Origin of the sequence: Streptomyces sp. NPDC015242 (assembly GCF_043079125.1) — a bacterium.
Classification (GTDB): domain Bacteria; phylum Actinomycetota; class Actinomycetes; order Streptomycetales; family Streptomycetaceae; genus Streptomyces.
The window spans coordinates 184,382-299,724 of the sequence record NZ_JBIBUF010000010.1; the positions used below are offsets into that span (position 1 = coordinate 184,382).

93 protein-coding genes and 3 pseudogenes (1 of these 96 cut by a window edge) are annotated in these 115,343 nt (G+C 71.0%); 45 read left to right on the forward strand and 51 right to left on the reverse strand.

Annotated features, from left to right (window positions below):
• Positions 1 to 127 precede the first annotated feature (127 nt).
• The 3 genes from ACF07N_RS30775 to ACF07N_RS30785 all read right to left on the reverse strand — a co-directional run bounded on the left by ACF07N_RS30775 (position 128) and on the right by ACF07N_RS30785 (position 5,045).
• Complete coding sequence (locus ACF07N_RS30775) at positions 128 to 1,150, reverse strand: aldo/keto reductase (protein WP_392119163.1); 1,023 nt, start codon at positions 1,148 to 1,150, stop codon at positions 128 to 130.
• Complete coding sequence (gabT, locus tag ACF07N_RS30780; RefSeq protein ID WP_383326935.1) at positions 1,131 to 2,465, reverse strand: 4-aminobutyrate--2-oxoglutarate transaminase; 1,335 nt, start codon at positions 2,463 to 2,465, stop codon at positions 1,131 to 1,133. The genes ACF07N_RS30775 and gabT overlap by 20 nt, the downstream gene beginning before the upstream one ends.
• Positions 2,466 to 2,714: 249 nt before the next feature.
• A complete protein-coding gene (locus tag ACF07N_RS30785; protein WP_392119166.1) occupies positions 2,715 to 5,045 on the reverse strand; it encodes a BTAD domain-containing putative transcriptional regulator in 2,331 nt (776 codons plus the stop codon).
• A gap of 1,008 nt (positions 5,046 to 6,053) precedes the next feature.
• On the opposite strand from ACF07N_RS30785, the gene ACF07N_RS30790 reads away from it, so the two are divergent.
• The gene (locus ACF07N_RS30790; protein ID WP_392119169.1) at positions 6,054 to 6,671 is read left to right on the forward strand and encodes an RNA polymerase sigma factor; all 618 of its coding nucleotides are present in this window, start codon (positions 6,054 to 6,056) and stop codon (positions 6,669 to 6,671) included.
• Positions 6,664 to 7,608 carry a CU044_5270 family protein gene (locus tag ACF07N_RS30795; RefSeq protein WP_392119172.1) on the forward strand — a complete coding sequence of 315 codons (945 nt, stop codon included), beginning with the start codon at positions 6,664 to 6,666 and terminating at the stop codon, positions 7,606 to 7,608. Before ACF07N_RS30790 ends, ACF07N_RS30795 begins: the two co-directional genes overlap by 8 nt.
• Positions 7,609 to 7,653: 45 nt before the next feature.
• On the opposite strand, the gene ACF07N_RS30800 is transcribed toward ACF07N_RS30795, so the two are convergent.
• Positions 7,654 to 11,457, reverse strand: a complete 3,804-nt coding sequence (locus tag ACF07N_RS30800) for a hypothetical protein (protein ID WP_392119175.1) — start codon at positions 11,455 to 11,457, stop codon at positions 7,654 to 7,656.
• Positions 11,458 to 11,787: 330 nt separating this feature from the next.
• Here ACF07N_RS30800 and ACF07N_RS30805 point away from each other — a divergent pair, with 330 nt between their 5' ends.
• From ACF07N_RS30805 to ACF07N_RS30820, 4 genes are all read left to right on the forward strand, one after another.
• A complete protein-coding gene (locus tag ACF07N_RS30805; protein ID WP_383326560.1) occupies positions 11,788 to 11,955 on the forward strand; it encodes a hypothetical protein in 168 nt (55 codons plus the stop codon).
• A gap of 1 nt (position 11,956) precedes the next feature.
• Positions 11,957 to 12,961: a peptidoglycan-binding protein gene (locus tag ACF07N_RS30810; protein ID WP_392119178.1), complete on the forward strand. Its 1,005-nt coding sequence runs from the start codon at positions 11,957 to 11,959 to the stop codon at positions 12,959 to 12,961.
• A 293-nt stretch (positions 12,962 to 13,254) separates the two neighbouring features.
• Positions 13,255 to 14,769 (forward strand): alpha/beta hydrolase family protein, encoded by a 1,515-nt coding sequence (locus ACF07N_RS30815; RefSeq protein ID WP_392119181.1) that lies wholly within the window; start codon positions 13,255 to 13,257, stop codon positions 14,767 to 14,769.
• Between the two features lie 197 nt (positions 14,770 to 14,966).
• Positions 14,967 to 16,652, forward strand: a complete 1,686-nt coding sequence (locus ACF07N_RS30820; RefSeq protein ID WP_392119184.1) for a ribonuclease J — start codon at positions 14,967 to 14,969, stop codon at positions 16,650 to 16,652.
• A gap of 142 nt (positions 16,653 to 16,794) precedes the next feature.
• Here the strand turns inward: ACF07N_RS30820 and ACF07N_RS30825 are convergent, their stop codons facing one another.
• Together ACF07N_RS30825 and ACF07N_RS30830 are read right to left on the reverse strand one after the other, a co-directional pair.
• Positions 16,795 to 16,965, reverse strand: coding sequence for a hypothetical protein (locus ACF07N_RS30825; protein WP_392119187.1), 171 nt, complete (start codon positions 16,963 to 16,965; stop codon positions 16,795 to 16,797).
• A gap of 244 nt (positions 16,966 to 17,209) precedes the next feature.
• Positions 17,210 to 17,803, reverse strand: a complete 594-nt coding sequence (locus ACF07N_RS30830) for a TetR/AcrR family transcriptional regulator (protein WP_383345745.1) — start codon at positions 17,801 to 17,803, stop codon at positions 17,210 to 17,212.
• Positions 17,804 to 18,044: 241 nt separating this feature from the next.
• Here ACF07N_RS30830 and ACF07N_RS30835 point away from each other — a divergent pair, with 241 nt between their 5' ends.
• On the forward strand, positions 18,045 to 19,190 hold the full coding sequence (locus ACF07N_RS30835; RefSeq protein WP_392119190.1) for an FAD-dependent oxidoreductase: 1,146 nt from the start codon (positions 18,045 to 18,047) through the stop codon (positions 19,188 to 19,190).
• Positions 19,191 to 19,289: 99 nt separating this feature from the next.
• On the opposite strand, the gene ACF07N_RS30840 is transcribed toward ACF07N_RS30835, so the two are convergent.
• The 6 genes from ACF07N_RS30840 to ACF07N_RS30865 all read right to left on the reverse strand — a co-directional run bounded on the left by ACF07N_RS30840 (position 19,290) and on the right by ACF07N_RS30865 (position 23,456).
• Entirely contained in the window at positions 19,290 to 19,547 is a 258-nt protein-coding gene (locus ACF07N_RS30840; RefSeq protein WP_392119193.1) for a hypothetical protein, read from the reverse strand.
• A 100-nt stretch (positions 19,548 to 19,647) separates the two neighbouring features.
• A complete protein-coding gene (locus tag ACF07N_RS30845; RefSeq protein ID WP_392119196.1) occupies positions 19,648 to 19,770 on the reverse strand; it encodes a hypothetical protein in 123 nt (40 codons plus the stop codon).
• 94 nt (positions 19,771 to 19,864) lie between these two features.
• A complete protein-coding gene (locus tag ACF07N_RS30850) occupies positions 19,865 to 20,557 on the reverse strand; it encodes a response regulator (RefSeq protein WP_392119198.1) in 693 nt (230 codons plus the stop codon).
• A gap of 4 nt (positions 20,558 to 20,561) precedes the next feature.
• On the reverse strand, positions 20,562 to 21,782 hold the full coding sequence (locus tag ACF07N_RS30855; RefSeq protein ID WP_392119201.1) for a sensor histidine kinase: 1,221 nt from the start codon (positions 21,780 to 21,782) through the stop codon (positions 20,562 to 20,564).
• 15 nt (positions 21,783 to 21,797) lie between these two features.
• Positions 21,798 to 22,715, reverse strand: coding sequence for a CPBP family intramembrane glutamic endopeptidase (locus ACF07N_RS30860; protein WP_392119204.1), 918 nt, complete (start codon positions 22,713 to 22,715; stop codon positions 21,798 to 21,800).
• Between the two features lie 150 nt (positions 22,716 to 22,865).
• A complete protein-coding gene (locus tag ACF07N_RS30865) occupies positions 22,866 to 23,456 on the reverse strand; it encodes a heme-binding protein (protein WP_392119207.1) in 591 nt (196 codons plus the stop codon).
• A 247-nt stretch (positions 23,457 to 23,703) separates the two neighbouring features.
• Between ACF07N_RS30865 and ACF07N_RS30870 the strand changes: the two genes are divergently transcribed.
• The gene (locus ACF07N_RS30870) at positions 23,704 to 25,038 is read left to right on the forward strand and encodes a sensor histidine kinase (RefSeq protein ID WP_392119210.1); all 1,335 of its coding nucleotides are present in this window, start codon (positions 23,704 to 23,706) and stop codon (positions 25,036 to 25,038) included.
• Positions 25,035 to 25,694 (forward strand): response regulator, encoded by a 660-nt coding sequence (locus ACF07N_RS30875; protein ID WP_392119213.1) that lies wholly within the window; start codon positions 25,035 to 25,037, stop codon positions 25,692 to 25,694. The genes ACF07N_RS30870 and ACF07N_RS30875 overlap by 4 nt, the downstream gene beginning before the upstream one ends.
• Before the next feature lie 183 nt (positions 25,695 to 25,877).
• On the opposite strand, the gene ACF07N_RS30880 is transcribed toward ACF07N_RS30875, so the two are convergent.
• Both ACF07N_RS30880 and ACF07N_RS30885 read right to left on the reverse strand, forming a co-directional pair.
• Positions 25,878 to 26,663: a DUF1963 domain-containing protein gene (locus ACF07N_RS30880; protein ID WP_392119216.1), complete on the reverse strand. Its 786-nt coding sequence runs from the start codon at positions 26,661 to 26,663 to the stop codon at positions 25,878 to 25,880.
• A 91-nt stretch (positions 26,664 to 26,754) separates the two neighbouring features.
• Entirely contained in the window at positions 26,755 to 27,312 is a 558-nt protein-coding gene (locus tag ACF07N_RS30885; RefSeq protein WP_383345642.1) for a TetR/AcrR family transcriptional regulator, read from the reverse strand.
• Positions 27,313 to 27,407: 95 nt separating this feature from the next.
• Between ACF07N_RS30885 and ACF07N_RS30890 the strand changes: the two genes are divergently transcribed.
• Together ACF07N_RS30890 and ACF07N_RS30895 are read left to right on the forward strand one after the other, a co-directional pair.
• On the forward strand, positions 27,408 to 28,148 hold the full coding sequence (locus tag ACF07N_RS30890) for an SDR family oxidoreductase (RefSeq protein WP_392119220.1): 741 nt from the start codon (positions 27,408 to 27,410) through the stop codon (positions 28,146 to 28,148).
• Between the two features lie 115 nt (positions 28,149 to 28,263).
• On the forward strand, positions 28,264 to 29,508 hold the full coding sequence (locus ACF07N_RS30895; protein WP_392119223.1) for a tetratricopeptide repeat protein: 1,245 nt from the start codon (positions 28,264 to 28,266) through the stop codon (positions 29,506 to 29,508).
• A 163-nt stretch (positions 29,509 to 29,671) separates the two neighbouring features.
• Here the strand turns inward: ACF07N_RS30895 and ACF07N_RS30900 are convergent, their stop codons facing one another.
• From ACF07N_RS30900 to ACF07N_RS30940, 9 genes and pseudogenes are all read right to left on the reverse strand, one after another.
• Positions 29,672 to 33,178: a CHAT domain-containing protein gene (locus ACF07N_RS30900; RefSeq protein ID WP_392119226.1), complete on the reverse strand. Its 3,507-nt coding sequence runs from the start codon at positions 33,176 to 33,178 to the stop codon at positions 29,672 to 29,674.
• A 44-nt stretch (positions 33,179 to 33,222) separates the two neighbouring features.
• On the reverse strand, positions 33,223 to 34,197 hold the full coding sequence (locus tag ACF07N_RS30905; RefSeq protein ID WP_392119229.1) for a hypothetical protein: 975 nt from the start codon (positions 34,195 to 34,197) through the stop codon (positions 33,223 to 33,225).
• 7 nt (positions 34,198 to 34,204) lie between these two features.
• Positions 34,205 to 34,594 (reverse strand): hypothetical protein, encoded by a 390-nt coding sequence (locus tag ACF07N_RS30910; protein ID WP_392119232.1) that lies wholly within the window; start codon positions 34,592 to 34,594, stop codon positions 34,205 to 34,207.
• 171 nt (positions 34,595 to 34,765) lie between these two features.
• Positions 34,766 to 35,815, reverse strand: coding sequence for a TetR/AcrR family transcriptional regulator (locus ACF07N_RS30915; protein WP_392119235.1), 1,050 nt, complete (start codon positions 35,813 to 35,815; stop codon positions 34,766 to 34,768).
• A 190-nt stretch (positions 35,816 to 36,005) separates the two neighbouring features.
• Positions 36,006 to 37,868 (reverse strand): nuclear transport factor 2 family protein, encoded by a 1,863-nt coding sequence (locus ACF07N_RS30920; RefSeq protein ID WP_392119238.1) that lies wholly within the window; start codon positions 37,866 to 37,868, stop codon positions 36,006 to 36,008.
• A gap of 153 nt (positions 37,869 to 38,021) precedes the next feature.
• The gene (locus ACF07N_RS30925; RefSeq protein ID WP_392119241.1) at positions 38,022 to 40,031 is read right to left on the reverse strand and encodes a BTAD domain-containing putative transcriptional regulator; all 2,010 of its coding nucleotides are present in this window, start codon (positions 40,029 to 40,031) and stop codon (positions 38,022 to 38,024) included.
• A 105-nt stretch (positions 40,032 to 40,136) separates the two neighbouring features.
• Positions 40,137 to 41,067: pseudogene (locus ACF07N_RS30930) on the reverse strand (NAD-dependent epimerase/dehydratase family protein).
• Positions 41,068 to 41,546: 479 nt separating this feature from the next.
• Positions 41,547 to 42,473 (reverse strand): LysR family transcriptional regulator, encoded by a 927-nt coding sequence (locus tag ACF07N_RS30935; RefSeq protein WP_392119244.1) that lies wholly within the window; start codon positions 42,471 to 42,473, stop codon positions 41,547 to 41,549.
• A 77-nt stretch (positions 42,474 to 42,550) separates the two neighbouring features.
• The gene (locus ACF07N_RS30940) at positions 42,551 to 43,267 is read right to left on the reverse strand and encodes a TetR family transcriptional regulator (RefSeq protein ID WP_392119527.1); all 717 of its coding nucleotides are present in this window, start codon (positions 43,265 to 43,267) and stop codon (positions 42,551 to 42,553) included.
• Here ACF07N_RS30940 and ACF07N_RS30945 point away from each other — a divergent pair.
• On the forward strand, positions 43,173 to 43,574 hold the full coding sequence (locus ACF07N_RS30945) for an aldo/keto reductase (RefSeq protein ID WP_392119247.1): 402 nt from the start codon (positions 43,173 to 43,175) through the stop codon (positions 43,572 to 43,574). The genes ACF07N_RS30940 and ACF07N_RS30945 overlap by 95 nt on opposite strands.
• Before the next feature lie 75 nt (positions 43,575 to 43,649).
• Here the strand turns inward: ACF07N_RS30945 and ACF07N_RS30950 are convergent, their stop codons facing one another.
• Positions 43,650 to 44,267 carry a hypothetical protein gene (locus ACF07N_RS30950; RefSeq protein ID WP_392119250.1) on the reverse strand — a complete coding sequence of 206 codons (618 nt, stop codon included), beginning with the start codon at positions 44,265 to 44,267 and terminating at the stop codon, positions 43,650 to 43,652.
• A 162-nt stretch (positions 44,268 to 44,429) separates the two neighbouring features.
• Between ACF07N_RS30950 and ACF07N_RS30955 the strand changes: the two are divergent.
• A pseudogene (locus ACF07N_RS30955) lies at positions 44,430 to 44,709 on the forward strand (transposase); the annotation flags it as partial.
• 28 nt (positions 44,710 to 44,737) lie between these two features.
• Here the strand turns inward: ACF07N_RS30955 and ACF07N_RS30960 are convergent.
• Entirely contained in the window at positions 44,738 to 45,037 is a 300-nt protein-coding gene (locus ACF07N_RS30960; protein WP_392119253.1) for a CbrC family protein, read from the reverse strand.
• A 325-nt stretch (positions 45,038 to 45,362) separates the two neighbouring features.
• Positions 45,363 to 46,214, reverse strand: a complete 852-nt coding sequence (locus tag ACF07N_RS30965) for an enoyl-CoA hydratase/isomerase family protein (protein ID WP_392119257.1) — start codon at positions 46,212 to 46,214, stop codon at positions 45,363 to 45,365.
• A gap of 42 nt (positions 46,215 to 46,256) precedes the next feature.
• On the opposite strand from ACF07N_RS30965, the gene ACF07N_RS30970 reads away from it, so the two are divergent.
• Positions 46,257 to 46,661, forward strand: coding sequence for a winged helix-turn-helix transcriptional regulator (locus tag ACF07N_RS30970; RefSeq protein WP_383326749.1), 405 nt, complete (start codon positions 46,257 to 46,259; stop codon positions 46,659 to 46,661).
• Positions 46,662 to 46,769: 108 nt separating this feature from the next.
• Here ACF07N_RS30970 and ACF07N_RS30975 read toward each other — a convergent pair whose 3' ends face one another.
• From ACF07N_RS30975 to ACF07N_RS30985, 3 genes are all read right to left on the reverse strand, one after another.
• Positions 46,770 to 47,153: a hypothetical protein gene (locus tag ACF07N_RS30975; RefSeq protein ID WP_392119260.1), complete on the reverse strand. Its 384-nt coding sequence runs from the start codon at positions 47,151 to 47,153 to the stop codon at positions 46,770 to 46,772.
• 187 nt (positions 47,154 to 47,340) lie between these two features.
• Positions 47,341 to 47,940, reverse strand: a complete 600-nt coding sequence (locus ACF07N_RS30980) for an NAD(P)H-dependent oxidoreductase (RefSeq protein ID WP_392119263.1) — start codon at positions 47,938 to 47,940, stop codon at positions 47,341 to 47,343.
• A 112-nt stretch (positions 47,941 to 48,052) separates the two neighbouring features.
• A complete protein-coding gene (locus ACF07N_RS30985; protein WP_392119265.1) occupies positions 48,053 to 48,889 on the reverse strand; it encodes an NAD(P)H-binding protein in 837 nt (278 codons plus the stop codon).
• Positions 48,890 to 48,979: 90 nt separating this feature from the next.
• Here ACF07N_RS30985 and ACF07N_RS30990 point away from each other — a divergent pair, with 90 nt between their 5' ends.
• The gene (locus tag ACF07N_RS30990; protein WP_392119268.1) at positions 48,980 to 49,960 is read left to right on the forward strand and encodes an AraC family transcriptional regulator; all 981 of its coding nucleotides are present in this window, start codon (positions 48,980 to 48,982) and stop codon (positions 49,958 to 49,960) included.
• A 586-nt stretch (positions 49,961 to 50,546) separates the two neighbouring features.
• On the opposite strand, the gene ACF07N_RS30995 is transcribed toward ACF07N_RS30990, so the two are convergent.
• Both ACF07N_RS30995 and ACF07N_RS31000 read right to left on the reverse strand, forming a co-directional pair.
• On the reverse strand, positions 50,547 to 52,079 hold the full coding sequence (locus tag ACF07N_RS30995; protein WP_392119271.1) for an FAD-dependent monooxygenase: 1,533 nt from the start codon (positions 52,077 to 52,079) through the stop codon (positions 50,547 to 50,549).
• Positions 52,080 to 52,166: 87 nt separating this feature from the next.
• Positions 52,167 to 53,456 carry an SGNH/GDSL hydrolase family protein gene (locus tag ACF07N_RS31000; RefSeq protein WP_392119274.1) on the reverse strand — a complete coding sequence of 430 codons (1,290 nt, stop codon included), beginning with the start codon at positions 53,454 to 53,456 and terminating at the stop codon, positions 52,167 to 52,169.
• 258 nt (positions 53,457 to 53,714) lie between these two features.
• Between ACF07N_RS31000 and ACF07N_RS31005 the strand changes: the two genes are divergently transcribed.
• The 3 genes from ACF07N_RS31005 to ACF07N_RS31015 all read left to right on the forward strand — a co-directional run bounded on the left by ACF07N_RS31005 (position 53,715) and on the right by ACF07N_RS31015 (position 60,003).
• On the forward strand, positions 53,715 to 57,131 hold the full coding sequence (locus ACF07N_RS31005; protein ID WP_392119277.1) for a BTAD domain-containing putative transcriptional regulator: 3,417 nt from the start codon (positions 53,715 to 53,717) through the stop codon (positions 57,129 to 57,131).
• Positions 57,132 to 57,453: 322 nt separating this feature from the next.
• Positions 57,454 to 58,824 carry a cytochrome P450 gene (locus ACF07N_RS31010; RefSeq protein WP_392119280.1) on the forward strand — a complete coding sequence of 457 codons (1,371 nt, stop codon included), beginning with the start codon at positions 57,454 to 57,456 and terminating at the stop codon, positions 58,822 to 58,824.
• Positions 58,825 to 58,902: 78 nt separating this feature from the next.
• Complete coding sequence (locus ACF07N_RS31015; RefSeq protein ID WP_392119283.1) at positions 58,903 to 60,003, forward strand: terpene synthase family protein; 1,101 nt, start codon at positions 58,903 to 58,905, stop codon at positions 60,001 to 60,003.
• Positions 60,004 to 60,089: 86 nt separating this feature from the next.
• Here ACF07N_RS31015 and ACF07N_RS31020 read toward each other — a convergent pair.
• The 3 genes and pseudogenes from ACF07N_RS31020 to ACF07N_RS31030 form a co-directional block, all read right to left on the reverse strand.
• Positions 60,090 to 60,506 (reverse strand): annotated as a pseudogene (locus ACF07N_RS31020) (hypothetical protein); the annotation flags it as partial.
• Between the two features lie 573 nt (positions 60,507 to 61,079).
• Positions 61,080 to 61,457: a peptidase inhibitor family I36 protein gene (locus ACF07N_RS31025; RefSeq protein ID WP_392119286.1), complete on the reverse strand. Its 378-nt coding sequence runs from the start codon at positions 61,455 to 61,457 to the stop codon at positions 61,080 to 61,082.
• The gene (locus ACF07N_RS31030) at positions 61,454 to 62,104 is read right to left on the reverse strand and encodes a hypothetical protein (RefSeq protein WP_392119289.1); all 651 of its coding nucleotides are present in this window, start codon (positions 62,102 to 62,104) and stop codon (positions 61,454 to 61,456) included. Before ACF07N_RS31030 ends, ACF07N_RS31025 begins: the two co-directional genes overlap by 4 nt.
• An 87-nt stretch (positions 62,105 to 62,191) precedes the next feature.
• On the opposite strand from ACF07N_RS31030, the gene ACF07N_RS31035 reads away from it, so the two are divergent.
• Positions 62,192 to 62,674, forward strand: coding sequence for a hypothetical protein (locus ACF07N_RS31035; protein WP_392119292.1), 483 nt, complete (start codon positions 62,192 to 62,194; stop codon positions 62,672 to 62,674).
• A 65-nt stretch (positions 62,675 to 62,739) separates the two neighbouring features.
• Here ACF07N_RS31035 and ACF07N_RS31040 read toward each other — a convergent pair whose 3' ends face one another.
• The 6 genes from ACF07N_RS31040 to ACF07N_RS31065 form a co-directional block, all read right to left on the reverse strand.
• On the reverse strand, positions 62,740 to 63,507 hold the full coding sequence (locus ACF07N_RS31040) for a DUF6585 family protein (protein WP_392119295.1): 768 nt from the start codon (positions 63,505 to 63,507) through the stop codon (positions 62,740 to 62,742).
• 510 nt (positions 63,508 to 64,017) lie between these two features.
• Positions 64,018 to 64,884 carry an STM4011 family radical SAM protein gene (locus tag ACF07N_RS31045; RefSeq protein WP_392119297.1) on the reverse strand — a complete coding sequence of 289 codons (867 nt, stop codon included), beginning with the start codon at positions 64,882 to 64,884 and terminating at the stop codon, positions 64,018 to 64,020.
• A gap of 9 nt (positions 64,885 to 64,893) precedes the next feature.
• A complete protein-coding gene (locus ACF07N_RS31050; RefSeq protein ID WP_392119299.1) occupies positions 64,894 to 66,261 on the reverse strand; it encodes an STM4012 family radical SAM protein in 1,368 nt (455 codons plus the stop codon).
• On the reverse strand, positions 66,258 to 67,118 hold the full coding sequence (locus tag ACF07N_RS31055) for an STM4013/SEN3800 family hydrolase (RefSeq protein WP_392119530.1): 861 nt from the start codon (positions 67,116 to 67,118) through the stop codon (positions 66,258 to 66,260). Before ACF07N_RS31055 ends, ACF07N_RS31050 begins: the two co-directional genes overlap by 4 nt.
• A gap of 233 nt (positions 67,119 to 67,351) precedes the next feature.
• On the reverse strand, positions 67,352 to 68,485 hold the full coding sequence (locus tag ACF07N_RS31060; RefSeq protein ID WP_392119301.1) for an STM4014 family protein: 1,134 nt from the start codon (positions 68,483 to 68,485) through the stop codon (positions 67,352 to 67,354).
• A complete protein-coding gene (locus ACF07N_RS31065; protein ID WP_392119304.1) occupies positions 68,482 to 69,441 on the reverse strand; it encodes an STM4015 family protein in 960 nt (319 codons plus the stop codon). Before ACF07N_RS31065 ends, ACF07N_RS31060 begins: the two co-directional genes overlap by 4 nt.
• Before the next feature lie 178 nt (positions 69,442 to 69,619).
• On the opposite strand from ACF07N_RS31065, the gene ACF07N_RS31070 reads away from it, so the two are divergent.
• The 5 genes from ACF07N_RS31070 to ACF07N_RS31090 all read left to right on the forward strand — a co-directional run bounded on the left by ACF07N_RS31070 (position 69,620) and on the right by ACF07N_RS31090 (position 76,354).
• Positions 69,620 to 69,946 carry a hypothetical protein gene (locus ACF07N_RS31070; protein WP_365095287.1) on the forward strand — a complete coding sequence of 109 codons (327 nt, stop codon included), beginning with the start codon at positions 69,620 to 69,622 and terminating at the stop codon, positions 69,944 to 69,946.
• A gap of 205 nt (positions 69,947 to 70,151) precedes the next feature.
• A complete protein-coding gene (locus ACF07N_RS31075) occupies positions 70,152 to 71,315 on the forward strand; it encodes a DUF6745 domain-containing protein (RefSeq protein ID WP_392119307.1) in 1,164 nt (387 codons plus the stop codon).
• A 405-nt stretch (positions 71,316 to 71,720) separates the two neighbouring features.
• Positions 71,721 to 73,781, forward strand: coding sequence for an ATP-binding protein (locus tag ACF07N_RS31080; RefSeq protein WP_392119309.1), 2,061 nt, complete (start codon positions 71,721 to 71,723; stop codon positions 73,779 to 73,781).
• A 96-nt stretch (positions 73,782 to 73,877) separates the two neighbouring features.
• Positions 73,878 to 75,302: an FAD-dependent oxidoreductase gene (locus tag ACF07N_RS31085; RefSeq protein WP_392119312.1), complete on the forward strand. Its 1,425-nt coding sequence runs from the start codon at positions 73,878 to 73,880 to the stop codon at positions 75,300 to 75,302.
• A gap of 374 nt (positions 75,303 to 75,676) precedes the next feature.
• On the forward strand, positions 75,677 to 76,354 hold the full coding sequence (locus ACF07N_RS31090; protein ID WP_392119315.1) for a DUF4232 domain-containing protein: 678 nt from the start codon (positions 75,677 to 75,679) through the stop codon (positions 76,352 to 76,354).
• 55 nt (positions 76,355 to 76,409) lie between these two features.
• Here ACF07N_RS31090 and ACF07N_RS31095 read toward each other — a convergent pair whose 3' ends face one another.
• Positions 76,410 to 76,694 carry a hypothetical protein gene (locus tag ACF07N_RS31095; RefSeq protein ID WP_392119318.1) on the reverse strand — a complete coding sequence of 95 codons (285 nt, stop codon included), beginning with the start codon at positions 76,692 to 76,694 and terminating at the stop codon, positions 76,410 to 76,412.
• Between the two features lie 335 nt (positions 76,695 to 77,029).
• Between ACF07N_RS31095 and ACF07N_RS31100 the strand changes: the two genes are divergently transcribed.
• The 3 genes from ACF07N_RS31100 to ACF07N_RS31110 all read left to right on the forward strand — a co-directional run bounded on the left by ACF07N_RS31100 (position 77,030) and on the right by ACF07N_RS31110 (position 79,552).
• Complete coding sequence (locus ACF07N_RS31100) at positions 77,030 to 77,911, forward strand: SGNH/GDSL hydrolase family protein (protein ID WP_392119321.1); 882 nt, start codon at positions 77,030 to 77,032, stop codon at positions 77,909 to 77,911.
• A 343-nt stretch (positions 77,912 to 78,254) separates the two neighbouring features.
• Entirely contained in the window at positions 78,255 to 78,875 is a 621-nt protein-coding gene (locus tag ACF07N_RS31105) for a sigma-70 family RNA polymerase sigma factor (RefSeq protein WP_392119324.1), read from the forward strand.
• Positions 78,876 to 79,066: 191 nt separating this feature from the next.
• Entirely contained in the window at positions 79,067 to 79,552 is a 486-nt protein-coding gene (locus ACF07N_RS31110; protein WP_392119327.1) for a hypothetical protein, read from the forward strand.
• 210 nt (positions 79,553 to 79,762) lie between these two features.
• On the opposite strand, the gene ACF07N_RS31115 is transcribed toward ACF07N_RS31110, so the two are convergent.
• The 3 genes from ACF07N_RS31115 to ACF07N_RS31125 all read right to left on the reverse strand — a co-directional run bounded on the left by ACF07N_RS31115 (position 79,763) and on the right by ACF07N_RS31125 (position 82,918).
• Entirely contained in the window at positions 79,763 to 80,818 is a 1,056-nt protein-coding gene (locus tag ACF07N_RS31115) for a medium chain dehydrogenase/reductase family protein (RefSeq protein ID WP_392119330.1), read from the reverse strand.
• 59 nt (positions 80,819 to 80,877) lie between these two features.
• Complete coding sequence (locus ACF07N_RS31120) at positions 80,878 to 82,230, reverse strand: carotenoid oxygenase family protein (protein WP_392119333.1); 1,353 nt, start codon at positions 82,228 to 82,230, stop codon at positions 80,878 to 80,880.
• A 121-nt stretch (positions 82,231 to 82,351) separates the two neighbouring features.
• The gene (locus ACF07N_RS31125; RefSeq protein WP_383326795.1) at positions 82,352 to 82,918 is read right to left on the reverse strand and encodes a TetR/AcrR family transcriptional regulator; all 567 of its coding nucleotides are present in this window, start codon (positions 82,916 to 82,918) and stop codon (positions 82,352 to 82,354) included.
• Between the two features lie 411 nt (positions 82,919 to 83,329).
• Here ACF07N_RS31125 and ACF07N_RS31130 point away from each other — a divergent pair, with 411 nt between their 5' ends.
• The 13 genes from ACF07N_RS31130 (at position 83,330) to ACF07N_RS31190 (ending at position 97,551) form a co-directional block, all read left to right on the forward strand.
• Positions 83,330 to 83,878, forward strand: a complete 549-nt coding sequence (locus tag ACF07N_RS31130) for an SRPBCC family protein (protein ID WP_392119337.1) — start codon at positions 83,330 to 83,332, stop codon at positions 83,876 to 83,878.
• Positions 83,879 to 83,934: 56 nt separating this feature from the next.
• Positions 83,935 to 85,326 (forward strand): MFS transporter, encoded by a 1,392-nt coding sequence (locus tag ACF07N_RS31135; protein ID WP_392119340.1) that lies wholly within the window; start codon positions 83,935 to 83,937, stop codon positions 85,324 to 85,326.
• A gap of 59 nt (positions 85,327 to 85,385) precedes the next feature.
• Complete coding sequence (locus ACF07N_RS31140) at positions 85,386 to 85,823, forward strand: SRPBCC family protein (protein WP_392119343.1); 438 nt, start codon at positions 85,386 to 85,388, stop codon at positions 85,821 to 85,823.
• A gap of 378 nt (positions 85,824 to 86,201) precedes the next feature.
• Positions 86,202 to 86,621: a hypothetical protein gene (locus ACF07N_RS31145; RefSeq protein ID WP_392119346.1), complete on the forward strand. Its 420-nt coding sequence runs from the start codon at positions 86,202 to 86,204 to the stop codon at positions 86,619 to 86,621.
• A gap of 350 nt (positions 86,622 to 86,971) precedes the next feature.
• Positions 86,972 to 88,582, forward strand: a complete 1,611-nt coding sequence (locus ACF07N_RS31150; RefSeq protein WP_392119349.1) for an alpha/beta hydrolase — start codon at positions 86,972 to 86,974, stop codon at positions 88,580 to 88,582.
• Between the two features lie 130 nt (positions 88,583 to 88,712).
• Entirely contained in the window at positions 88,713 to 88,838 is a 126-nt protein-coding gene (locus ACF07N_RS31155) for a hypothetical protein (RefSeq protein ID WP_392119352.1), read from the forward strand.
• Between the two features lie 286 nt (positions 88,839 to 89,124).
• Positions 89,125 to 90,447: an aldehyde dehydrogenase family protein gene (locus ACF07N_RS31160; protein ID WP_383586848.1), complete on the forward strand. Its 1,323-nt coding sequence runs from the start codon at positions 89,125 to 89,127 to the stop codon at positions 90,445 to 90,447.
• Between the two features lie 205 nt (positions 90,448 to 90,652).
• Positions 90,653 to 92,113 carry a PP2C family protein-serine/threonine phosphatase gene (locus ACF07N_RS31165; protein WP_392119355.1) on the forward strand — a complete coding sequence of 487 codons (1,461 nt, stop codon included), beginning with the start codon at positions 90,653 to 90,655 and terminating at the stop codon, positions 92,111 to 92,113.
• A gap of 5 nt (positions 92,114 to 92,118) precedes the next feature.
• Complete coding sequence (locus ACF07N_RS31170) at positions 92,119 to 92,487, forward strand: STAS domain-containing protein (protein ID WP_392119358.1); 369 nt, start codon at positions 92,119 to 92,121, stop codon at positions 92,485 to 92,487.
• 627 nt (positions 92,488 to 93,114) lie between these two features.
• Entirely contained in the window at positions 93,115 to 95,370 is a 2,256-nt protein-coding gene (tap, locus tag ACF07N_RS31175) for a telomere-associated protein Tap (RefSeq protein WP_392119361.1), read from the forward strand.
• A 12-nt stretch (positions 95,371 to 95,382) separates the two neighbouring features.
• Positions 95,383 to 95,940, forward strand: coding sequence for a telomere-protecting terminal protein Tpg (gene tpg, locus ACF07N_RS31180; protein ID WP_392119364.1), 558 nt, complete (start codon positions 95,383 to 95,385; stop codon positions 95,938 to 95,940).
• A gap of 726 nt (positions 95,941 to 96,666) precedes the next feature.
• Positions 96,667 to 97,050, forward strand: coding sequence for a DUF6336 family protein (locus ACF07N_RS31185; RefSeq protein WP_392119367.1), 384 nt, complete (start codon positions 96,667 to 96,669; stop codon positions 97,048 to 97,050).
• A 210-nt stretch (positions 97,051 to 97,260) separates the two neighbouring features.
• Entirely contained in the window at positions 97,261 to 97,551 is a 291-nt protein-coding gene (locus tag ACF07N_RS31190) for a hypothetical protein (RefSeq protein WP_392119370.1), read from the forward strand.
• Between the two features lie 277 nt (positions 97,552 to 97,828).
• Here the strand turns inward: ACF07N_RS31190 and ACF07N_RS31195 are convergent, their stop codons facing one another.
• Positions 97,829 to 98,557 carry an SDR family NAD(P)-dependent oxidoreductase gene (locus ACF07N_RS31195; protein WP_392119373.1) on the reverse strand — a complete coding sequence of 243 codons (729 nt, stop codon included), beginning with the start codon at positions 98,555 to 98,557 and terminating at the stop codon, positions 97,829 to 97,831.
• A 240-nt stretch (positions 98,558 to 98,797) separates the two neighbouring features.
• Between ACF07N_RS31195 and ACF07N_RS31200 the strand changes: the two genes are divergently transcribed.
• From ACF07N_RS31200 to ACF07N_RS31215, 4 genes are all read left to right on the forward strand, one after another.
• A complete protein-coding gene (locus ACF07N_RS31200) occupies positions 98,798 to 99,139 on the forward strand; it encodes a winged helix-turn-helix transcriptional regulator (RefSeq protein ID WP_392119376.1) in 342 nt (113 codons plus the stop codon).
• Between the two features lie 688 nt (positions 99,140 to 99,827).
• A complete protein-coding gene (locus tag ACF07N_RS31205) occupies positions 99,828 to 102,317 on the forward strand; it encodes a SpoIIE family protein phosphatase (RefSeq protein ID WP_392119379.1) in 2,490 nt (829 codons plus the stop codon).
• Positions 102,318 to 103,016: 699 nt separating this feature from the next.
• Positions 103,017 to 106,436: an RHS repeat-associated core domain-containing protein gene (locus ACF07N_RS31210; protein WP_392119533.1), complete on the forward strand. Its 3,420-nt coding sequence runs from the start codon at positions 103,017 to 103,019 to the stop codon at positions 106,434 to 106,436.
• 25 nt (positions 106,437 to 106,461) lie between these two features.
• A complete protein-coding gene (locus ACF07N_RS31215; protein WP_333937401.1) occupies positions 106,462 to 106,614 on the forward strand; it encodes a hypothetical protein in 153 nt (50 codons plus the stop codon).
• A 485-nt stretch (positions 106,615 to 107,099) separates the two neighbouring features.
• Here ACF07N_RS31215 and ACF07N_RS31220 read toward each other — a convergent pair whose 3' ends face one another.
• The 6 genes from ACF07N_RS31220 to ACF07N_RS31245 all read right to left on the reverse strand — a co-directional run bounded on the left by ACF07N_RS31220 (position 107,100) and on the right by ACF07N_RS31245 (position 112,868).
• Entirely contained in the window at positions 107,100 to 108,413 is a 1,314-nt protein-coding gene (locus ACF07N_RS31220; RefSeq protein ID WP_392119382.1) for an MFS transporter, read from the reverse strand.
• 270 nt (positions 108,414 to 108,683) lie between these two features.
• Positions 108,684 to 109,637: a VOC family protein gene (locus tag ACF07N_RS31225; RefSeq protein WP_392119385.1), complete on the reverse strand. Its 954-nt coding sequence runs from the start codon at positions 109,635 to 109,637 to the stop codon at positions 108,684 to 108,686.
• Complete coding sequence (locus ACF07N_RS31230) at positions 109,637 to 110,716, reverse strand: 4-oxalomesaconate tautomerase (protein ID WP_392119388.1); 1,080 nt, start codon at positions 110,714 to 110,716, stop codon at positions 109,637 to 109,639. Before ACF07N_RS31230 ends, ACF07N_RS31225 begins: the two co-directional genes overlap by 1 nt.
• On the reverse strand, positions 110,713 to 111,408 hold the full coding sequence (locus tag ACF07N_RS31235; protein ID WP_392119391.1) for a 4-carboxy-4-hydroxy-2-oxoadipate aldolase/oxaloacetate decarboxylase: 696 nt from the start codon (positions 111,406 to 111,408) through the stop codon (positions 110,713 to 110,715). The genes ACF07N_RS31230 and ACF07N_RS31235 overlap by 4 nt, the downstream gene beginning before the upstream one ends.
• Positions 111,408 to 112,166 (reverse strand): PIG-L deacetylase family protein, encoded by a 759-nt coding sequence (locus ACF07N_RS31240; protein ID WP_383326879.1) that lies wholly within the window; start codon positions 112,164 to 112,166, stop codon positions 111,408 to 111,410. The genes ACF07N_RS31235 and ACF07N_RS31240 overlap by 1 nt, the downstream gene beginning before the upstream one ends.
• A gap of 48 nt (positions 112,167 to 112,214) precedes the next feature.
• On the reverse strand, positions 112,215 to 112,868 hold the full coding sequence (locus ACF07N_RS31245; protein WP_392119394.1) for a GntR family transcriptional regulator: 654 nt from the start codon (positions 112,866 to 112,868) through the stop codon (positions 112,215 to 112,217).
• Between the two features lie 916 nt (positions 112,869 to 113,784).
• Here ACF07N_RS31245 and ACF07N_RS31250 point away from each other — a divergent pair.
• On the forward strand, positions 113,785 to 115,343 hold the 5' portion of the coding sequence (locus ACF07N_RS31250) for a subtype B tannase (RefSeq protein WP_392119397.1). 139 nt of this gene lie beyond the right edge of the window; 1,559 of the gene's 1,698 nt are visible here — the first part of the coding sequence; the start codon lies at positions 113,785 to 113,787; its stop codon lies off the right edge, out of view.

The window sequence follows — 115,343 nt, forward strand, 5'->3', positions numbered from 1 at the left end:
GGTGTACATAACGGGCCCCGGCTAAAACACCTCCGGCATTTTCTCCGGGGGGGGCCCGCCCCGGGCCGCGCGGGGCGGCCCCCCCCCCCCGCACCGGGGCGGCGCCCCCCCCCACGGCCGTGCTGGCTCAGTTGCCCACCAGCTCCATGAGGAACGGGCCGTAGCGTTCACCGTGCACCTCACCGGCGGCCACGGCCGCCTCCGTCTCCCGCAGATCCTGCGGTGTGAGGGAGACGAACGCCGCGGCCAGGTTCTCCTCGAGGTGGTCCCGGCGAGCCGTACCCGGGATGAGGACGATGTCGTCGCCCTGGTGATGGAGCCAGGCCAGCGCGAGCTGGGCGAGGGTGATCTCCAGACGGCGTGCGATGGGCCGCAGCCGTTCGACGAGGGCCTGGTTGCGGCCGATGTTCCGTTCGGTGAAACGGGGGAGTGTGCGCCGGAAGTCCTCCGGCCGCAACGCCGAGGCCGAGGTGACGCCGCCGGTGAGGAACCCGCGGCCCAGCGGACAGCTGGCGATGATGCCGATGCCCAGTTCACGGCAGGTGGCCAGCACGTCCCGCTCGATGCCGCGGGTCCACAGGGACCATTCACTCTGCACCGCGGTGACGGGATGCACCGCGTGGGCCCGGCGGATCGTGTCGGCGGAGACCTCGGACAGGCAGACGTGGCGCACCTTGCCCTCGGCCACGAGCTCGGCCATGGCCTCCATGGCTTCCTCGATCCGCTCCCCGGGAGCGGCCCAGTGCTTGGTGTAGAAGTCCAGCCGGTCGACGCCCAGCCGGCGCAGCGAGCCTTCGCACCTGCCGCGTATGTAGGCACGATCACCGCGGACCCCGAGGAACTCGCCGCTGGCCGAACGCTCCAGACCCACCTTCGTGGCGATCATCACGCGATCGCGTCGCCCGGCGATGGCGGCGCCGACCAGCCGCTCGCCCTCTCCGAGGCCTTGCACGTCGGCCGTGTCGAAGAGGGTGACGCCCCGGTCCACCGCGCGGTGCACGGTGGCGATCGCCTCATCGCGGTCCGATCTCCCGTAGAAGGAGCTCATGCTCAGACAACCCAGTCCCTGGGCCGGGACCGTCAGCGCTCCGAGTCTGCGGACCGGCAGAGCGGCACCGGCCCGGGACACCTCATCCGTGGAGTTCGGCACAGCACTCCTCGACGACGTCGAGCGCGTCCGTCAGCAAGGCCGGGGGAATGACGAGAGGAGGCAGGAAACGCAGTACGTTGCCATGGGTGCCGGCAGTCAGGAGCAGGACGCCACGCGCCTGACAGGCCTTGGCCACACGCTGGGCCGCCTCGGGGCTGGGACGCTTGCCGCCCGGTTCGACGATCTCGACACCCACCATCGCCCCACGCCCCCGGACCTCGCCGATGGCCGGGTGCCGCTCGGCGAGGGCGCCCAGGCGGGTGAAAAGGGTGTCGCCGGCGGCCCGCGCGGCGTCGGTGAGGTGCCGTGTGCGCATGACCTCGATCGAGGCCAGAGCGGCGGCGCAGGCGATCGGATTGCCGCCGTAGGTGCCGCCGAAACCCCCGAGTTGCACCGCGTCCATGATCTCGGCCCGCCCCGTCACGGCGGACAGGGGCAGCCCGCCGGCGAGTGCTTTGGCGGTGATCACCAGGTCCGGTACGACGTCCTCGTGCTCGGAGGCGAACCAGGTGCCCGTTCGGCAGAAGCCGCTCTGGATCTCGTCGGCGACGAACAAGGCACCGTGCGCCCGGCACCAGCGCTGCAGGGCGGGCAGGAAGCCCGGAGCCGGCACGATGAACCCGCCCTCGCCCTGGACCGGTTCGACGACGACGGCAGCCACGTTCTCCCCGCCGACCTGGCGCTCCAGTGCCTCAAGGGCTCGCTGGGCGGCTTCCTCGCCGGTCATGCCCTCCGGGTCGCGGTACGGGTAGGAGGTGGGTATCCGGTGGATGTCCGGGGCGAACGGGCCGAAGCCCTGCTTGAAGGGCGCGTTCTTCGCGGTCATGCCCAAGGCCAGGTTGGTGCGGCCGTGGTAGGCGTGGTCCAGCACCACGATGGCGGACCGGCCGGTGGCGGCCCGGGCGGCCTTGACGGCGTTCTCCACCGCTTCGGCACCCGTGCTCAGCAGAACACTGCGCTTGTCATGATGCCCCGGAGTGAGGTTCGACAGTTCCTCGCACACCTCCACGTACCCGGGGTAGGGGCTGGTCAGGAAGCAGGTGTGGGTGAACAGCCCCACTTGTTCCCGTACGGCCTCGACGACGTGAGGAGCCGCGTTGCCCACCGCCGTCACACCGAGACCGGACGCCAAGTCGATGAACGTGTTTCCGTCCACGTCGTGCAGCAGGCCGGGATCCGCCGCCGCCGCGTACACGGGAACGGCGCTGCCGACACCCTTGGCGACCGCAGCGCGACGCCGCTCTTCCCACGCGCTGGAACGCGGACCGGGAATTCCGGACGCGAGGTGGCGCCGGTCCGGCCGTACTGTTGGCATGGAAGTGGTCAAAGGACTTCTCCTGTCCGTTCGATCGGCGGGCTGCCACGGAGACGGGCCGGTTTTCACGCTAGCGTCCGGGAAAGGCGCGGAACACCTCGGATCGCGCCGCCGTCCCGGAATGCAAGAGCGCGTCAAGAATGCGGCGGGCAGGGCGGGGCGGAGGCCGGAGGTCATGGATGACAGGGTCCGGACGTCGCCCCGCGAAACCAGGTGACGGCACGAGCCAAGAAGATTCCAAGAAGTCCGTCAAGTTTTCTGCAGGCTCGTTTTGATTTTCGCTGCGGGGCGAGGTGTGTAGCACGACCCGGGCACATCACGTCTGAGCATTCCGGCTCCGGTGTCCGCCCTGGAACACGGTTTGTTCGCCATGCAGCGGAGACAGATGGTCCTCACCCGGGCCAAGCGATTCTGCAGGGCGCGGTCGGCGTGCGCGGCTTCACTGCTGCGGGGGCGTGAGCGCAGCACGGCGGATGCCTGAGCCAGCCACATCACCACCTCACCCCAGCGCTTGAGGAGTTCGGCCCGGTCCGCCATCGCGATCATCGGTCGCACAGCCTCGTGCGGATCCAGGGCCACGGCGGCCTGCGTGCAGTGATGCGTCAGGTCCGGCCCGACGACCGACCGGGAGTGGTGCGCGGTCCGGTCGGCCAGTGCCTGAGCGATGCTCAGGTGCAACTGCGCCTTCAGCACGGCGTCGAGCCCTTCGAGCAGGTAGTCCCGTATCAGGTACTGGCTGAAGCGCAGGTCGCCGGCGTCGGCGGGATTGCGGGTGAGGAGACCGGTGTCCAGTGCTCCTTTGACGGTGCCGGTCATTCCCCGCTGTTCGAGGACCGACGTGAGCAGGTAGTGGTCGATGACCGGCCCCATGACCGCGCACACCTCCAGCACGGCGATCACCTCGGGCGGATGCTCGGTGAGGCGGCTGTGCAGCACCGTCCGGACGTCGAAGGAGAGGGGAGCCAGGAGGTCCCTGTGGACGTCGCTCAGATCCTCGTGTCGCGCGAGCGCGGTGAGCAGGTACGGGTTCCCCCCGGTGGCCCGGTGCAGGAAGGACACGTGGTGCCAGGGGACGGGCGCGTGGTGCACTTCGTGGATCAGCGCGTGTGCCTCGACCGGGGAGAGCGCGGTCAGATGGAGGTTGCCCACGCTGTCCGCGCGCAGCAGGTCGGCTGTCGCACGCCGCAGGTCGGGGCGGCAGGTGAGGGAGTGCTCCTGCACGGTCGCGAGCACCGTGAGGCGCGCTTCGTGGGCCTCCATGGTGAGCAGGCGCAGCAGTTCGAGGGTGGGGGTGTCGGCGAGGTGCAGATCCTCCAGCATGATCACCAGCGGCTTGTCGGCCGCGGCACTGAGCAGCAGATGCATCACAGCCTGCTGGTATGCCATGTCGTCGAGGTCCGCCGGTCCGAAGTCGCCGTCCCGGGGCCGGTGGTACTCGTGCCGGTGCAACGTCCCGGGCACGGCGGTCGCCGCGGGGTCGCGCAGCAGGTGCCCGCGCAGCCGGAGCACCTTCTGCACGACTTGCCCCCATGTCCGGCGGCTGGGTCCTCCGCCTCCCGTGCAATGCGCCCAGACCACCTCCGCATCGGCCGCTTTGAGTTCCTGTTCCAGCTCCCGGAGCAGGCGCGTCTTGCCGATGCCTTGTTCGCCGGTGATCAGCACCGTCCGCCGGGGGAAGTCACCCATCACCATCGAGCGGAGCTGCTCCAACTCCTGGTCCCGCCCGATGAGGCTGCCGATCGGAGGCGCCCCTCTGAGGGCCCGGGGCCGGGCCGGGGCGCTGGTGGTGACGGGCGGAGGGGGCGCGGGGGCCGTGTGCGCCGGACGCGTGGTGATCACCGCAGGCCGGCTCTCGCGCAGCGGCTGGGGGAGTGTGGCCGGCAGGTCCTGGCGCAGGATCGCCTGGTGGATCTCCTGCAGTTCCTTGCTGGTGTCGGCTCCGAGTTCGGCGGAGACGTGGGAGCGGATCCGCTCGTACGTCATGAGGGCTTCCGCGGGTGAACCACTGTGGTACTGCGCCAGCATCAACTGGCTGCCCAGCCGTTCCAACATGGGGTTGCGGCGGATCTCCTTGCTCAGTTCCCCGACCACCTCGTCGTGTGCCCCGAGGTTCAGGCACGCATCGGCCCAGATCTGCAGGGCCTGGAGCCGCAGTTGGTCCAGGCGGGTCGCCTCCAGCGCGGCGAAGTCGTACGACGCCAGTTCGCTGTAGGGGGTGTCCGTCCACAGCGCCATGGCCCGGTCCAGGTCGCTGCGGGCCCCGGCGAGGTCTCCGGCGGAGAAGCGTGTGCGTCCGGATGCCACGAGACTTTCGAACCGGTGGACGTCGGTGTATTCGGGGGACATCTCCAGCTGATATCCGGGAGTCGCGTGCCGCATGCTGACGAGGATCTCGTGCCGCGTCGGCATGACATCGGATATGGCCTTGCGGAGCCGGGACACATAGGAGTGCAGTGTGCCCATCACGGCCGACGGAGGAGCCGGCCCCCATAAGGCACTGATGATGTCGTGCACGGGCACCGTCTTGCCGATACCGATCAGCAGGACCGCGAACAGGGCACGCTGCCGGGGGGAGCCCAAGGCGACTTCCTGCTGCCCGATGCGGAATCGCATATGGCCGAAGGCCTCGATGGACGGGGTGATGGGTTCGGCGGCTTCATGGACAACGTTATCTACCGGTAACACGGATGCCCTTCCACTCGACGTGGTATCGCTCGGGTGGGATACCACGTAGTCGCCCCCGTCGTACTGAAGCGGTTCAGCTCACCGTCCGTCGTCCGGGTGGGATCTCCCGGAACCTGCGCGGATGCGGCGGTTGCCGCTGTCGCGCGGTCGGTCGGTGAGCGGGTGTCGGGGCGCACCGCCACCCGGTGGCGGACGGTGGCCGGAGGAAGTGTGTCGAGGAGGGACTGTTGAACGGCATTCGGCGGCGGAGGAGTCGCGTGGGTGCGGTGCGGCCCGCATCAACGGGCGGGCCGCGACGACGAGCCGCTGATATCAGCTCCCGGCCGGGCTCGCGGTGGATGGATCCCGGACGCGGATAAGGAGTAACTCTCCATGTGCCGCCCCTCCACGGTAAGAGCGTGTGCGAAAAGCCTGAAGCGCCACCCGCGCCGCTTGCTTGAATAATAACACGCTTAGTGACTATTGTCAACTTACCGTGGTCAAGGCAAATTGAAGGTGAAAGGATGTTATCCGGCGGGGGTCGGAGAATGAAACGGGTGCTGTTTGGCGACGGCCGTGAAAGGTGACGGCGTACCAGGTACGGATGCGGGTGCCGGTTCACCTGGTGCCGAGGAGTGCGAGGACCGCGACCGGCAACAACAGCATCCACTGCGGGAGTTGCAGCAGTGGGCGTGGCCGATCGGCGGACAGAGTGATCGGCGGTGACCATGTGCCACACGACGTGCAGGGTGCGCTTGGGCTCGGCGATGGCATCAACAGGGCATTGACGGCTGCCCGTGACGGCGCCGGCCATCGTCGGACTCGGCCCGCCCACCGGATCCGGGGGAACCGGATTGCCGCGGGTGGCGAAGTACCGGTGAGAGCGCAGGATTTCGAAGCGGTGAATCGATGAAAGGAGCCCCGATGACCGCCGAACCAGGCGTCAGGGTGGGGCAGGACAGTGATGCCTCGGTGGTGGCACGGTCGTGGGACGAGCCCGAAGCCTTCGCCGTGCTCTTCGACCGCCATGCCGACTCCGTGTACCGATACGCGGCGCGTCGGCTGGGTGCGGAGGCGGCCGAGGACGTGATGGCGGAGACCTTCACCACCGCATTCCAGGTGCGTTTCCGGTACGACACGGCGCTGGCCAGCGCCCGCCCGTGGCTGTTCGGAATCACGACCAACCTCATCGGCCGCCACAAGCGCGCCGAGGCCAGGCGTCTGAAGGCGCTCGGACAACTGCCTTCGTCGCCACCCGGCGATCAAGCCGACGGGACGCTCGCGGACCGGGTGGTGGACCGGGTCAGCGCGCAGGCGGTCAGCTGTGAACTCGCCCGCGCGCTGTCCAGGTTGCCCGCCCGGCACCGGGACGTGCTGCTGCTGGTCGCCTGGGCCGACCTCGGTTACGAGGAGGTCGCACGCGCGCTTGGGGTGCCGGTGGGGACTGTCCGGTCGCGGCTGCACAGGGCACGCAGAAAAGTCCGTGAGGCGTTGGGCGGGTCCGATCCCACCACTCTTCGAGAGGAATCTGACGATGAATGAACTCGAGCTCCTGAAGGAGTGGGACGCGGAAGCGCCTCCTCTCACGGACGCCGTCCGCACCCGTGCCCGCTTCCGCCTGTATCAGGCGATGCGAGCTCCCGCCGCCGCACCCGCGGCCGTTCGCCGCCGTCCGCTGCTGCGGATCGCGGTGGCCACCCTTGCCGCGGCGGCGGTCACCACCACGGTGGTGGTCGCCGAGAACACGGGGACCGAGCCCCGCACCCGGACGGTCAGCGCGGCCACCGTGCTGCGAGGGGCGGCCGCCGAGGAACGCAGGCTCGAAAGGCCGATCGCGCCGCGCGACGACCAGTTCCTCTACGCCAAGGAGATCATCGAGGAAACCCCGGTCGGAGGCGGCCGGACCAAGACGTACGTCGACGAGAGCTGGAACTCGGTCGACGGCACCAAGAAGTCCTACGTCAGCGAGTTGGGTCGCGCCCAGTGGGTCCCGCCGGACCAGCCGGGGCAGCGCGCTTGGCCGCCGCGCAGGTGGTCGCAGCTGAAGCAGCTGCCCACCGAGCCGGACAAGCTGTCGATCGCTCTGCGTGACGTGACCGGCAAGCCGGACTACAGCCGGCCGGTGAAGGCCGACGAGTGGCCGAAGGTCCACACCTTCCTCTCCGGCCTGCTGCGCGCCCCGGTTCTGCCGAAGGGACTGCGCCCCGCCGCGTTCGAAGCCCTCGCCACCGTCCCGGGAGTCGAGGTGCTGCCCGGCCGGACCGACGTGGGCGGCCGCGCCGGCATCGGCATCCGGTACGTGGGCCCGCCCGAGGTCGCCTGGGCGGACGGGAAGCAGGTGCTGATCTTCGACGCGAAGACGTACGAGTACCTGGGCATGCGTGACCAGCGCGAGGGCAAGCACGCGGCCACGACCTACGAGCAGTGGTCGTACGTGGCCGCGAGGGGTGTGGTGGACCGGGTGGGGCAGCGCCCCTAGCGATGCCCCGCGGCGAGCCCTCGCACCGGCCCTGGGGAGGGTTGCTCACCCCCGATCGCACACCTCTCGATACGGCACGTCCGCCAGATAGGCGCGCCACTGAGGTCGTGTCAGCCCTCCCTCCGCTCGGCGACACGCCGCTTCGGCCATGCGGCCGGGGTCCACGGTGAACCGCTGGACGGACACATGGCGGCCCGCCGCGAACAGCGTGCCGCCGTCCGCCGAGAAGGCGAGGGACGTGATCTCGTCACCGGCGGTGGACAGCGCCGTGCCAAGGGGGCGGCGGGAGGAGACGTCCCACATCCTCACGCTGCCCCCGGCCCCGGCGGCCACCAGGACGGAACCGTCCGGTGAGAAGGCCAGCGCGGTCGTCGACGACTGGCCGGCGGAGGGGCCGGTCAAGGAAATGCCGCCGGATAGGATGCCCAGTGAGGTGCCTCGCCGCGTGTCCCACAGGGTGATGCGGTCGTTCATGTCGAGCAGGGCCACCGTGTCACCGTCCGGGCTGAACACCGCCCTCGCGTGGTCGTCGAGAGTCACCTTCCCGGTGCGTCCGGCGGTGGCCATCAGCGTCCCGTCGTCGTGCAGGAGCATGCGGCCGTCCGCGGAGATCGCGCTGACGGAGCCGATGTCCGAGGAGTCCTCCGGCTGTCCGGTGACGCGCCGCAGTCTGCGGCCGGTGTCGGCGTTCCACACGGTGAGGGCCGGCCGTACTCCGTCGGAGACCGTCACCTCACGGCCGTCGGGGCTGAGTGTGAAGTCCCAGGTGCTGTCGAAGGGTATGCGTACGGTGCTCAGCCGGCGGTGCCGGACGGTGTCCCAGACCGTCACGCGGTTGAGGGCCATGTCGTCGGTGCTCCGTCTCCAGCTGTAGGCGAGGCGGCGTCCGTCCGCGCTCAGCCGGAGCTTCGGCGTGGTCCACGGATCGTCGTCCCGGGGCACCAGTAGTCCGCGCAGCTCGGACCGCGGCCGTCCGGTCCGGGTGTCGTACACGGTGAGATGCCCGGTCTTTCCGCCTCGGCCCCGGAGGGCTGCCAGGGTGCTTCCGTCGGAGCTGAGTACCGCTTCACCGGTGGTCTTCCGGTTCCACGTGGCGCGCACCACCCGGCTGATGTCGACGGTCCGCACCACTCCGGTGTGGCGCGTTCCCCGCACGACGTAGCGGAGCACCCCCGCGCGGACATCGAGAGCGAATTGTTCCGGTACACGATCGCTCAGTTCGTGTCGCAGGACGGGGACGTCGGACCGGCCGGGGATCCACAGCTGTATCGCGTCGTCGCTCACGCCTGCGACGAACCGTCCGTCCTCAGTGAGCACGTACCGGGTCACGGTCCTGTCGTCGATGCGGGTGAGCTGCCTGCCCGACCGGATGTCCCAGCGGCGCAGGCCGTCGGGGCCGTGGACGGTCAGGGCCCGTCCGTCCGGCGCCATCCTCAGGACGTCGTCCACCCCGCACACGGGACGGGGAGACCAGTCGACGTCGCGGCCGCGCCGGGTGCGCGCGTCCCACAGACGCAGCCCCTTGGACGTGCACACGGCGAGGGTCTTGTTGTCCGCCGTGACGTCGTAGGCGGCCATGTCTCCGTCGGGCAGGGTGATCCGGAAGAGGCGCCGTCCGCTCCTCGTGTCCCACACGCTCAGCCTGTCGTCGTCCTGCGAGGTCCACGCGTGCCCGCTGGAGCTGAAACCGTGGGCAAACGCCTTGCCGGCCACCGCGGTGATGACCTGCGGCTCGTCGGTGCCGGCCTCGACCAGGTCGGGCAGGGCGGCCACCTTCGGTTCCATCATGGGGTCGGGCACGGTGGGCCCGCGGAAGCGCTCCGCGAGGACGTCCCACAGGCGCAGGGTTCCCGCCTCGATGTCCTGAACGAGCAGGTGGCGTCCGTCGGGGGTGGCCGTGGGCTCGGCGAGGTCACCGGGTGGCGACCGGTGATCGCTGATCCGCCGGCGGGTGTGCAGGTCCCAGCGGGTGATGCCGTCGGGCCCGTCGAGGGTGGTGAGCGTACGGCCGTCGTCGGCCAGGACGTAACCGTCCGCCGTACCGGCCCGGTGCGGGGTGAAAGGGGCCGGTTCGTCGCGGCCCAGCGCGCCGAGCAGAGCGGAACGGGTCTCCGGACCGGGGTCCAGGCGCCAGGCGGCCACGGCGAGCCGGAGGGCGAGACCGGGATCGGAGGAGCGCAGGGTGTCGGCGGCGGTGGCGGCGCGGCCGGCGGCGGCCTCCAGCCGGCGGCGGTCCGAGGAGCGGTTCTGCTGCCAGGCGACCACTCCCGCGATCAGGGCCAGTACGAGCAGCACCGAGACGGAGGCGGCCAGGCCCCTCAGACGACGGCGTTCCCGGGCGAGAGCAGCGCGGCTGGCGGTGAGGAACTCGCGTTCCACCGGGGTGAGATCGGCGACGGCGTCCGGGCCGGTGAAGATCTCTTCGGCCTCCGCGAGACGCGCGCCCCGGTAGAGGGCCCCGGTGTCGCGGTCCAGTCCCTGCCAGAGCAGGGCCGCTTCGGTGAGCCGCCGCAGGGCGTGCAGGCGGTGCCGGTCCTCCTCGATCCAGCTGCGCAGCCGCGGCCAGGAAGTGATCAGGGCCTCGTGGGCGAGATGGACGGTGTCGCCGTCCAGGGTGACGAGCCGGGCCCGCGCCAGCCGTTCGAGCACGGCGTCGGTCTGCTCCGGGGAATCCGGGCCGGTCGTGCGCAGCTCCGCGCGGTCCACGGGGCGGCCGGTGTCCGCTGTGCCCTCGCCCGGCGCGATCAGCCGCAGCAGGGTACGGCGGACCAAGGCCGCCTGGGCGGGGCCGAGTTCGCCGTACAGGTCCTCGGCCGTCTGTGCGACGGCACCCCGGACCCCACCGGCGGCCTCGTACGCCCGGAGCGTCAGCATCCGGCCGGTCCGGCGCCGCCAGGTCTCCAGCAGCGCGTGCGACAGCAGGGGCAGACCGCCCGGCTCGCCCGTCACCTCGTCCAGCAGCCGGGCGGTCAGGGCTCGTTCGACCGTCAGTCCCCGGACGGAGGCGGGCCGCACGATCGCCTCACGCAGCTCCTCACGGCTCGGCGGCCCCACCGGTATGCCCGCTTCCCGCACCACACGGACCAGTTCGGGATGTTCCAGGCAGCGGGCGTAGAAGTCCGCGCGTACGCCGAGGACCACTCGCAGCCGGCTGGCCGGTTCGCGGGAGGTGAGCAACAGGTCGATGAATTGCGCGCGTTCTGCCGGGTCCGGGCAGAGGGTGAACACCTCCTCGAACTGGTCGACCAGGACGAGGGTGTCGCCGGGCCGTTCGGCGGGCCGCAACCGCTCGGCGTGGGTGCTGACCGGATGGGCGCCGGGCGTCAGGATGCGGATGGCCGCGAGCGGCGTCCCCGGCCCCACGCCCTCGCGCAGTCGGGGGACCAGCCCGGCGCGCAGCAGGGAGGACTTCCCGCTGCCGGAGGGACCGAGCACCACGGCGCACCGGTGGGCGCGCACCAGTTCCTCCACGCTCTCGACGAGCCGGTCGCGTCCGAAAAACACCTCCGCGTCACGTGGTTCGAACCGCATCAGGCCGCGGTACGGCGACTCCTCGTCCCCGGCGTCGTCCCGGGGCACGGCGGCCAGGTCGCCGGTGACGGCCCGCCAGCGTTTCTCCCAGTCGCCCGCGTCTCCGCCGCACGCCGCCACATAGGCGAGGGTGACGGCCAGTGTCGGCAGCTTCTCCCCGGCGGCGGCCTGCGACAGCGCGGGGGCCGAGTAACCGGTCCGCTGGGCCATCGTCCGGTACGTCGGTGCACCCGCTTCGGCGCGCAACGCCCGTAAGTCCGCCGCGAACCGCTGCACCGGACCCGCGTCCCGGTCGAGCGGTTTCTCCTTGCGCCCCATTCCGTGTCCCCCGTTCCCCCGTCTGCGTCCGGCCCCTCGAACCCGGGCCCCCTGCCCGGCCGGTGCGTGCCGTGCGCCGGCCGAGCGGCCGTCCCCCTGACGCCGTGCCGGCAGCACGGCCCGACGCGAGTCACGGTAGGACTCGCCCCCGGCCCGCGCAAAGCGGCTCAGCGCGACTGGCGAATTGTTCACCTGCACAAATGCGGGCTGCTTATCAACACTTCGCCCGCTGAACTCGATGTCGAGCGGCACCGCGACGGCGCCGCCCACCGCCGCCCGGCCCTTCAAGGTCCGCGGCCGGCGCGATCCGACACGAGAGAGGAACGGCTCATGACCGAGCCCGCGAAGGAACAGCCCGCCCAGGAGCAGCAGTCGCCGTACCCGGTCGGCGGCGCGGGGGTCTTCGACGTCGACCCCAGCCAGGACGGCATCAGCCAGGACCCCGACGTCGCCGTCGACGGCGACGTCCAGGCCCTCCCGGAAGATGTGGAGATCTGACATGGGGAACGTCAAGGGAATGCTCACGGCGGCCCGCAAGCTGCTGGGAGTCAGGGAGAACCCGCCCGGCTCCAACAACAACATCGTCACCCGGTGGTACGGGATGCGCGGCCCCTGGTGCAACATGGCCGTCAGCTACGCCGCCGCCCACTCCGACAACCTGTCCGCGATAGGCGGCAAGTTCGCCTACACCGTCGCCCACGCCCGCTACTTCCAGAAGAAGGGCCGCTGGCACTACGGCATCGGCGGCATCCGCCCCGGCGACATCGTCTTCTTCGACTGGTCCGGCTCCCGCTCCATCGGTGCCATCGACCACGTCGGCATCGTCGAAGCGGTGCACTCCAACCGCACCATCACCACCCTGGAGGGCAACACCTCCGACGCCTTCCGCCGCAGGCGCCGCAACTCCGCCTGCATCGTCGGCTACGGCCGCCCCGCCTACAAGGGCGGCGGTGCCCCGATGCCCGGCGGCGACGGCATCCTGCGGCGCGGCTCGAAGGGCAACGCCGTCAAGACGCTGCAGAAGAACCTGAACACGGTGCTGAAGACCAAGCTCACCGTGGACGGCGACTTCGGGCCGGCCACCGAGAAGGCGGTGAAGGTCTTCCAGGCCAAGTACCGCCTGACCGTGGACGGGCAGTACGGACCGAACTCCGCGGCGATGATGAAGGCCGTCCTGGCCGGCCGCGACAAGCCGATCCGGCCGCGGGTCCTCGTCCAGCACGTGGACTCCCTGAAGGTGGACGGGGAGTTCGGGCCGGCCACGTGCGCCGCGCTCCAGCGGTCCCTCAACAGCCGTGCCAAGGCCGGACTGGAGGTGGACGGCGCGTTCGGGCCGCTGACCATCAAGGCCCTGCAGAGGTATCTGGAGGTCGCTGCGGACGGCATCGTCGGCCCGAAGACCATCACCGCGCTGCGGACTCGTCTCGGTGCCGAGCCCGACGGTGACTGGGACGCGGAGACCACGCGCCTGCTCCAGAGGGCGCTGAACTCGGGCTCCTTCTGACCCTGGTCGCGGCCCCGGCCGGGAGACCGGCACGGAGGTGGCCTCCCGGCCGGGGTCCGGCACCACGCGTGACCAGGACAGGACCACACGACTGCGTGAAGGAGGCGCACAGGCGCGGTGAAGTCGTCACTCGGTTCCACGACGACGGCCTCACCCGCTACCAGTAACTCCGAGACCGCGTCACCGTGATACGACCGCAGGAGGAGCCCGTCACCTCCTGCGGTCGCACAGTGGCCGTTGATTCGGGATTCTCACGTGCGACCCTGGTCGCATGTGATCGCGACCTGGGGTCGATGTGGCAGCGCGTGCCCCGCCCTGAGGATGACCGGGTGACCGACATCATCGCGGGGCTGTACATGTCCCCGCTGGAAATCATCGCCCTGTTCAGCGCCGTGGCGCTGGTGGTGGCACGCTGGCTTCCCCCCGCGGCCCGCCCCCGCGTCGTGATCGCGGCGGTGGCGGTTCTCGCACTGTCCGCGATCGTGCTGAGCGTGGTGGGGTTCCGCTGGCAGATGCTGCCGGTGCTGGCAGGCGCTGCCGTCACGCTGCCGTTCGCTCTCCCGCCGCTGCTGCGACGCCGTACCGGCCGGCCGGTGTGGCGGGCCCGATGGTGGCTGGCGTTGCCGGGCTCGGTGGCCTGCCTCGGCCTGACAGTCACGGGTCCGGTCGCCGCCTGGGCCTTTCCTGTGCCCGATTTCCCCGAGCCGTCGGGCCGTTTCGCGGTCGGCACCCGGGTGCTGCAGTGGACCGACCCGAGCCGCCCCGAGACGTTCACCGCCGATCCGCACGACCGGCGCACGGTTGTGGTCCAGCTCTGGTATCCCGCCCGGAAGAGCCCCGCGGGCGCGCAGCGGGCCCAGTACCTCGGACGCACGGAGCAGGAGGCACGTACCGTCTCCGACGCCCTGGCCCGCCAGGTCGGCCTGCCCGGCTTCCTCGTCGACGGCGTCCCGCGTGCCCGCACCCGAGCGGTCTTCGACGCGCCGGTGGCCGATGGTGGCGAACGGTTCCCGGTCGTGCTGTTCTCTCCCGGGTCGGGCGGAGTCCGCACCCAGAACACCGCCTGGGCGGAGGAACTGGCCAGCCACGGCTATGCGGTCGTCGGCCTCGACCACCCGTACGACTCCGCCGCGGTCGTCCTCGATGACGGCCGGACGGTCCGCACCAGGACCGACTCCACCGGAGACCGGGCCCAGGACGACAAGCTGGCGGCCGGCTGGACGGCTGTCCGGGCCGCCGACCTCCGCTTCGTCCTGACCCGGCTGACCCACCTGGACCGAGGTGACACGGCCGGACCGCCGGCCGGACGCCTGGACACCCGCCGGACCGCGGTCACCGGCCATTCCATGGGTGGTGCCGCCGCTCTCCAGGCGGCCCGGCAGGACCGCAGGTTCGACGCCGTCATCGATCTGGACGGCTATCCGCACGGTCCCACCTCCCCCTCCCTCCACCGGCCGGCGCTCGCGCTCACCCAGGCGATCACCCCGGGGACCGACCCGCACTACATGCCCCGCCTCACCCAGGCCCTGAAGCACAGCACCGCGACGAGCTACCGGCTCACCGTTCCCGGCGCCGCGCACCTCACGTTCATGGACGGCCCCCTGTACCTGCCGCCCGTACCCTCGATCACCGGCTCCCTGGGCCGCACCGGCAGCCCGCACGTCGTCGCCGAGACCACGCTCGCCTTCCTGGACGCCACCCTCCGGCGGGAACCCGGTGACGTGGCAAGCGCTCTGTCCGCCCACGGCAGCCTCAGCGTCCACCACCCGGACCCCGCGGACCCCCCGGACCTCCCGGACCACCGCTGATCCGCTGGGCCACGGGAGCCGCCGAAACGGCGACCCGGCACGGCCACCCGGCATCGGCTGCGACCCGCGGCCAGGGCCTGTCCGCAGTCGGAGCCTTCGACGGCGACGGGACGACGGCCCGTGTTCCTCGCCTCCCGGCACGCGCCCGGCAGGCAGGCCGTGGATCATCCCATCCCCGTGTCGGGTAGCGTCAGGGTATGAGTCATCCGCACCCCGAGCTGAAAACCGCCCCGCCCCTTCCGGAAGGAGGGCTGCGGGTCATCGCCCTGGGCGGCCTGGGGGAGATCGGCCGCAACATGACCGTCTTCGAGCACGCCGGCAAGCTGCTCATCGTCGACTGCGGCGTGCTCTTCCCGGAGGAGACCCAGCCCGGCGTGGACGTGATCCTGCCGGACTTCACCTCGATCCGGGACCGCCTGGACGACATCGTGGCCGTGGTGCTGACCCACGGCCACGAGGACCACATCGGAGGCGTCCCGTACCTGCTGCGCGAGCGGTCCGACATTCCGGTCGTCGGGTCCAAGCTGACGCTGGCGTTCCTGGAGGCCAAGCTCAAGGAACACGGCATCCGGCCGCGCACCGTGCGGGTACGGGAGGGGGACCGGCGCGGCTTCGGGCCCTTCGACTGCGAGTTCGTGGCCGTCAACCACTCCATCCCGGACAGCCTCGCGGTCGCGATCCGCACCAGCGCCGGGATGGTGCTGCACACCGGTGACTTCAAGATGGACCAGTTCCCTCTCGACGAACGCATCACCGACCTGCGCGCCTTCGCCCGGCTCGGTGAGGAGGGCGTGGACCTGTTCCTCACCGACTCCACCAACGCGGAAGTGCCCGGTTTCACCACCTCCGAGCGTGAGCTGAACCCGGCGATCGAGCAGGTGATGCGGACCGCGCCGCGCCGGGTCATCGTCTCCAGCTTCGCCAGCCATGTGCACCGCATCCAGCAGGTGCTGGACGCCGCCCACGAGCACGGCCGCAAGGTCGCCTTCGTCGGCCGGTCCATGGTCCGCAACATGGGCATCGCCCGTGACCTGGGCTATCTGAAGGTCCCGTCCGGTCTGGTCGTGAGCACCAAGGAGCTGGAGAAACTCCCGGATCACAAGGTCACCCTGGTGTGCACCGGCTCCCAGGGCGAACCGATGGCCGCGCTGTCCCGCATGGCCAACCGCGACCACATGATCCGCATCGGCAAGGGCGACACCGTCCTGCTCGCCAGCTCCCTCATCCCCGGCAACGAGAACGCCATCTACCGAGTGATCAACGGACTCACCAGGTGGGGCGCGCACGTGGTCCACAAGGGCAACGCCAAGGTGCACGTCTCCGGGCACGCGAGCGCCGGCGAACTCGTCTACTGCTACAACATCGTCAAGCCGCGCAACGTCATGCCCGTGCACGGCGAGTACCGCCACCTGCGGGCCAACGCCGACCTCGCCATCCGTACCGGGGTCGACCCCGAGCGAGTGGTCATCGCCGAGGACGGTGTCGTCGTCGATCTCGTCGACGGCCGGGCTTCCATCACCGGCAAGGTCCCGGCCGGCAACGTCTACGTGGACGGCATGGAGGTCGGCGGTGCCACCGAGGCGTCCCTCAAGGACCGGCTCACCCTCGCCGAGGAAGGCGTCGTCACCGTGGTGGCCATCGTGGACGCGGACACCGGCGCACTGGCCGAGGCGCCCGACTTCCTGGCCCGCGGCTTCGTCCATGACGACACCACCTTCGAGCCGGTCATCCCGGTGATCGAGAAGACCCTGGCCACGGCGGCCGAGGAAGGCGTCGGTGACGCACGCCAACTCGAACAGCTCATCGCGCGCGCCGTCGCCAACTGGGCCTTCCGCACCCACCGGCGCAAGCCCCTCATCATCCCCGTCATCATCGACGCCTGAGCGGACCGCGCCCCGGGCGACGCCTGCGGCCCGGGCAGGACGGTGAGCGCGCGGGCCCGATGCCGGCTGTCTTCTTCCTGGCCGCAGGAGGAGCAGAGGGCGTCCATCACGGAACCCGAGTTCGATGACGCGGGTGCTGGTGCTACGGCTGCCGCGCGGGGCCGGTCACGAAGTGGCTGAGGCGGTAGGTGGTCGGCAGTGTCAGGCGCCCGCACAGCGTGTCGATCCGCGTCATCGATTCGTCGACGCCTGCCGCCTGGAGCTCCCGCAACCGCGTGACCATCTCCGCGTGGTCCCGAGTTTCGAGGATCACCTCCCACCGTCCCGCGTCCGGCGCGGTGCGAGCGGCGAACCGTTGCCGCGCCTCCTCTTGCCGTCGTCTCTTCTTCCCCTGTCCTGGCACCCGCTCAGCATCCCCGGCCGGTGTCAGGACGGCAAGGCAATAGGTCCGGGCATGTACGTCCACGGCCGACGCGGCCGTTGTCGCCTTGTCGACGATGCACGGGGACCCGCCGGCCGCCGGAGCCGGCCATCCCGTGCGGGACGAGGTCCAGGCGCTACGGCGCGGGCGGCCTGCTCGGCGGCTCCCAGCCGTGGGTGAGGATGTCGAAGATCGTCTCGACGGCGGCCCGGCGGTCCTGCCGGCCGCGAGCGAGCACCGGGACATCGAGCACGAACCGGGCGAGAGCCACACATGCCAGGTTGTCGTGCTCCACGCCGAACTCGTCGGCGATGGCCGCGCTGAGGCTGTCGGTGTACCGGGTCCACATGCGTTCGGCGTAGGCGCGCAGCGCCGGCGTGGAGTTCACCAGGTCGGTGAACTCGGTCGCCTGAGGATGTGCCTCGATGGACGGCCAGGTGTCCAGGACGTGCTGTCGAAGGGCATCGAGGATGCTCTGATCGGAGCGGCGCTGCCGCACCGCGGCGACCAGCTGAGACTCCCGGTCCTCGTCCTGGTCGAACACCAGCGCTTCCTTGCCGCTGAAGTGCTTGAACACCGTAGCGGTCGACACGTCGGCGGCTTCGGCGATGTCGCGGATGCTCACCTGGTCGTAGCCGCGCTCCAGGAAGAGTCGCAGTGCGGCGTCGGCGATCGCCTGCCGGGTGGCCGCCTTCTTGCGGTCGCGGCGGCTGACAGAGGGCACGGTCATGGCTGCATCGTACCCGAGAGTCGAATCAGTCACTAAGTAGAGTCGTTGCACTTTTCGACTCGCTCTGTTTCTATGGGAGTGTGCGAGCGCCGAGCGGCGCATCCTCGTCGGCCCGGTCCGTCGTCTGCGCCGCGCCGACCTGTTCATCTGCGAGGCCCTTCCGTCGGCACATCCGGTGTCGCTCCTCAGGTCGACGGCTCCCGGCCTGCTCGCCCCTCTTCGACGACTGAAAGGCACCATCATGAACTCTCCAGAACCCGCCCAGGCGCGCATCAGCATCATCGGCGCCGGCCCCGGCGGACTGACCTGCGCCCGTATCCTCCAGCAGCGCGGCATGGCGGTCACCGTCTACGACCGCGACCGGGGCCCCGCCGCGCGCAACCAGGGCGGCACTCTCGACCTGCATGCCGACAACGGTCAACTCGCCCTGCGCGAGGCCGGTCTGCTCGACGAGTTCTTCGAGCTCGCCCGTCCCGAAGGGCAGGAAATGCGGCAATTGGACCCGACCGGCGCGATCACGTCCCACCAAGTCCCGGCAGCCGACGAGCTGTTCAAACCGGAGATCGACCGTGGCCAGCTGCGTGACCTGTTGCTCGACTCCCTGCAACCGGGAACGGTGCACTGGGGCCGTGCACTCGACACGATCAGCGGCCCGGACGACGGGCCGCGGCACTTGCACTTCACCGACGGCACGACCATCCGGACCGATCTGGTCATCGGTGCCGACGGCGCGTCCTCCCGTGTACGCCCGGCCCTGTCCCCAGCCGTCCCGGAATACACGGGGGTGAGCTTCCTGGAAGCGTGGTTCTCAGACGTGGAGAACCGGCACCCGGACCTGGCCGAGCTGGTCGGTCAGGGCAGCGCCCACGCAGCCGACGGCGAGCGCGCCCTGTTCGCCCAGCGCAACAGCGGAAACCACATCCGCGTCTACATCATCCGACGCGTCCCGGCCGACTGGATCAGCATGAGCGGCCTGACAGACGAGGACACCGACGGCATCCGCGCCCTGCTCCTGGACGAGTTCACCGGATGGTCGCCCCGCATGCGCCGGATGATCACCGAGAACGACGGCCCCTACGTCGACCGCCCGATCTTCGCCCTCCCGGTCCCGCACACCTGGGAGCACAACCCCACGGTGACCCTGCTCGGAGATGCCGCCCACCTCATGCCCCCGCTCGGCGTCGGCGTCAACCTCGCCATGCTCGACGCCGCCGAACTCGCCCTCGCTCTCGCCGACGCCGCCACCGTCGCGGACGCGATCCGCACCTACGAGAAGACCATGCTCCCCCGCTCCACCGAGACGGCCAAGGCCCTCGAAGGCGCCGCCGAACACCTGCTGTCCACCGACGTACACGACTTCGGCAGCGACCACGACGCCCAGTCCTGAGGACTGCCCGAGGTCTCCGGCCGTCGCCGGGGGCGCAGCCGCATCCCGGCGGGTGCAGCGCGCCACACAGGACGGATCCCCGAACGACAAGCAGACGGGTCAGCCGGGCACTTCTTCTTCGCCGGGACGGCCCGGCTCGGCGGACCACCGCTTCACGTACCAGGCCACCCCGTCGTCCATGGCCAGCATCAGAGGAACGCCGATCATCAACGTCCATTGGGGCAGCCCGGCGAAGTGGGCGATGGTGGCGAAGAGCATCGCGAGAACGGCCATCAGCAGCCATCGCAGCCCGTGCTGCCACCACCGGTGTGCCGCCAGCCACCGAGCCCAGCGCCGCGCCCTGTCCGACTGCGCCATTCCGGTCACCCCCCGTTGAGCACCTCGCAGAGTTCGACTCACGCGAGGCCGTGACGGTTGCGGTGAAGACGGTGCAGAGCTGAGCAGTGATCGGAGCCGGTCAGAGACCTGAGGGGTGAGCGGAGAGCCAGTCGGCGTGCCGATCGCGCATACGGTCCCGTTCTTCGGGTGTGGTGAGGAAGATGTCGGCACCGCCGTCGTAGGGGTGATGAATGCGCTGCATGCGGGTGTCGGTGATGAGAATTCCGGCAACTGGAGCCGGCCATCGCTCGCGACCAGTCCGGAGCCGGAGCCCGGCTCCTACGGCAGGAACGTACCTACTCACCCCCGGACACCAGCCCGACCCGGTACGCGAGGACGACGGCCTGGACACGGTCGCGCAGGCCGAGTTTGGCCAGGATCCTCGACACGTAGGTCTTGACCGTCTCGGGGGTGATGAAGAGCCGCGCGGCGATCTCCGCGTTGGACAGTCCTTCAGCGATCTGCCGGAGCACCTCCAACTCGCGTGGAGTCAATGCCCGTACCACATCGTCCCTGGCCGGCCGGTTGGTGTCGGCCGGGCGCAGGTGCTCGGCGAAGTGGCCGATGAGATGGCGGGTGACGGCGGGGGCGAGCAGGGCCTCGCCCCTGGCGACCGTCCGGATGGCGTTGACCAGTTCCGCCGGGGGCGCGTCCTTGAGGAGGAAGCCGCTGGCCCCGGCACGCAGCGCGTCGTAGACGTAGGCGTCGACGTTGAAGGTGGTGACGACCAGTACCTTCGGCGGTGCCTCGGCGTCGGGACCGGCCAGTTGCCGGGTCGCCTCGATGCCGCCGAGCAGGGGCATCCGAATGTCCATCACCACCACGTCGGGACGCAGGCGTTGGGCGGCCTGGACCGCCTCGTGCCCGTTCTCGGCCTCGCCGACGACCTCCATGTCGGGCTGGGCGGAGAAGATGGTGACGTATCCGGTGCGCACCAGTGCCTGGTCGTCGCAGACGAGCACGCGAATCGGTGGCGGCGCATCACTCACGGGGTCACTCCGATGCGGGCTTGGACGGAATCCTGGCATGGACCTCGAACCCGCCTTCGGGCCGGGGTCCGGCCTCAAGTTCACCATTGACCATCCTCACCCGTGCGCGCAGCCCCACCAGCCCACGCCCGCCCGCGAGGTCCGGCTCCCGCACGGCAGGCGCCGCCGCCCGGGCGGTGGCGGGGCTGTCGGTGGTCACCTTGATCTCGATGTGCTCCTCGCCGTGCCGGACGAGGACGTGCGTGCTTCGCCCGGCGGCGTACTTCATCGCATTGGTGAGTGCCTCCTGCACCACCCGGTAGGCGGCCAGTTCGACGTCCACGGACTGTGCTCGCCGCTCTCCCCGCTCGCTGAACTCGACCGGCTGCCCGGACCGGCGGGCCTGTTCGACCAGGTCCCCGAGGCGTCCCAGGGTGGGTGCCCGGTCGGCGGACGCCGACTCGCCGGTCGCCTCCAGCACGCCCAGCAGGTACCGCAGTTCGGTCAGCGCCCGACGGCCGGTGTCGCTGACTGCCGTAAGTCCTTCGCCGGCTTTGTCCGGTGCGGAGGTGAGCAGGAACTGCGCCGCGTCCGCCTGGACCACCATGGCCGTCACGTGATGGGTGACCACGTCGTGCAGCTCGCTGGCGATGCGTGCCCGCTCCGCGGCCGTGGCCAGTTCGGCGGTCAACCGCCGCCGCTGCGCCTCTTGTGTCCGCCGGGTGCGTACGGTGCTGCCCACCAGCCAGAACACGGTCAGAGTCAGGTAGAACGCGAGATGGTCCGCGAGGCCCAGCGGTGAGCCGAGACGGTCCAGGACGAGGGCCAGCACGGCATAGCCCGCGCTGATCACACCCGCCAGGCCACGGCGGAAGCGGACCTGGTGGGCCCCGGCCGAGTACAGGGCCAGATACAGCCCCAGACTCCCGAACGTCGTCGCGAAGCCCAGCGCCTGATAAGTGGCGAACGCGCCCGCGGCGACGGCCAGACAGCCGGCGGGCCACCGCCGGCGGGCCGCCAGCGGCAGGGTCTGGGCCAGAGTCAGCCCGACGCTCAGCGCGCTCGCCGGCCGCTCGGGCAGATCCCCGATCTGTGCTCCGATGTTGGAGAGGGTGGGCACGAAGGCCAACAGGGCCAGCACCGCGGCGAGGACGCCGTCCTTGAGGAGGGCGTCCCGCTCTTCCCACCAGTCGAGCGGCGCCCGGAGCAACGAACTGCGGCTCCAGGGCGCCTGATCGGACGTCACTACCGTCTCCTCCGGTCAGCCGGCCTGAGTGTGTCGTGCGGATCGGCGGGGCAGCACATTCCCGCCGCGGCGGGCGAGGACGAACATCCGTACCGCGAGCAGCATCCCGATGACGACGGGCAACAGCGCCGCCTCCAGCCCGAAGTCACCGCCGGTCAGCACGGCGGAACCATGCACGTCGACGGTGAACAGCCCCTCGGAGGTGTGCCCCGAGACCGGGATGCCGAGCAGCTGCTCGGTGGTGTTCCAGGCGAAGTGCAGACCCGCGACGAACCAGATGCTACGCCGCCACAGGAACGCGGCGCCGAGCATCACGCCCGCCTCCACGGCGATCGCGAGCGCACTCCACGCGTTGGCTCCCGGAGTCACCAGATGCGCGAGGCCGAAGAACAACCCGGTGACCACGATGGCGGCCCGGCTGCCCCACAGCTGCTCCAGAGCCTGCAGCGCGAGACCGCGGAACACCAGCTCCTCGGTGACCGCGGTGCCGATCTGCACCATGACCGCCGACCAGACGACCGCCACGAAGCCATGGCCCGCCCAGGAGAACGAGTAGCCTCCGAACGCCGTGATCAGCAAGGTGGACACCCCGACGAAGCCCAGGCCGATCGCGCCGCCCAGCAGCGCCTCCCGGCCGGCTCCCCGGCGGGCGATCTCGGGCGTCGAGCGTCCCGCGAGACGGCGCATGACCAGCCAGTACACGCCCACCGCGGCGACCGCACCCAGCACCGGAACCGGTCCGGGGCCCGTGGCGGTCAGACCCGAGACCAGACCGACACCGACCAGGCCGGCCGGCATCCAGCCGAGCGGAGAGCCCACGAGCCGGGCGAGACGACCACCGAGACCGCCGCGAGCGCCGCGGGCCTGGTGAAGGTCGGGTCCGGTGTCCGGGCCGGGGCCTTCTGTGTGCGGTGCGGTGGACGTGGTCTGCATGGTGGCCTCCCCTGTAGCGGTCGCACAGACTGCGACCTGAGAACCACGGTAGGAATCCGGCGCTGCCCGCGAATCACCCGCACATGGACGGCTCTTGTAGCTCTCGCGGGGGATGCGTCACGCCACCACTCATGCGGTGAAGGGGCGACCCTAGCGGCTCAGGCCCGCTGCGCCCGCCCGAGCGTACTTCTCGTCCAACGTGCCGGACGGGGCGCCTGCCACGCCGATACCGGCGATCGGCGCGTTGCGGGCCGTGACCGGGACGCCGCCGCCGAGGAAGAGCGTGCCGGGGATGTCCTTGAGGTGGGGTGTCTGCTCCAGGCGTCCGGCCAGTTCGGAGGTGGGCGCGTTCCAGGACACGGCGGTGAACGCCTTGCGCTCCGCCGACTCGTAGGACTGCGGGCCCGCGCCGTCGCCGCGGAGCGTGACGATGGTGTTGCCGTTGCGGTCGACGACGGCGACGGTGACCCGCTGGTGCTCCGCCTCGGCGGCGTCGAGCGCGGCCCGCGCGGCGCGGGTGGCGGCGTCGATCGTCAGATGCGTGGAGGTGGTCGTGGCGCCCGCCGCGACGGAGCCCGCCGTGACGGAGCCCGCCGTGACGGAGCCCGCCGTGACGGAGTCCGCCGCTACGGCGGCCGGCGCGGAAGCGTTCGCGGTCACCGTGCCGAAGGCCGCGGCGCCGACTACGGCCAGGGCGGCGGCGCCGGTGCTGATGCGGGCGCGCCTGGACAGGTTCTTCATGCTCGTCTGCTCCTCGGGACGGGTGGGCGGCCACCGTGGTCCGGGCCGCCCGTCGTGTTGCCCAGCCTCGCCCCCTCACCTGCCCCGCCCGGTCGGTGTTCCGGCTGTTCCCGGCGTGCGGATCGGACGACGGCGGTGTCATCCGATCGGTTGACCCCCAGGGTGTCCCGAGCGGCGACAATGGCAGTGTTTGCGCAGTTCAGCGTGAGCGAGCAGGGGGAAACGACCGGAAGGGAGGCACGGGCGGATGCGGAAGCCGCACAACCGGCACGACCGGCACGACCGGTGGCTGGGCGCCGTGCTGCACGCGGCGTTCTTCCTGCTGCTCGGTGGTGCCCTGGCCCGCTTCCTGACACGCCACCCGGGTGAGCCCCGCACGCCCTGGATCATCGCCCTGTCGTTCGCCCTGGCTGTCCTGCACCTGCTGGGACCCGCGCTGGCCGGCGGTACGGCAAGACCGGACCGGCGGCGAGCGGTCCGGCGGCAGCGCGTCAAGCCGACCCCGCTACACCCGTCCGGCCCCCGGCCGTCTTCCGGCCCCCGGCCGTCTTCCGATCCCCGGCCGTCTTCCGATCCCCGGCCATCGCCCGATCCCCGGCCCTCCTGGCTCGGACCCGCGTGGCTCGCGCTGGTCGTCGTCGTGTGGATGGTGCTCGTCGTCCTCGCGCCGAGCTACGCCTGGTGCGCGGTACCGCTCTTCTACACCGGCCTGCGCACCCTGCCGACTCGCGCGGCGCTCGTCCTGGTCGCCGTCCTGACGGCGTTCGTCGTCGCCGCGCAGCTCAGACTCGCCGGGCACGTCGACCCGAACCAGCTGCTCGCACCCCCGGCCGTCGCCGCCATCGCCACGGCCGTGTTCCTGCAGACCCGCAGGCAGGCCGCCCGGCAGCGCTCCCTGATCGACGACCTGCTCCGCACCCGCCGTGAACTCGCCGCGTCCGAGCGCCGTGCCGGCACCCTCGCCGAACGCCAGCGGCTGTCCATGGAGATCCACGACACCCTCGCGCAGGGTCTGTCCAGCCAGCGCATGCTCCTCCAGGCAGCGGAGCGGGTCTGGGAGTCCGAACCGGGCAAGGCACGCGACCACGTCCGGTCCGCAGCCTCCGTCGCCGAGCACAACCTCGCCGAGGCCCGGCGCTTCGTGCACGACCTGGCCCCCGCGGACCTCACCCGCGGCAGCCTCGACGCCGCACTGCACGCCCTCGCCGCACGCGAGTCCGGCGACCACCTCAGTGTCCGCGTCCACCTGGACACCGGCGCACGGACCCCGCTGCTGCCGGACCGCGTCCAGTCGGCCCTGCTGCGCGTCGCCCAGGGAGCCCTGGCCAACGTGCGGGAACACGCCGGCGCGAGCACCGCCGTGCTGACCCTCACCGTCCTGGAGGACCAGGTCGTCCTGGACGTCACCGACGACGGGCGCGGCTTCGACCCGGCGGCGGCCGTACCGGCCGGGACGCGCGGTCACGGTCTGCCCGCCATGCGGGCCCGGCTCGGGCAGCTCGGCGGCACCCTGACCGTCGAGTCGTCGCCGCGAGAGGGCACCGTCGTGTCCGCCGTCGTCCCCCTGGAGACCACCCCATGACCCACCCCGTCGACCCGGCCCGGGGCCATGCCGCCGTGCGCATCGTGGTCTGCGACGACCACGCGGTCGTCAGGGCCGGACTGCTCGCCCTGCTCGACAGCGCCCCGGGCATCGAGGTGGTCGGCCAAGCGGCATCCGGCGAAGAGGCACTCGCCCTGTCCGCGAGGCTGGCGCCGGACGTGGTGCTGATGGACCTCCAGCTGGGGGAGGGCATCGACGGCGTGGAGACCACCCGCCGCCTCACGACCGCCCCCGGCCCGTCCCCGCACGTCCTCGTGCTGACCACTTACGACACGGACGCCGACATCACCCGCGCCATCGAGGCGGGCGCGACCGGCTACCTGCTCAAGGCCGAACGCCCGGAGGAGCTGTTCGCCGCGATCCACGCCGCTGCCCAAGGCCGTCCGGCGCTGTCCGCACCCGTGGCCAGCCGGGTCATGGCCGGCCTGCGCAGCCCGCGTCCCTCCCTCACCGGCCGCGAGCGCGACATCCTGGCCCAGCTCGCCCGCGGCCTCGGCAACCGCGATATCGCCCGGGCCCTGTTCATCAGCGAGGCCACGGTCAAGACCCATCTGCGCCGGATCTACGACAAGCTGGGGGTGGACAACCGCGCGGGCGCCGTAGCCGTCGCGAAGGAACAGCGCCTGCTGCCGTGAACACACCCGGGTCGCGCCGATCGCCGGTCACCGCACCCCAGCCTCCGCACCCGCACCGCGGGCGTCGACCGCGACCGTGACGCCTCTGCGAAGATCGCCACCGGCCGGCAGGGCTACCCGGGGCTCTTCCAGCCGCCACCACCGCAAGGGAACCGGAGTTGTGGTGAGGACGCAGGCGGCTGTTCAGACCTGCTGCTCGAACTCCAAGGCTCCGTACCGGCGGGCGGCGATGTCCTCGCGGGTGCCGACGACGAGGGTCTGGGTGAAGACGCCGAGGTCGATCGACTGACCGTGTATCTGCGCAAGGAGGACGAGGTCGCCCTCGTCCGGTGCCGACTGCCAGGGCCTGGAGAAACCGCCCAGTTGAACGGCGACTCCGTGTGCGGCGCCGCCCGCTGCCGCATCGCGCACGGCGTCGCCGAAATCGTCCAGGACGTCGTCGCGGTCCGCGCCACCGTCCAGGAACGCGCTGGTCGCCGGGGCGTCGCGCCAATCGGGTGAGACGGTCAGTCCCGGCACCGGATACAGATCATCCGTCTGGTAGACCCGGACCTGCTCCGGCTCCCCGTTGAGCACGTATGCCGCCGGGCGTTGTGTGGTCCGCACGCCGGACGGGACGTGCAGGATCGCCGACGACTCCGGCTCGTACTCGATCGAGGCGAAGAACAACAAGCTGCCGTCGGGCGGCAGTTCGATGTCCAGGGCGTCGCGGGGGAGCGCTGCGCAGTCGACGGTCAATATCAGCGGCTGGCGCCCGTCGGGCCAGTCGACGCCGTCCGGCAGGCAGGGGAGGCCTCCCGTGCGCGCGGCGGGACGGGCCTGTCGCCGCTGGGCGGGCGTCAGGCCCTCGAAGGGGACCAGGTGGAGGCACGGCCGGGAGCCGGCGAGCAGTTCCTGCGCCACCGGTCGGGGAACGCCGTGCTCCTCGGCCGTCCTCAGAGCGAGCTCTTCCACGATCGGATCAGTCATGCCCGCGATCATGCCAGGGCGCACTGACACCGACGGGACGCATCGAGAGCATGATCGCCGCAGCCGGATCGTGCCACCCGCTCCGCTGCCGTCACCCGTCCGCGTCCTGGCGGCGAAGGCCGTCGAGGATGACGTTCATCAGGGGCCGTGCCCTTGCCCATGTCTCCCGGTCCAGTCGGCCGAGGTAGGCGATGAGCAGGAGGACGCCGTGGGCGTCCACGTCGGCGCGGACGGAACCGGCCGCTTTCCCGGCGTCCAGGAGCTGAGCGAGGGCTCCTTCGATGGGGTTCTGGCTGTGGGCGACGAGGTCCTGCCACGCCGCCGGCTCCAGCGCCGCCAGGACGCCGCGCTTGATCTCGGCGTAGTCGATCACTCGGTCGAGCCACTGGCGCAAGGCTTCCACGGGTTCGTGCTCCGTCAGCAGAGCGGAGGCGGCGGTCACCAGTTCTTCGACGTCGCGCCGGTAGACCTCGGCGAGGAGCGCCTCGCGGTTGGGGAAGTTGCGGTAGAGCGTTCCCTGTCCCACTCCGGCGCGCTTGGCGATCTCGTTGAGGTGGACGTGGTGGGACTCGGCGAGGGCTGCGCGGGCGGCCTCCACGATACGGGTCCGGTTCTGCACCGCGTCCGGACGGCGTGCTGGCGCGTTCATGGGCCTCTCCCGACGTTCCGCCCCTGACAAGTGGACACGTGTCCGGTACGGTGGATCGCGTAGCGGACACGTGTCCACTTTACTTGGAGGCAGTGATGCTCTCTCTTCAGGGCAAGATCGTCGCCATCACCGGAGCGAGTGGCGGCATCGGCGAAGCCACCAGCCGGCTGCTCGCCCGGCGCGGCGCCGCGGTCGTCCTCGCAGCCCGCCGCAGCGAGCGCATCGACGCCATCGCGCAGGACATCCGGGAGGCGGGGGGACGTGCCGCCGCGTGCGTCGTCGACGTCACCAGGGCCGAGGACCTGCAGCGCCTGGTCTCCCGCACCGTCGACCGATTCGGCCGTATCGACGTACTGGTGAACAACGCCGGTGTCGCCCCGATCAGCCCGCTGGCCGCCCTCGACACCGAAGGCTGGTTGGCCATGATCGATGTCAACCTGCGGGGCATGCTCAACGGCGTCGCCGCCGCGCTGCCCGTCTTCCGCGCGCAAGGGTCGGGCCACCTGGTCAGCATCGTCTCCGTGGCGGGCCTGTCCGTGTCCCCCTCGATGGCTGTCTACGCCGCGACCAAGAACGCGGTGCGCACCGTGCACGAGGGCCTGCGCACGGAGTCCACCGACGGGGTGGTGCGCACCACGGCCATCTCGCCGGGATACGTCCGCACCGATCTCGCCGACTCCATGGCGGACCCGCACCTCCGCGAGCAGACGCGCAGGAACATGGACGCGGTGGGCATCCCACCCGAGGCTGTCGCCCGCGCGGTGGCCTTCGCCGTCGAGCAGCCCGACGACGTCGAGATCGGCGAGATCAACGTGCGCCCCACCGTCCAGGCATGACACGTGCTGTCGCGGCTGGACCGGCCGCGGGCGGTGTGCGGTGAGAGGGCGGACGCGCGGAGGGTGGACCGCCGGTGGACGGGGAACGACTCCCTCGGTCGACGAAGGAGTCAGGATGACCGATACGGACAGGGCGGGCCGGGGCAGGTGGCCGTTCCGCCGGCGCGGACGCGGCGCGCACGCGGGCCCGGAGAGCCCGGCCGCACGGACTCAGCCCTCCTCGGACCCCGTGCCCGGACCGTCACCGGCACCGGACGGGGTGGTCGGCGAGGGTGAGCTGGAGGGCCTGGGCTCGTACCGGATCACCCATCACGAGGGCGAGGACGGCAACCCCGTGGTGGACGTGAAGCTGTCCCTGACCCCGTCCGGGATGACGCGCATGAAGCTGGGGCAGCTCGCGACCGAACGCGGCCCGCACCATCCCGAGGTCGTACGGCTCTCGTTCGAGCTGGCCGACCAGCTCTGCCAGGAAGGGGAGTTCGGCGAGGCCGAGGAGGTCTTCCGCTGGGTCGTGGCGGAGCGCGGGGCCGATCTGGGGCCCGCCCATCCGGACACCCTCGAGGCGCTGAGCGCTCTCGCCTCCCTGTTATGGGATCGCGGACGGCCGGAGGACGCGGAGCGGCTGCGCCGTTCCGTCTTCACCCGGCGCGAGGCGACCTCGGGCCCGGACCACCCGGACACGCTCACCGCCCTCGCGGACCTGGCCCTCGTCGTGCTCGCCCTGGGGCGGCACGAGGAGGCGGAGCGACTGGCGCGCACCGCGCTCGAACGCCGGACACGGGTGCTGGGGCCCGAGCACGAGGACACGCTCGGCAGCCGGAACACCCTGGCCGGGGCGTTGCGGGCCCGGGGCGCGCTGGAGGAGGCCGGGGCCCTCTACCTCTCGGTGCTGCGCGACGCCGAGCGGCTGCTGGGCCGGAAGTCGGAGCTGACCCTGACGGCACGGATCAACCACGCCGCCGTCCAGCACCGCCTGGGGCATGTCGCCCAGGCCGCGCGGTCGATGCGCGACGCGGTGCGGCAGTCGGTGAAGATCAAGGGCGCCGGCCACCCGGACACGCTCTCCGCACACGCCACGCTGGGCGCCATGCTCCAGGCGCTCGGCAAGGTCGACGAGGCCGCGGCGGAACTGAGGGCGGCCGTCGCGGGCATGGAACGGTTGCACGGCCCCGACCATCCGGACGTCCTGGAGTACCGCACCAGCCTGGCCGCCACCTTCTTCAACGCGGGCCGGCACGCCCAGGCCGAGGAGGAGTGCCGCCTTGTCGTCGCCGGCTACGAACGGCTCTACGGCACGGCCGACCGGCGCACGGCACAGGCCCGGGAGAACCTGCGCATGGTCCGCGCCGCTCGCGGCTAAGGAGACTCGCGGCCGGGAGACGAGGCCGGCGCGGGCGGGCGCAGCCAGGGGCGACCCGTCGCGACAGCGGAAACCCGTCGCGTGATCATCACCTGGGGTGTCCCTCGGCCTCTCCGGGGCGTTTCCTCGGCCGTCTCCGGGGCGTCCCGGTCCGTCCGTGCGATCACGGGCCGATGTGGATGTGCGCTCCCCACAGCGACGGGAGCAGCGGATACTCCGCGTGCGCCTGCCGGACGGCCGCGTGCAGCGCGTGCGCGGCGCCGTGCGGGAGCCGGCCGTAGAAGGACCGGGCGATGCGCGGGGCGATCTCGTCCGTGACGGGCCACAGCGTGCCCACGACATGGCGGAATCCGGCGAGTTGGAAGGCGCTGGTGATGTGGATCGCCTCGTCCGCGAGCTCGGGGCGGGTCCCGGAGGTGGAGCAACTGGAGAGGTACGCCAGGCCGGCCCCCGACGGCCGCAGCGCGGAGATGTCGGCGACGGTCAGCGCCCTTTCGCCGTGGTCGTGGGTGAGGATGCGCGAGGCGGAGGGGTCGTGCGGGTCGGTGACGGCGTGGCAGACGAGATGGACGTACGGGCTGGAGCGCAGGCCCTCCTGGACCCGGTCGCGGGTGGCCTCGGCGCCGGTCAGCAGGGTTGCCCTGGCGGTTCCGGGCAGCAGTGTCCGCACCGCTTCCGCTTCGTGCGGGGCGTTCGGCAGGGGCGCTGCTCCCGGTGTGTCGCGAATGGCCACGACCAGGGGGGCCCGCGCGCCTGACGGGGCGGGTTCGGGACGTCGGCGCGCGTGGTGCAGGGCGCCGACGGTCGGGGTGTAGGAGGAGACGGCGAGGTCGAGGGCGCAGCGCGGCCGGTCCCGTTCGGCCCGGGCACCGTGGTAGCCGGCGGCGTGCAGCGGCAGGAACGCCAGCGTGCCCTGCGGGCACCACCACACCCGCCGTGGCGACTGCCCGGGGGCGGGCGGTTCGATGTGGCCGAGACGCTGCAGCACGGGTCCGGTGATGGTGTCCCACAGCCATTCCAGTACGCCGGAGAGGGTCTCCTGCGCGGACCAGATCTCCTCCAGGGAGGCTCCGGGCCGGGAGGCGGCGCGGGTGGCGTCGAGGAAGACGGCCACCTGCTCGGCCACGGTGCCGGAACGCACTTTCAGCGGCAGGACGTCGATCGTGCCGCCGGCCACGATGACGGCGTCGCAGCGGATGCTGATGTTGAGGAGCACGACGGGTCCGTCGCCCGCCTGGCGGAGGATCTCCTCGGCCGCGGGCGGGCGCAGGAAGCCGTCGAACCCCGGCAGCGCCCGGATCCGGCCCAGCAGGTGCTGCCACGCGGCGGCGTGGGCGCGACGCCGTTCGGCCGCCTGTTCGGTGGTGGCCGCCGGTACGGAGGGCCCGGCCGGCTGGTCGGTCTCCTCCTCGCGCAGCCGCAGGAACTCGTCGGCCAGGGCGGGTGCCTGCCGGCGCAGCCGGTCGAGGTCGAGGTCGCGGGTGCGCAGCAGCCGGCCGAGGAGAACCCCCCTGCCGTGTTCCAGGACTTCCAGGGCTTCCCGGGGCCGTCCGGCCTGCAGGGCGTAGGCGGCGGCCTCCGCCGCGATGCCCGGCAGACGGGCCAGAGCGTACTGCTGGTCGCTGCGGGTGAGGCTGCGGGTCGCCAGCTCGGGCAGCAGCGACGTGGCCGTGCGCAGGGCGCGCCACGCCGTGTCCCAGTCCTCCAGTACGCCGGACACCTGGCCCCAGGTGACGTGGGCGGCGAGCCGTTCGCGCACCGGGGCGGAGGTGATCGTGGTGATGTCGTGGGCGACGGTGAGGGCCTCGGTGAGCAGGTCACGGTTCCCGGTCCGCAGGTGCAGGCTGTACAGGCACTCGGCGAGGGCCGTGCCGGGCTTGCTCCGGTCCGGGTCGTGGCGGGGGCGGTCCCGCACGACGGTGCGCAGGAGGGCGACGGCCTCCTCGAGGTCGGTGAGGTCGTGGCTGATCTCGTAGCGGCTGCGCAGGGACTGGGCGAGGTTGTAGCCGGTCACCTCCCGCTGGGTGGGGAGCAGGTTCAAGGCGTGGCGCTGCAGGCCGATCGCCTCGTCCAGGTCGGCCGGTGTGCCGTCGGCGTGGTCGAAGCGGGCGAGGAGGGCGCGGGCGAGGTTGCTCATCGCGGCCGTCCGCTGCTGGGGGTCGGCGGCGTCGAGGGCCTGCCGGAAGGCGCCGAGCGCCGGGCCCAGCGCCTCCGGGCGGGCGGTGTGGAAGAACCGGGCGAGGTGGGTGTCGCCGAGCAGCATGAGGACGACCGGACGGTTCGCGTCGCCCTCGGGCAGTACCAGCAGGGCCTGGCGGCACAGTTCGGCGCACCGGTCGAGATCCGTGATGTCGCCGTGGACGCCGAAGCGCTGGTTCAGGCCCGCGGCGAGGCTCGCCTGGTGGAGGGCCCGGTGTTCCGCGTCCAGGCCGGCCCCGGCGGCCAGTGCGTCGCGGTGCACGGCGATCGCCTCTTCGAGGTCGGTGAGGTCTCCGCGCGCCGAGTGCCGGCTCCGCAGGGCGGCGGAGAGTTTGGTGCGCAGGCCGCAGGCGTTGTGGTGTCCGGTACCGGGCGTGTCCACGGCCGCTCGGAGCAGGGCGACGGCCTGGTCCAGGGAGGCGGCCTCCCCGGTCAGGTCGTACCGGGTGTCGTACGCCGATCCGAGAATGCCCGTCAGCACGCCGCGTTCGGCGCTGTCGGCCGGCAGGCCGGCGACGGCGCGCCGCAGCACGGCGATCGCCTGGTCGGCGAAGTGGGACCGGCCGGTCCTGACGGCCCGGTCCAGGAGCGCGTCGGCGGCACGCAGGGCGGCCTCGCCGTGGTCGGTGGTGCCGGGGTCGGTGTGCGCGACGGCGCGCAGGCGCAGGGCGATCACCGTGTCGAGGTCCTCCAGCCGGCCGGAGGCGTCGTAGCGGTCCTGCACGGCCTGTGCGAGGACGTCGAGAAGGCCCAGCCGTTGCTGCGGGCGGTCGGCGGGCAGCAGGGCGAGGGCCCGGGAGTGGGCGTCGATGGACTCGTCGCGGTGGCCGGGATCGCCGGTCACCCTGTGCAGCGCGCCGAGCGCGGAGCCGAAGTTGACCAGCCGGATCGCGAGATCCTCCTGTCCGGCCTCGGGCGTGAGCCGTACGGCCTGCCGGTACAGCGCCACACACTCCTCCAGGTCCGCCCGGTCGCCGGTCAGGAGGTGGCGGTCGAGGAGCGTCTCGGCGAGACCGGCCAGCTGCCCGGCGGCCTCCAGCCGGGCGGCCGGTCCGCCGGACAGTGCCCGCCGCTGCCACTCGACGGACTCGTCGAGGTGAGCGGGCTCGCCGGTCGCTCCGGACAACAGGCGCAGGGCGCGGCCCAGCCCGTAGGCGTAGGCGGGCCGGTAGGGGTGGCCGGCGGGGGCCTCGGCGAGGGCCTGGCGGTACAGGGCGACGGCGTCCCGCAGCGGCCCGGAGGCACCGGTCTCCTCGTACGTCAGCGCCTCGGTGTAGGCGAGGTTCCGGAAATGGACGTGCCGGTCGGGGGTGTGCGGGCCGAGGGCTTCCACGGTCGTGTGGAACACGCGCCGGGCCCGTTCGAGGGCGGAGGGGTCACGGGAGCGCATGTAGTCGTCGAGTTCCCGCAGTCCGCGCTCGTGCAGAGCCAGGACGCGGTCGTTGCGGCGGTGTTCCCCCATCGCTGCCATGGGGCCACGGTAGGGCGCATCGTCTCGGGCCGGTACTCAACGGGTCATACGGCGGGCGGTACTTCGGGATGCTCGTAGGTGTCAGGCGGCGGCAGCCCCTGGCGCCAGGACGCGCAGAGTGCCGAGGCCCGGGCGCGCTCCTCGGCGAGGCCGGCCGGCAGCGGAAGGTGCAGAGCCCGCAGCAGGTCGAAGCGGTGCAGGTCGAACGCGGTGTGTACGGCGTCTCCGTAGGCGACGGCCGCCTGGACGGCCCCGTGGTAGGCGACGCAGGCGACGGCCAGCGGGATCAGGGCGAGGGCGAGCCACCACCCGCTGGAGCACAGCAGACCGGCGGCGGTGAGCGCGGTGGCCGCCCCGGTGACGGCGAGCCGCACCGCGCTGTCGAGGGAGTCGCGGGAGTCGTCGACGAGGGCGCGCGACCGGTCGCCGAGGACCGGGTAGAGCCGGGGCCAGGCCACCGCCGCGTCCCAGCCGTGGTCGCGGCCTGCGGTGTCGAAGGTGGCGGTCAGGACGTTGCCGAGGGCGGTGGGCCGGACGAGGTGATCGGGCAGCGGGTAGCGGCGGCGCAGCCGCGCGGCGGCCGTACCGGCCCGCTGCACGGCGGCCGCCGTCACCTCCGCCGGCGCCGCGTCGCCCGCGGCCGGGGGCAGGACCGTACGGCGTTCGAGCCGGGCCTTGCGGCGGCGCTGCCGGGCGCGGCACAGCCCCGCGCCGAGGGCGTCGGGCCAGCCGCCCTGGAGCAGCCGCACCATGGCCAGTTGAAGGGGCTGGAAGACGACGGCGACGACGGTGATGCCGGCGGCGATGAGCACGATCTCGCCGACGCCGAGTCCGGCGGCGGTGCGCCAGGCGCGGCGCATGGAGAGGGCGCCGCCGGGGGCGCCCGCCCAGACCAGCCACAGGATGCTCAACGCCCCCGCGTAGCTGGGCAGATAGGAGACGAGGAAGAACCGTCCGGAGCTGCCCGGGGCGAGGCCCGCGGGTGCCGTGGCGACGGTGGCGAGGCCGGCCTGGCTCATCGGCGGCTCACCGCAGTTCCATCGGCCCGTGGCCGTCCGTCTCGCACATCGGCCGGTACCGCTCGTCGTAGAAGGCGGTCCAGGCCGTCCGCTCGCAGGACGGGCAGCGGAAGGTCAGCAGCGTGTACTGGGTGGATTCGACCGGCTGGCGGCCACGGTCCTCCTCACCCGCGCCTCGCACGACCCCGAGCGCGCGCACGGTGCTCAGGTGGGCCCGGGTGGTGACCCCGACGACCGTGCCGCCCACGGCCAGGACCACACGGTCCAGCGCCGGCCGGGTCGCGAGCAGCAGGTCGAGCGCGTGGGCGGTGTCGTCCAGGGTGGCGCCGTCCGGCACATCGAGCCGGGCCGCGCCCTCCGGCGCGGCGCCCGGTCCCACCAGCATCGCGTACTTCATTCCAGCGCCCCCAACGGCTACCGCCCGGCTCCTCGGTCGGCTGCCAGTCTGCCCGTTCGGTGCGGTCGTTCAGACGGTTTCCCGCAGAAGACCGAGACGGTGGGCCACGGCGGCGGCCTCGCCGCCTGCCTCCTCGCGCAGCCGGTCCTCACGCCGCGCTCCTCCCTCGGGTCACGTCGCGTGGGGCTGCGGCTTCTGGACGAGTCGGGAGACCAGTTCGAGCCAGCCGTTCTCCAGCCGTTGCAGGGGCAGGCCGCACTGGTCGCTCAAGTGCCAGAGCAGGGCGGGCTCCAGGTAGCCCAGCAGGGCGTGACTGAGCAGTTCCGCGTCTGCTTCCGGGGCAGCCAGGCCGAGCAGGACGCTGACCCGCTCGTGATACCGGCGGCGAGGTCCGCGCCGGTAGCGCTGGTCGGGGGAGGGTTCGGCGGCCAGGTGCAGTTCCATCTCCGCGGCATAGCGCCGTATGGCGGCCACCCCGAAGGCGCGAAGCTGCTCGATGGCCCTGTCCCGGCTGTCTGCTCGTTCGAGGCGGCCGAGGTGAGCGGCCTGGAAGGTGTCCTCGGAGCGCTGCAGCAGGGCTTGCAACAGCCCTGTGCGGTCGCCGAACCGGCGAAAGACGGTGCCCTTGCCGACACCTGCCGCGGTGGCCACCGCTTCCATCGTGAGGTGCCGCAGTCCACGCTCCCGGGCCAGCCGTGCCGCGGCGTTCAGCAGACGGGCGTGATTGCGTGCCGCGTCCACGCGCAGGGGTCTGCTGTCCTCGCGGGTACCCGGTGACCGGGGCGGCGGTGGCGTTTCACGCGGATCGCCGCCCGCCTCGCTCGGGCAGGGACATGGTTCCGGTGGGGGAGCAGGTTGTCGGTGCGGTGCCGTCTGCGTGATCGTCTCGACGAGGTCGAGGGCAAGGCCCGCCGTGTGCAGCGCTGTCGCGTCGGGCTTCTCGACCAGCGGCAGCAGGTCGCCGAGAAGGGTGATGAAACGTCCGCCGTTTTCGTGGATGGCCGTCATCGACCCCTCCCACAGCGCGGCCCGGATGCCGACCGCACTGAGCGACCCGGTCCCGGCGGCCGACCGGGCGAGCGTCTCGGCCAGGCGATTTTCGAGGGGGGTCGGCCGCCACGCGCCGTGGCGGAGATCCCGCATCAGCGCCTTGAGCCGTCCCGGGACGCTGTCCGGGTGGGAGTGCGGAGAGGGGTCGGGCGGATCAGGGATGGTGGACACGCTGGAACGCTCCCGAACGGGTACTGGAGGGCGGGGATCGAGGGCATGGGTGTGGTCGGCCCATGGCGGTTTCGTGCGACAGAGCGGCTACGGGCGCGTCTGCGGCAGTGATGCTGGGGACCGGCAGCACCGGGGTGGTGCTCCTCGGCCGGGAGGAGCGCCACCCCGGTGGGGCGGTCCCGCCGTGAGCTCAGTCGCCGGGAAGCAGGACGGTCTCGTCGCCCTCGAACCAGGCGTTGTCGATCGTCAGCCGGCTGATGCGCCAGGCGCTTCCGTCGCGCGTGAGGTCCGCGTCGTAGCGGTTCATCATCAGCGCGTGCCGGGTCCGGTCCGGCTTGGGACCTTCTTGTGGCAGGTAGTGCTGAGCCATCGCGTAGCAGTTCACGTGAGCGGTGTCGCCGTCCACGGTGGCGCGGATGTTGCTGATCACGTGGCTGGTGTCGAGCGGGCCGACCGCCGGGATGAGCGCTCCGACGATGGTGTCGCGCGGCTTGAGCGCGGGGAAGTCGAGCCCGATCTTGCTCGTGGCCGGCGTCAGGTCGACCATGGCGTCCTCGGTCAGGGACGAGGCGAGCAGCTCGGCGTCGCCGTGGTCGAGTCCTGCCGTGTAGCGGTGCAGCGCGTCGGCGATCGCGGCGTGGTCGATCAAGAGCTGCAGCTTGTCGTCGGACATCGGGCGCTCCTCGGGAGGGATGTTGTGGTTCAGACGGAAGAGGTTGTCCGGGTCGAAGCGCGTCTTGACGCCGCGGAGCCTGCGATAGTCGGCTTCGTCGTACGCCGCCCGCACGTCGGACACGCCGGTGTCCTGGGCCGCCATGAAGTTCAGGTACCGTCCGCCGGTGGACCAGGGACGCATCCGCTGCAGCAGCTCATCGGCGTAGACGTTCATCGCGGTGAAGGCGTCGGGTGCCCCGACACCGACGATCCAGAGTGCGAACCGGGCGTCCCGGTGTCCGACGGCGTTGTCCGCGGGCCGGGCCAGGGCGCCGCCCAGGTGACGCAACTCGACGAAGTGCACCGGGCAGTCGGCCGTCGGGCCCGCGGCGGACAGGATCTCCTCGACGGCCCCGGCGGGCAGGGAACGCAGCATCGCGGTGCGCTCCATGAAGGGTGCCGGGTCTGCCGGATCGTTGTGGATCTCGGCGAAGGACGCGTACGGCATGGGGCCCAGAGTGTCCGCGAGGACGGGTGCGGCCGCCCGCAGCGGCGCAACCAGCCGGGTGGCCTCGGCTGCCGGGCCGAGGTAGGAGATGCGGACGTGCACGGCGAACCGGTCGGCGAGGAAGGCGGGCACACCGGGCAGCGCCGGCAGGCGCAGCAGGGCGATCGAAGAGCTCAACTCGTCGGGGGCGTCGGCCGTGACCTCGGCATAGGTGTGCAGGACGGCTGCCGCGTCGGCACCGTCGAAGAAGAGGCCGCCCGCCCACAGCTGTGCCACCGGGAAGAGGGCGAACTCCATGGCGGTGACGACACCGAAGTTGCTCTTCCCGCCGCGCAGCGCCCAGAACAAGTCGGGTTCCGACGCGGCGTCGACGAGGTGCAACGCGCCGTCGGCTGTCACGACGTCCAGGGAGGTGACGTGGTCGGCTGCCCATCCGTGGGCGCGGCCCATGGTGGGGCTCAGGCCCCCGCCGAGGGTGTAGCCGACGACTCCGACGAGCGGTGAGGAGCCGTTGAGCGGGGCAAGCCCGAACGGGGCCGCCGCGTCGATCACTTGCTGCCAGCGGGCCCCCGCCGTCACGCGGGCCGTGCGCGCTGCGGGGTCGATGCTCACCTGGGCCATGCGGTGAGTGGTGATGAGGACCGCGTCATCGGCCGGGACGGTCGCCTGGTGGCCGGTGGCCATGACGGCGACCGGCAGACGCCGCTGTGCCGCGAAGCGAACGGCGACTTGCACGTCGGAGCTGTTCGCGGCTCCGACGACGACGCAGGGGCGGTGGGTCACGGCAAGGTTGAAAGGCGCGCACTCCGCGGCGAAGCCTTCGTCCTCCGGGCCGAGTACGGGTCCGGTGATCTGCGCTGCCAGAGCGGCGCGTGTGAGTGAATCGAGCATGTGTGCATTGCATCGAGCCCGTGTCGACGCGGCGTCGATGGCGCGTCGACGGGGCGTTTCACCCACGCGCCGCAAGGCTTCTCCCCGCGCGACTCTCACCGCGTGCGGAGCCGGGCATGTGCAGGCGCGTCACCGCGCGCGGCGCCGCAGGGATCAGGGCAGCGAAAGCGACACCATCTCCGCGAGAGCGTCCGGAAGATCAGTGATCTGGTCCGCCAACGCGCGCAGATCCTCTTCGCCGGCCGTGTTCCTGGTGGTCAGACAGTGGCGCAGCAGCCGGTGCAGTGCTTGCTGGCAGTGCTGGTGTCCCAGCCCGTTGAGGGCCTGGCGCCGCGCGAACGCCTTGACGAGCCCGAGGAAGCGGTAGTCGCCGTTCTCGCCGGACTCCACCACATGAGCGTCGACGAGGGCTTCCATGACCGCGGTGGCTTCGTTGACCGGCAGGTCGAGCACTGCCGCGGCCATGGCGGCATCCAGGCGGCCGCAGTCGGGAACCGCGGTGAGGTGGAAGGCGTCGCGGTGGAAGGTGTCCATGCGCGCCTGGGCCTCTCGGAACGGCCTGTCGACGATCTTGCAGTCCGCGTGCATGACGACCGGCTGGCGCAGGTCGTCCTCGAGCTGGGCGAGGATCTGGTCGATCGTCCACGACGGCCGGGCATCCAGCCGCGCGGCCGCCACATGCACCGAGAGCGGCTGGTAGGAGCAGGCCTGTACCAGGCGGCCGGCCGCTTCCTGTTCTGCGAACACCCGCCGGGTCCCGGATATGGCGGCGAGCAGGTGCAGTGCGTCTTCGGGCCGCAGAACGCCGAGACGCAGCCAGGGGATGCCGGGCAGGTCGACGATGCGGCGCGGACTGGTCATGATGACGGCACAGCCAGGGGTGGCCGGCAGCAGAGGACGCACCTGCTCGCCGCCGGATGCCGCGTCCAGGACGATCAGCATGCGACGGCCGGACACCGTCGTACGCCACAGCGCGGCGCGTTCGTCCAGCGATGCCGGCAGCTGTGACACCCCGACCGCACGCAAGAACCGGCCGAGCACCTCCAGCGGGCCGGCCGGGTCCTCGAAACCACCGAGGTCGGCGAAGAGCTGCCCGTCGGGGAACAGGTGCCGCTGGGTGTGCGCGACGTGTACGGCGAGCGCGGTCTTGCCCATCCCGCCCAGGCCGGTGATGCCGACGACCGGAGCGTGCGCGGCGTCACGCAGCGTCAAGGACAGTTCCGCGATCTCCGCGCGGCGCCCGGTGAACACGGCCAGGTCCGCCGGGAGCTGAGCCGGGACCGGCGTGGGCGTGAGGGCCGAGGACGGCCCACGGCCCGCGGGGACGGGCGCATCCTCGCCCTCGCGCAGGATGCGGTCGTGGAGTGACCGAAGGGCGGGCCCGGGGTCCACGCCCAGTTCTTCGCGCAGAAGCCGCCGGGTGTATTGGAAGGCGGCCAGAGCCTCGGCCCGGCGGCCGGCACGGAACAACGACAGCATGAGCTGTTCGTGCAGCCGCTCACGCAGTGGGTGCTCCCTCACGGCCGCCCGTATCTCGGACGTCAGATCGGACGCCCCGCCGACCTCCAGCTCAAGATCGAACACCTCTTCAAGAGCGGCCAGCCTCAGCTCCTCCAGCCGGTCGCGCTCCAGCTCGAAGAAGGGACCCCGGACACCCGACAGGGCCGGTCCCTGCCAGGTGCCGAGGGCCTGGCGCAGGAGGTCGGCGGCGCTCGCCGTGGCGCCGGCGCGGCGCGCCCGGTGAGCCTGGGCGGTCAGCTCCCGGAACCTCCTCAGGTCGAAGGTCCCGTCACGAACCGTCAGGCGGTAGCCACTGCCCGTCGATTCGATGACCGCCATGTCGCCGAGGATCGGTCGCAGCCGGTAGACGTACGTGCGGACGGTGCCCCGGGCGCCCCGAGGCCCGTGCTCGCCCCACAGGGCCTCCAGAATCGCCTCGGTCTCCACCGGGCGCCCTTCATGCAGAAGCAGCAGTGCGAGCAGCCCTCGCTGCTGTGGAGACCCGAGGTCGACCTCTTCGTCCCGCCGCCACGCACGAACAGGACCCAGCACCGCAAGACGCATCACGCGACCGCACCCTTCTTTCTCTTGCCCGCATTCAGAGCCACCCGTGACCGGACCCACCCCCACCGGCACGCCCGGCCACTCGGGATGGCCGGGCACTGAAGCAGGGGGCCAGTATTCACGCCCGCGGTGCTGCCGGGGCCATCGCGCTTCCGCCCGCAGAAGCGCATGGCGCGATGAGCCCGACGCAATGCCGCGAGGCCGTCACGCGGCCTCGGAGGCGAGCGCGTCCTGCACGGCGGCGAAACCGGTGGCATGCGGGACGACGGGCCGGTATCCCAGTTCCGTCACGGCCTTGTCGGTGCGCAGCGTGCACGACTGTCCGACGAACCACCGGGCGGGCACCGGCACCACATGGGCCGCGGTTTCGGCGTCCATGTCGGGGATGGGCGCGTCGACGCCGTAGAGCGAGAAGACGGTCTCCAGGAAGTCCCGCAGGACGACCCGATGCTGGTCGGTGACGAAGTACGCCTGACCGGGCCGGCCGTGCCGCCACCCGAGGATCAGGCCCTCGACGGCGTTGTCCACGTACGTCACATCGGTGGTGTGCCGGCCGCCGTCGATCCAGGCGAACTGCCCGGCCTTGGCCGCTGCGGCCAGGCCTTCGGTGAGGCTGCTGTCAGGGCCCCAGACGAACCGCGGCCGTATGGAGACGGTGGTGAAGCCCGGTGCGCCGGCGTCCAGCACGACCTGCTCGGATTTGGCCTTGGCCGCAGTAGGCGGCTTCGGAGTCCGGCCGCAGCGGCGCGGTCTCGTCCCCGTCCAGCAGCGGTTCCCCGGCCAGGAGCGCGGCCTCGCTGCCACAGTGGACGAAGGTGGCGACCCCCGCCGTACGGGCTGCTTCCACAGCCGCTCGGGTGCCCCCCACCGTCACCCGCTCGTGGCGCTCGCGGTCGGCGGTGATGTCCGTCTCGGCAGCGAGGTGGAACAGTACGTCGCTGCCTGCGACCGCGTCCTGCCAGCCGGCCGGCTCCGTCAACTCGCCCTGCACCGGCTGCGCGCCGAGGGCCGCGACCTTGTCGGCCGACGCCGCGCTGCGGACCAGCGCACGGACCGTGTGGCCTTCTGCGACGAGCCTGCGGATCAGGGCCCGTCCGATGAAGCCCGAGCCGCCCGTGATGAATGCCTGTGACATGGGAGCCTTCTCTCTCGCGTAAGACGCTTCCCGCTCCGCTGTGGGCGGGAGGCCATGTGATGTTCAGCGATGACGGGCTGGCTGTTCTTCCCTCGAAGCCATTCATGAGTAGACGGGGAACCATAGATGTCTTGGATGGCTCACCTGTGGCGGCGCCGGAGGGCGTGCTCGTCGGACGGGCGATGTCAGGGATGTCAGTCGTCGGCATGCATCTCGCGGTGCGGGCGGCGGCGACCAGGTGCCGCAGATCGGCGAGGGAACTCCTTGGCGCGGACGTCACGTGGGGGACGGCCGCGACGATGGCAAGGCTGACGGCGACGACGATGCCAGGCCTTCCGCAGAGACAGCCCCGAGGCATCCAGAGGTCTGAGGTCACCCGGTACAGGACTCGACAGGAACAGGTCAGAGGCGACGTAGGCAGGGGCGTCGGTGCCTCAAGCTCACCGTCGGCCCGCGGACCCGGTACGGACCGGAGCCCTTCACTCGCTCCTGGTCACGGCGCCTGCGTCGAGCTGCGTCTGTACGCCGCGGGGGACCCGCACGCCGCGACGACGCAGCCCCGCGATGAACCGCGCGACGAGTGGATCGGGTTCGGCGGACGTCACCGCCATCAACTGTCTGGTCCACCGCGGTGAGAACGCCCGGACCACGCCCGGAAAGCCCGCACTGACCGCGCTCACCGGACAGACCGCGACACCCAGTCCGGCCGCGGCGAGTTGGGGTGCCGTCGCGGTGACGGACGTCCGCATGACCGCCTCCGGGTGGACCCCGGCCCGGGCGAAGGCCTGATCGAGCCATGCGCCGAGGCGATTGTGCGCCGTGTAGTGCACGAGGGGCGCGCCGTCGAGGTCCTGGATCCGCACGGAGGCCTGCTGGGCCAGTGGGTGGCCGGTGGGCGCGGCCAGCACGACCTCCTCCTCGGCGACGGCAGTGAGGTGGAAACGGTCGGATGGGGGGTCAGGCAGCACCGCGACGTCGACGTCGTCCGACTCGACCAGCCTCAATGCCTCCTCCATGACGGCGAGTTCATGCAGAGTGATGGTCACTTCCGGGTGACGCCGGCGCCAGTCGCGGAGCACTGGGGCGAGCAAGGCGACGGTAAGGCTCTGGGCGCAGCCGATCCGCAGCAACCCGCCCCCGGCTTCTCCCACCGCCCGCGCCGACCGGACAGCGGCGGTGGCCGCCTCGACCGCCCGCCGGGCGTCAGCGACCGCGACCCGCCCCGCGGCGGTGAGCCTGACCCCGCGTGCCTCGCGACGCAGCAGAGCCGTACGGGTCTCGCGCTCCAGGGTGGCGATCTGGTGGGACACGGCGGGTTGCGAGGAGTGCAGCAGCAGCGCGGCCTGAGTGATCGATCCGGTGTCCGCGACAGCGATCAGGCATTCCAGTGCGCGCAGGGAGGGCATTCGAAGATTTTATGTCACATGCTTGAGGTATCGAACTCCGACGGGGATATGCGACAGCTATGCGCGCGCGGCGGTGGTCAAGCCCGTGTACACGGAGTGTGCGTCTCTGGGTGGGCGTCCATGACCGCACGCCCACTGCCCGCGGAGCAGGTGGCCCGGCTCAGCCTGCCAGTTGCTGGAGCCATTCGCGGAGCAGCGCCGTCTCGGTGTCTCGCAAGGGCACCCCGGAGTCCGCGGCTGCGGGCTTGGTGGCGAGCGCGGTTTCCAGCGCGGCGTGGAGGGCGAGTGCGCGCGAGGCCAGGTCCGACGCGGATGAGGCGGGCGGGTCCGTAGTGATCGAGGCGAGGACGGTGTCCCGCAGCCGTGCCGAAACGGTCAGGTCCCGCTCCGAGGGTTCTTCGCCGATCAGTGCCAGCGTGGCACCGGTCGTCGCGGCGTGGATGACGCGAGTCGCCTGCGCCACCGGAACCCGAAGGCGCCCGGCGTCGGCCGCCCGGCCCAGCAGTGTCACCAGCAGGGCGTGGGCCTCGTCCGCTGCCGGGGGGCGCCGCCCGGGCTGCACTCCGAAGGCGACGTGCAGGTCCCCAGCCGCGGTAGAGGTCGGCCACCGGGTCATCGGGGGTCAGCGCCAAGGCCTCCCGTTTCTCGGCCAGGTACATCTCGAACCCGTAGGCGGCCAGCTCGGTCAGGAGTCCGTCCTTGTCGTCGAACATCCGGTACAGCGCTGGGGCCGTGATGCCTGCGGCGGCGGCGACAGCGCGCGTGGAGCCCGCCTCACTGCCGCCCTCTTCCAGGAGCTACGTCGACCCGCGCTGGCAGCCCGGCAACTTCGGGAAGAACGTCGAAGCAGTCGACCGGCTCGCCGGCCTCGCGGTGGCCAAGGGTGCCACTGTCTCCCAGCTCGCCCTGGCCTGGCTCCTGACACGGGGCGAGCACATCGTGCCCATCCCCGGCACCCGCAGCCAGGAGCGCGTCGAGGAAAACAGCACCGCCGCCGAACTCACCCTCACCGACGCCGGCCTCAAGGCCATCGACGAGATCCTGCCCCAGGGCGGCTGCGGCGCCCGCTACGCCGGGGGGAACGTGCCCACCTGGATCTGAGATCCACCCCGGACCGGACGCCACCGGTCAGCCCGGTGAGATGAGCGCACGGCACTCGGGGCAAGGTGGATAGTCTCATCTGCTACCGCATACCCGACTCCGGGAGGAGCTGGTGTTGGCGGCCCCGTAGTGGAGGGCGCCCTCTACGGGAAGGAGGTATCCGATGCTTCGCTCGTTCGGCATCTGGCCTGCCAGGGTTGCAGCGTTCGAGCAGCCAGAGACCTCGAACCCGACGACCCCCAAGCTGAAGGTCGCTCTGGTGAACGTCTCCCTGCCGATGGTCGCCAGCCAGTCGTCCATCACGGCGGATCGGAAGAAGGGCTGGCCGTTCCAGTAGGCCAGGCCGGCCCTGTCCAACGCACCGGCGGGGACGTAGAAGTCCAGCCAGTCACTGCTTTCGTCACCGCCCCGGACAGCCACACAACCGCAGACGACCGTTTCGCCTGTCGGCAGGCGGACCTGACCAAGGAGGTGTCCGAACTCGGCCAGTGATCCAACCGTGCAGGGCACGGGATCCTGTTCCTCAGGTTCACGGTCCCTCAGCCCGAAGCACCCGTGCACGTCGGCGGCGGACCACAGGGCACTCAGGACGGCCTGGATCTCGGCATCGTCACACGACCCGACCTCTATGGCCAGCTCGTAGTAGCCACCGGACCAGTTGGTCCGGTCCCGGAAGGCGGCAGGACTCGTCATGACGTGATCATGCGGCACAGCCCTCCCTCGCGACCACCCACAATCCGGCGCGCCGCTGGGCCAATGGAGATGGCTGCTCACAGGTCTTCTCATTTGGCGAGTTCGACAGCTTGCGGCGGTGGGGATCCTTGAGCGACTGGTGCCGGATGAGGGAGTTGTTGCCTGATCCTCGACGAGCTCGGTGCCCGCGGCGAGCTGGACTGGTCCCGACGCGCGATCGACTCCGTGAACATGAGAGCCCTGAGAAGGGGGACCTGACAGGCCCGAATGCTGTGGATCGGGGCAAGTACAGCTCGAAGATCCACTTGGTCACGGAGCGGACCGGTCTGCCCTGTCCGTCGGCATCTCCGCCGCGAACACACACGACAGCCAGGAACTCATCCCGCTGGTACACGGAATACCGCCGATCCGGTCCCGGCGCAGCCAGCGTCGACGCAAGCCCGCAAGCTGCACGGCCTAGCAGACGACTTCTAGGATGCGTCGGCGTAGGCGAGGTGAGTGCCGCAGACGATGCAGCGGAAGAGCATGGCGGTGGCACCGTCGCCGAGGTGGGCCAGGAAGTGCTCAAGCTGGTTTTCGTCGTGCCAACCGTCGAGGCGCATGTCGGTCCGCAGCTGGTCGAGGGCTTCGGGATGCGCCGCCAACTCGGTGTATCCGGCTTCGCCCACGAAGGCGGCCGCGTTCTGGCAATGGACGAGCCAGTGAGGATCCTGCCAGGCGTGGAAGCCAGGAGTGCGGCGAGTGACCTTGTGCAAGACGTCCTCGCTCACACCCTCGCGCCCGTAAGAGTCAGTGAATTCACCCGCGAAGCGTTCAGGTGCGGCGTAGAACGTGGCCGTGTAGATCCATCCCTTGTTGCCCTTGCAGCAGGCACGCGTGTCTCGGCGCCCGCGCGGATGGACCCGCTTGCAGGGGACTCCTCCTGGCCCAGCCAAAACTCACGTTCTTACGCAGTACCTGAAACGATGCCTCGCAGGGCCGCGCGGTCGTCCATCAGCTTCACAGAGTGGGAGGCGGCCCGTACGGTCGTTCGGCCCGAAGCGCCGAACGGACCGTACGGACAACTCTGCACTCCACCCGCGCAGCGGCGACTCGTTACGAATGCCGGACGAGGTTCGCGCGCAGCACCTTTTCGAGGTTCAGCTCCACCTCGCGCGTGTGAACCCCGGCCGCGAGCGCTGCCCGGGCGAGCTCTCCAGACGCGGGAGTGAACGTTTCGCCGAGCAGGCGGTTTTCCGCGCGCAGTGCGTCCTCGAGCGTGCCGCCGGCCGCGTCGATTGCTTCGATGGCCGCGGCGCGGACACCGTCGGGCAGAGACGCGATGGCCAGTGCGACCCACTCAACATATTCATCCAGATCCGCGGCGGGCAGAGCTCGGTTCACCCAACCCCACCGCTCGGCAGTCGCCGCGTCGACGAGCCCGCCTGTCAGCACGATCTCGAGAGCGCGAGCGCGACCCACCAGGCGGGGCAGGTGGGCAGTTGCACCGGCTCCAGGGACTATGCCGATCAGTGCCTCGAACTGGCCGAACGCCGCAGTCTCGAGGGCCGCGAATCGCAGATCCAGGCTGGAGACCAGCTCGGCTCCACCGCCACGGGCGAGTCCCGCGACCTTGGCGATGGTGGTCTGAGGCAGACGCCGCCAACGTTCATGAAGCCGCATCATCGGGCCCGTCCCGACCAGCGTCTCCTCCGCGACCGGGAGGGCGGCGTAGGTCGCGGGGTCCTCCACGAATGACAGGTCGCCGTGCGCCAGGAAGAACTCCGGATTGGCGCTCTGGACCACGATCACGTGCAGATCGGGATCCTTCTCGGCCGATGCGGCGACGGCGTCCAGGTCGAGCATTAGCTGCGCCGTCATCAGGTTGACGGGCGGAACATCAATCGAGACCCATAGCACTCCGTCCTGGCGCTTGAGATCGAGGCTGGGCAGGGACTGTTCGGTCATGAGATTCCTTTGGGTCGCCGGTATCTCTGGTATACCTGGTACATGGCAGGTACTTCAAAGAAACCTGGTATCCCCGAAGATCGGGCCGGTCACGAGACCATCGTTGGCCCGCAGCGCGAGCTCCTGGATCAACTGCTGGACAAGTGGGGTCATCTGCTGCTGGCCGCGTTGTGCCGGCAGCCGCGACGCTTCAACGAGCTCAAGAGAGAGCTCGATGGGGTCACTCAGAAATCGCTGACGCAGGCACTGCGACGGTTGGAACGCAACGGCCTCGTCGAGCGCCGGGTACTGCCGCAACGCCCCGTTGCTGTGGAGTACCGGATCACACCGCTGGGCCGCACGCTTGAGGAGCCCTTCTCGATCCTGCGCTCCTGGACCGCCGACCACCTCCCCGAAGTCGAACGACACAGGGAGGCATTCGACCAAGGCGCGGGCAGCCTTCACTGATTTTTTCGTGATGAATCCGGTGTGAGGGTGAGCATCATCTGCTTGCGACGACTCCAAACCTCATTCCGAAATGATCAGTCAGGGAGGGGGCAGGCGCCGGCGGAACAGCTATTCGCGGGCGGGGGTGCTGTGGTGCGGCGAGGCCTTGGTGACCATGACCGTCAACGGCATGCCGCGCATGTCCACGGCCAAGGGTCGCGCATCGATCACGTTGCGGCGCGGACCCTTTCCGGGCGGCCGCCCGTGGGCTGCTCGCAGGCCGGGACAGCCAGCAGCGGTTCGAGGATGGCCCATTCTGAGTCCCAGGTGTCGCTGGGGCAGCGCCGCTCGCGCACGGCCGGCGGCCGGGTCTCGTTCGTGCTGGTGACCGGTGAGTTCCGCCTGGAAGATCGCCCCGTCGTAGAAGATCCAGACTTCGCTCTCCACCGACAACTGAAAGCCGTCCCGTCTGCTGTAGGCCACCGGCGGCAGTCCTTCCTTGAGCGCGACCATGTGCATGAACCTCTGGCCCGCCGGGACCTGCGGAGGCGTGCACATGGTCGCCCGGCACGACTGGGGAAGTGTCAGCCCCGCCCGGCCGTGCACTCCATCCATTTCCGCCAGCTGCCAACGATGCGGGCCGGGGCGGCGAGACGGTCATCCTGCCCGCAACAGGGGCCGGCTCGCGTTCCGACCTCCCTCATCCCGCCAGACGGGCATGGATGGCTTCGCTGATGCTCCGCACCGCACGGTCGACACCGCGCACCGTCGCTTCGGAGGAGGGCTGTTCGGATTCGTAGATGAACGCCGTGCGACCGCGCCGGCTGCCGCAGTAGTCGACGATGCCGTGCTCGATCTGCGTCCGCAGCGCGCTCTCGTATCCGTGGCGCTCGTACGCACCGGAGTCGTCACCGGCGATGGGCAGAAGATGGGTGGTGAGGTGCTGCAGTTTCGGCCGCAGGCCCGAAGCGGGGGAGTGCTCGAAGGCCCAGCCGTTGACGAAGACACGGTCGATCCACCCCTTCAGCAGTGCGGGCATCGACCACCAGTACACGGGGAAGACCAGCACGAGATCGGTGGCACGCTCAAGACGACGGTGCTCGGCCATGACGTCGGACGGGTAGTTGCCGCCCTCGTGGTACGCCCGACGATCCGCAGGAGTGAACCGAGGGTCGAACCGCTCCTCGGACAGGTCGGCGATCTCGACCGAGCCGGGTCGAAGCGCTGCCTCGAGTCTTCCCAGCACGTAGTGCGTCAGGGATTCGAGGTCCGGGTTGGCGGCGACCAGAAGAGTATGCATGAGGGCTCCAGTCAGGTGAAGAACGGACGTCGGCACGTCGCGTCGATGTGCGGGAGGGCGCGCGGTGCCCGGCCTTCCGGAGTGCGGTACGCCCGGCGGAAGGCCGCGGAAATCAGCACCGCCAGGCCTCCGCGGCCGCGGCCCGCAGGACGAAGTCCTCGAAGGTCCGCGGCGCGCGTCCGAGCACGGTGGCGACGTCGTCCGTGGTCCAGGCGGTGGCCCCGCGCTCAAGCAGCACGAACATCTCGGTGAGGTGCTGGGCCTCGTCCTCGCTCCAGCCGTCCTTGATCAGCATCGCGGTGTACTCGGCCGGGGAAACGCGCCGGTAGACGATGGGCAGCCCGGACGCCCGGGAGATCAGCTCGACGGCCTCCGCCCAGGTCAGCCCGCGCGGCCCGGTCAGTTCATAGACCCGACCGGCGTGCCGGCCGGGTTCGGACAGTACCGCGGCCGCCACGTCGGCGACGTCCTCGACGTCGATGAACGGCTCGGGGACCGCACCGGCCGGAAGTGCCAGCTCGCCTGCGGCCAGCGGGACGCGGAAAGGGTGCCCGTCGAAGTTCTGGGCGAAGTTCGAGGCACGCAGGAGGGTCCATTCCAGCGCCGAGCCGCGCACGGCGTCCTCGGCCGAGCGCATGTCCAGCCCGAAGGGGGAGTCGCCCCAATCGTCGGCGCCGTGACCGGAGAGCAGGACCAGGCGCCGCACACCGGAGGCCTCGGCCCGCGCCACGAAGTCGTGCACCGGTCCGGGTACGGGTGGGGGCACCACGTAGGCGGCGGTGACGTCCCGCAGGACCTGATCCCAGCCGGCGGGGTGGAACCAGTCGAACGGGGTCTGTCCGGAACGGGAGGCGGCGCGCACGGGTGTGCCGCGCAGTCGCAACCGGGCGGCCACCCGCCGGCCGGTGTTGCCGGTCGCGCCGAGGACAAGAGTGACGTCGTTGCTCATGACAGCGATTCAACGGCACCCACCCGGACGGTTCCATGGGTGATGAGCCAGATCACCTGGGTGATCGTCTGAATCGTTTAGCCTGGGCGGGTGGATGCTTTCGGTGACCTGCTGCGCGGATTGCGGGCCCAGGGTTCGTTGTTCGGCAGCTCGACCCTGACCCCGCCCTGGTCCCTGCACTTCGTGGACGGCGCACCGCTGACCTTGTGCACCGTCCTCTCCGGAGGCGGATGGATCGTGCCGGAGCGCCGTCCGCCCGAGCGTCTCGCCGTCGGCGAGACGGTGATCGTGCGGGGCCCCGCGCCGTTCCTCTTCGTCGACGAGGTGGGCACCCGGGCCGAACCCGTCGCGTGCGGCGCGTTCTGCTCCACGCCCGAGCAGGGCGGGACCCGGTACCGGCTCGGCTGGCACGACGCCGGTACCGGCGGGGAGGACACGACGACCCTGGTCGTCGGCGCCTATCCGGTGCACGGCGAGATCAGCCGCAGGCTGCTGGACGCGCTGCCCGTCGTACTGCGCGTGGGATCCGGTGGCGGGCCCGATCCCGTGTGGGACCACCTCGCCGCCGAGGTCGCCGCCGACACGCCGGGCCAGCAGGTCGTCCTCGACCGGCTGCTGGACTGGATGCTGGTGTGCGCGCTGCGCGAGTACTTCGACCGGCCCGGCGGCACTCCGCCGGGCTGGTACTCCGCCGGGCGCGACCCCGTGGTGGGTGGCGCGCTGCGCCTGCTGCACGGGGAACCGGCGGCGCCGTGGACGGTCGCCTCGCTGGCCGCCCGGACCGGGGTGTCGCGCGCCACGCTGGCGAAGCGGTTCACCGACCTGGTCGGCGAGCCGCCGCTGACCTATCTCACGCGCTGGCGCATGACGCTCGCGGCGGACCTGCTGACCGAGCGCGAGACGGTGACGGTCGCGGAGGTCGCCCGCGCCGTGGGCTACTCCGACGCGTTCGCGTTCAGCGCGGCGTTCAAACGGGTCCGGGGCATCAGCCCCAGCGCGTACCGGCGCACCGCGACGGCCCCACCCCAGCCGCGCGCCGCCGGGCGGACCGAGGCCGCCGTCAGGGCCTGACGGACCGGTGCCCTTGCGCGTCGACTGCGGGGAAGTGCTCCGGGCATGTCGGTTACCTGCCCGAGGCGCGGCAGCGTCCGTCGGCCGGCGTGCGCGGCGCGCTGGGTCCGGTAGCCGTCCTGCTTCAGCACTACGCCGGTGATCCAGCGGTCGGTTCACGAGAGAGCCGGGGAGCCAGGAACCGCGGCACCGATGCGACTGTTGTCGGTGGTCGCGCAGTGGCTGGACATCCGCTCCTCCCGGGCGCTGACTCAGCAGGTCCTGCGGTAGGGCACGTCGGATGGATATGTCTGCCACTCCGACCGCGACAGCGAGGTAGTCCCCGTCGACACCGCGCGGCCAACCGAACCCGGCCGGGACGTCGACCGGGCGGTTGCCGTCCAGGCGCAGGCGCAGGTCGTCGAGCACCGACTGGTCCACGACGGGCGAAGTGGCCTGTTCCGTGCCGGTCATGCTCGGTCGTCGTCCTCTCCTCGGCTTCCCACGTGCCCTCGTTGCCGCGTCCCGGCGGCCCGGAACGCCCTGTGGGAGGCGGGCTTCGAAGGGCGTATGGCCGTACCGAGATGATCGGTGTCCCAGGTGGTGACTAGGCGGTGGCGCCGCCGAACCAGCGGGCGGCGGCCCGGGTGAACGCGTCGCGGTCGGGATGGGGTCCATCGGCCCAGGCGACGACGCCGTCGGGGCGGACGAGGAGGGCGCCGCAGCCCAGTTCGTTCCTTGCCCGTCCGGCGACATACCGGATCCGGTCCCGGCTGCGGGCAGGGGCACCGGCGAGCCGTCGGCCGGCGGTGAAGTCGACGGCGACGCCCTTCCCCTGGTGCATGAGGTCGCCGAGGCGTGTTCCGTCCGTGAAGTGGAAGTCGGGCGCGTTGCGGCCCACCAAGGGGTGCGTGCTGCCGAGGTCGTAGCGGGTGGAGGTGCCTGACGTCCGGTGGTGGACGTACGTCGTTCCGTCGCGGGTGCCCAGCACGTCGCGGACCAGGGCCCGGAGGGCCTGGGCATGCGGCCCCGGCTTCATGACCGCGCTCTGGGCACGTGTCCAGTCCAGGATCCCGGCGCCGACCGGGTGGCGCTCCCGGGTGTAGGTGTCGAGCAGGTCGTCGGGGGCGTGGCCGTGGACGGTCGCGGCGAGCTTCCAGCCCAGGTTGACGGCGTCGCCGATGCCGGTGTTGAGTCCCTGCGCGCCCAGCGGCGAGTGGATGTGCGCGGCGTCTCCCGCGAGCAGGACGCGGCCCTGCCGGTAGGAGGTGGTCTGCATCGCCCGGTCGGTGAAGGTCGACACGAGCTGGACGTCGTCGAGGGTGACGCCGGTACCGGACACGCGGCGCAAAACCTCCTGCAGGTGCTGGACGGTCGGCTGCCGGGTGCGGTCGAAGGCGCCGCCGTCGCTGTCGAGCATGCCGATGTGTCCGGGGGTGGGCATCTGCAGGTACATCCCGGTCGGCGTGAGGGTGAAGCCGGGCCGCAGCACCTCGGGATCGGCCACGGTGGCGAGCATGGTGTAGCCGGTGAACTGCGGTCCGGTACCGGTGAACTCGAAACCCGCGAGGCGGCGTACGGTACTGCGTCCTCCGTCGCAGCCGACGAGCCAGCGCCCCCGGTACTCGTGGTCCCCGGCCCGCACGGTGACGCTGCCGGGGCCCTGGCGCAGGGCGGAGACCCGGGCCCCGCGGCGGATCCGGACGCCGACCGCGGCGGCCTGCTCGGCCAGTACGGTCTCCACCGCTTCGAGGCTGGTCATCACGCCTTCCGGCACCGGGCTGGGCAGCCGGTAGGGCAGGGCGTCGGCGTCGATGTCCGCCGGGTCGAGCATCATGCCGGCGAAGTGCGCGACGCTGCGAGGCGCCGGTGCCACCCGCGGGTCCGGATCCGGGTGGCCGTCATGGCCGGCGTGGGAAGTGTCGGCGCCGGAAGCGTTCAGCAGTCGCTGCAGCAGTCCGCGGCGGTGGAACACCTCGAGCGAGGCGGCGGACAGGCCGCGCATACCGAGCGGCATGGCTTTGATTGGGGTGGTCCCCGCGTCCTGTTCCAGGACCAGGACATCGCAGCCGGCGAGGCCGAGTTCGCAGGCCACCAGCAGCCCGACGGGGCCCGCGCCCGCTATCACCACGTCATGCATCACACGTTCTCCTGGACATCTCGACATCTCGACATCTCGGCATTTCGCTTTCTCGCTTTCTCGTCATCCAGTTCAGTGGTGGGGGGCTCACCGGAACAGCGCCAGGTCGATGGAGTCGCCCAGCGCGCGGCAGCCCGCGTCGCTGCCGTGCAGGTGGTCACCGGCGTGGAATCCGTCCCTGATCCGGCCCGGGTGGGCGGGGTCACGCCAGACGGCGTCGAAATCCATGACCGCGTCGAAGGCGCCGCTGGTGCGGATCCACTCGTTGACCCGCCGGCGTACACGCTCGCCCTCCGGCGTGAAGATCTCGTCGCCCTCGTACGGTGTGAGGGTGGGGGCGTAGACGCGCACTCCGCGGGCCCGGGCCCGGGCGATGAGCTGGCGGTAGCCCGCGATCAAGTCGTCGGCGGTCACCGGTTCGCCGGGGAACATGGCGAGGAACTCCGGCGCGGGGCCGCTGCCGTCCCGGGGCGGGTACGAGACGCCGATGTCGCCGAGGCCGATGGCCAGGACGACGTACCGCAGCCCCGGCGTGGCCAGTACGTCGCGGTCGAAGCGGGCCAGGGCCGAATCGCCCAGGCCCTCGTTCAGCATCCGGTTGCCGCTGATGCCCTGGTTGGAGACGCAGACGGTGGGGCCGTCGAGCTCCGCGAGGCGCTCGGCCAGGCGGTCGGTCCAGCGCCGGTTGGTGTCCGGGGTCGTGCCCGAGCACTCGGTGTTCGAGTCGCCGATGACCGCGATGGTCGTGGCTGCGGTGCCGGCGCGCACGTCGATCGCCGAGACGAGGGCCTGCAGGGGGAGGGACGCGGCGCCGGCGGGCGGGGTGAGCGCGTCGACGCCGTTGCCCGGCATGGTCCAGGCGGTCTGCACGCCCATGGCATGGCAGGTGGGGCTCTCGACCGCCTTGGGCAGGTAGAGGCTGATGGACAGCTCGGAGAGCGCGGGCGGGGACAGTTCGATCGGGTCGCTGAGCATCGGCGCCCCGGTCGGGACGGTCACGGCCGACCTGCCGCCGAAGGTGATCTCACGCCCGCTGCCGGGACGGATCCCGCCTTCGGGTGCCGCGAGGGCGATCCGGGCCGCGCCGATGGTCAGGGGCTCGGTGCCGTACTCGTTGGTGACGCGCAGGCGTAGCTGCTGCCCGCCGCCGCTGATGCGTACCACCTGGCGCAGGGTGGTGTCGGCGAACGAGGGCAGGGGGCCGAACTCCTTGATCGGTGCGTGGGGAGAGGCACCCCAGGTCCGGGCCCAGCCGCCGTCGGCCGTGTCCGGGGTGCCGGTACCCGGGGTGCCGGTGGTCGGGGTGTTCGTGGTCGTGCTGCCGGTGGTCGGGGTGTTCGTGGTCGTGGTACCGGTGGCACCGGTGGTCCCGGTCATCGGGAACCTCCTCTGTCCGAGCGCGTGAGTCGTGGAGTCGCCCGCGGCGACCGTTCTCTCCGCCGCGGCACTCGAAGACTGGCGCGGTCCGCTCACAGAGGGCGCACATAGCGCTGACACCGGCCGGTGGGAATCAGCTTCCAGGACTGTGCGCGCTGTGAGCGCGGCGTGCGCGATGTCCTCCGGTACCCGAGGCGCACGCCCGAGGAGGCGCGCTCGGATTTTGCCGTCGCAGGGCGCTCGCGCGAGGATCGGGTCATGGATGGGGATGCGCGGCTTCGCATCACGTTGCTCGGCGCGTTCGAGGCGTCGCGTGGCGGTACGGTCGTGCCCGTTTCCGGCTCCCGGCTGCAGCAGCTCATGGTGCGGCTGGCGCTCGCCGGCGGCCGCCCGGTCGGGCAGCAGACTCTCATCGACGCGATCTGGCCCGAGGACGCTCCGGCCGGTCCCGCGCACGCCCTTCAAGCGCTCGCTTCGCGGCTGCGCAGGGCGTTGGGCGGACCGGGTGCGGTCGTGCAGGCCGGCGGCGGCTACCGGCTGGACGTGGACGCACGAGACGTGGACGTGCTGCGTTTCGAGTACCTGACTGCGGCCGGGCGGGAGCGTCTGCGCGCACGTGACCCGCAGGGCGCGGCGGCCCGGCTGGGTGAGGCCCTGGCTCTGTGGGGCGGGCATCCCGGCGCCGAACCCCTCGCTGTCGCCGCGGTGGAGCCAGCGGCGGCGACCCGCCTGGCCCAGGCGTCCCTCGAGACCGTCGTCGACCTGGCCGAGGCCGAGCTGGCCCTGGGGCGCGCCGGTCAGGCCGCCACTCGCCTGAGCGGACTGCTGTCCGGGGAGCCGTTGCACGAGCGGGCCGTCGCGCTGCTCATGGACGCCTTGGCGGCCGAGGGGCGTCAGGCCGAGGCTCTGACCCGGTACGCGCAGTTCCGCGCGCGGCTGGCGGACGCCTTGGGCGCCGATCCCGGAGCGGCGCTGCGCGAACGGCACCTGCGCCTGCTGCGGACCCAGCGGTCCGAACCATCCGTCCAGAAATCCGAACCGCCCGTCCAGCAGCCCGAACTACCGGTCCAGAGGTCCGAACCGCCCGTCCAGCAGCCCGAACTACCGGTCCAGAGGTCCGAACCGCCCGTCCAGCAGCCCGAATCCCCCGTCCGGCAGCCCGAACCGCCTGCCCAGCAGTTCCAGCCGCCTGCCCTCGTGGACGCCGCGGAGGCCGCCCGGAGCCCGGGCAATCTGCCCGCGCCACTGACGGGCTTCATCGGCCGTGAGGACGACCTCGCCCGTATCGGCACGCTGCTCGCCTCCGGGCGCCTGGTCACCGTGCTCGGCCCCGGCGGTGCCGGCAAGACCCGCCTCGCCCTCGAGGCCGCCCGTCTCCAGCGCCCCGCGTACCGCGACGGGTCCTGGCTGGTCGACCTCGCCTCGGTGACCGAACCCGGCAAGGTCGGTGGGGCCGTGCTGGCCGCGCTCGGTCTGCGCGGCCCCGCGTTCTTCGGCGACTCGGCGCGGCGCGACGAGCCCGCCGACGATGTCGACGTCCTGGCCGACCGGCTCGACGGCCGCGAGAGCCTGCTCGTCGTCGACAACTGCGAGCATGTGATCGACGCCGCGGCGCACCTGGTCGCGGCGCTGCTGCCGCGATGCGCCGGACTACGGGTGCTGGCCACCAGCCGCGAGCCCCTGGCCATCGATGGGGAGACGCTGGTCCCGCTCGGTCCCCTGCCCCTGCCCGGCCCGGACGCGGGCGTCGAGCAGGTCCGCGACGCACCGTCGGTACGCCTGTTCACCGAGCGGGCGGCCGCCGTGCGCCCCGGATTCGCGGTCGACGATCACACGCTGCCCGATGTGCTGCGCATCGTGCGCGGCCTGGACGGTCTGCCGCTCGCCCTCGAACTGGCGGCCGCCCGTCTGCGCACGCTCTCCCTCACCGATCTGGCCGCCGGGCTGTCGGACCGGTTCGGGCTCCTCACCACGGGCAATCGCACTGCTTCTGCCCGCCACCGCACGCTGCGCGGGGTCATCGCGTGGAGCTGGGACCTCCTGGACGAGGACGCGCGTACGGTGGCGGAGCGCGTCGCGGTGCTCCCCGGCGGCGTCAGGCCCGCGTCGGCCGCCGCGGTCTGCACCGGGACGACAGTGCCCGTCCGCAGCATCCCCGGACTTCTCGCCGACCTGGTCGACCGCTCTCTGCTGCAACTCGAACCCGACACCGGCCGGTACCGCATGCTGGAGACGATCCGGGAGTACGGTCTGGATCGCCTGGCCGCGAACGACACCCTCGTCGGCGTGCGGGACCTGGCCGCCCACTACATGGCCGACCTGGTGGCCCACTACGATCCACTGACCCGCGGCCCTCACCAGCTCGGCGCCCTGCACACGCTGCGCGCCGAGCACGACAACGTGATCGCCGCCCTGCGCCACCTCTGCGACACGGGAGACGCCGACGCCGCGACCGCACTCACGCTCGACCTGACCTGGTACTGGCAGATCCGCGGCCGGCACGATGACGCCGCCCACTGGCTCGGGCAGACCGTCGCACTGCCGACCGAGCACCCGGGCGCCAGGCACGACATCGCCCGGGCGATGCTCCAGCTCAACTCCCGCACCAGTCACAGCGCGCTGTTCAACGACCTCTTCCACAAGGACGAGCAGGACCTGTCCGCCCTCACCGACCGTCTGCTGCGCCACCACGAACTCCCCGGCTTCGCCGGCACCTTGACCACCGTCAGACTCGCCCTCCTGCACCCGTCCGCGAGGAGCGAGGCGTTCGTCCAGGGCCTCGTCGACGGGCCGGACCTCTGGCTGGCCGGCTACGCCCGCGTCTCACGCGCTCGCGCCGCCGAGAACCGGGGCGACCTCGACCAGGCACGCGACGACGTCTCGGCAGCCCTGCGCTGCTTCACCCGGGCCGGCGACCACTGGGCCGTGGCCACGGCCCTGCCCCTGCGTTCACTCCTGCGCCAGTACGACGGCGAACTCGACGCCGCGCTGGACGACCTGCGGGACGCCGAACGGCTGGCCGGTGAGTTCGGAGTGCTCAGCCTCAGCGACGAGGTCTTCATCGCCCTGCGCCGGTTCGACCTCCTGCTCCGCCTCGGCCGGACCGCGCAGGCGACCGAGATCATCACCGCGACCCGGGAACGCGCCCTGCGCTCGGCCTCACCCGAACTGGCGGTCCTGCTCGACGCACGCGAGTCCCGCCTGCACGTGCAGACGGGCGATCTGGAGCGCGCCGGGCGGCTCATCGACGCGGCCGAAGCGGGCCTGCGCGCGCGGGGTCAGCACGCCGGCGAACACGGCCAGGCGCTGATCGCGACCGTGCGGGGCGAACTCTGGCTCAGGCACGCCGACGCGCCGGCGGCCGCGCACGTCCTGCACGACGCATACGCCGCCGCGCTCCACAGCCAGGACCTCCCGATCGTGGCGACCGTGGCAGTGACCGTGGCCGGTCTCGCGGCCCTCCACGGACAGCATCACGACGCGGCCGTCATCCTCGGCGCGGCCGCACGCCTGCGCGGCGCCCACGACCCCACCGACCCCCACCTCCGGACCCTGCGCTCACGCACCGAAGCGGCGCTCGGCGAGGCGGACTTCAGCACGGCGTACAGCTCCGGCTGGGACCTGGACGTGCCCGCGGCACTGACCCGCGTCGATCCGGCGCTGGTACGCCGGTGACCGGCCCCTCACGACGCGCTGCCGGCTGCCGTCGTCCGCCGGAGTGATCGAGCACCGATGCAACGGGACGGCCTTGCCACGGAACGGACACCGATTCATCAGGCCGCCTGCCCTCGGCTGCTCACCTCGCCGTTCAGGACAGCCCCGCCGGCTCGTCGCCGACGCTGCGAGGGCTCAGCGTCGGAGCCGTGTGCGGAAGCGTGTGCTTCTTCGTTTTTGGCGTCATGGCGTCTGTGCGTGGTCCGGCAGGGGCCTTTACGGTGGAGGGTGAGGGCGTGCGGTTGGTGAGCGGGCGACCGCTGACCGCTCGTCAGGAGGGCTCATGGTCTCACCGACCTGCAACGCCCCGGTGGCGCCGGGGCCACTTCCGGTGATCGGCCACGCTTGGCCGTTGATGCGGCGTCCGCTGCGGTTCGCACGACAGCTGTCCGAACAGGGCGAGTTGGTAGAGGTGCGTCTGGGTGGGGTCCGGGCACTCGTGCCCTGCCAGCCGGAGCTGTTGTGGCGGGTGCTGACCGACGACCGGGTCTTCGACAAGGGCGGTCCGTTCTTCGATCGGGTGCGCGCCACCATCGGCAACGGGGTGGGAAGCTGCGCGTTCGCCGAACACCGCCGCCAGCGTCGGTTGATCCAGCCGTCATTCCACCCCGCGCGACTGGCCGGGTACGCGGTGGTGATGGAGGAGGAAGCCGCCGCGCTGGTGGAAGGCTGGCGCGAGGGCCGGGTCGTCGACGCCTATCAGGAACTGTTCGGCGCTGCCCTGCGCACGGTGTTGCGCACGTTGTTCGCCGCCCGGGACGCAGATGCAGTGGTGGACCGCTTCCGCGGCCCGGTGGAAACGGTGCTCCATCAGCTCACCTTCCGCATGTTCGTTCCACCCTCATTGCAGCGCCTGCCGCTGCCGGTCAATCGCCGCTTCGACCGTGCCGTGGGTGAACTGCGCCGAGGCATCGCTGACCTCGTCGCCGAGCTGCGACGTGGCGGCACCGACCGCGGCGACCTGGTGTCGGCCCTGATCGCCGCGCGGGACGACGAAAACGGAGCGAAGGGCGGGCTGGAGGACGACGAGATCCACGACCAGGTGCTGACGCTCGTGGTCGCTGGGGCAGACAGCGTGGCCGCGGCCGTCTCGTGGGCCCTGTACCTGCTGCACGACCATCCGCACGTACGTGAGCAGCTGGAGGACGAGGCGGACAGCGCGCTCGCCGACCGCCGAGCCGGTGTCGGTGACGTCGGTGACATGCCCGATCTGCCCTGCACGGTGCGGGTCATCACCGAGGCGCTGCGCTTGTATCCACCTGGCTGGCTGTTCACGCGAGTGACCACCGACGACACCGAGCTGGCCGGACGCCGCCTGCCCGCCGGCACCACCGTGGCCTTCTGCGCGCCGGCAGTGCACCGCAACCCGTCGGTGCACCGGAATCCGGACGTCTTCGATCCTGACCGGTGGCTTCCGGAACGCGCCCGCGGCTTGCCACGGGGGGCTTTCGCGGCCTTCGGTGGCGGCGCCCGCAAGTGCGCCGGGGAAGCCTACGGCCTGACCGAGAGCACCATGCTGTTGTCCACGATCATCGCCAGGCGCCGGCTGCGTCTCGTCCCGGGAAGTGACGTCCGCCCGGTGGCACTGTCCACGGCCTTGCGTCCCCGCCGACTTCTGATGGAGGTCACCACCCGACGGGGCCGCGCGACGTGATCCGCCCAGCGCCGAAGGGATCTCCGGCCGGCCCGCCGAGGTGTCGCCGATGCGCCGGGCGCGTCAGGAGGTGAACCTGTGCCGGACCACGAGACCGTGTCGGTGGACATTCCAGCCCGCTACTGTCCGCTGCCCACCCTCCGCCATCCCGAGGAAGACGTCATGGCGAGGCGCACCGCGGAATGGATCGACAGCTTCGGCCTCCCACTGACCGAGCAGCAGCGCGTTCGTCTGCGAGGCAACGACTGCCCCGGCTTCTACGGGCGGATCATGCCCCGGGCACCGGCTGACCGTCTGCAACTCGCGGTCGACTGGTGCACGTTGATGTTCCACTTCGACGATGTGCACTGCGACGAAGGCCCGTCCGGCGGGCGCGCGTCCCGATTCGCGCACCTCGCCACGAGGATCGTGCGAACACTGGAAGCGCCGCAGGCGCAGCCGGACGGCCCTATGGACGACCTCGTGCCGGCAGCGGTGGGTGACCTGGCGCGCCGAGCACACCGGTGGGCCACCCCCACGCAGATCCGACGCTGCGCCGATGCCCATCGAGCCTGGTTCCTCGCCGTGCTGTGGGAACTGGGCCACCGCGCCGCGCGGAGCACCCCGACCCTGGATGACTACGCCCACATGCGGCAGCACACGGCGGCGGGTGCCGCCACTCTGTGCTGGGCGGAGATCATCGAGGGCGTGGAGATCCCCGAGCCGGAGTTGTCCTCACCTCCGGTGCGAGCCCTGACCGAACTGGCCTTCACCACGGCGGCGTTCGACGACGACCTCTTCTCCTACGGCAAGGAACGGTGGCTCGAACAAGCCGGGGGCAGCACCCCGTCAGGGCTCAACCTGGTGGACGTGCTCAGCCGGGAGCACCACTGCGGCCGAGCGGAGGCGATGGAGCGGGCAGTGGAACTGTGCAATCGGCTCACTCACCGTTTCATCACCTTGCGTCACCAGATTCTGCGCGGGGCGAGTCCCCCACTGCACACCTATGTCGCTCACCTCGCCCACCTTCTGCCCGGCAACCTCGACTGGGGCCTGACCGCCGACCGCTACAGCAACCCCGACGGCCTCCACCCCGGTGCCGTCACCACCACCGCCACCCGCACCTGCTCCCCGCCGGCCGATGTCTCACCTCCGTCGATACCATCCGTCGCCTGGTGGTGGGAACCGTCTCTCGCATGACGTTCGTGCACACGCGCACGGGACGAGAGCCCGTCCCCCGGCGGGCTTCCGCGGCGGCCCGGGAGCCCGGTGTGCCCAAGAGGTGATCAGCGCGTCCAGGCGCTGTACGACATGACCGCGCCTTCATCGACGCCGTACTCGGGCTGGGGAGCCGTGAGGGTGCTTTCGAGGCCGAGGACGGCGCCGGTGGCCGGGTCCATGATCAGCATGTGGCGGACGCCGGGCGTGTCGGTCACGTAGGCCTGGCCGCGCCGGCCCAGCCGGTCGGTGACGCGGCCGGCCGGCCGCAGTCCCTCGGCGTCGGCGAGGAGTCGGGCGAGTGCCGCGCTCTCCCGGGCGCCGAGGGTCCAGTGGTCGAGCAGCGTTGCCACGGCGTCCAGCAGCTGAGGTGTGGTCAGCGGCGCGGCCGTGAACTGAGCCTCCGCCAGGTAGGCGCGCAGCCGGTCCGCGCGGCGCGGCGGGGGTGACTGGGGTGGGGCGTCGCTCCAGCTCGGCGGGTAGGTGCCCCGTTGCTGCCAGAGCCGGGGCCGAAGCTGGGACCAACGAGCAGACAAGCCGACGGTCACTTGATCAACAACTTCTGTTGGGACCTCTTTGGCCTGGTCGTGGGGCCAGGGGGTAGGTACTCATCGTTTCCACTGGTTCCTCTCTCACGTGCGTCATCCTCGGCAATGCCGTCGCCGCCCTGATAGTTATGATCATTTATGGCAGGGTGAGCCGGAACCGCGGAGGCCGAGGCTGATCGGGTTCACTCGGCCACGCGGCGCGGGCTGTAGGCATAGGTGTCGGCCTTGTTGCCGTCCGCGGCAGTGCGACATAGGCACCGTGGTGGAGACCGGTGCCACGGGCCTGTACTACCTCCAGGCCCGTTACTAGACGCCGGCTTCGGCCGCTTCACACAGCCAGGAGCCGGGTCCAGCCGCGCATCGGCTGGACCCGGCAGCGGCGGCCAGTCCCTGCGGTCGTAGGGCTCGACCCGCCATAGCTCCGTCGCGGGTTCCCCATGGGCGCCGGCGAGCAGCGGGATGACGTCGCGGAAGGCCCACCACGACTTTGGCCACCCAGCGTGTCGGGTGTCAGCAGCTCATGGCCCAAGTGTGTGAGTCGCCACTGTCGTTGGCTGCGCCGTTGTAGGCGACTTCCTGGCCGGGGGCGAGGCAGATGGTCATGTGCCCGCCCTGGTGGGCCGAGCTGTAGACCTGCACGTAGGCGGGGATGCCCGGGCCTGCGATGCCGTGGTTGGCCCAAGAGGAGTCGGCGTCGGCGATGTGGCTCTCCCACCAGCCGTCGTCGCCGTGCCAGTTCGCCCGCTGGCCCTCGAAGTTGGCATGCTCCCAGGCGCAGAAGTTGCCGCTGGGGCAGTCGGCCGCGCCGGCCGGCGTCGCTGCGGCGAGACTGCCGGTGAGGGCGAGGAGGGCCGCGGCGGCGGAGGTGAGAAGCCTGCTGACGGTCATGAGGGTGGGTTGCCTTTCTGATAGGGGGTGGGGCGGTCGGCCAAGAGGCGGGCCGCGTGCCGCACTGCGCGATCGCGCAGGCGGTTGTAGGTGGTGATGGCGTCGCGGTGCGCGGCGCGGACTTGTGCGAGCCGGGCCGGTTCCAGCCGGTCCCGCAGCCGCTCGAGGCCGCTTGACCGGATGCACGCGGTGTCGTGGTCCTTGCAGGCCTCCCGGCGGGCGAGAGCGGCGCGGTAGGCGGGGTCCTCGCGGAGCCGGGCCTGGGCCTCGGGGCGCAGGTTGTTGACGATGACCTGGGCGTGGAACCAGCGTTTCTGGTCGCCGTAGAGGTGGCGGTGGGCTTCGGCCAGGCAGCCGTCGGTGTGGGCGCGGACGGTGTGACCGGTGGTGAGCGTGATCGACAGCTCAGCAGGCCCGGTCCCGAACAGCACATCCTGCCGTGCGGGCGGACCGGCGGCGCCCCGGGCGTGAAGGCACCGGTTCACGAGGACCTGCTGAGCGGTCGCGATCAGGGCGTCGCGTCCCCGTTCCGAGGCAGGCAGCGCCGGTCGCGGCCGCGCCGTGCAGGCTGCGGTGAGCAGCAACGCCAGCGCGACGGCCACGACGGCCCGGCCCGCGGCCTGCACCGAGAGGGCGTTGATCGTCACAGCGTTTCAAACGATCACGTGGTGCCGGAGGGCACGGTGGGCAATCGATGCGACTACTGACGTCGCGCAGTCCCCACGCTGGCGGGCATGCCGTCGACCGCCTTGGCTCTGGCCGGATGCTCGGCGGTGGATACCGTCCTCACCGTGGCCGGGGTCACCGAGCAGCTCGGCGTGCACCGCGACACCGCCCAGGCCGCACTGACCGCGCCGCGCGCGCAGCGGAGGGTCGACGTGATGGAGCAGCAAGGAGTGGACGCCGCGCAGGCCGCCGCCGCGCTCGGCTACCCGGCCGGACTGACCCGCAGCGCAGGCACCCGCGCCCAAGCCATCATGGGCGGCCGCCGGGCGCGCCCCTGCCTCGCAGCGGTCGCCCGCAGTGCCGTGTCCCGTCCCACGGGGTGCTGTTGCGGCGTTCCTCGCGCCGCACTCCGGTGGGCGCGCCCGGGGCACAGGTTCACCGGTCTGGCGCTTAGTGCTGCCGGATCACTTGATGGACGGTTGGACAGCGAGACCGTCAACGCCTGCTGGACCTGGCAGGGCCCCTCCGCCTGCGGAGCCGAGGGCGGCTGACTCCAGGTCCGCCCTCGGTGAGTGGCGCCGCGGCCCCGCGCCGACCTCGACTCGCTGCCGAAGCGCTAGATCCGCCGGTGACCGGGGTCGCCCGCCGCCGGTCCGCCCTCCAGTACCGGGCGCTGGCGCAGTCGAACGGCGTTGAGAATGTGCTCACCCAGAGGGTCGGCTTCCAGGTGGGGATGGGCGTCGATCCGCAGGCGGTGCCCGTCACGGGTGACCACGTGGTAGGCGACCACCTTGCCGCCGAAGAGATTGGCTCTGTGGGCCTGTCGTGAGAGCACCAGGTGGTCGACGTCGTCCCAGGTCACGGCGCGGGGGCGGCCGTAGGAGGTGTACACGAGCCCACCCGCGTACAGATGGGTGCGAACGAATCCCTTGGGCATCCTCCACAACAGGACCGGAAGCGCGATGATCACCAGGACGAGTGCCGCGAGCAGACAAAGCACCACGGTCATCACCAGTTTGCGGAGGCCTGGGATGTCGGTCCCGGTCTTGCTGAGGACCCAGTTCACGCCCCATAGGGCTCCCACGATCACAGCGCCGACGGTCACCGTGCCGGCCACGATCTCCAGCGGGCTGGTGTTCTTGCGGGTGAAGAGGTGATCGCCCAGCGAACGCTCGACCGCCAGGCGGGTGACGCGTGCCGATGGGGTGTATCCCTTCATCTGCACGGCATTGGGGAACCGCTTGATGACGGCGACGCCCAGGACCGAAGCGGCCAGGCCCGCGAGGAGGACGGTGACGGCGGACGAGGCCGGGGTGTCGCCGAAGATCAGCACTGCCAGCCCGTACAGCATCGTCGCCAGGCCGCCGAAGGTCACCAGCAACATCAGGCAACCCAAGTTCAACAGAGGCCCAGGCTCGGAGTGTTGCTGTGGTTCATCTGTCATGGCATCCCCCAGGAACTCGTAGTTGGCGTGCCGAATCTAGCCGCTTCGAGAAGGGCTCCCCGCTCCAGCCCCGCTTTCCGGTAGTGCGCCTTGTCCTTGCTCGTGCCGATCCGGGACAGCCTGCGGACGCCGTGGCCGGATCGTCTCCCACGCCTCATGCAGGCTTTGCTCCCACCACCGGCCCCAAGGCATGTGAAAGGGCTCATCGGAGCGCAGGCATCCGCAGGAGGGGGCGGTGTTCATGGGCAGAGGCGCGGTGATCGGGCAGCGAACGCCGATCACTTCCCCCCGAAACAAATACCGTCGACGGCGCCGTCCGAGAGCAGCGGCACCCTCTGTCCGCCTGTGGCCGGCACCGAGCACCGGGATGACGGTCGGCAGACGCATCGCTGACGGCCCCGAAGCGGACCCGGACCCGGACCCGGATCAGGACCCGGATCAGGACCCGGATCAGGACCCGAATTGGGCCCCCGGGACCTGCGCGGGGATCCGTTCCAGCACTCCGCCGGCGAAGACGTCGTACAGCGGCAGCGTCTCCAGGTGTACGTAGCCGATGTGACAGTCGCAGACGGCGAGTGGGCAGGCGCGTGGACGCAGGGCGGCGCGGTAGGAGCCGTCGTAGAGGTTGCCCAGCGGGGTGGGTACGAAGTGGCAGCGGCGGACGGTGCCTTCACCGTCGACCGAGATCACGGAGTCGCCGGTGCGGCACGGCAGACCGGCACTGGTGTGCGGGTGACGGCTGTACGGGAAGAGCGGGTCCAGCGCCGTCCACACGTCGGCCTCGGCGTCCGTGTAGGAGTGGCCCTCGGCGGCGTTGACCCACAGATAGACGTGCTCCGGCAGGTCGGCGCGCAGCCGGCGGGCCGGTTCCAGGTGCTCGGGCAGTCCCACGATGCCGACGCTGAACCGGATGCCGCGCGCTGCCAGGTGGCGGCACTTGGCCAGGAAGCGGTCGTAGGGGGTCTGGCCCGGGTGGTAGGTGCACCACAGGGCGATGGTCCCGGGATCGGCCTCGGCCAGCCAGTCGGTGCGGCAGCTCAGGTTGGTCTGGATCGCCACCCGCCGGATGTGCGGCAGACGGGAGAGGTCCGCCAGCGCGCGCCGGTACCAGGAGCGCACCAGCCCCTCGCCCCACGGAGTGAACAGCAGGGACAGACGGTCCTCGGTCCGGCTCGCGGCCCAGGCGGCGAAACGGTCCAGGGCGGCGCGGTCGGCCCGCAGTTGGGCGCCGCTGTCACGGCGCTTGGCGAACGGGCAGTAGGGACAGTCGTAGTCGCAGGAGGCCAGCGGGCCGCGATAGAGGAGGGTGAGGTCCATGCGGGCCGGTCACTTCCTCTCGTAGGCGGCCATGGCTGCGCGCACGGCCGGGGAGAACAGGGCGGGGCCGATCGCGTCGGAGTGGGCGAGGCCTTCCGGGCTGAGCCGGAGGGTCTCGGAGTCGCCGTCGGCCAGCCAGCCGCGTTCGGCGAATGCGGCCAGTTCGGGGCCGAAGTCGTCGGCGGGGGAGACGCCGAAGCGGGCCCGGTAGTCGTCGAGGCGCAGCCCCTCTGCCTGGAGCAGCGACTGCAGCAGGTGACGGCGGCGTGCCTCGTGCGCGTCCATGGCGTAACCGACCTCGGCGCGGGAGAAGTCGGTGGCGCCGACGTAGTCGTCGATGATGGCGCGGATCTCCTGCATGCCCACGGCGTAGTCGAAGGAGTAGTGCAGGCCGGCGGTGTAGGAACGCGCACCGCAGCCGAGGCCGATCATGCCGTCCGTCTGGCAGGCGTAGTCGTCGGCACCCTGCGGCGGGGCGTCGGCGCGGCGGAACATGCGCATGGACTGCTGGGTGTAGCCGTGCGCGAGCAGGTGGTCCCGGCCGGCGCGGTACAGCCGGAGCCGCTGCTCGTCCCATGCGGGGTCGGGGCCGCCGCCGCGGCGGCCGAGACCGGTGAGGGGGCGCACGTACAGGGGGTAGAGGTACAGCTCCTCGGGCCGCCAGGCCAGGGCCGCGTCCAGGGACCGGCGCCAGGTGGTCTCCGTCTGGCCGTCGATGCCGTAGATCAAGTCGATGTTGAGCACCGGGATGCGCGCGTCGCGGACGCGTCCGAGCGCGGACTCCACGTCGGCGCGGCGTTGCGGGCGTACGGCGGCGCGGGCCTCGGAGTCGACGAAGCTCTGTACGCCCAGGCTGAGGCGGGTGGCTCCCCGGGCGGCCAGCACGGCCAGCCGGTCGGCGGTGGCCGTGGCGGGCGACGCCTCGACCGACAGCGGAACGGCGCGCAGGTCGGCGCCCATGCGGTGCTCGGCGATGTCGCAGAGGCGTTCCAGCTCGGCGGCGGTGAGGAAGGTGGGGGTGCCGCCGCCGAACGCCGCGGTGGCGAAGCGCACCTCGTCGCCGTCCCCGAGCGCCTCACGCACGGCGTCCGCCTGGCGTTCCAGGGCATCCAGGTAGGCGCCGGTCAGGCCGTCCGGGGCGCCGATGCGGGTGAAGAGGTTGCAGAAGCCGCAGCGCACCTCGCAGAAGGGGACGTGCAGGTAGAGGGAGAGGGCGTCCTTCGGCTCGGCGGCCCACAGGGAGTCGAGCGTGGGGCGGTGGGGGAGGGGACGGTAGGCCGTCTTGTGGGGGTAGGCGTAGACGTAGCTCTGGTAGGGGCCGCCGGCGAGCGGGGCCCTGGCTCGGGTCGCGGCCGTCGCAGACGCGGTGGCGGTCATCGGGCGGTCTCCGTCGGGCGGGGGGCGGGGTGCGTCGCCGGTGCGGTCGTGGAGGATGCGGGTTCGAGGACGAAGTGGCCGTAGGGCACGGTCCAGACGCAGTCGTGCCCGAGACGGTGGCCGGTGTAGCCGTCGTCGCCGTAGGCGGTGCCGTGGTCGGAGCAGACGATCGCGAAGCAGCGGCGCCTGCTGCTCACCGCGGCGAACAGTCGCCCGATGTGCCGGTCGACGTACTCCAGCGCGGCGGCGTGCGTCTCACGGGTGTCACCGTCCTCCCGGGTGGAGCCGGGCCGGTGGAACCAGTTCGGCTGGTGCAGGGCGGACACGTTGACGAAGAGGAACAGCCGCCGCTCCGACGGGAGTTCGCTGATGACCTGTTCCGCGCGAGCCACCTGGTTCTCGAAGGACGCGGGGGAGGTGACGCCGAACTCCGGCTCCCAGTGCGACTCCTCGAAGAGCCCGGGCAGGACCGAGCCGAGCGGGCCCTGCTTGTTGAAGAAGCCCACCCCTCCGATGCAGACGGTGTGGTAGCCCACCTTCGCCAGCCCGGAGACGAGGTCGGGGGTGTCGTAGACGAAGGTCTTCGGGGCGGTGGTCTCGCTGCCGGCGAAACTCGCCGCGAACAGTCTCGGATGCGGTCCGGGCGCGGCCGGGGTGGGCAGGAAGCCCGCGAAGATCGCCTGGTGCGAGGCGTAGGTGAAGCTGCCCGGGGCGTGCCGCTTCTCCCATCGGCCGCCGGGCAGCTGGCGGGTCAGGTTCGGTATGCGTCCTGCGGCGGCGAGTTCGGCGGCGACGTCGTAGCGCAGGGTGTCGAGGGTGACCAGGAGCAGGTCGTGGCTGCCGACGATCTCGTTCATGTCCGGGTCGCCCGCTTCCGGCGTGGGCGGGAGCGGCTCAGGGGGCGGTGCGGGCGACGGCATGGGCGCTTGTTCCTGTTCTGTCGGCGTGCTGTCGTGCGGTCGTGCTGGTCGTAGGGGTTGTGCTGCTGTGGCTGCCTGGTGCGGCCGGCTGCGGCTGCCTTTACTCACTGTGGCTGTGGCTGTGGCTGTGGCTGTGCTGGTCGTGCTCGTCGGGGTGGTCGTGTCGGTGGTCAGTCGGCGGGTCGGCCGCCGTACGCGAGCAGGGCGGCCGAGACCTGGGTGGCGTACGTGTCGAGGCCCTCCGCTCCGCTGCCGGGCAGGCCGGTGAGCCGGGGCAGCAGGTCGCCGAAGGCGTTGACCTCGCCGACGGCGGTTCTGCGCCACCCGACGGCCGGCAGCAGGTCGACGCCCACGCACAGGGTGCGCGGGAAGCAGGCCGCTGCCCGCTCGCACGCGTCCAGCAGGTCGGTCCAGCGGGCGCCTGCCGCCTCGACGGCCCGCCGGGCCGTGTCGAGGTCGCCCCGGCTGCCGCCGAGGTGGAGATTGGTCAGCGGCCAGCGGCTGGTGCGCACCACCGCATGGGTGGCTCGGCCGGCCACCACGACCACTCTCAGGTCCGCGACGCGGCCCTGCTGCGACGCCTTCGGCAGCCAGCGTTCCAGGTGCAGGCCGTCGGGAGCGAGCGTGTCGACGATGGCCGCGATGTCCCCCTCGCGCTCGTAGCGGCGCACCTTCAGCGAGTTGAAGAGCCGCCCGTCCGCCCCGATCTCCACCGAGGTGGTGGCCCGGATGCGCCCGCCTCCCGCCGATTCCACCGCCAGCACGCCCGAAGCGGAGGAGCCGTGCGCGAGTTTGACGAACAACCGGGGCATCCGGTGCTCCCGCATCAGCGTGCGTACGTCGTCCCAGCCGCGGACCGGTGCGGCCCCCGGCCCCGACGTGGGCGAGGCGGGGACCGGCACGCCCGCCGCGTCGAGGACGGCGTGGCAGCGCCGCTTGTCGAAGAGCACGGCCAGGTCGTCGGGGTCGTCGAGGCGTATGCCGCCGCGCAGGGTGCGCAGCGCGGCGGTGAACCCGGCGTACCAGCGGGCCGAGCCCTCCACCCGGGTGGGATCCTCGACGCCGCGGAGCAGCCGGTCGACGGCGGTGTTCTCCCCGGGTGAGTCGATACGGACGATCTCCCCGTCGTCGAACTCGGCTCCGCCGGCGCGCAGTACCTCCGGCCAGGGGACGACGCGCGGAGCCGGCAGTCCGGCCGCGCGTACCGCCTCGGCGAACAGCGTGACCCGGCGGTTGTCCGGATTGCCCACGACCGCGAAGCGGCGGCCGGGGGACCGGCCGGAGTGCACGCCCGTGGTGCTCATTCGCCCACGGCGACGTACCGCCACACCGTGCCGTCGCCGTCCTGGTCCTCGTCGGCGTCGTCGCGGTCCAGGTCCAGGGCGACGCCGGCGGGTTCGAGCGTCTGCCGCAGGCGCTCCAGGAGGGGTTCGCTGATGTAGTGGTGGTGCAGGTCGAGTTCCTTCAGGTGGGTGAGCGGCTGCCCGGCCAGGAGGGCGGAGGCTCCGTCGTCGGTCAGGACGCCCATGGACAGGTCCAGCACCTCCAGGCGTGCGACCACGGGAGCGGAGGCGACTGCCGCGGCGACGGCGTCCTGCATCTCACTGTTGCACAGGGCCAGGTGGCGCAGACGCGGAAGCCGGGCGCCGGAGAGGATGGGCTCCAGGTCGGCGGCCTCGCTGTCACCGCCGTAGTCGGGTGTGCCCAGCCACAGGTCGAGAACCTCCAGGGCGGGCAGGTCGCTGTGGGCGACACCGCGGACGACCTCGGCGGGCAGCCCGCCGGACTCCATGGTCAGCTTGCGCAGTCCGGAGTGGCTCAGGGCGGGGAAACGCAGCCCGGTCCCGCCCCGGACGCCGAGCTCCTCCAGGTCGGGGAAGGCGCTGAGCAACGGTGTGACGTCGGTCTGGTTGATCCAGGAGATCTCGCACTCCTCCATCACCATGTCACCGATGAACAGCGCCCGCAGCGCGGGGAAGCCGTCCCGTGCGGCCACCAGCGCCTCGATGACGTCGGACGGGTCGGTCTCGTACGCCTCCTGCCAGGCGCCCACGATGAGCGCACGCACGCGCGTGGTGTCGACGGTGGCGCGGAACCGGGCGAAGGCCTTGGTCCAGGCCTCGTCGGAGTCGTAGACGTCGCTGGTGATGCGCCATGCGACCGAGTCCGCCTCGGGCAGGTCGTTCGTCCGCTCGTCGGGGCCGGGGAAGGTGTGGGCGGGCAGCCGGTAGAACGCGTCGAGGTGGGAACCGATGGTCATGCGGCTGCTCCTGTGAAGGGTGTGAAGGGGGACGGGACGTTCCGTCGTGACCGCAGTTCTACCAACTGGCACTGACAGTGCCCGTGACGGGGGCCGTGGTTGGGCCCGTTGTCAGTAGCTGCCCCTACGGTCTGCGTCATGAGTCCGGCGCGTGGGCGCCGGTGGGAGGGAGGCTGCCGTGTACCGGCAGGGAGACGTGCTGATCGTGCCCTTGGACGATGAGGCGGTGCCGGCGCATGTCGCCGCCGCGCCCCGGGAGCCGCGCGACGCGCGGGGCCGGCTGGTGCTGGCGCTGGGCGAGGTCACCGGCCACGCGCACGCGGTTGTCGGCCCGGGTGAACTGGTGCGGGAGCGTGGGGCGTTCGGTCCTCTGCTGCTGCATCTGCCCCAGGGTGGACGTGTGGTGCACGAGGAGCATGCGGCGATCCCCCTTCCCCGGGGGTGGTATCGGGTGATCCGGCAGCGGGAGTACGTGCCGGGGTCCGTGCGGATCGTTGCGGACTGAGGAGACGGGCGCGACGGGCTCTACGGGCGCGACGGGGGCGACGGAGTGGATCCAGTCGTTGCAGCCGATGAAGCGGTGCAGTCGATGAAGCAGTGCAGTCGACGAAGTGATGCAGTCGATCAAGCCGATCAGGCCGATGAAGCTGATCAAGGCCGATGAAACCGATGAAACCGATGAGGCCGATGAGGCCGGTGAAGGAGCGAAGGTGACGGGTTCGACGGGTTCCCCCTCTACGGCGACGGAGAGGCCGGAGGAGTTCCAGGCGAGGACGGGGGCGGGGGAGAGGACGAGGGTCCTCGAAGACATCGGATTCTGGCGCGCGTGTGCCACGGCGACCGCTCCGGCCGACCGCGCGGCGGCCGAGGCAGGTGTACGCCTCGCTTACCGGCGTGCCGGTCTCGCGGAACCTGAGCGGGTGCTGTGGGCCGACTCCCCGCGCGCGGCGGTCACGCTGCTGCTGAGTCTGGAGGGCAGGGGCCCCAGCGTGCGAGAGGAGATCCGGACGAGGCCGTGGGCGCTCGAACGCGACCGGCTGCACCGGGAGTTGGGCCCTGCGGGGTGGTCGGCTCACTGGGAGGCGACCGGTGGCCGCCTCTGGGAGTCCACCCAGACGCTGGTCGACCGGATCCGCACGGGGCTGCTGAACGACCTGTGCGGCGGCGCGGGCGACACCGCCGGCTCGGGTGGCACGGGCGGCGGGTCCGAGTCCACCGGTCGCACAAGTGCCCGCGACCGCGCCAAGGAGACCGCGATCCGGCTGCTTCTGCTGGACGCGGTGCTGGGCCAGCACGACGCGCCCTGGCTCGCCGCCTTCCCCACCGACCGGGCGCCGTTGGACGGCCTGGGCGCGGTGTGCCGCACGGCGGGCTGGTGGTGGCCGTTCGCATCCGTCGCTGTCGTCTGTGAACGCCCTGTCGCCCTGCACCGCGACGAGGCGGGCCGCCTGGACCGCGGGGACGGTCCCGCCCTGGCCTACCGGGACGGGTTCGCTCTGCACGCCTGGCGCGGCATGCCGGTCCCCGCCGCTTTCCTCGCCGAGCTGTCCACGCTGACACCGGACCGCATCCGGGCCGAGGAGAATGCCGAGCTGCGCAGGGTGATGCTGGAGTACTACGGCTACGAGCGCTACCTGGCGGACTCCGGCGCGCGCCCCCTGCACTCCGACGAGACGGGCACCCTGTGGCGGATCGACCTGAACGGCGACGAGCCGGTGGTGATGGTCGAGGTCCTGAACAGCACGCCGGAACCGGACGGCACCCGGCGCACGTACTGGCTGCGTGTCCCGCCCTCGACCCGCACGGCGCGGGAGGGCGTCGCCTGGACGTTCGGGCTGGGGGCGGACGTGTACGCACCGGTACGCGAAACCTGACGGCGGTGGCCGACGTGCGGCTCCCGGCCCCGGTTCGTCCGGACGGTGCCGGCGTCCGAGCACGTGCACCTGTTGTCTCGAAGGTGCCTGTGTGTCACGGCAGTCCGGAATCGAACGGGGAAGCCGGCAGACGTGGGGAATGGTTTCCAAGGTGGGATGGAGGCGAGATGGAGACGTTCGGGGGGATCGGCAGGCTCTGTTCCGCTTGTGTTTCTGCTGAGCAGATCAACGAGCAGGAGCCGGCGCCTCAGCACGCCCGGCGGGGACCAGCCGGCTCTGGCAGCCCACGCCTGGATGCGCAGGCCGCAGCAGTCCCAGGCCTCGCCTCCCGTGTGGTGAGATCATCGACGAACTGAGACGGACTCGCGTCCGCCCCCCCGAAGACGACTCAAGAGGTACCCGGACATGATCAGCGACGGCCCTCTCGTGGGAGACCGGCTGCAGCAGGCAAGAGATCGCGCGTTCACCGGGCGGACCACGGAGCTCGCGGTGTTCAGGGCGGCGTTGTCCGGAGCCGACGGGGAGCCGTCGGTGCTGTACGTGCACGGGCCCGGCGGGATCGGCAAGTCCATGCTGTTGCGCCGTTTCGCGGCCGAGGCCAGGAACGCCGGCCGCGACGTCCTGGACATCGACGCCCGCATCACCCAGCCCACACCGGAGGCCTTCGAGAAGGAAGCCGGTCACGCCGGCGAGCGCACCGTGCTGCTGATCGACACCTTCGAACACTGCCAGGCGCTGGAGGGCTGGCTGCGCGACCGGTTCCTGCCCCGACTGCCCCTCGGCACGGTCGTCGTCATCGCCGGACGGCGCCCTCCCGAGGACGCCTGGGCCCTGGACCCCGGGTGGTCGACGTTGCTGCGCGTCATCGCCCTGCGCAACCTCGCTCCCCAGGAAGCCTCCGCGTTCCTGGACGCCCGAGGGGTACCGCAGCCCGCGCAGGAAGCGCTGCTGGGCTTCACCGGGGGCCACCCCCTCGCCCTGGTGCTCGGTGCCGCGGTGGCGCTCAAGGAGGAGGGAGCCGCCGGCTGGGAACCGGGCCGCGACGTCATCGGCACGCTGCTGGCACGCCTGGTCGGGGAGGTGCCCTCACCACTGCACCGGCGCGCCCTCGAGGTGTGCGCCCGCGCCCACATGACGACCGAGTCCCTGCTGCGCGCCGTCCTCGGCGACGCCGCCGCCGAACTGTTCGCCTGGCTGCGTGACCTGCCGTTCATCGAGTCCGCCCATCAGGGCCTGTTCCCTCACGATCTGGTGCGCCGAGCCCTGGAGGCGGACCTGCGCTGGCGGGACCCGGAAGGGTACGCGGAGCTGCACGGCCGTGTCAGCCGTCACCTGTTCGACCAGATCCGCGTCTCGTCCGACAGCGGCATCCTGCCCGCGGTGGGCGCCTTCCTGTACCTGTACCGCGACGACCAGCACATGTCGGACTACAACAGCTGGCGGCAGGGCGAGGTCCGGCTGACGGCCTGCGAACCAGCCGACCACCCGCACCTGCTGGATCTCGCCACCCGCGTCGAAGGCCCCCAGTCGGCCGCGCTGGCGCGCCACTGGCTCGAACGGCAACCACAGGCTTTCCGGGTGTGCCGCACCACGCGGGACGACCGTATCGTCGGCTTCTCCGCCTGGCTGCGTCTGACCACCCGCGCGGAGACGGAGCCGGATCCCGTCGCCGAGGCGGCCTGGCGCCACACCCAGGCGACCACCGCCCTGCGCGCCGGGGAGCATCTGGCCATCTCCCGCTTCACGGTGACATCACCGGAGTACCCGAAGATCTCGCCGGTGGAGGATCTGCACCAGTGGCGGTCCCTGGCGGAGGTAGCCCGGGCGGACAAGGGCCTGACCTGGACCTACATCGTCGTCAGAGCGGCGGACTTCTGGACGCCCTATCTGACCAGTCTCGGCCTGTGGCCACTGACCGAACGGCCCCGCGTCGGACGCACCACCTACGCGCTGTTCGCCACCGACTGGCGGGTGAAGCCCCTGTGGGCCTGGGCCGAGCAGAAGAACCGGCTGATGCTGGCCCGTACCTCCGGGGCGACACCGGCCCCCGTCTCGGAAGCGGAACACGTGAGGGCGGGTGAGGTGTTCGCCGTGCTCTCCCGTCAGGAGTTCGACCACGCCGTACGGGAGGCGCTGCGCACCCTGGACCAGCCAGGCGAACTGGCGAAGAATCCGCTGTGCCACAGCCGTCTGGTGGCCGGCCGGGACCTGTCCCTGCCCGAGATCGTGCGACGTGCTGCCGACAACCTGCGCCACCAGCGTGGCGGCGATCGGTTCCACCGGGCGCTCACCGCCACTTACCTGGGCCGGGGCCGGCCCACCCAGCAGGCGGTCGCCGCGCGGCTGGGGCTGCCTTTCAGCACCTACCGCCGCCATCTCACAGAAGGGATCACCCGGCTCTGCGACGCGCTGTGGCGCGAGGAGATGTACGGTACCGAGCCCACCCCACCGGCCGCTCCTGAGTGAGCACCGTCCGGCCGTACCGAGCAGGGACCGGTCTGGAAACCGAGCAACGATCACGCCGAACCTGACCGTCACCACGTGCGATCAGGAGAAGGTGTGATGGACGTAGTTGTGCTGGGCGCCGGGCCCGTCGGCTTGATGGCCGCGATGATGCTGGCCGGTGACGGGCATCGGGTCACCGTGCTGGAACGCGACGGCGCTCCCGCGCCCGACGCGAGCGGGGACGAGCTGTGGCGGGGGTGGCATCGGCCGGGCGTGAACCAGTTTCGTCATCCGCACCTGCTGCTGCCCGCGGTGCTCAGGACCCTGGCGGCGGAACTGCCGGACGTGAAAAGGGAGTTGGAGACCCGCGGTGCGGTACGCACCAACCTGCTCGACGGCCCACGGCGGTTCGGGGAGGCCGGCGCCCGGCTACCGGGCGACGAGCGCTTCGCCATGATGACCGCGCGCCGACCGCTGCTGGAGGCAGCGCTCGACCAGGTCGCCACAGGATGCGACCGGCTCGAGGTCCGCCGCGGCACCGCCGTCGCGGCGCTGCTGCCCGGCAACGAGCGCGTGCCGCGGCGCCCTCACGTCCGCGGGGTGCTCACCCGGGACGGTGAGGCCGTCCACGCGGACCTGGTCGTCGACGCGAGCGGCCGGAACTCCGCCGTGGGCAGGATGCTGCGGGATCTCGGAGCACCCGGCCCCCTCGAAGAACGTGCGGAGGACGGCTTCCTGGCGTACACCCGTTACTTCCGCTCGGCGGACGGCTCCGTACCGGAGATGCCGCCCGCGCACAGCGCCCACTACGCGTGCGTCTCTACTGTCGCGACCACGGGGGACGCCGGTGTCTGGTCGCTGTCGGTCGGCATCTCCAGCCGGGACCGGGCGTTGCGCGCGCTGGCCCGTCCGGACGCCTGGCACCGTGCGGTGGCACTGCTGCCGCAGGTCGCGCACCTGGCCGAGTACGGCGAACCCGTCACGGACGTGATGGCCATGTCCGGCATGGAGAGCAGGCACCGCACCTTCGTCGTCGACGGTGCCCCGGTCGCGACCGGTGTGCTGAGCATCGGGGACGCCTGGGCCACGACCAACCCGCTGTTCGGCCTCGGCCTGTCGATGGGGGCGCTGCACGCCGTCGCGCTGCGGGATCTGCTGCGTACCGGCGTCCACGACGATCCGGAGAAGCTGGCCCTGTCCTTCGCGCAGACGACGGAATCGACGCTGGGCCCGGTCCGCCGGGGTCTCGCCGACTGGGACCGTCACCGGCTCGCGGAGATCGACGCGCTGCGGGCGGCCGACCCCACGGTGTACGTCACCGATGACCGCACCTGGCATGTCAGGCGTGCCCTGGACACCCTGAAGTTCCGCGACCCCGACCTGCTGAGGGCCTACGCCGCTGGAGCCGCCCTGCTCACCGGTCCCGGAGCACGGCTCCCGGACGCGGAACTGGCCGCACGGATCGCACGTTTCGGCCTCCGTCCCCCGTACGGTGAGCCGGGTCCCACTCGCATGGAGCTCTTGGCGGCGCTCGGCGTGTGAGGCCACCTTCGCGGCGCGAGCCACCGCAAGCGCTCGCCTCGGTGGGGCGGCCGCTCCCGTCGCCCGGGCCTGCAGCGGCGTGCGTCCTTCGCGCACGCCACCGTCCGTCGCTCCGGCCAGGACCGCCCGACCTTAAGGACCGGACCGGGCCCGTCAGCGCCACCACGACCGGGCGGCAGGGCGGTTCACGCGAAGCCGCCGCGGTCGACCGTGAGGTGAGGGCCCGGCCCGGTTCGTCACAGCGCTGTGACGAGAGCGTCGTGATCAGGTTCCCCGGTCGAACCCGTCGCCCAAGCGGGCCGTCGTTCCGATCGAGAGCGCGGGACCACGGCCCACACCGAGGCCCGCTCACCGACCGGAAGGGAACACCTGCCATGAACCGCCGCCTGCGCACCGCCCTCGCCGTCTCCGCCGCCCTGAGCGCCGGACTGCTCATGACCGCCTGCGAAAGCGGCTCGACCGACGCCGCCGACAAGACCGGGACGGCGTCCTCCGCGGCTCCCACGCCCACGCCGAGCGCCGCGCGGGGCGGTGCCAGCGGCGGCGACGACGTCGCGAAGACCGGCCCGTCGAAGGCCGACGGCGGCGGCAAGGCCCAGGGCACGTCCTCGTCGCCGGCCGGCTCCGGCGCCGCAGGCAAGAGCGGCTACGGCCAGAGCTGCGGCACCAACGATCTCCAGTGGTCCGCCAAGCCCATGACGCAGGCCGGCGGCTACTACCAGGTCAGCGTCAAGGCCAAGTCCGGCATCACCTGTGTGCTGCCCGCCGGTCTGCCCGTCTTCGCCTTCGGCTCCGGCGGCACGCAGGCCGGGCCGGCCGAGCAGGTCGCGGGCGAGGAGATCACCCTCAACGGCGACAGGACGGCTTACGCGGGCGTCACGCCGAAGAGCACCAACAGCGACACCGGCACGGAATACAGCACGGTCATCGCCTCCGTCAGTGAGGACGACCCCAACCCCCTCTCCCTCCACGTCGGCAGCGTCACCGTCGACAAGCCCCTCGCCACCAACTGGCACACCGACCCGGCCGACGCCGTCCCGTTCACCTCCTGAACCGCCGGCCCGCCCGCACCGCCCACGCAGCCGGAGAACGCTCCCCGGCTGCCCCTCACCGGGAGGCCGGGGCGTCGCCTTCCCGCCCGCGGAGCCGGTTGTAGAGAGGAGCGGCGAGTACGGCCAGGAGCATCGAGCAGGCGATCTGGAAGGCCCTGCGAAGCCAGCCGCCCGGAGCGTCGGAGACGTGGTCCAACAGGACGTGGGTGAAGGGGTAGGCCACCACCGCGGCGACCAGAACGAGCCACCAGGGTCCGGACCAGCGGCCCGCGGCGGTGGCGGTGGCGCCGAGAGCGATGACGATGACAACGGCCATGACGGCGGTGAAGGTGGTGTGCACAGGGAACTGCTTCCTGCCCTCAGCGGGCTGCGGCTGGCTGGTGAAGGAACGGGCCCGGTCCGAACGCGGGTGACCGCCTCGGGCCCCATACCCCCTGCTACGGCCCGTCCACCCGGACGGTTCGATCGACGGTGCGCAAGGGGAACCGCCCGTCGCGCATGACTGACGCATGCCTGGAGCAGGCCGCCGGCGCACGGCAGTCTCCCCGGCACGGGTGAACCGGCCCTTCGAACCCTGCGTTGCGCACTATGGACGAACCCCGCAGGCCGGGGGGTCCGCACCGGGCCGTGTGCACTCAGGACCGGCCCCTCCACCCACCATCCATCAGGGGCGTGATGACACACCATTCGAAGCGGCTGTCCCGCATGTGCCGGGCGGCGGTCGTGACCGCCGTGGCCGGAGCAGGCCTGCTCCCCACGGCGCCGGCACAGGCGGCCGGTGACGGTCCGAACTACGTGGCGATGGGCGACTCCTACGCCTCGGGAGCCGGGCTCTCCGGCGTGAAGGACGCCGAGTGCGACCGCACCACGGGCAGTTACCCCTCCCTCGTCGCGGGCACGTCCGCGGGGAAGAACCGGGCGTTCAAGGACGTCACGTGCAGCGGTGCCACGACACACAGCATCTTCAACGCCCAGGGCACCAAGCCACCGCAGATCGACGCGCTGACGCCGAACACCAAGCTGGTCACCCTGACCATCGGGGGCAACGACGTCGGTTTCACCGGGGTGCTCGCCACCTGTGTGCTGGTGAGGTCCTCGGATCCCGGCGGCAGCCCGTGCAAGAAGCACTTCACCACCGGCAAGGACGTGCTCGGTGAGCGCATCAACACGGTGGAGGGTCGCGTCCGCGACACGATCACCGAGACCAGACGACGCAGCCCGGACGCCAAGATCGTCGTGGTCGGCTATCCCTCGCTGTTCCCTGACAACGGCGTGGGGTGCGCTGAAGTGGCCTTCGCCAGAGGGGACTTCGCCTTCCTGCGGGACACGACGCTGAAGCTGAACAGGGCGCTGGCCCGCCGTGCCGCCGCCGGCGGCACCGGTGTCTCCTACGCGGACACCTACGCGCCCACCATCGGGCACGACATGTGCCAGCCGCGTTCGCGCCGCTTCATCGAGTCCCTGACTCCGGCTGCGGGGTCGCTGGCGGCGCACCCCAACGGTTTTGGCCAGCTCCTGATGGCGGCGGCTGCCTACGACCAGATCCTCAAGCCGTAGGCGGCAGGGCGACGTACGAGGCACGGCCGCCCGCCGTGGCACCGGGATGCCACGGCGGGCGGCCGTTGTCCGCTCGGGTTTTCCCACTCCTGGTACTTGTTGCCCCTGTCGGGTCGCAGGCCGCTACGAGCAGAGAGCCGGACGGGTTCACCGCTGCGGAGGCGGATGCGAAGGCCGGTGAACGCCACCCGGCGGCAGTGCGGGTGGCGGCACCGGGTCCGGACCCGTGGTGAGCGCAAGTGAGCACCCATCGGTCTGTCGAGTGAGTACATGAACGGGTGAGGGTGGCGCTGACGACGCCGCCGACGACCAAGGCGGGGTGAAGTCACAGCCAGGAGGAGACATGAGAGCCGCCAGCGTCACGGGGCAATCCATCGAAGACCGGCCGGGCATGCGCGTTTCACGGACGCGCGCACCGCAGCACGACCGGCAGCCGGTACGCCTGAACGCCGGCACCAGGGACTGCGAGCGCTTCGCACGCGTCATCTACGCCGAACACGGAAGCGCCCTCGTACGCTTCGCGGCGCGCCTGCTCGGCGGGGACCGGCCCCGGGCCGAGGACATCCTCCAGGAGGCGACGATCCGGGCATGGCGGCACATCGACCTCCTCGTGGACCAGGAGGACGGGCTGCGGCCCTGGCTCTTCACCGTCGTACGGAACCTGGTGATCGACGACCGCCGGGCCAGGCTCGTCCGGCCCGTCAGCGCCTGCGCCGTCGATGACGTCGTGATCCCCGTCGAGGACAACAGCGAACGGACCCTGACGCGGCACATCGTCCAGGACGCGATGGACGATCTGACACCCCAGCAGCGGGAGATCCTGCATCACACCTACTTCCTGGGCCACAGCGTCGCTGAGGCCGCCGAGCTGCTCGGCATCGCCCAGGGCACCGTCAAATCACGGACTCACTACGCGGTGCGAGCCCTGAAGCTCGCGCTGCGGAGGCGCGGTGTCCACTCCTGAACTCTCCGGCAGGTCATCGCACCGAAGGCGTCACTGCCGTGTACGAACGACGCGGTGCCTGTCTCATACCGGGCAACGGTCACTCACGACGTGTGGTTCACGGAGGCGGTGAGGACGGCAGCCGGTTGAACCTCCCCGGCCACCTCACCGTTGCGGGTGGTGAAGTACCCCGAGAAAGTGAGTCAGTTACTGTGCAGAAAAAGATCAGTGTCCTGTTCGGAACCGCTCTGGCCGGTGTCACCTTCTCCACCGTGCTCGCGGCGACGCCCGCACACGCGGAGCAGCAGTACACCGTGCAGAACGTCGCCAGTGGCCGGTGCCTGTCCGGCCACGCCGACCGCACGGTCCGCCAGGGACCGTGTGACGCCAATGCCAAGTGGATGGAGATCCTCCGCCACAACAGCACATCAGCTCCGGGCGACCTCAGCCCGATGCTGGTGCACGTGGCCACGGGCATGTGCCTGGATCACAACTTCGGCCGGCTGGGCACCGAGCCCTACCTGTCCCCGTGCAGTGTCGAGGACTACGGGCAGCTCATCGGCATGGGCTCGCGGGGCGGCAACCGCATCAAGATCGGTCCTGTGGACTCGGAGTACAGGCTCGCCGGGTGGAACGCCGGGACCGTCAGCTTCGCCACCGACAGTCACGGCGACAAGCAGCTCTGGGCCACCATCTGACGACCGCCTCCGCCCCTCCTGGATGAGGACGCCGGCGACTGCCGGTCTCCCGGCTGATCCGCGTTCTGCGGCACTCGCCGGTGCCGCCGCCCGTCGTCCTTTCCTGCGCCGTCCCTCCGGTTCGACCGAACGCTCCCGGCACAGCCCTCTGCCCCGCGGGTGCGGCACGCGGGGCAGAGGGCTGCCGGCCGTACCTCGGCCGTCGTGTGTCTACGGCACCAGGACGACCTTGCCGACGACGGTGCCGGACTCCGCGAGCCGTACCGCTTCGCCGACCTCGGCGAGCGGCACCCGCGCGGCGACCTGGGGGACGAGCGAGCCTTCGGCGAGCAGGGCGAAGACCTGGGACAGGTCGGCGTGGAGCCTGGCGCGGAAGGTGCCGAGCCGGCGCCGCCCGGCCCAGATGTTGTAGAAGTGGGCGCCCTTGCCGTTGGGGAGGGCGTTCCACATCATGAGGCGGGCGAACAGCTTGAGGACCGGCGCCTTCGACGAGCCCCGGACGTCGCGGGTGGAGGCGGTGCCGTAGGAGACCAGGGTGCCCCCGGAAGCGAGCAGGCGGTAGGAGGTGACGATGCCCTCGCCGCCGACGTGGTCGAACACCGCGTCATAGCCCTGCGGGGCGTGTCCGCGCAACTGGTCCTCCAGGTCGGGGGCGCGGTAGTCGACGGGGACGGCCCCCAGCGCCCGGACGGCGTCGTGGTGCTTGGCCGAGGCGGTGCCGACGACCCGGGCGCCGGCGATGCGGGCGAGCTGGACCAGGGTGGAGCCGACGCCACCGTTCGCACCGTGCACCAGGACGACGTGGCCGGGCCGGATCTCGGCGAGACGGTGCAGCATCTGCCAGGCGGTGATGCCGTTGACCACGAAGGTCTCCGCCTCGGCGGGGTCGACGCCCTGGGGTACCTCGGTGAGATCGCCGGCGTCGACGGTGACGTGGCTGGCCCATCCCCCCGTCTTGGTCAGAGCGGCGAAGCGCCGCCCCAGCAGGTCCCCGGGCACGCCCTCGCCCACGTCGACGACCCGTCCGACGACATCGTAGCCGGGCACGAACGGGAAGGGCGGCTGGTCGTAGTACTTGCCGCGGCGCATCTGCTGCTCGGCGAAGGAGATCCCGGTGGCCTCCATCGCCAGGACCACCTGGCCGGGGCCGGCCGGGCGGGCGGGCCGGGTACGCACCTGGATGTGCTCCGGGTCCACGATGCCGGGCAGCACCGCTTCGGTGACGGTCGAGGTGAACGCGGGGGTGGTGGCAGGGGAGTTGCTCATGGGAACGCTCCTGGTAACGGGGGAGGCGGTACGTGGCCGGGTCGGGCGCGGAGGGAGGGTCACAGGGCGGTGTCCGGGATCCACGAGCCGTGGATCATGGCGGGCACCCGCCGGGGGAGGTGGATCGTCGCGATCGGGGCCGCGGTGAGGTCGGAGGCGTCGAGAACGAGCATCTTCGAGGCGTCGGCGTTCAGGTCGCTCACGATGGTCAGGAGATATCCCTCGTCCTCGCCGGTGGTGCCGTCCGCCTGGACGAAGACCGCCTCGCTGGGGAGTTGACCGGTGCCGAAGGGCAGGAGCTGGCGGGCGCCTGTGACGCGGTCGTACTTCACCAGGGTGTGATTGCCGACGCCGAGGTCGTCGGGGAACGACAGGGCGTACTGGAAGCGGTGCTCGCTGCCGGTGAAGTTGTCGTTGATCGTGGGGAACTCCACGGTCAGGTCGTCGGTCTGCTGCTCGCGGACGACGCCGGCGGTCAGGTCGACGGTCCAGCGGCGGCTACGGGACCCGGAGTTCGGTTCGGCGCCCCGGTCCTGGGCGCCGACCCACCAGTTCCAGGAACGCTGCCAGCCCTCGCGGCCCACCGTGGGCCCCTCGACGACGATGTGTCCGCGGGCGTCCTCGTAGGCGTTGGCGAAGTGCATGCCGTAACCCTGGGCGATCTCGAACCAGCGGATCTGCCGGGCGCCGCCCGCTCCGCGCGGCATGACACCGATGCGGGTGGGCTGTGCGTCGTTCCATCCGTACGGGATCCCGGAGTGTTCGGCCGGATCGAAGGTGACCGAGCCCTCCAGGAAGACCACGTAGTGCTCGGTGATCGCGAAGTCGTGCTTCAGGGCGGCGGTCGCGCCGGGCACTTCCTGGCTGTCCAGCACCTGGCCGTCGGCGGAGGCGACGTGGTGGATCAGGTAGGGAGGGAAGGGCGAGGAGGCGAAGAAGTGCAGCTCGCCGGTGGCCGGGTCCTCCTTGGGATGGGCGGTCATGGCGGAGGTGAGCTTGCCGCCGAAGTCGTAGGCGCCGACCGTCTCCAGGTCGGCCGTCAGCTCGAAGGGCAGGGCCGCTTCCGACAGGGCCAGCAGGCGACCGCCGTGCTCGATGACGTGCGTGCCGGCCGTGCTGACCGTCAGATCCGGGCCCTGTTCGGTCATGTAGGGGGCGCCCTCCAGCGCGGGGGTGCGGACCCACCGGTTGCGGTACCACTCGGCGCGTCCTCCGGTGAGGCGGACGCCGTGGACCATGCCGCTGCCCTTGAACCAGTGGGTGGGGGTGATGCCGGGCTTGGGGTTGTGGCTGTTGCGGATCAGCCGGCCGGTCAGGTCCGGGGGCAGGGTGCCTTCCACGGTCAGCCCGGTCGCGGTGATCTCGTCGGCGACGGGGGAGTAGTGACCGGTCAGGTAGGGCTTGCTCGTCATCGTGAACCTCGGCTTCGTGAGAAGTATCGGTGATGTGTGAGTGGTTAGACACTCACTCTTTGGGGCCAAAAAGAGCGACCGCTGGTCCGCAGACCTGGGCGGCCGCCTTCAGGGGGCCGTATCAGTAATGCACGATTCCAGCGGTCAGGGTGCGGGTCCAGGGCGCCGAGACGGCTCCGGCGTCGATGGACACCAGCAGGTGGCAGAGCATGCCGGTGGCGAAGAACTGCTGGACCTGTTCCTCGCTGCCCCCCGAGGCGCTGCGGACGTACTCGACGGTGCGGGCGTACCCTGCCCGGACCGCCTCCCGGACGGCCGGCTCGGACACGGCGGCGGCCTGGGCGTGCAGCTGGACCAGCATCAGGTCGTTGTCGCTGATCAGGCGTGCATAGGCGTCACCCATGGAGTCGAGGACCGCTTCGGGCGCGCTGCTCTCGGCCTTCGCCGCGCCGCTTTCCAGGGCGGCTCGCACGCGGACGAAGCAGTGCTCGACGACCGCGGTGAACAGGGCTTCCTTGTTGGGGAAGAGGCGGTAGACGTACGCCTGCGAGATGCCGGCGGCCTTGGCGACCTCCGATGTGGTGGTCCCGAAGTATCCCCGGGCCGCGAAGGCCCCGATGGCGGTGCGCAGGACTGTCTCCCGGCGCTCGTCGGCCGTGGACAGTTGGCGGCGTCGTTCCGTCTTCATGTGAGTACTCAATCACTCACTCGAGAGGGGTGTCAAGTGGCCGCCTCGCACGACCGGCGTCCGTGCGAGGGTCTCCCTATTCGGCGATACGGACTCCTCTGCGGCCGGAAGGGTGGGCGTGACGGCCCGCAACGGCTGCCGTCGCGTGCTCCCGGAGCATGTGGTCGGCGGCCTCGGCGGCCTCGGCGGCGAGGGTGTGAAGGGGGAGTGGTTGACGGCCGACGAGAGGGAGTGATTGACTACTCACAGATCGAAGGGTGGGCTGCGGCTCGATTCCCTTACTCGCCGCGCCCTTGCGTGGGGTGAGCCCCCGTGACATCCGTCGGCCTCCGGCGCGGTCGCATGTGAGTGAACAACCACGCCCACTCGTGGCCCTCGTCCCTGTCCTCCACCTACTCCGAAGGAACTGCCATGCTCACCACCGTCACCGCGATCCTCGCCGTGCTGCCCCTGGCCGTCGGAACCGCAGAGCCCCTGCCGATCGGCATCGACGAGACAGCCCCCGTCATCGCCCGGGACGACATCATCATCTACGCCCCGCTGGAGCGTGTCTGGCGTATCCAGACCGACGTGGAGAAGTGGCCCGCCTGGCAGCCGAACGTCAGCTCCTCGGTCAAGCAGACCCCCGGAAGGCTGCGCCCGGGCTCCTCGTGGGTGTGGTCCACCGAAGGACTGGAGGACATCACCTCGACGGTGAAGCAGGTGCAGCCCAAGCGCCGCATCGTCTGGGGCGGACCGGCCCAGGGCATCACCGCGGTCCATGTGTGGACCTTCACCGAGACCAAGGGCGCGGTCCACGTACACACCGAAGAGTCCTGGACGGGCGAGCCCGTCAACGCCCACACCGCTTACCTCCAGGCAGCTCTGGACGCCTCGCTGGAGGACTGGCTGGACAACCTCAAGCAGCGCTCCGAGCAGGTCCACCCCGAGCCCGGAACACCGGGCCGGCAGCGCTCCTGAACGTCAGCCGCGGCAACAGCCCCGCTCCCGATCCGGACCGCTTCGCGAAAGGCATCATGTCCAGCCCCGTTCCCCCGCCCCGACCGCACCGCCCGGCGCTCCTGCTCTCCCTCCTGGCCGGCGCGCAGTTCCTCGTCGTGCTCAACACGTCCATCGTGAACGTCGCCCTGCCCGCCATCGGACAGGACCTGGATCTCACACCCGACGGTCTGGCCTGGACCGTCAACGCCTACCTCATCGCCTTCGGCGCACTGCTGCCTCTCGGCGGCCGCCTCACCGACCTCCTCGGACACCGCACGGCCTTCTTGTCCGGTCTCCTCCTCTTCGCTGCCGGATCCCTGGCCGCGAGCATCCCCTCAGGCGCCGGACCACTCATCACCGCCCGCGCCGTCCAGGGCATCGGCGCGGCCCTGCTCTCTCCCTCCGGCCTGGCCGCCCTGCTGGCCCACCGGCCATCGGGCCCCGGCCGCGGCAAGGCCCTGGGGATCTGGGGCGCGGCCTCGGCAGCGGGCGGAGCCGCGGGAGTCCTGCTGGGCGGGGTGCTCACCAGCAGCCTGGGGTGGTGGGCCGTCTTCGCCGTCAGCGCACTGGCCGCCCTGCCCTGCCTTGTGGCCACCCCGGTCCTCCTGGCCGCGGGCATCCGCGACAGCACCGCCCGGCTCGACCTGCCCGGCGCACTCACCGTGACCGCCGGCCTCACCCTCCTCGTCTACGGACTCGGCGCCGAGGACGCGACCCCGCTGCCCGATGTCGTTCTCCCGGCGGCCGGACTGGCGCTGCTCGCGGCACTCGTGCCGATCGAGCGACGCGCGAGGAACCCCCTGCTGCCACCGGCACTGCTGCGCAACCGTTCCCTCGTCACCGGCAACCTTCTGATGCTGCTGCTCGGAGCGGTGTGGGTCGCCACCTTCTTCTTCCTCCCCCTCTACCAGCAGAAGGTGCTCGGCTACTCGCCCCTCGAAGCGGGTCTGACCCAACTGCCGCTCGCTGCCGGCCTCATGGTCGCGTCCTGGGGCGCGGGGCGCCTGTCCAAGACCCTCCTGCCCGGCCTGGTCGTGCTCGCCGCCGGCCTGCTCTGGCTCGCCCGCCTCCCCGTCGACGGCGCGTTCCTGCCCGACCTGCTCGGCCCTTCCGTACTCATCGGCACCGGCCTGGGCCTGGCCTTCGTGCCCCTGACCGCCCTGGGCGTCGCCGAAGCCGAACCGCAGCACGCCGGCATCGCGGGCGGGCTGATCAACACCTCCAGGCAGGTCGGAGGCGCACTGGGACTCGCCGTCCTCACGCCCCTCGCGGCCCCGGCCGCCCCCGCGCTCACCGCCCAGGCGCACGGATACCGCCGTGCCCTTGCGGCGGCAGCCCTCATCGCACTGCTGGCCGCCGCCGCAAGCGTCGTCCACCTGCTCCGCAGCCGTACCGGCGCGGCAGCGCCACTGCCCGGCAGGTCCTGAAAGTCCGGGCCCGAGGCGCATCCCACACCGGAAAACTCTCACCGTCACTGGAGAACAGCATGGACATCGACCGCACCGCCCCCGTCGTCGTCGAACTGCACCAGAGCGTGCACGCCCCGCTGGAAACGATCTGGCGGATGCACACGGACGTGGACTCCTGGCCGCGGTGGAACACGGGCATCGACACCGCCGTCCTGCGCGAACCCCTCGCCGTCGGAGCGGTGTTCGACTGGACGACGGCCGGCCTCGACATCAGCTCCACCGTCGCCGAACTGGCCCCCGGGCGCCGCATCGTCCGGGGCGGCCTCGCCCACGGCATCACCGGCATCCACGTCTGGGAGTTCGAGGAGACCGGCGACGGCGTCCGGGTGAGCACCCGCGAGTCCTGGGCAGGCGCCCCGGTCGAAGCGAACCCTCACGCCATGCACCTCGCGCTCGAGGAATCACTCCGGGCCTGGCTGCGGGTGCTGAAGACCACCGCGGAGAAGCGGAGCTGACCGCAGGGACGATCCCACCGCCGGTCAGGCAGCCGCCCCACCGCTGCCCGTGAGGATTTCGGCATGATCGGCAACCTCGATATCCCCCGAGCGATCAGGGACCCTCCGAGGGTTGCCTCTGTTCCCGCGGAGTCCTCGCGGGGGGGGGGCACCGGCAAACAGTAGTGAGCAACCGATGAGCACGTGCGAACGCTCCGTTGGACATTCGCATCGGCTTTCATGGGAGCAGCCCGGAATCGGGGGCCGGCGGCTCGGCGGCCGCCCCACGACGCCGCGACCCGGAGCACCCACACCCTCGTACCCACCGCGCTGTGGAGGCGGCATCCGGAGCACCGTCCGCCTCACCCGGCGCCATCACTTCCGACGCAGGAGCAGAGCATGCCCGAGACAGCCGTAGGCCGCGCCGAGGATCCCGTGAAGGCGGCCGTCGAACTCCTCACGGACACACGCACCGAGCACTGGATCCAGCGGTTCCTGCACCTGCACGACCAAGCGCCCTGCGCGGCTCACCCCCGAGACGACGATCAGTGGCAGGCGGCCGCGCATCGCCTGAACCGCACCTGCACAGCCCCGCACGCCGCCATGGCCCGTACTCCTGTGGACCTCCTGGAACTGTCCCTCGACCTGCTGCTGGTGACCGACCCCGACGACGAGTGCCTCGCCTCCGGTGAACCCCCGCACCGCTCCACCGGACCGGACGCGGCAACGAGCGCCGGCATTCGCCACCAGGACGGGATGTTGCTGGATGCCATCCGCGAGGCCGCTTGGCATGTGGTGCTGGCCCCCGTGGAGGAGTGAACACAGGCCGAGATCACCGTGCGGACGGCGTACGGACCATCGGGGACCGGAACGAAGCGGACCATCGGGGACCGGATCACATGGGCGGGACCCGTAACTGACGTCCGCTTCCATCGGCGGGACGACATCCGACGACATCCGACGAGAGCCGAGGGGAGCCGAGGAGAGCCGCACAGCCAGCGACACGTTTCAAGCGGTGCTCGCTCCGGGGACCGGGATCCCCCGAGCGAGCTACCCGTTGTTGTCCTCTCCGGGGTGACGCGCGCCACCGGTGGTCTCTTGTTGACTCCAGTCGTCAGCACAACGGCCGGAGAAGGCCGACCGGACCAGTAGCAGCGGAGGACAACACCATGACCACGACACGCAGTTCAGCGCAGCACGGTCACCCCAGGAGCCGCCGATTCGCCGCCACCGTGCTGGTTTCCGCCCTGGCAGGAACCGCGCTCTTCGCGTGTGGTGCCGACGCCTGGGGAACGCAGCCGTCAGCCGAGGCAGCGGGCAAGAGCGTCGGCGAGACCACGGGCGACACCAAGATCACCTGGGGCGAGTGCCCGGCCCTGGCCGGGGGACACACCCGTGACTCCCACCTGGCATGCGGAACGCTGAAGGTGCCACTCGACTACCGGAACCCGGGCGGCGTGAAGATCGACGTGGCGGTCTCCCGACTGTCCACCGCACAGCCCGGGAAGCGGCGTGGCGTGCTGCTGCTGAACCCCGGCGGGCCGGCGCTGGGCGGTCTCGGCATGCCCCGAACCATGGCGTCCGAACTGCCGAACGCCGTCCTGGACCGCTACGACCTGATCGGTTTCGATCCGCGCGGCGTCGCACACAGCACACCCCAGAGCTGCGGTCTGAGGGACCCCAGCGTGTCCGGGCTCTTCCCCTATCCCGCCGCGGACGGCTCGATCACCAAGAACGTGACCCGCGCCAAGACCGACGCCAAGCAGTGCGCCGACACGGCGGGCAAGAACCTGCGGTACTACAACACCGCCAACACCGCCCGCGACATGGACCGCATCCGCCAGGCGCTCGGTGAGCGCAAGATCTCCTACTGGGGCCAGTCCTACGGCACTTACCTCGGCGCCGTCTACCGCTCCCTCTTCCAGGGCCGTACCGACCGGATGATCCTGGAAGGCAACGTCGATCCCACCAAGGTATGGGCCAACCAGGTGGCGGACACCTGGGGCAAGGGCATGGCCGACCGGTTCCCCGACGCCGCCCGCGTCGCCGCGGCCCAGGCCGGAACCCTCCAGCTCGGCACGAACGTCGCGCAGGTGACGCGCACCTATCTCGCCCTCGCCGACCGCCTCGACCGCACGCCTGCGGCGCTTCCCGGCGCTTCGATGTCACTGGACGGGGCGCTGCTGCGCAACATGACCTACGCCCTGCTTCTGCACAACGACAACCTTCCCCTGCTCGCCAAGTTCTGGAAGGCCGCCGACGACCTGAGCCACGGCAGCGCCACGCCCGCTGACCTCGCCGTACTGAAGGAGGTCTTCGCCGGCACACCGACGTCCCCGGACATCCCCGCGGACAACCAGGCCACCATGTTCATGGCCCTCACCTGCGGCGACGCCGAATGGCCGCACGACGTCGACGGCTACGCCGCCCGCACCGCCGCCGACCGCGAGAGGTGGCCGCTCACCGCGGGCATGCCCGCCAACATCTGGGCATGCGCCTACTGGGACAAGCCGGCCGAGACGACGGTCAAGGTGGTCAAGGGCGGCCCGCGCAACACCCTGATCCTGCAGAACCGCCGGGACCATGCCACCCCGTGGGAAAGCGGTGTCGGGCTGCGCAAGTCCCTCGGTGACGGCTCTGTGCTGGTCGGGGTCGACAACGGTGGGCACTCCGTCCACGGCGAAGGCTCCGCCTGCGCCGACAAGGCCACCGTTGCCTTCCTGGCCACCGGCCACCTGCCGGACAGGGACGTCTACTGCACCGACGTCGCCCGCGGGTGACCCGCCGGAGAGGGAGGTGCTTCCCCGGAGGGCAGGCGGCTGTGGACTCGCCGGCCCCCGGGGCTCGTGTCCACCCGCACAGCTGGATATCCGGCCGGTCCGGGCCGGTGCGGCGGGCAGCATCACGGGCGTGGTCTCCTTCTCCCTGTTCACCATCGGTCTGGCGCTGGCCAGTGGTGCCGCCGTCCGATCAGGGCACGAGGCGACCCGGGCACCGACGAACCCCGAGCCGCGGCGGCGGGCCCACGCGTCGTAGCCGGCCGGCGCACATCCCCGTGCCGGCGGGTCGCAGGCGCCTGCCGCAGCTGAAGCCCTGACAACGGTCCCGGACTCGGACACGCATGGCCGCCGGCGCCTCGGCCGTGGCCCGGGCCGCCCCGGCACCGCGCCGCCACAGCCACGAACCACATCGACGAGTGGCCAGATGCAGGGGAGACGCAGGGGTCCCGGTAGGCGAGCCGCACCCTTCCCGAGCGGGAATGTATTTTGGTCCATGAAATGTTGGCATATACATCTAGCACCTCCGACTTCAGCGAGGCATCGTGACCCACCCCGCCCCCGAGCAGCCCGCCGCCACCGTCGCCCGTCTGCGGGAGACCTTCCGCAGCGGCCGTACCAAGCCCGTCGAGTGGCGCACCGGCCAGCTGCGCAGGCTGCGGGACATGCTCACACAGAACGGTCCCGAGCTGGCCGCCGCCCTCCGCGCCGACCTCGGCAAGAGCACCACCGAGGCCTACCGCACGGAGATCGACTTCACGGTCCGCGAGATCGACCACACCCTCGCCCACCTCGACGGCTGGCTGCGCCCCGAACCCGCCCCGGTCCCCGCCCACCTCGGCGCCGACGCCCGCGCCTGGACGCAGTACGACCCGCTCGGCGTCGTCCTGGTGATCGCCCCCTGGAACTATCCGGTCCAGCTGCTGCTCACCCCCGTGATCGGTGCCCTCGCCGCCGGCGACGCCGTGGTCGCCAAGCCCAGCGAGCTTGCCCCCGCCACCTCCGCCGTCCTGACCCGGCTGCTCACCGCCCATCTCGACACCGACGCCGTTGCCGTCGTCGAGGGGGGAGTCCCGGAGACCACCGCACTGCTCGCCGAGCGCTTCGACCACATCTTCTACACCGGCAACGGCACCGTCGGCCGGATCGTCATGCGCGCCGCTGCCGAGCACCTCACCCCGGTCACCCTGGAACTGGGCGGCAAGTCCCCGGCGTTCGTCGACCGCGACACCGACCTCGACGTCGTCGCCGACCGGCTGGCGCGCGGCAAGTTCCTGAACGCCGGACAGACCTGCGTCGCCCCGGACTACGTTCTGACCGACCCGGCGACCGCCGCCGCCCTCGAACCGGCGCTGGCCCGGGCCGTCCAAGCGCTGTTCGGCACCGATCCGGCGGCCTCCACCGAGTTCGGCCGTATCGTCAACGAGCGCCACTTCGACCGGCTGACCGGCCTGCTCGGCTCCGGCCGCGTCGTGGTCGGCGGGCAGAGCGACCGGACGGCCAAGTACATCGCGCCCACCGTCCTCGCCGACGTCGACCCCGCCTCACCCGTGATGCGGGAGGAGATCTTCGGACCGATCCTGCCGATCGTCACCGTGCCCGGCCTGGACGAGGCGATCGGCTTCGTCAACGACCGGGACAAGCCGCTTGCCCTGTACGTCTTCAGCGAGTCCGAGGACACCCGGCGCCGCTTCGCCGCCGAGACCTCCTCCGGCGGCCTCGGCCACGGCCTCCCGCTCGCCCACCTGACCGTCTCCGACCTGCCGTTCGGCGGCGTGGGCGAGAGCGGCACGGGCAGCTACCACGGCCGGTACTCCATCGAGACGTTCAGCCACCGCAAGGCGGTCCTGGAGAAGCCGCTCGGCTGACTGGCGACCGGGCCCGCGCCCGGTCGTCCGTGCCGGACCGCCAGGCGCTGAACCGTCGGGCCCCGGGAGAAAACAAGGTCATCGACACCGGTGGTGATCCTGCGAGAGGTCACCCGGATGGCCTCCGCATATTCGTTACGCTTAGGCTTTCCGCTGGTCCGCGTCGCGCCCGGTGGCTGCGGAAGGTCAGGAAGGTGGAAGGCCGATGCCCGAGCAGGCTTCGGCATCCGAGGACGGCGTTCCTGGCAAGCGCCTGCATCTGGTGCCCGACAAGGTCGTCGAGGCCGGTCGGATGGAAGCGGTGCGCCGCTACGACATCCTCGACACCCCGCCCGACGGGGCGTTCGACCGGGTGGCTGCGCTGGCGGCCCGTCTGTTCGACGTCCCCGTGGCCACCGTGACGATCGTGGACGAGGACCGGATCTGGTTCAAGGCCGCGCACGGCCTGACCGGGGTCAGTGAGATCGGCCGCGATCCGGGCCTGTGCGGCTCGGCGGTGCTGCGCGACGATGCCCTGGTGATCCCCGACACTCTGCTCGACGACGTCGCTTGCGGAAACCCGCTGGTCACCGGTCCGCTGGGGGTCCGGTTCTACGCCGCCGCGCCGATCACCACCGCGGACGGGCACAAGCTGGGCACCGTCAACGTCCTGGACACCAAGCCCCGCTCCATCACGCCCGAACAGACTGCCACCCTGACCGATCTTGCGGCGATCGTGATGGACGAGATGGAGCTGCGTCTGTCCGCACTGCGCACCGTGCGCCAGGAGCAACGGGCCGCCGAGGCGGAGCGGGCGGCCCGGGAGCAGGCGGAGAGGGACAAGGCGGCGATCGCCTCCTTCGCCTCCACCTTGCAGCGCACTCTGTTGCCGCCGGCGCTGCCCACGGTGCCCGGTCTGGAGCTGGCCTGTCATTACCACACCGCGTCCGTGCACGACGTGGGCGGCGACTTCTACGACGTCTTCCCCCTGCACTCCGGGAAGTGGGGACTGTTCCTGGGAGACGTGTGCGGCAAGGGCGCCGAGGCGGCCACCATCACCTCCCTGGCTCGCTACACCCTGCGCGCCTCCGCCCAGCACACGGACGATCCCGTCGCGGTGCTCGAGGCCCTGAACAGCGCCTTGCTGGCTGATGTGTGGGCGGGCAGCCGGTTCTGCACAGCGGTCTTCGCCACCCTCACCCCTGATGCGGCCGGGGGCTTCACCGTGGAGCTGGCCACCGGTGGGCACCCCCCGGCCTACCACCTCAGCCCCGCCCCGCCCGAAGCCGGGCCCGGCACGCACACGCGGGCGGAAGCGGTCCGCCCCAAGGGCGGCATGCTCATCGGGGCCTTCCCCGAAGCCCGCTTCGCCTCCACCACCCTCCACCTCGCCCCCGGCCAGGCCCTGCTCCTCTACACCGACGGCCTGACCGAGGCACACACCGGCACCGACGCCATGCTCGGAGACGAGGGCCTGACGGCCTTCCTCGCCGCTCGTCCCGCCTCGTGCGGGGCGGCGCAGCTGATCCAGGACACCGTCGGTCTGCTGGACACCCTGCCCGAGGGCGCGAGTGACGACGTCGCCCTGCTCGCTCTGTCGGTTCCCGCTCCCGACCAGGCCACCGCCACGACGGGGGCCGGATCCACCGCCCACACCACCGCCGCGCCCGCCGGCGAGGAGCACTGACGGCCATGACCGACGACATCGAGCTGACCCTGACCCCCACCCCGGGTCCCGCAGCGGTCGCCACCGTCACCGGCGAGATCGACCTGCACAACGCGCCCGGACTGCGTACCCGCGCGCTGGAGCTGATCAACCAGGGCCACCACCACTTGATCCTGGACCTGTCGGGTGTGGGCTTCTGCGACTCCGCCGGCCTCGGCGCACTGATCGGCATCTGGCACGGCGCCCAGGCAGCGGGCGGCTCCCTGGCCCTGGCCGCCGTCCCCGACCGGCTGATGCGCATGCTCACCCTCACCGGGGTGGACAGCCTCCTGCCCCATTACCGGAGCACCGCCGACGCGCTCAGCGCCCACCAGGACGCCGCCGACGCCCCCTGAACCGCTTCTCACTCAGCGACACCGACATCGCACGGTTTCCAGCAGGTCGGACTCGACGCCCGGCAGAGCTGCCTCTCGCAGCGACTCAGTCGAACCTGTTCAACCGCCTGCCCGTCCACGGGTCGACGCCCGCGTCGAGCGATCGTTCCTCGTCTCGAGAGTTCAGGAAGCGGGCGCTCCCGGCCCTCCGCGGTGAAAGGCTCAGCCTGGACGTAATCCCGCTTCCTCGGCCGACGCCCCGGCGGCGGCCCGGCAGGTGTCCGTCGGCAAGGGCGAGCAGGCCGACGTCCGTTGGCGCGATGCAAGTTTCGGTCACCTCTCCGTGGGCGAGCCGGTCCCCCTCCCCGCCACAGCCGCCGTAGAAGGCAACCCGCTCGCCATGGACGACCACCGCCTCAGCGCCCTGGACACGGTTCGCCCACACCTTCACGGGCTGGTCGGGGCGGCCTGCATATCTCAACAAGTGGAAAGTCCGTATACGGGCACGCCCAGGCGGTGGTGCGGCGACAGGGCACAGCGGTCGTCGACATCACCTGCCCCAGCTGTTGTCGACACCTCGCCCGACTCTCCGGTGCGTACGGAAACCGTACGCAATCCGTACGGTAGGGTGAGCGCTGGAGGTGCTGCATGTCCGAGTTGTTCGACGCGGTCGACGCCTTGGTCGCGTCCCGCGCTGCGCTGCCGCCAGTGGAGGAGCGCAAGCGTCTGCGACAGGCTCACGGTCTCACGCTGGACGAGGTGGCCGCCGCGTTGAAGGTGCGTCGGGCGACAGTGTCGGGCTGGGAGTCGCTGAAGAAGCCGGTCGAGCCGCGTGGACCGGAGCGGGAGGCGTACGCACGGTTGCTGAACAGGCTGGCGGAGCTCTACCCCGCGCCCGTCACGCCCGCCACCGCACCCACGCCGACCAGCAGCCGCCCCGAGTCGGCGGGACAGCCGCAACCGTCAGCCCCGGTCCCGGCCCCAGTCGCGCCCGCGCCCTCCACAGGACAGGAGAGCGCTCAGGCCGTCCCCGCGCCCGCCACGCCCGCCACGCCGGCCGAACGGTCCGCACCCCCCTCAGCGCGCGCCGCCAGCAGCGCGTCGACGCCGCGCCGCTCCGCCGTGCGGAAGGCTGCGCCGGCCGATGCTCCGTCGAGGAGCAGAAGCACGGACGGTCGTTTCGCGAACGGGCCGCTCGCGGTGGTCGACGTCGACGCCGACGGGCAGGTCCTGGCCTTCTGCACGGGCGGCTTGGTCCTGGACCTGCCCGCGAAGAGTCTTCCGGCCCTGGTGGAGTGGACGCTGTCGGAGGCGAGGCTGGGTCAGCCGAGACTGTCGGGCCCGGGCAAGGACGCGGACCCCCTGCTTGTGCTGACCGAAGCCGCGCTGCAGCGTTACGGCCTGCCGGTCGCCCTCACAGACGAGGAGCGGCGCGCCGGCCGTCTCCCGGAGTCTCACAAGGTCGTCAGGCAGCTGGCGCGTGCGGAATGGAAGCTGACCAAGCGCGGGCTGGGGCCGTGGGCGCGGATCTACCGCCCGGCCAGCGGGTCGGAGCGGGCGTGCGTGCAGCTGTGCATCCCGTCCTGGCACGCGCTCGACTCCCGTCACTGGGGCAACGCCGCGCAACTGCCACCGGCGGAACTCGCCCGTGTGCTGGGGGTGTACGCGTCGCGGGTCATGACGCCGCGCGGCTCCACCGCCGTGACCGGCCTGGAGCTGATGACCGCGCTGCACCCGCCGACCCGCGCCTCCGAACCGGATGCCGACGGCCGCCGGCACTCCGAGCACAACCCCGGCTCCCTCGGCAAGGATCCGGTCGACTGCGCCCCGTGCGAGGCCCCGGACGGGCACCCGCTCCTGGCGGACCTGCCGCGCTTCCACGTTCGCGGCCCCGCCGAGAAGCTGTTCGAGGAGGCCTACGACTGGGCACGGCCGATGACCGACGACGAGTGCACCCTGCGGCACCTGGTAGGCATCGACGTGAACATGGCCTTCGCCGCCGGAGCCAACGGCCTGGTCGTCGGCCTCGGCGAGCCGACCCACGTCGAGCAGCCGGTGTTCGACGCGAAGCTGCCAGGTGCCTGGCTGGTCGACCTCTCCCACGTCGACCTGTCGAGGGTGAGGATCGGCAAGGACAAGTGGGCTGAGCTGGACGCCGGTCTGCTGCCCAGCCCCTTCACGCCCAAGGGTGAGCGCCCGGAGGGCCCGGCCTGGTACGCGACCCCCACCGTGGCCTACGCCGTCGAGCTCGGCTACGAGGTGCGCCCGCTGGAGGCGTACGTCCGCTACGACAACGGCCGCTACCTGGACGGCTGGTACCAGCGGCTGCGCGATGCCTACCTGGCCACCATGGCCGACCTCGGCGTGCACGCCGACATGGAGCCAGCTGCCTTCCTGAAGGCCATGGACAGCTACCGGCAGCGCGACCCCGAGCTGGCGATCGTGGTGTCGGCGATCAAGGCCACCGTCAAGGGCGGCCTGGGCAAACTGCGCGAACGCCCCCGCGGCGAGGGCTGGCGCCCCGGCCAGCCCTGGCGCGCGCTGTCCCGTCCGACCTGGCGGCCCGACATCCGCGCAGCGGTCATCTCCCGCACCCGCATCAACCTCCACCGCAAGATCGTCAAGCACGCGGCGTTCACCGGCCAGTACCCGATCGCGATCCTGTCCGACTGCGTGGTCTACGCGGCCGACGGCCCGTCGCCGGTGGACTTCCTGCCCTACCGGGAGGGCAGGCCGCTGCCCGGCGGCTTCAAACTCGGCGTCAACCCCGGCCTGGTCAAACACGAAGGCACCCAGAGCGTCCTGTGGGGCGAGGAGGTCCGCGAGCGCTTCGACGCACCGGAACTCAACCTCGCCCGCTACATCAAGGACGGCACCGTCACCGACATCGACAACGGCGAGTAGGAGAAAGTCGCGATGAGCCTGTTCGGTGACGGCCTGGAGGCCGCGGTGCAGAAGGCGTTCACCCGCCCGGCGCCCAAGACCGCGCCCGCCCAGATGCGTTACCTGGTCAAGCAGCTCAAGAGCACCAGGGCGGTCGCCCAGATGCTGCGCATCTCCCAGCGCACCGTCGAGCGTTACGTGAAGAACCAGATCAAGAAGCCGCGCCCGGAACTCGCGGCCCGGCTGGAGCGCGAGGTGACCAGGCGATGGCAGCCCCAGGTCCGAGCCAGGGCCCGGCGGCAGGCGGCGACGACCGGCGGCATCGTCATCGACACCCGCGCCCGCATCGGCTACACCGCACCGATCGGCACGACCGACGACGCCCGGCTGCGACACCTGACCGTCGCGCTGCCGCCGCAGTACGCCGCCCGCCTCTTCGACGCCCAGCAGTCCGGCGCCGGCGACCAGCAGCTGCAGCAGATCGCCGCCGAAGGCCTGAAGGAGTTGTACTTCCAGGACGGCGGCCGCCGCGCCGGCTCGCTGGAGGAGATCCGCTTCACCGACATCGAGCACATCGAGTTCGAGCTGTAGAGCAACAACTCAGCCGGACCGTACCTCGATGCCTATCGCCACGGGGGTCTGCCCGGCCGATCTTCAGTTGTGGGAGTATGCCGCCCATGACGTACATCCGAAGGGGCCGTGCCGCGTAGAAGACCAGCTTCACTCCGGCTGCGGGACCGCGGCTGGGGTGGACCATGGGTGCGGTATCGCGATGTTCCAGGTCTGTCGGGAGCGGCGAATGCCGCTGTCCGTGTGCTCGAACGGGAGCGATTGTCTCCGGGCATCGTCGCGGTGGCTCTGAGCGTATGGTCCGTGCGTGTTCACGGCACGAGGCGCCGGTGGAGGCAGTGGGAGACGGAGTTCACCTGCCCCTGCTGCGGCGAGGGCTGGGCCCGGGACAAGCTGCAAGTAGCTCTGTTCCTGCTTCCGCCAAGGGCCGCCGGCGAACTTCGAGTGCAGGTCGAGCGCTTGGACGCGGTGCTCCTCAGACGAACGCATCACGAGCCGACAGGAAACCCGGACTTGGCGTGGTGGCATCGCAGGTGCTGATCGTATTCATGCCCCTCGCGTCCTGCCTGGCGACGGCGCGCGCGGCAGCTTCGCGCCGGCTCAAGGGCCGCCCGCGCGATGAACAGGGCTCCCGGCAGCTGCCTTTGGGCGGACCATCAGATCGACGCTGCGGCGGGCGCACCACTCGGCACGAGCCGACGCGGGACGTCGCCGCCCGCTCGGACCGGGCGGGCTAGGGTACTGGCCATGGCTCTGGACCGAGATGGCGTGATACTTCCGCGACTGCGACCGATGGACGTCGCGCGACGAGGGGTGATCTTCGGCCTGCTGGGCGTGGTGCCGCTCTTGGTGGCGACTTTGAGCATCAGCGGCAGCAGCGACCGGGAAGAGTTCCTGGCCGTCGTGGGCGTTCTCGCTGGAGCCTTCGGCCTCCTCCTGCTGGTGATCGGTGCGGGCTTCTGGTGGCTCAGTGCGGAGGACATCCGACGCCTGCGGGACTGGCATACCCTCACGACCCAGGCCGCCTCGGTCACCATTATCGGTCCCGCCTTCCTGCGCTCCGGGCTGGTCCTGACCGTCCTCGGGACTGCTGCTCTCGTCCTGAATCAATTCGTGGACTCGTACGGCTAGCAGTTGCTTCAGCGAAGGGGTCGAGGGCGTGCGGAGACCTGCGGATCCGTTCGCGAGGGCGGCGATGTCCGACGGTAGGAACCCGCGTCAGGACCAACGCAGGACGGCGTACAGATGAGCCGGTCCGGCCACCGCTGGCGGCGCCCGGCTGTGGGCCGACCGGGTCGTGCGACCGACGACAATCGCAGCGGACGCTCGTAAGATGCCTGAATGCCAAAGCCGTTACGGATGAGCCGCCGCATGTGGGTCGCCACGTGGGCGGTGCTGTGCGTGGCCGCTCTCGCGGCCACCGCCGCACTCAACGCCTCTCCGCCGCCTGACCCGCAGCCCGAGAAGCCCGTCAGCGCCGAGTGCGCCGAGTACATCGCGGACATCGAGAAGAAGCTGGCCAGGGCAAAAGCGGAAGGCAACGACGACGGTGTGCTGGCCTTCACACGAACCCGGGTCGGCGCGGACGACTGCGGCGATGCAATCCTCGACCATTTCCGCGCCGGCCGATGAGCCGCCGCACCGGGCCCCCGCGACGGCACGGGCTGATGTGCCGCTGCCATGGCGATCACGGCCCTGAGTCCCGCGGCGGAGCCGCATCCCACTTCGCTGCGGGTGCACTCGTCCTGCCTGCCGGCCGACACCAAGCCGAGGGCAGGCAGATCCCACCTTCCGTCACGAACGTCGTTCCGACGCGCCCGGAGATCGCGGTCGGACACCAGGCGACGACAGCGGGAGTTCCGCTCCGGCTGTGTTCAGGAAGAGCCTGGCAGGATCCGCCGGACAGACCCTACTCAGCGGGACTGACCGGAATGGCCGAGCTGTCGCGCCTCATTGTCTGGGCGACGAGAGACCGGAAAGCGTCCAGGTCGCCGATGACCTCTTCGGCGCGGTTCCGCTGCTGGTACATGCCGTAGTAGCGGGCGCCGATGGCGTCAGGGTCGGCCTCACCGCCGCCGGGGATGACCCCGGAAGCGATCGTCACCGTGGCCGCGTGAATTCCCCGCGGCTTGAGTTCCGCGTGCAGTGTGTGTGCCCAGTTGCGCAGGCCGGCCATGGCCATTCCCACGTTGGCCAGAAAGGGTGCGGGGACTGTCGAGGAGACGCCGGTCGTCAGCAGGAGCGTGCCCTCACCTCGGGTCAGCATCTCCGGCAGTACGTGACCCACGGCCGTCACCGCGCCCAGCACATGCAGTTCGAACTGCGCGGAGACGGAGTCGACGGTGGTTTGTGCGGCATGGGTGATCGGCCCGGTCGGGCTGGGACTGTATTCGAGCACGTCGATGGGCCCCAACATGTCCCTCGCCGCGGTGAGTGCGGTGGTGAGAGCGTCGCGATCGCGGATGTCGGCAGGAAACGCGGCCGCCGTGATGCCCAGCTCCGCCAGCTCACTGACCAGGGTGTCCAGCTTCTCTCTGGTACGGGCGATCAGCCCGACCTGGAACCCCTTGAGGCCGAAGGCGCGAGCCACCCCCATCCCCAGCCCCGGGCCGGCACCGACGACAACGAGCGTCTTCATGACGGAGGATCCTCTCCGATCACCGTGATCGGAGCAGCGCCGCCTCGACTCCGCGCCGGTCACTTACTGTTTGTGAGTGGCCCCATGATTTGTTACCGAGAGGGCCGCGGCAAGACGGCACATTCATGTCAGTCACACACACGGAGGTAACCGTTGGCACCTCGCAGAGAGATCTCCTCTGCCCCGCACCCTCCAACAACAGGCTCCAGCCGCGAGCCGGAGGATGAAGCGTGCCGGCAGGTGCTCCAGATCCTCGGGTTGATCGGCAGCAAGTGGAGCATCCTCATCATTGGCCAACTCCGCGACCGCACCCTGCGCTTCGGCGAACTGCATCGCACCGTCACCGGAATCTCCCAGCGCATGCTCACCCTGACGCTGCGGCAACTCGAACGCGACGGCCTGTTGACCCGTACCGTCCACCCCAGTGTTCCCCCACGCGTGGACTACACGCTCACGGAACTCGGCGCGACACTACTGGACTCAGTCGTTGCTCTCGGAGAATGGGCCACCGAACACCGCCGGGAGATCAACGCCAACCGAAGCCGCTACGACGCTGCACACCAAACGCAAGCACCGTCCTGAAGCCCGTGTTCCATGGTGCTTGCCATGGGCCGTGATCACGTCGGCAGCCCCAGCGCGCATCCGTCGCGGCGTTGCTTTCACCGTGCCCTGCGCTGCACATCCGACCAGACGTACGTGCCGTTGGTGATTGTGCCGTCACCGGGATCAGTCCGGAACCGGGTCGGCTGCGTTCGCAGGGGCGGATGGCCTGGCCGGTGGGCCGGTCCAGCCAAGTCAGGCGGATGAGGCTCTGCCGGGCCAGGACCTGGTGGACGGGGAGACCGGCAGGCCAAGACTCGGTCCGATGCGGGCCAGGCACAGCTTGCGCTCTCGTCGCAGTCGGTGAGACTCGGTCCTTCAGCGCTGCGGGGCCCGGTGCGGCGTTCTGCGGGGCCGACCGGAACAGTCGTGCAGCCGGCCTCGCCCTCTGCTGGCCAGCGGCGCAGCTGCGTTCCTGGACAGCACCACCACGCCGGACGTATCCGCCGTGATCAAGCCCGGCCGGCGTCAACAACGCTCGTGATCAACACCTGGCGGTGTCGGGGGACACACGGCGACCGCGGTCGTGGGGGAGCGGAGGCCCAGGCCCCGCGGTTGCTCCGGTGCCGGCAACGGGCGCACTGGCCGGAGCGCAGTGAAGCGGGCGCCGATTTAGGCTGGAAGCAGCCCTCACGGGACCGGCTGCCCGGACGGAGCGTGGCGCGTGGAGATGGCCGACAGGCAGGACGCCCCCATTGCCGTCGCGGTGATCGACGCGGACGGCACGGTGAGCGGCTGGAGCGAGGGAGGGCGTCTGCTCCTGGGCTGGACGGCGGAGGACACCGTGGGGCGCCCGGTGGGCGACCTGCTGGTCGGCTCCCCGCTGCTCGGCCTCCCCGGGGGGCAGGACACCGGCCACCCGGAGATCATTGCTCTGCGCCACAGGGACGGGTCCGCGGTGGACGCCGTGGTGACGACTCAACCGCTGTCCGGCCCCGACGGGCGCGCCCTCGGCCAGGTCGTGACCTTCCAGCGTTGGGGAAGCCGCCCGCTGATCGCCGACCGAGCCTTCGAGCAGTGCCCCTTCGCTCTCGGCGTCTACGACCCTGACCTGCGGTTTCTGTGGATGAACGCCTCCTCGGGCCGGGTGATAGCGCACTCCGAGGATCAAGTACTCGGTAGGCAGTACCGCGAGGTGCTGCCCGAATTCGACAGCACACTGTTTCCCGAGAGGGACGACAAGCCCTACACGGACAAGCTCTCGGAAGTGGCCAGGACGGGTGAGCCCGCGCGTCTCATCACCGTCTTCCGCCCTCGCGGCAGTGACTACGCCAACGCCTGGGCCACCAGCATCTGGCCGGTCCGGGACAGCGAGGGCAGGATCCGCGCGGTCGCCAACTGGGGGTTCGACATGAGCGCCGAGTACTGGGCTCGGCAACGCCTGCTCATGCTCAACGAGGCCAGCGGCGGCATCGGCCGGACACTCGACGTGATCGGCACCGCTGAGGAACTGGCCCGGACCTCGGTGCCGCGCTTCGTCGACCTCGTCAGCGTGGATCTGTTCGACGAGGTTCTGCGCGGAGAGGAGCCTCCCTCAGCGTCCGCGTTCACTCCCGGCGAGACGGTCCGGCTCAGCCGTGCCGCCCGGTACTCCACGAAGGAGGACGCCGGCCGGGCCGCGGAGCCCATCACACCGGTCACGCACACTGCCGGTTCGGTCGCCGCCCGCTGCATGGCCACCCGCAGGTCCACCGTCGAACTCGCCGCCGAACCCGGCCAGGGCAGCGAGTGGGCCTTCGGGCCCGGGCTCGCCGCCGACCCGGCGCACTGGCCGCCGGGCAACCCGGTGATCGACGAGACCCTCGCCGCGCAGGACCTGACCGGGCGGATCACCGTGCCGCTTCAGGCGCGCGGCGCGCTGCTCGGCGTCGTAGCCTTCTGCCGCCTCGACCGGCCGGAGGCCTTCACCGCCGACGACCTGATCCTCGCCGAGGAGCTTGCCGCGAAGGCAGCCGTCGCCATCGACAACGCCCGCCGGTACTCGCGAGAGCGCACGACCGCTCTGACCCTGCAACGCAGCCTCCTGCCGCAAGGGCTGCCGCACCAGGAGGCGGTCGACGTGGCGTCCCGCTATCTGCCCAGCGGGACCGACACGGAAGTGGGCGGCGACTGGTTCGACGTCATCCCCCTGTCCGGAGCCCGGGTCGCCCTGGTAGTCGGCGATGTCGTCGGCCACGGCCTGCACGCCTCGGCCAGCATGGGCCGGCTGCGCACCGCGGTTCGCACCCTCGCCGACGTCGACCTGCCCCCCGACGAACTGCTGACCCACCTGGACGACCTGGTTCTCCACCTCGCCAGCGATCTCCAGCCCGGCAGCCACTTCCAGCCGACCGGTGAGTCCGGCGCCACCTGCCTGTACACCGTCTACGACCCTGTCTCCCGGCGCCTCACCCTGGCCAGCGCAGGCCACCCCCTGCCCCTGGTCATCCACCCGGACGGCACCAGGGTCCCGGTGGCCGCACACCCCGGACCCCCACTCGGCATCGGCGGGCTGCCCTTCGAGGCCACCGAGCTGGAACTGCCGGAGGACAGCCTGCTCGCCCTCTACACCGACGGACTGGTGGAGAGCCGCGAACGCGACACCGACCAGGGGTTCGCCCAACTGCAGCAGGTGCTGAACCGCCCGGTCACCTCGCTGGAGGCCCTCTGCGACACAGTGATGGACACCCTGCTCTCCGAACACCGCACCGACGACGCCGCCCTGCTGCTCGCCCGTACTCATGGCCTGGATCCCGACCACGTCGCCGACTGCGACGTCGAACCCGACCCGGCCCAGGTGCCGCTCGCCAGGAAGTTCGCCGTCGACCAGGTCAGCACCTGGGGCCTGGAGGAGGCATCCTTCGTCACCGAGCTCGTCGTCAGCGAGCTGGTCACCAACGCCATCAGATACGGCGAACCACCCATCAAGCTACGGCTGATCCGTGACACCTCCCTGATCTGCGAGGTCTCGGACGCCAGCAATACCGCTCCCCACCTGCGCCGGGCCCGTGTCTTCGACGAGGGCGGCCGGGGTCTGTTGCTCGTCGCCCAGCTCACGCAGGGGTGGGGAACCCGGCACATGACCAACGGCAAGACGATCTGGTGCGCACAAGCCCTCTCAGAGGGGGCGCCCCAGGGCGACCAGAACCGCGTCACCCGCCTGTCGGCACACGAGCGATGAGCAAGTGAGCCGGCTGGCAGTGAGCCAGACGTCGTGAGCACGCGTGAGCACACGCATCTCCTGGAACAAGAGCCTCGCCAAGGTGAAGTGGCCGTCGACGCGATTACCATCCACGCATGGTCCCCGAGGGAGAGGCCACACAGGCGGCGCCTCGGCGGCGGCTGGACCAAGTCCGAAGTCTCCAGGCCGGATAACGGCCGGCAGACCGCTGACACAGAGGAACTCACGGCGGCGTGGGCTGATGCGACCGGCCGCCCTGAGGCGTTCGACGGCCTGCTGGCCCAGCTGCGTGACCGGTCCGCAGCACATACATGACTCCCACGAGCACCGCCGGGCCGGGGACGCGCAGTCGGCCGGGACGGTGCTGCCGTCGGTCGAGGGCGGGCGGCCACAGGGGAGTCCCTCCCGCAGGTCATCCTCAACACCCTGCTGAAGGGGGAGGTATTGGCCAATTGCCACAGGCCACACCTGCCCCCAGCGGCCGTCCCGGAGCCGTGGAGACTGATCATTTGTCTCGTTCATGTCGTTTCGTCAATCGAACGGGAAGGGCTGATTCCTGCCCGCATGAGAGGTGAGTTGCCGGGAACGGCCCGGACGTTTGTGCGAGTTCTGTGACAACTTGTGGGCGCCCGGTGGCCGCTGGGGCCGCCGGGATCTGCCTTCCTGTGGGGGGAAGTCATGCACGAGCGTGCCTTCGGCATGCCCTTTCGGCGTGCCCGCAAGAGATCAGCAACCGGCGTTTCCCTGGCAGCGATCGCCTCGATCGCCCTGGCCGTCTCCGTCCTGCCCGGCGCGGGCGCGGCGGCGGCCGACGACAAGCCGGTGTCGGCCTGGGGCAAGGACAGCCCGGACTTCGAGATGCCGGCGGTGAAGGTCGGTGAGAACCGCCCGGTGGCGTCCGAGCGGTCCGAGAACCCGACCGACGAGGCGTTCCTGCCCTGGCAGCGCGAGCACGTCAAGGGCCCCGCGGGCAAGGCGGGCGGCGGCGAGGCGCCGGATCGGAGCGCCGCCGCGGACGCCGCAGCGCTGAGCGTCATCCCCGAGGGCCAGGGCAATGTCCCCTGGCACCGCTACACCAGCTTCGCGATCACTGACGCACTCACCGCGAAGATCGACTACTCGACCGGCAACCTGATGCTGACGGCGACGGACTTCGACATCGCCGGCGTCGGCCAGCGCCTGCAACTGGCGCGGACCTACAACTCCCTCGACGCTCCCTGGGGCCGGGTCTCGCAGCGCTGGTGGCAGCAGTACGAGCGCTACCTGTCCATCGGCTCCTCGGAAGTGATCTTCTACGACGCCTCCGGTGCGACGGTCCGCTTCACCAAGAACAGCGACGGCTCCTTCACCACACCCAAGGGCTACTCGCAGGACCTGAAGAAGAACGCGGACGGCACCTACACCCTGACCAAGTGGAAGTCGGGTGCGAAGGAGACCTACAACCAGTACGGGTCCCTGACGAAGATCACCGACCGCAACCAGGGCACGATCACGGTCACCCAGCACGACGAGAACGGCGAGAACAAGGGGTTCAAGCTCACCGAGACCCGCTCGGGCCGCTTCATCGACCTGGTGAAGACCTACCCGTCGCAGTGGCAGGCCAAGGACAACACCGGCCGCACCGCCGTCTACAACCTCGACGCGAACGGCAACCTTGCCTCCACCACCGACGCCGAGGGCAAGACGGTCTCCTTCCGCTACGACTCCTCCGGCCGCATCGACAAGATCACCACGGCCGAGGGCCGGGTGACGGTCTTCAGCTACGACGACGTCAACCGGGTCACCTCCATGCTGCGTGGCACAGGGTTCCACAGCGACGGCCACACCGGCCCGACCTGGACCTACAGCTACACCGCCGCTTCCCCGACGGCCGCCGGGACGACCACGGCCAAGGACCCGGAACTGCACGCCACCACATACGCCCACGACGGCGACGGCCGGGTCACCGAGGTGACCGACGCCCTGGGACGCAAACGGTCCACGAAGTTCGACGCCAACAACAACATCGACTCCACCACGGACGCCATGGGCTCGGGCACCACTCCGGGCAACGTCACCGACTACGGCTTCAACACCCGCAACAACATCGAAACCGTCACCATGCCCACCGGCGGCAAGACGGTCAACACCTGGCAGACCATCGCCGGCGGCGACGTACCCAAGGACTCCACCAACGCCGACGGCGAGAAGACCAGCTTCACCTACGACACAGTCGGCAACACCACCTCGGTCGCGCAGACCGGCACCGGCGGCGGCACCGTCTCCTACGACTACAACCCCGCCACCCCCACCTGCGGCGGCTTCGAGGGCCAGCGCTGCAAGGCGAAGACGAAGATGACGTCGACGAAGACCGTCGTCACCGACTTCCACTACGACGCCAAGGGCAACCTGGAGTGGGTCGAGCCCCCGGCGCCGCTGGGCAGGACGACGTTCACCTACGACGACCTGGGCCGCACCAAGACCGTCACCGACGCCCGCGGCATCACCAAGACGTACACCTACGACAACCTCGACCGCATCCGCACCGTCACCTCACCGAACACGGTCAAGGTCGAGTACTCGTACGACGGCGACGGCAACATCGTCCAGCGCTCGGACGGCACCGGCATCACGAAGTACGAGTTCGACCCGCTCCAGCGCGAGACGGTCCGCCACCTCCAGGACGGCTCCCAGACCCTGCTCGCCTACACACCGGCCGGCAACGTCGACTACTACCAGGACCCGGCCGGCACGACCGACTACACCTGGAACGAGGTCAACAAGCTCAGCGAGCTGAAGGACCCGCAGGGCCGCGTGACGACGTACAAGTACAACAACAACGACGTCCGCACCACGACCACCTACCCCGGCGGCACGGTGCAGAGGGTCGACGTCGACAACTCCAGCCGCCCCAAGACCATCAAGGCGACTTCTCCGCAAGGCACCCTGGTCGACCTGGCCTACACCTACGGCTACGGCACCAACGCCGCCACGGACGGCTCCAAGATCCGCACCCTGACGGACAACGTCCGCAACACCAAGCGCACGTACTCCTACGACGGAGCGGGCCGCTTCTCCTACGCCAAGGAGGAGAAGTCCGGAGCGATCACGGACTCCTGGCAGTACTGCTACGACCTGGCCGGAAACCTCACCTCCCAGGGCACCGACCAGGGCTGCCCGCGCGGCACGACCTACACCTACAACGACGCCCAGCAGCTCACCGCCAAGTCCACGACGAGCGGCCCCTGGTCCTACGACGCGATCGGCAACGAGACGGCCGGCGCCTCCACGGACGACTACGCCCGCACGGGGGAGTCGTACACGGACCACTCGCAGCTGAAGTCGATCACGGTGGGCGGCAAGGCGTACGCCGGTCAGTACGGCTCGACCGACCAGAGCGAGCGCATCAAGCTCGGTGACACCGCCTTCCACAACGGCCCGCTGGGTCTGTCGGCGAAGACGACTGCCGGTGTGGACATGGGCTTCAATCGCGAGCCCGGGGGCACGTTGAACTCCATGACGACCGGAGGCAAGACGTACTACTACCTCACGGACGCCATCGGCAGCGTGGTCGCCCTGGCGGACGCGGACGGCAACAAGGTCAACACCTACACCTACAGCCCGCGCGGCGTGCGCATCCTGGCGCAGTCGTCCGAACCGGTCGCCCAGCCCTACCGCTTCGCCGGCAACTACCAGGACCCCACAGGCCTGTACCACCTCCAGGCCCGCTACTACGACGCCAACATCGGCCGCTTCACCCAGCCCGACCCCTCCGGCCAGGAGAAGAACCCCTACCTCTACGCCGAAGGCGACCCGGTCAACCGGATCGATCCCAATGGGCTCTTCTCGGTCGAAGGAGCCATGAAGGGGATGCTCAAGAACGCCGGACGAGCGACCCGGGCCAACGCCATCTACAAGACGGGCAATGCCCTGCTCGACGGTGACTACGGCAAGGCCGCTGCCGTGGTGGTGGGCGAGGTGGCGTCCAGCGTCACCGGCGCGGCATGTGGCGCCGTGGCGACAGCCGCTGGAGCACCGACTGCCGGGGCAGGAGGCTTCGTCGTGGGAGCCGCCTGCTTCACGGGAGCTGAGTACGTCGGCAACGCGGTGGAGAACAAGGCGACTGACGCCTGGTCGTGAGGTCAGGCACGTGAGAGGAGAACCAGTGGAAACGACGAGTACCTACCTGCTGGCCAATGAGGGCCGCGTCATGCCCGAAGGCACTGCTGGGCTGGTGATCCTCGGCATTGCCGTCGCCGCCCTGATAGCCATGATCATTTATGGCAGGGTGAGCCGGAACCGCGGCCGCCGAGGCTGATCGGATCCACTCGACCTGTCACGTGCTGCGGCTGCCCCCGAGTCGTCGAGAGCCGGGGGCAGCGGGCGAGCCACCCGACGCGGCGAGGGCTGCGTCTTGTGTGCCGGAACCGCAGGTGTTCGGGCGAACGGCGGGATGGCGATGCAGGGCTGGCGAATTCGGAGGCCAGTCGCTGACGGGGACTACGAGGCAGCTGCCGACAGGGCTATCGGCTTCGCTGCGGACAAGCCGATCACGCAGGCCCGGACGGCCCCGGCCCGCCGTGGCGGCCATGACGGGCTGTTCCGCCGGTTCCTCGGAGGCGTCGGGTACCGCGCGTCCGGCTCGATTGCCGTCGACGGGCGGACTCGACCGCCACGCAACCCGCTCGGCCGGGAGACCCCGGCCGAGCGTCCGCATGAACTGCTCGCGGCCCGATCAGCACGACCACGTGGTGCGACCCTCACAAGCCCTCGGCGCTGGAGGGTCCTGTCGTCTTCCTGTCGTCAGACCTGCGTGGCCGTGCGCGTCTTGATGGTCAGGGCTGCCAAGGCCATCATCAGTGCGCCGAAGACGGCGGCGCAGGCGTACATCGTGAAGCCGATGTCGGCGTTGCCGGCCGCGATCAGCGCCCCGCCGATCCACGGGCCGAAGATGGCGCCGAAGCGGCCCATGCCGGAGACCCAGCCGAGGGCGGTGGGGCGGTCCTCGTCGTTGTGGTGGGTGCCGACCGTCGCGTAGACCATGGTCTGGCCGGAGAAGAGCAGCAGCCCGGCGAAGAAGACCACCGTGTAGAGGACGCCGACCGACATCTCGACGCCCATGAGGTAGACGAAGACGGAGGTCAGGAGGAACCAGGCTATGACGACCTTGCGCGGGCCGATGCGGTCGGCGGTGCGGCCGGCGATGAGCATGCCGCAGATGCCACCGACGTTCAGGAACGTCGAGAAGAGCAGCGAGTCGCCGGTGTCGTAACCGAGCTCGACCATGATCTTCGGCAGCCACTGGCCGACTCCGTAGACCAGGAGCAGACCCGCGAAGGAGGTCAGCCAGAAGCACAGAGTGGTGGACCACTGGCCGTGCCGGAAAAGGTTCTTCAGCGCGTCCAGCTTGTCCCCGCGGTGCGCCTTCGGCTCGGCCAGTTCGGTGCCGTAGGCGGCGGCGAGCACCTCGGCGTCGGCGCGGCGGCCGCGGGTGAGCAGGTTGGTGGGCGACTCGGGCAGCAGCCTGAAGGCGACCGGGAGCAGGATCAGGGCAGGCACCGCGGAGGCGATGAAGGCCGTTCGCCAGCCGTGGTCGTCGACCAGCCAGAGCGCGATCAGCGGGGCCAGGGCGCCGCCGGTCTGGTGGGCGGTCATGATGATGCCGGTGGCGAGGGCGCGACGGCCGCGCGAGGTGAACTCCATGCCGTACGAGATCGCGATCGGCAGCAGCGCGCCCAGGCCGAAGCCGCACACGAAGCGGAAGAAGCCGAACTGGCCGGAGGACTGGGCCCAGCCGCTGCCCAGTGTGGCGAGGGTGAAGATCACGACGCTGGCGAAGACGGTGACGCGGCGGCCGATCCAGTTCGAGGCCATGCCGGACAGGATCGTGCCGAGCAGCATGCCGAAGTTGGCGTAACTGCCGATCGTGCCGGCGAGGTCGGGGGTGAGGCCGAGGCTGTGGTCGCCGAGCATCTTCGGGAGCACGGAGCCGTAGATGAACGTGTCGATGCCGTCGAGGAGGACGAGTGCCCAGCACAGGGCGATGACGGCGGTGCGGCTGCGGCGGGCCGTCGTCCCGGTCACCGGGGCGAGCGGGGAGGTGGCGGAGGAGGACATCGTTGTTTCCTCTCGTGCGGGACGTCAGGAAGTGGCCCTGGTCCCTGGCTGCAAGGGTGGTGGGCGCGGTACGGCTCGCGCGGCCGGTGGGGAGGACGGGCGGAGCGCGCCCCTGAGCTGCGGACTCCGCGCCGGGAGCCGCGAGCTCGCTGTGGCGTAGACGTTAAAAAGCCGCATGCGATACGTCAACGCTTTTGTTGACAATCTAGGCGACGATTCGGCCCCGGGGTGCGGCTGGCCGTCCCCCGGGGCCTGCGGGGAGAGGTCACATCAGGGCTGGACGGGCGGCGTGCCGTGCGTGTGGAAGGACTCGATGGTCTTCAGGCCCCAGGCTTGGCCCTTCTTTCGTTCCTCCTCCGTCCAGGTGATGAGCGGCCAGTCGGGGGCGAGGACGAGGCGCGTGAGCGGGTTGCACAGTTCGATGCGGTTGCCGCCGGGCTCGTAGACGTAGAGGAAGAACGTCTGCTGGATGGCGTGCTTGTGCGGGCCCGTCTCGATGAAGACGCCGCTGTCGATGGCGAGGTCGGCGGCGCGCAGGATGTCCTCGCGGGTGTCGGTCGCGAAGGCGATGTGGTGCAGGCGGCCCGCACTGCCGGTCCAGTCGGACGTGTAGACGACGTCGTACGACTTGTCGGTGTACGTCAGCCAGCGCGCCGCGATCTTGCCGGAGTCGAGCCGGATCTGCTCGGTGGGACGGGCGCCGAGGAGCTGCTCCTGCCACTGGGCGTTGACGAGGACGTCGGCGGCGAGGAAGTTGATGTGGTCCAGGCGGCGGACGCCGACGCCGCGGTTGGGTTTCGCCTGTGGCTGGTTCTTGAGCGAGGGCCTGAGGGCCGGGGGAGCCTGGTAGTGCTCGCTCTCCCAGTACAGGGCGTGCTCGTGGCCGTCCGGGTCGGTGGTGAGGTAGAGCCGGCCGAGACCGGGTTCGTCCTCGGTCCACCTTCCCGTGCCGCCTGCCGCCTCGATGGCCCGGATGCGACGCCACAGCGCCTCCTCGCTGGAGCTGCGCAGGGCGAGCCGGCCGAGGCCGGGCTGGTCACGGGCGGTGAGGACGAGGCTGTGGTGCTCGTAGTCGTCGAAGGTGCGCAGGTAGACGGTGTCGCCGTCCTGTCCGTTGACGGTCATGCCCAGGAAGTCCGTGAAGAAGGCGACGGAGGCGTCCAGGTCCGGGGTGAACAGCTGGGCGTGGCCGATATGGGCGATGTCGCCGAGAGGCGGGGTCATCAGTGACCTCCTGTGCGTGGTGCGGGGAAGACGGTGCCGTCGAAGATCTTGCGGGCGGTGCGGACGACGGCGGTGCGACGTGCTCTCAGGCCGCCCTCGGGGGTGCGATCGATGCTGCTCTCGATGTCTGTGAATCCGCTGGGATGCTCGATGCGGATCCGGTCACCGTGGTCGGGGAGGGCCGCGATGCCGTGTGCGACGCTTCCCTCGATCCGCAGCCCGGCCGCCACGCTCGCGGCGCCCAGGACGCCGATGGAGGTGTGGACGCGGTCCGGGATGAAGGTGCGGGTGGTGACGGCGCCGCCGTGGCGGGGCGCGGAGAGCAGGGTCAGCTTGGGGACGGTGGTGCCGGTGACGTCGCCGAGTCCCATCAGGTGCCCGGCCGCCAGTCGTATGTCGTGGAGCCGGGCGGTCAGTTCCCGGTTGCTCTCCAGGTCCTTCAAGCCCTGCTGGCCGGTGACCTCGAGGGCCTCGGCCGGGATCAGGACGGTCGGCATGCCGTTGTCGACGCACGTGACCTCGACGCCGGCGACCGTGTCGCGCACGTTCCCCGTGGGCAGCAACTCGCCTCGTCCCGGCGGGAACTCGATGACGACGGCGGCGGCGCTCCCGGGTACACCGGAGATCTCCGTGTCGCCGCGGTAGTCGACGCGGCCGCCCGGGGTCGGCAATGTCGCCGTGGCGAAGTCACCGGAATTCACCATCCGGATGCGCACGGACGTCTCGGCGGTCCCCGCTGGTACGAGTCCGCGCTCGACGGCGAACGGGCCGACACCGGCGAGCAGGTTGCCGCAGTTCTGCCGGTCCGAGACCTCTGCTCGGTCCACGGCGACTTGGAGGAAGAGGTAGTCGACGTCGGCCTCGGGATCGGTCGACGGGGACACCACGGCGACCTTGCTCGTGAGCGGGTGGGCGCCGCCGAGGCCGTCGACCTGGCGCGGGTCGGGGCTGCCCATGACCCGCAGCAACAGCTCGTTGCGGACGGTCTCTTCGGCGGGCAGGTCGTCGGCCAGGAAGTAGGCGCCCTTGGAGGTCCCGCCGCGCATCAGCATGCAGCGGATCTCCGCGGGGCTGGTCACGACTCGGCCTCCTCGTAGGCGCGGTAGGTCACCCCGAGACGGCTGAGCGTCTCCCGCAACCCGTAGCGATCGAGGCCCAGTTGCCCCTCCAGGAAGGCGGCGCGGGCCGCGGCCTCCTTCTGCTCGCGGGCCTCGGACGCCTCAGCGGTGTCGTGGGCGCGCTCGCGCGGGACGACCACCACGCCGTCGTCGTCGGCGACGATCACGTCACCGGGGTGGATCACCTGGCCGCCGATCACGATCGGTACGTTCACGCTGCCGCCGGTCGCCTTGACCGTGCCCTGCGGGCTGACGGCGGCGGACCAGGCGGGGAAGCCCATCGCGCGCAGTTCGGCCGTGTCGCGGATACCGGTGTTCAGGACGACGCCACGCACCCCGCGATGGGCGAGAGCTGTGGCGAACAGCTCGCCGAACAGGCCGTCCGTGCACGGCGAGGTGGTGGTGACGACGAGGATGTCGCCCTCGCCGCACTGCTCGACCGCCGCGTGGATCATGAGGTTGTCGCCGGGCCAGCACAGCACCGTGACAGCGGTGCCCGCGACCCGGACGCCTTGCTGGATGGGGCGCAGACGCGTGCCGAGGAAGCCGGTGCGGCCCATGGCCTCGCCGACGGTGGCCGTCCCGTAGCCGGCGAGCGCTTCGACGTCCTTCGGGGCGGCCTTGGGCGGGTTGGTGACGATCATGCCGGGCATCAGGCGAGTTCCTTCGCGATCTGCGGGTAGGGCCGCATGTACGCCTCGGCCATGGTCTTGTGGGCCAGGCCCAGGTTGGGGCCGGCGTTGCGCTTGAGCTGGACTCCGCGGCGCACGGCGAGGTCGGTGTAGTAGTCCCACAGGTGCTGCTGGGCGCCGAGGCACTCCATGGCCTTGCGCTTGGTGTCCCAGACTTCGGTGATGTCGAGGAGGACCTCGGGCTTGAAGCCGCTCATCTCGGGCTGGTGCGGTTCGAAGTAGAAGACGGGCGGGGCACCGATGATCTCGCCCTCGCCGGGGTAGCCGATGGCCTGGGCGAGGACGCGGGCTTCCAGGGCCATGCGGTTGGCGGCGGGGTGGTCGCCGTTGTACGGGTCCTCGACCGGGTGTGTGAGCACGACGTCCGGTTGTGTCTCCCGGTAGACGGCCACGAGCTGGTCGGTGAGCTCGGCGGTCGCGACCAGCGGGTAGTCGCCGGCGTCGAAGAAGCGGACCTCGGCGCCGAGCGTCGCGGCGGCGCGCTCGGCCTCCGCACGACGGATCGCCTTGATCTCGTCGAGCTTCTTCCCCTCCCGCCACGCCTTCGCCGACTCTCCGCGCTCGCCGAAGGTCAGGCACGCGATGGTGACCTTCTCGCCCCGGGAGGCGGCCAGGGCGATGGCTCCACCCGCCCGCCACACGAAGTCACCGGCGTGCGCGGTGACGACGAGGGTCGATCGGGGCGGGGTGGCGGCGGGTGCGCCGTTGCCGTGGGTCATGCTGAATCTCCTTGGTGACAGTGCCGCACCCGCCCCAGGAGCGCGTCGTCAGTCGGCGCGCAGGGCGTCGATCACGCTGCTGAGGTGGGCGCGCACGGCCGTCTCGGCCGCTTGCGGATCCCTGGCCCTGATCGCTTCGATCAGGGCCAGATGCTCACTCAGGGACTGCTGCGGACGTCCCGGCCGCAGCGCCAACTGGAAGCGGTGGCGCACCAGCTGGGCGTTGAGCCGCTCCAGGAGACCGACGGCCGTGTGCTGGCCGGAGGCGTCCCGGATCAGGGCGTGGAGGTCGTGGTTGAGCTCGGAGTAGGTGACCGGATCGCCGTCGGCGACCGCCTTGGACATGGCCTTGCCCAGGCCGGTCAGCTCGTCGAGCTGCGCGTCGGTGGCCTCGGTCGCCGCCTTGGCCGCGCACAGCCCTTCGAGCGCCATCCGGCACTCCGTGATCTCCACGGCCTCCTCGACCGTCACCACCCGCACCCGCGAACCGCGGTTGCGGATCCGCTCGACCAGCCCCTCGGAGGTCAGGTCCAGCAGTGCGGCGCGCACACTGGCACGCGTGACGCCGTAGCTCTCGGCGAGCTCGTTCTCCACCAGCCGCTGGGCCGGCGCCATCTCGCCCTGCAGGATCGCCTTCCTGAGCCGCTCCAGCGCGTACTGCTTGGCCTGCTCTCCGGAGCCTGGACGGGCTTCCTTCGGCATCTGCCCTCCCTGAGTGAGTGCCTGTCGACGCTAAATCTAGGCGAACAGAATTGTCAACGATTCTGTTCTCACTCTTGAAGGGGAGGCGAGCCGCAGCGGACGCGGCAGGCGGCGCCCGACTGCCCTCATCGAGGGCCGGTCACCGGTGGGGGAGGGGGGATCGTCCGGCGCCACCGCCGGCTCGCCGCCCTGCGGTGATCTCACGTCGGCAGTGGCTCAGATGGCGCAGCGTGTTCAGGGCGTCCACGACGGTCAGCTCCGGGAGGGAGTGGCGGAACGCGCGTGCGGTGTGACGGTGCCGGTGGCTAGCTCGTGTGGCCCGTCACCTTGGCGACCCACTTGATGAAGTCGCCCGGGTCCTCGTTGGTGGCATGGCCCTTGTCCCAGTAGTACGCGTGGTCGACGTCGCGGCTGCCGTGGCTCCTGGCCTTAGGCGGCCCGCGCCCTCACGCACGCCTGCGCGGCATCGCCATCCGCCACTGGGACGGCTACCGGTTCGGCGAGAACCGGGCGGGCGACGTCTTCCCCCACTACTGGAGCACCGTGACCGCCGCGACCCTGCTGCGCCTGCCGGACACTCTGCGCACCCCGGACACCGGCCGCCTCGCCGAGACGATCCTCCGCGCCAACCTGGCCAACCGGCCACCACCCGGACGACTCGGCCACCTGTGCCGTAGCCATGCCCCCTACCGCCGCCGGACGGCGGTTCTGTGGCTGCGCCGCCATGACGCCTGTGGATGTCGGAGATACTGCTAGCCATATTGTTGACAACCTTATAGCGTGCGTCACGCCTTGATCCCGAGGCATCAGCGAAGCACTCGTGCTCGATGAAGGGGAGAGACCCATGCAGAGGCTGACCGCGCCCCGCGGACGAGACGCACGCGTCCACCGGCCGAGCGTGCGGGCGGAACGCGCCGTGACCCGCACACGCCTCCTGGGCGGTGTGACGCTTGCGGGTTCCCTCGTCCTGACGTCCGTCGCCGCACCGGCCACCGTCGCGGCGGCTGCCCCCGCCCAGAGCCGTGACCATGCGGCGGACTCCCAGGACGCGGCGCTCGCCTTCGACTCCTCCCGCTACACGACGATCACCGTCACCGTCGACGGCCGTCCCGTGAACGTGCGCTGGTACAAGGAGATCTGCTACGTCGCGAACCCGGTCGCCGCGGCGCCGCAGCAGCCCGGCGGTCCGGGCGGGGGCAGCACCACCATCCCCAACACCGCCTGCGGCTACCAGAGCATGAACGTGTTCGTCCCCGAGAGCGCCTTCGGCGACCAGCGGGCGCCCCTCTACTTCGCCGTGAACAACGGTGGCTGGATGGCGAGTTACGTACGGGCGAGCGTGACCGCCGGCGCCTCCTACAACAGCGCGACGAGCAACGTCGGCGCAGCCCTGAAAGCGGGTTATGTCTTCGTCGACGTCGCCAGCCGTAGCCGCGGACTGGTCGGTGCCGACGGCTCGTTCCCCGGCAAGGCACCCTCGGCCGTCACCGACGCCAAGGCAGCCGTACGCTACCTGCGTCTGAACGACGCAGCGATGCCCGGCAGCGCGCAGCGGATCGTCGTCAACGGCACCAGCGGCGGCGGCGCGCTGGCGTCGATCCTGGGCGCTTCCGGCAACAGTGGCGAGTACATCCCGTACCTCGCTGCGGTCGGCGCCGCCGGCATCGATGCCAAGGGGCGCAGCACCCTGCGTGACGACGTCTTCGCCGTCAACGCCTACTGCCCGATCACCGACCTCGGCAACGCCGACATCGCTTACGAATGGCTCTACAACACCCTCGGCACCCGTGACACCACCGGACAGAACCCCTCGCCCGAGGAAGCTGCGGAGATGGCGGCCCGGTTCGCGGCGTACGAGAAGAGCCTCGGTCTGCGCAACCCCGACGGCTCCCGGCTCACCGCCGCGACCATGCTCGACACCATCGAGAAGGAGGTCGTCCGCTCCGCCGAGGACTACCTGAAGGCGGATCCCGCCCGCACCATCCCGCCGCTGGGCGGCACCTTCCAGATCACGGCGGGCGGCACCACCAAGTCGTACGTCAACGACTGGATCGACGTCGACACCGCCACCCGCACGGTGCGCTCCGTCGACATGGCGAAGTACCTCGCCTTCGTCGCCACCCAGGCCGCCCTCAAGACGACCCCCGCCTTCGACGCCGTGGGGGTCGACGGGAACACCACGAGCCGCACCGAGACCAACCTCTTCGGCCCGCCGGCGCAGACGTACCTCAACTACACCGAGTTCAGCTGGAACCACAACGACGTGCCCGGGGACGGCAGCGGCCTGGACGACACCGGGCTGACCTGGAAGCGATACACCGCGCAGCACAGCACCACCGTCGACGACCAGGTCCACCTCATCAACCCGATGGACTTCATCGGCACCGGCGCCGACACTGCGCCGAACTGGTACGTCCGCCACGGCACCCGCGACCGGGACACCGCCTTCACCGTCTCGGTCAACCTCGACCGCGC

Bases quoted from the DNA above. Each gene is read 5' to 3' on its own strand.
- gabT (WP_383326935.1), bottom strand. From the start codon at position 2,465: ATGCCAACAGTACGGCCGGACCGGCGCCACCTCGCGTCCGGAATTCCC.
- ACF07N_RS30790 (WP_392119169.1), top strand. From the start codon at position 6,054: ATGACCGCCGAACCAGGCGTCAGGGTGGGGCAGGACAGTGATGCCTCG.
- ACF07N_RS30795 (WP_392119172.1), top strand. From the start codon at position 6,664: ATGAATGAACTCGAGCTCCTGAAGGAGTGGGACGCGGAAGCGCCTCCT.
- ACF07N_RS30800 (WP_392119175.1), bottom strand. From the start codon at position 11,457: ATGGGGCGCAAGGAGAAACCGCTCGACCGGGACGCGGGTCCGGTGCAG.
- ACF07N_RS30805 (WP_383326560.1), top strand. From the start codon at position 11,788: ATGACCGAGCCCGCGAAGGAACAGCCCGCCCAGGAGCAGCAGTCGCCG.
- ACF07N_RS30810 (WP_392119178.1), top strand. From the start codon at position 11,957: ATGGGGAACGTCAAGGGAATGCTCACGGCGGCCCGCAAGCTGCTGGGA.
- ACF07N_RS30815 (WP_392119181.1), top strand. From the start codon at position 13,255: ATGTGGCAGCGCGTGCCCCGCCCTGAGGATGACCGGGTGACCGACATC.
- ACF07N_RS30820 (WP_392119184.1), top strand. From the start codon at position 14,967: ATGAGTCATCCGCACCCCGAGCTGAAAACCGCCCCGCCCCTTCCGGAA.
- ACF07N_RS30830 (WP_383345745.1), bottom strand. From the start codon at position 17,803: ATGACCGTGCCCTCTGTCAGCCGCCGCGACCGCAAGAAGGCGGCCACC.
- ACF07N_RS30835 (WP_392119190.1), top strand. From the start codon at position 18,045: ATGAACTCTCCAGAACCCGCCCAGGCGCGCATCAGCATCATCGGCGCC.
- ACF07N_RS30840 (WP_392119193.1), bottom strand. From the start codon at position 19,547: ATGGCGCAGTCGGACAGGGCGCGGCGCTGGGCTCGGTGGCTGGCGGCA.
- ACF07N_RS30845 (WP_392119196.1), bottom strand. From the start codon at position 19,770: ATGCAGCGCATTCATCACCCCTACGACGGCGGTGCCGACATCTTCCTC.
- ACF07N_RS30860 (WP_392119204.1), bottom strand. From the start codon at position 22,715: ATGCAGACCACGTCCACCGCACCGCACACAGAAGGCCCCGGCCCGGAC.
- ACF07N_RS30865 (WP_392119207.1), bottom strand. From the start codon at position 23,456: ATGAAGAACCTGTCCAGGCGCGCCCGCATCAGCACCGGCGCCGCCGCC.
- ACF07N_RS30870 (WP_392119210.1), top strand. From the start codon at position 23,704: ATGCGGAAGCCGCACAACCGGCACGACCGGCACGACCGGTGGCTGGGC.
- ACF07N_RS30875 (WP_392119213.1), top strand. From the start codon at position 25,035: ATGACCCACCCCGTCGACCCGGCCCGGGGCCATGCCGCCGTGCGCATC.
- ACF07N_RS30880 (WP_392119216.1), bottom strand. From the start codon at position 26,663: ATGACTGATCCGATCGTGGAAGAGCTCGCTCTGAGGACGGCCGAGGAG.
- ACF07N_RS30885 (WP_383345642.1), bottom strand. From the start codon at position 27,312: ATGAACGCGCCAGCACGCCGTCCGGACGCGGTGCAGAACCGGACCCGT.
- ACF07N_RS30890 (WP_392119220.1), top strand. From the start codon at position 27,408: ATGCTCTCTCTTCAGGGCAAGATCGTCGCCATCACCGGAGCGAGTGGC.
- ACF07N_RS30895 (WP_392119223.1), top strand. From the start codon at position 28,264: ATGACCGATACGGACAGGGCGGGCCGGGGCAGGTGGCCGTTCCGCCGG.
- ACF07N_RS30900 (WP_392119226.1), bottom strand. From the start codon at position 33,178: ATGGCAGCGATGGGGGAACACCGCCGCAACGACCGCGTCCTGGCTCTG.
- ACF07N_RS30905 (WP_392119229.1), bottom strand. From the start codon at position 34,197: ATGAGCCAGGCCGGCCTCGCCACCGTCGCCACGGCACCCGCGGGCCTC.
- ACF07N_RS30910 (WP_392119232.1), bottom strand. From the start codon at position 34,594: ATGAAGTACGCGATGCTGGTGGGACCGGGCGCCGCGCCGGAGGGCGCG.
- ACF07N_RS30920 (WP_392119238.1), bottom strand. From the start codon at position 37,868: ATGCTCGATTCACTCACACGCGCCGCTCTGGCAGCGCAGATCACCGGA.
- ACF07N_RS30935 (WP_392119244.1), bottom strand. From the start codon at position 42,473: ATGCCCTCCCTGCGCGCACTGGAATGCCTGATCGCTGTCGCGGACACC.
- ACF07N_RS30950 (WP_392119250.1), bottom strand. From the start codon at position 44,267: ATGACGAGTCCTGCCGCCTTCCGGGACCGGACCAACTGGTCCGGTGGC.
- ACF07N_RS30965 (WP_392119257.1), bottom strand. From the start codon at position 46,214: ATGACCGAACAGTCCCTGCCCAGCCTCGATCTCAAGCGCCAGGACGGA.
- ACF07N_RS30970 (WP_383326749.1), top strand. From the start codon at position 46,257: ATGGCAGGTACTTCAAAGAAACCTGGTATCCCCGAAGATCGGGCCGGT.
- ACF07N_RS30975 (WP_392119260.1), bottom strand. From the start codon at position 47,153: ATGGTCGCGCTCAAGGAAGGACTGCCGCCGGTGGCCTACAGCAGACGG.
- ACF07N_RS30980 (WP_392119263.1), bottom strand. From the start codon at position 47,940: ATGCATACTCTTCTGGTCGCCGCCAACCCGGACCTCGAATCCCTGACG.
- ACF07N_RS30985 (WP_392119265.1), bottom strand. From the start codon at position 48,889: ATGAGCAACGACGTCACTCTTGTCCTCGGCGCGACCGGCAACACCGGC.
- ACF07N_RS30995 (WP_392119271.1), bottom strand. From the start codon at position 52,079: ATGCATGACGTGGTGATAGCGGGCGCGGGCCCCGTCGGGCTGCTGGTG.
- ACF07N_RS31000 (WP_392119274.1), bottom strand. From the start codon at position 53,456: ATGACCGGGACCACCGGTGCCACCGGTACCACGACCACGAACACCCCG.
- ACF07N_RS31005 (WP_392119277.1), top strand. From the start codon at position 53,715: ATGGATGGGGATGCGCGGCTTCGCATCACGTTGCTCGGCGCGTTCGAG.
- ACF07N_RS31010 (WP_392119280.1), top strand. From the start codon at position 57,454: ATGGTCTCACCGACCTGCAACGCCCCGGTGGCGCCGGGGCCACTTCCG.
- ACF07N_RS31025 (WP_392119286.1), bottom strand. From the start codon at position 61,457: ATGACCGTCAGCAGGCTTCTCACCTCCGCCGCCGCGGCCCTCCTCGCC.
- ACF07N_RS31035 (WP_392119292.1), top strand. From the start codon at position 62,192: ATGCCGTCGACCGCCTTGGCTCTGGCCGGATGCTCGGCGGTGGATACC.
- ACF07N_RS31040 (WP_392119295.1), bottom strand. From the start codon at position 63,507: ATGTTGCTGGTGACCTTCGGCGGCCTGGCGACGATGCTGTACGGGCTG.
- ACF07N_RS31045 (WP_392119297.1), bottom strand. From the start codon at position 64,884: ATGGACCTCACCCTCCTCTATCGCGGCCCGCTGGCCTCCTGCGACTAC.
- ACF07N_RS31050 (WP_392119299.1), bottom strand. From the start codon at position 66,261: ATGACCGCCACCGCGTCTGCGACGGCCGCGACCCGAGCCAGGGCCCCG.
- ACF07N_RS31055 (WP_392119530.1), bottom strand. From the start codon at position 67,118: ATGAACGAGATCGTCGGCAGCCACGACCTGCTCCTGGTCACCCTCGAC.
- ACF07N_RS31060 (WP_392119301.1), bottom strand. From the start codon at position 68,485: ATGAGCACCACGGGCGTGCACTCCGGCCGGTCCCCCGGCCGCCGCTTC.
- ACF07N_RS31065 (WP_392119304.1), bottom strand. From the start codon at position 69,441: ATGACCATCGGTTCCCACCTCGACGCGTTCTACCGGCTGCCCGCCCAC.
- ACF07N_RS31080 (WP_392119309.1), top strand. From the start codon at position 71,721: ATGATCAGCGACGGCCCTCTCGTGGGAGACCGGCTGCAGCAGGCAAGA.
- ACF07N_RS31085 (WP_392119312.1), top strand. From the start codon at position 73,878: ATGGACGTAGTTGTGCTGGGCGCCGGGCCCGTCGGCTTGATGGCCGCG.
- ACF07N_RS31090 (WP_392119315.1), top strand. From the start codon at position 75,677: ATGAACCGCCGCCTGCGCACCGCCCTCGCCGTCTCCGCCGCCCTGAGC.
- ACF07N_RS31100 (WP_392119321.1), top strand. From the start codon at position 77,030: ATGACACACCATTCGAAGCGGCTGTCCCGCATGTGCCGGGCGGCGGTC.
- ACF07N_RS31105 (WP_392119324.1), top strand. From the start codon at position 78,255: ATGAGAGCCGCCAGCGTCACGGGGCAATCCATCGAAGACCGGCCGGGC.
- ACF07N_RS31115 (WP_392119330.1), bottom strand. From the start codon at position 80,818: ATGAGCAACTCCCCTGCCACCACCCCCGCGTTCACCTCGACCGTCACC.
- ACF07N_RS31120 (WP_392119333.1), bottom strand. From the start codon at position 82,230: ATGACGAGCAAGCCCTACCTGACCGGTCACTACTCCCCCGTCGCCGAC.
- ACF07N_RS31125 (WP_383326795.1), bottom strand. From the start codon at position 82,918: ATGAAGACGGAACGACGCCGCCAACTGTCCACGGCCGACGAGCGCCGG.
- ACF07N_RS31130 (WP_392119337.1), top strand. From the start codon at position 83,330: ATGCTCACCACCGTCACCGCGATCCTCGCCGTGCTGCCCCTGGCCGTC.
- ACF07N_RS31135 (WP_392119340.1), top strand. From the start codon at position 83,935: ATGTCCAGCCCCGTTCCCCCGCCCCGACCGCACCGCCCGGCGCTCCTG.
- ACF07N_RS31140 (WP_392119343.1), top strand. From the start codon at position 85,386: ATGGACATCGACCGCACCGCCCCCGTCGTCGTCGAACTGCACCAGAGC.
- ACF07N_RS31145 (WP_392119346.1), top strand. From the start codon at position 86,202: ATGCCCGAGACAGCCGTAGGCCGCGCCGAGGATCCCGTGAAGGCGGCC.
- ACF07N_RS31150 (WP_392119349.1), top strand. From the start codon at position 86,972: ATGACCACGACACGCAGTTCAGCGCAGCACGGTCACCCCAGGAGCCGC.
- ACF07N_RS31165 (WP_392119355.1), top strand. From the start codon at position 90,653: ATGCCCGAGCAGGCTTCGGCATCCGAGGACGGCGTTCCTGGCAAGCGC.
- ACF07N_RS31170 (WP_392119358.1), top strand. From the start codon at position 92,119: ATGACCGACGACATCGAGCTGACCCTGACCCCCACCCCGGGTCCCGCA.
- tap (WP_392119361.1), top strand. From the start codon at position 93,115: ATGTCCGAGTTGTTCGACGCGGTCGACGCCTTGGTCGCGTCCCGCGCT.
- tpg (WP_392119364.1), top strand. From the start codon at position 95,383: ATGAGCCTGTTCGGTGACGGCCTGGAGGCCGCGGTGCAGAAGGCGTTC.
- ACF07N_RS31185 (WP_392119367.1), top strand. From the start codon at position 96,667: ATGGCTCTGGACCGAGATGGCGTGATACTTCCGCGACTGCGACCGATG.
- ACF07N_RS31190 (WP_392119370.1), top strand. From the start codon at position 97,261: ATGCCAAAGCCGTTACGGATGAGCCGCCGCATGTGGGTCGCCACGTGG.
- ACF07N_RS31195 (WP_392119373.1), bottom strand. From the start codon at position 98,557: ATGAAGACGCTCGTTGTCGTCGGTGCCGGCCCGGGGCTGGGGATGGGG.
- ACF07N_RS31205 (WP_392119379.1), top strand. From the start codon at position 99,828: ATGGCCGACAGGCAGGACGCCCCCATTGCCGTCGCGGTGATCGACGCG.
- ACF07N_RS31210 (WP_392119533.1), top strand. From the start codon at position 103,017: ATGCCCTTTCGGCGTGCCCGCAAGAGATCAGCAACCGGCGTTTCCCTG.
- ACF07N_RS31220 (WP_392119382.1), bottom strand. From the start codon at position 108,413: ATGTCCTCCTCCGCCACCTCCCCGCTCGCCCCGGTGACCGGGACGACG.
- ACF07N_RS31225 (WP_392119385.1), bottom strand. From the start codon at position 109,637: ATGACCCCGCCTCTCGGCGACATCGCCCATATCGGCCACGCCCAGCTG.
- ACF07N_RS31235 (WP_392119391.1), bottom strand. From the start codon at position 111,408: ATGCCCGGCATGATCGTCACCAACCCGCCCAAGGCCGCCCCGAAGGAC.
- ACF07N_RS31240 (WP_383326879.1), bottom strand. From the start codon at position 112,166: ATGACCCACGGCAACGGCGCACCCGCCGCCACCCCGCCCCGATCGACC.
- ACF07N_RS31245 (WP_392119394.1), bottom strand. From the start codon at position 112,868: ATGCCGAAGGAAGCCCGTCCAGGCTCCGGAGAGCAGGCCAAGCAGTAC.